General features: G+C 63.2%; 96 protein-coding genes and 2 pseudogenes (2 of these 98 only partly in view). 65 read left to right on the top strand and 33 right to left on the bottom strand.

The window, feature by feature from the left end; all coding sequences use genetic code 11:
- The 12 genes from V1278_RS29145 to V1278_RS29090 form a co-directional block, all read left to right on the top strand.
- Positions 1–564, top strand: partial view of a DUF445 domain-containing protein gene (locus tag V1278_RS29145; RefSeq protein WP_334367739.1) — the 3' portion only. Its footprint begins 723 nt before the window's first position; 564 of the gene's 1287 nt are visible here — the last part of the coding sequence; its start codon lies off the left edge, out of view; its stop codon occupies positions 562–564.
- A 187-nt stretch (positions 565–751) separates the two neighbouring features.
- Positions 752–1522, top strand: coding sequence for an esterase/lipase family protein (locus tag V1278_RS29140; RefSeq protein ID WP_334367740.1), 771 nt, complete (start codon positions 752–754; stop codon positions 1520–1522).
- 183 nt (positions 1523–1705) lie between these two features.
- Entirely contained in the window at positions 1706–2575 is an 870-nt protein-coding gene (paaX, locus tag V1278_RS29135; RefSeq protein ID WP_334367741.1) for a phenylacetic acid degradation operon negative regulatory protein PaaX, read from the top strand.
- A gap of 75 nt (positions 2576–2650) precedes the next feature.
- Positions 2651–3643 (top strand): 1,2-phenylacetyl-CoA epoxidase subunit PaaA, encoded by a 993-nt coding sequence (gene paaA, locus V1278_RS29130; RefSeq protein ID WP_334376618.1) that lies wholly within the window; start codon positions 2651–2653, stop codon positions 3641–3643.
- 10 nt (positions 3644–3653) lie between these two features.
- Positions 3654–3941 (top strand): 1,2-phenylacetyl-CoA epoxidase subunit PaaB, encoded by a 288-nt coding sequence (paaB, locus tag V1278_RS29125; protein ID WP_057844448.1) that lies wholly within the window; start codon positions 3654–3656, stop codon positions 3939–3941.
- Between the two features lie 109 nt (positions 3942–4050).
- Positions 4051–4827 carry a 1,2-phenylacetyl-CoA epoxidase subunit PaaC gene (paaC, locus tag V1278_RS29120; RefSeq protein WP_334383066.1) on the top strand — a complete coding sequence of 259 codons (777 nt, stop codon included), beginning with the start codon at positions 4051–4053 and terminating at the stop codon, positions 4825–4827.
- Entirely contained in the window at positions 4821–5324 is a 504-nt protein-coding gene (gene paaD, locus V1278_RS29115; RefSeq protein ID WP_334383065.1) for a 1,2-phenylacetyl-CoA epoxidase subunit PaaD, read from the top strand. The genes paaC and paaD overlap by 7 nt, the downstream gene beginning before the upstream one ends.
- A gap of 112 nt (positions 5325–5436) precedes the next feature.
- Positions 5437–6516, top strand: coding sequence for a 1,2-phenylacetyl-CoA epoxidase subunit PaaE (gene paaE / locus V1278_RS29110; RefSeq protein ID WP_334383064.1), 1080 nt, complete (start codon positions 5437–5439; stop codon positions 6514–6516).
- A 213-nt stretch (positions 6517–6729) separates the two neighbouring features.
- Positions 6730–7188, top strand: coding sequence for a hydroxyphenylacetyl-CoA thioesterase PaaI (gene paaI / locus V1278_RS29105; RefSeq protein WP_334383063.1), 459 nt, complete (start codon positions 6730–6732; stop codon positions 7186–7188).
- A gap of 19 nt (positions 7189–7207) precedes the next feature.
- Entirely contained in the window at positions 7208–8539 is a 1332-nt protein-coding gene (gene paaK, locus V1278_RS29100) for a phenylacetate--CoA ligase PaaK (protein WP_334383062.1), read from the top strand.
- Positions 8540–8571: 32 nt separating this feature from the next.
- Positions 8572–9591 (top strand): quinone oxidoreductase family protein, encoded by a 1020-nt coding sequence (locus V1278_RS29095; RefSeq protein WP_334367748.1) that lies wholly within the window; start codon positions 8572–8574, stop codon positions 9589–9591.
- Positions 9592–9827: 236 nt separating this feature from the next.
- Positions 9828–10886, top strand: a complete 1059-nt coding sequence (locus V1278_RS29090) for a YeeE/YedE family protein (protein WP_334383061.1) — start codon at positions 9828–9830, stop codon at positions 10884–10886.
- 42 nt (positions 10887–10928) lie between these two features.
- Here the strand turns inward: V1278_RS29090 and V1278_RS29085 are convergent, their stop codons facing one another.
- The 4 genes and pseudogenes from V1278_RS29085 to V1278_RS29070 form a co-directional block, all read right to left on the bottom strand.
- Positions 10929–12152, bottom strand: a complete 1224-nt coding sequence (locus V1278_RS29085; protein ID WP_334383060.1) for a bifunctional alpha/beta hydrolase/OsmC family protein — start codon at positions 12150–12152, stop codon at positions 10929–10931.
- Between the two features lie 24 nt (positions 12153–12176).
- Positions 12177–12257: pseudogene (locus V1278_RS29080) on the bottom strand (sulfite oxidase-like oxidoreductase); the annotation flags it as partial.
- Positions 12258–12302: 45 nt separating this feature from the next.
- Positions 12303–13724, bottom strand: a complete 1422-nt coding sequence (locus V1278_RS29075; RefSeq protein WP_334383059.1) for an amidase — start codon at positions 13722–13724, stop codon at positions 12303–12305.
- 212 nt (positions 13725–13936) lie between these two features.
- Positions 13937–14713, bottom strand: a complete 777-nt coding sequence (locus V1278_RS29070; RefSeq protein WP_334383058.1) for an SDR family oxidoreductase — start codon at positions 14711–14713, stop codon at positions 13937–13939.
- A 174-nt stretch (positions 14714–14887) separates the two neighbouring features.
- On the opposite strand from V1278_RS29070, the gene V1278_RS29065 reads away from it, so the two are divergent.
- Positions 14888–15967: a tartrate dehydrogenase gene (locus tag V1278_RS29065; RefSeq protein ID WP_334383057.1), complete on the top strand. Its 1080-nt coding sequence runs from the start codon at positions 14888–14890 to the stop codon at positions 15965–15967.
- 247 nt (positions 15968–16214) lie between these two features.
- Here V1278_RS29065 and V1278_RS29060 read toward each other — a convergent pair whose 3' ends face one another.
- Genes V1278_RS29060 through V1278_RS29050 form a run of 3 tightly spaced genes read right to left on the bottom strand, consistent with a single transcriptional unit; the run spans position 16215 to position 19383 of the window.
- Complete coding sequence (locus tag V1278_RS29060) at positions 16215–17126, bottom strand: NAD(P)-dependent oxidoreductase (protein WP_334367754.1); 912 nt, start codon at positions 17124–17126, stop codon at positions 16215–16217.
- 28 nt (positions 17127–17154) lie between these two features.
- Entirely contained in the window at positions 17155–18405 is a 1251-nt protein-coding gene (locus V1278_RS29055) for a Zn-dependent hydrolase (RefSeq protein ID WP_334383056.1), read from the bottom strand.
- Positions 18406–18465: 60 nt separating this feature from the next.
- Entirely contained in the window at positions 18466–19383 is a 918-nt protein-coding gene (locus tag V1278_RS29050) for a LysR family transcriptional regulator (protein ID WP_213290339.1), read from the bottom strand.
- Positions 19384–19503: 120 nt separating this feature from the next.
- On the opposite strand from V1278_RS29050, the gene V1278_RS29045 reads away from it, so the two are divergent.
- The 6 genes from V1278_RS29045 to V1278_RS29020 all read left to right on the top strand — a co-directional run bounded on the left by V1278_RS29045 (position 19504) and on the right by V1278_RS29020 (position 25138).
- Positions 19504–20325 carry a putative hydro-lyase gene (locus V1278_RS29045; protein ID WP_334383055.1) on the top strand — a complete coding sequence of 274 codons (822 nt, stop codon included), beginning with the start codon at positions 19504–19506 and terminating at the stop codon, positions 20323–20325.
- Between the two features lie 82 nt (positions 20326–20407).
- Positions 20408–21652, top strand: coding sequence for an ABC transporter substrate-binding protein (locus tag V1278_RS29040; protein WP_334383054.1), 1245 nt, complete (start codon positions 20408–20410; stop codon positions 21650–21652).
- A gap of 184 nt (positions 21653–21836) precedes the next feature.
- Positions 21837–22715: a branched-chain amino acid ABC transporter permease gene (locus V1278_RS29035; protein ID WP_334367758.1), complete on the top strand. Its 879-nt coding sequence runs from the start codon at positions 21837–21839 to the stop codon at positions 22713–22715.
- Positions 22715–23722: a branched-chain amino acid ABC transporter permease gene (locus tag V1278_RS29030; RefSeq protein WP_334367759.1), complete on the top strand. Its 1008-nt coding sequence runs from the start codon at positions 22715–22717 to the stop codon at positions 23720–23722. Before V1278_RS29035 ends, V1278_RS29030 begins: the two co-directional genes overlap by 1 nt.
- Positions 23719–24450, top strand: coding sequence for an ABC transporter ATP-binding protein (locus V1278_RS29025; RefSeq protein WP_065744076.1), 732 nt, complete (start codon positions 23719–23721; stop codon positions 24448–24450). The genes V1278_RS29030 and V1278_RS29025 overlap by 4 nt, the downstream gene beginning before the upstream one ends.
- Positions 24434–25138 carry an ABC transporter ATP-binding protein gene (locus V1278_RS29020; RefSeq protein ID WP_334367760.1) on the top strand — a complete coding sequence of 235 codons (705 nt, stop codon included), beginning with the start codon at positions 24434–24436 and terminating at the stop codon, positions 25136–25138. Before V1278_RS29025 ends, V1278_RS29020 begins: the two co-directional genes overlap by 17 nt.
- Positions 25139–25221: 83 nt before the next feature.
- Here the strand turns inward: V1278_RS29020 and otnC are convergent, their stop codons facing one another.
- A complete protein-coding gene (otnC, locus tag V1278_RS29015; protein ID WP_334367761.1) occupies positions 25222–25881 on the bottom strand; it encodes a 3-oxo-tetronate 4-phosphate decarboxylase in 660 nt (219 codons plus the stop codon).
- An 80-nt stretch (positions 25882–25961) separates the two neighbouring features.
- Here otnC and ltnD point away from each other — a divergent pair, with 80 nt between their 5' ends.
- The 8 genes from ltnD (at position 25962) to V1278_RS28975 (ending at position 38349) form a co-directional block, all read left to right on the top strand.
- Complete coding sequence (ltnD, locus tag V1278_RS29010; RefSeq protein ID WP_334367762.1) at positions 25962–26912, top strand: L-threonate dehydrogenase; 951 nt, start codon at positions 25962–25964, stop codon at positions 26910–26912.
- Positions 26913–26938: 26 nt separating this feature from the next.
- Complete coding sequence (gene otnI, locus V1278_RS29005) at positions 26939–27721, top strand: 2-oxo-tetronate isomerase (RefSeq protein WP_334367763.1); 783 nt, start codon at positions 26939–26941, stop codon at positions 27719–27721.
- Positions 27718–28995, top strand: coding sequence for a 3-oxo-tetronate kinase (otnK, locus tag V1278_RS29000; protein WP_334367764.1), 1278 nt, complete (start codon positions 27718–27720; stop codon positions 28993–28995). Before otnI ends, otnK begins: the two co-directional genes overlap by 4 nt.
- Positions 28996–29174: 179 nt before the next feature.
- Positions 29175–30866, top strand: a complete 1692-nt coding sequence (locus V1278_RS28995) for a methyl-accepting chemotaxis protein (protein ID WP_334367765.1) — start codon at positions 29175–29177, stop codon at positions 30864–30866.
- A 249-nt stretch (positions 30867–31115) separates the two neighbouring features.
- The gene (locus tag V1278_RS28990) at positions 31116–33143 is read left to right on the top strand and encodes a methyl-accepting chemotaxis protein (protein ID WP_334369218.1); all 2028 of its coding nucleotides are present in this window, start codon (positions 31116–31118) and stop codon (positions 33141–33143) included.
- Positions 33144–33355: 212 nt separating this feature from the next.
- Positions 33356–35056, top strand: coding sequence for a methyl-accepting chemotaxis protein (locus tag V1278_RS28985; RefSeq protein ID WP_334383053.1), 1701 nt, complete (start codon positions 33356–33358; stop codon positions 35054–35056).
- 258 nt (positions 35057–35314) lie between these two features.
- Positions 35315–36349 (top strand): helix-turn-helix domain-containing protein, encoded by a 1035-nt coding sequence (locus V1278_RS28980; RefSeq protein WP_334383052.1) that lies wholly within the window; start codon positions 35315–35317, stop codon positions 36347–36349.
- Between the two features lie 257 nt (positions 36350–36606).
- The gene (locus V1278_RS28975; protein ID WP_334383051.1) at positions 36607–38349 is read left to right on the top strand and encodes a methyl-accepting chemotaxis protein; all 1743 of its coding nucleotides are present in this window, start codon (positions 36607–36609) and stop codon (positions 38347–38349) included.
- A 64-nt stretch (positions 38350–38413) separates the two neighbouring features.
- Here the strand turns inward: V1278_RS28975 and V1278_RS28970 are convergent, their stop codons facing one another.
- Together V1278_RS28970 and V1278_RS28965 are read right to left on the bottom strand one after the other, a co-directional pair.
- Complete coding sequence (locus V1278_RS28970) at positions 38414–39931, bottom strand: acetyl-CoA acetyltransferase (protein ID WP_334383050.1); 1518 nt, start codon at positions 39929–39931, stop codon at positions 38414–38416.
- Between the two features lie 142 nt (positions 39932–40073).
- Positions 40074–41207, bottom strand: a complete 1134-nt coding sequence (locus V1278_RS28965) for a nitronate monooxygenase (protein WP_334383049.1) — start codon at positions 41205–41207, stop codon at positions 40074–40076.
- 224 nt (positions 41208–41431) lie between these two features.
- Here V1278_RS28965 and V1278_RS28960 point away from each other — a divergent pair, with 224 nt between their 5' ends.
- The gene (locus tag V1278_RS28960; RefSeq protein WP_334383048.1) at positions 41432–43090 is read left to right on the top strand and encodes a flavin-containing monooxygenase; all 1659 of its coding nucleotides are present in this window, start codon (positions 41432–41434) and stop codon (positions 43088–43090) included.
- Positions 43091–43162: 72 nt separating this feature from the next.
- Here V1278_RS28960 and V1278_RS28955 read toward each other — a convergent pair whose 3' ends face one another.
- Complete coding sequence (locus tag V1278_RS28955) at positions 43163–44332, bottom strand: aminotransferase class V-fold PLP-dependent enzyme (protein WP_334383047.1); 1170 nt, start codon at positions 44330–44332, stop codon at positions 43163–43165.
- Between the two features lie 240 nt (positions 44333–44572).
- On the opposite strand from V1278_RS28955, the gene yghU reads away from it, so the two are divergent.
- Together yghU and V1278_RS28945 are read left to right on the top strand one after the other, a co-directional pair.
- Complete coding sequence (yghU, locus tag V1278_RS28950; protein WP_334383046.1) at positions 44573–45466, top strand: glutathione-dependent disulfide-bond oxidoreductase; 894 nt, start codon at positions 44573–44575, stop codon at positions 45464–45466.
- A gap of 15 nt (positions 45467–45481) precedes the next feature.
- Positions 45482–46234: an alpha/beta fold hydrolase gene (locus V1278_RS28945; RefSeq protein ID WP_334383045.1), complete on the top strand. Its 753-nt coding sequence runs from the start codon at positions 45482–45484 to the stop codon at positions 46232–46234.
- On the opposite strand, the gene V1278_RS28940 is transcribed toward V1278_RS28945, so the two are convergent.
- From V1278_RS28940 to V1278_RS28925, 4 genes are all read right to left on the bottom strand, one after another.
- Entirely contained in the window at positions 46231–46851 is a 621-nt protein-coding gene (locus V1278_RS28940) for a flavin reductase family protein (protein WP_334367774.1), read from the bottom strand. The genes V1278_RS28945 and V1278_RS28940 overlap by 4 nt on opposite strands.
- Before the next feature lie 131 nt (positions 46852–46982).
- Complete coding sequence (locus V1278_RS28935) at positions 46983–48257, bottom strand: acyl-CoA dehydrogenase family protein (protein ID WP_334383044.1); 1275 nt, start codon at positions 48255–48257, stop codon at positions 46983–46985.
- Between the two features lie 176 nt (positions 48258–48433).
- Positions 48434–49768, bottom strand: a complete 1335-nt coding sequence (locus tag V1278_RS28930) for an amidohydrolase (protein ID WP_334383043.1) — start codon at positions 49766–49768, stop codon at positions 48434–48436.
- A gap of 85 nt (positions 49769–49853) precedes the next feature.
- Positions 49854–50234, bottom strand: coding sequence for a VOC family protein (locus tag V1278_RS28925; protein WP_334367777.1), 381 nt, complete (start codon positions 50232–50234; stop codon positions 49854–49856).
- Positions 50235–50551: 317 nt separating this feature from the next.
- On the opposite strand from V1278_RS28925, the gene htpX reads away from it, so the two are divergent.
- On the top strand, positions 50552–51487 hold the full coding sequence (gene htpX, locus V1278_RS28920) for a zinc metalloprotease HtpX (RefSeq protein ID WP_334376576.1): 936 nt from the start codon (positions 50552–50554) through the stop codon (positions 51485–51487).
- 298 nt (positions 51488–51785) lie between these two features.
- On the opposite strand, the gene V1278_RS28915 is transcribed toward htpX, so the two are convergent.
- Positions 51786–52565, bottom strand: a complete 780-nt coding sequence (locus V1278_RS28915) for an SDR family NAD(P)-dependent oxidoreductase (protein WP_334383042.1) — start codon at positions 52563–52565, stop codon at positions 51786–51788.
- Between the two features lie 161 nt (positions 52566–52726).
- On the opposite strand from V1278_RS28915, the gene V1278_RS28910 reads away from it, so the two are divergent.
- Genes V1278_RS28910 through V1278_RS28900 form a run of 3 tightly spaced genes read left to right on the top strand, consistent with a single transcriptional unit; the run spans position 52727 to position 54883 of the window.
- Complete coding sequence (locus V1278_RS28910) at positions 52727–53518, top strand: enoyl-CoA hydratase/isomerase (RefSeq protein WP_334383041.1); 792 nt, start codon at positions 52727–52729, stop codon at positions 53516–53518.
- On the top strand, positions 53515–54501 hold the full coding sequence (locus tag V1278_RS28905) for a phosphotransferase family protein (RefSeq protein ID WP_334383040.1): 987 nt from the start codon (positions 53515–53517) through the stop codon (positions 54499–54501). Before V1278_RS28910 ends, V1278_RS28905 begins: the two co-directional genes overlap by 4 nt.
- A 1-nt stretch (position 54502) precedes the next feature.
- Complete coding sequence (locus tag V1278_RS28900; RefSeq protein WP_334383039.1) at positions 54503–54883, top strand: DUF6285 domain-containing protein; 381 nt, start codon at positions 54503–54505, stop codon at positions 54881–54883.
- Positions 54884–55023: 140 nt separating this feature from the next.
- On the opposite strand, the gene V1278_RS28895 is transcribed toward V1278_RS28900, so the two are convergent.
- Entirely contained in the window at positions 55024–55803 is a 780-nt protein-coding gene (locus tag V1278_RS28895) for an enoyl-CoA hydratase-related protein (protein ID WP_028350950.1), read from the bottom strand.
- 221 nt (positions 55804–56024) lie between these two features.
- Between V1278_RS28895 and V1278_RS28890 the strand changes: the two genes are divergently transcribed.
- Positions 56025–57299: an acyl-CoA dehydrogenase family protein gene (locus tag V1278_RS28890; RefSeq protein WP_334383038.1), complete on the top strand. Its 1275-nt coding sequence runs from the start codon at positions 56025–56027 to the stop codon at positions 57297–57299.
- A 23-nt stretch (positions 57300–57322) separates the two neighbouring features.
- Complete coding sequence (locus tag V1278_RS28885) at positions 57323–57799, top strand: GFA family protein (RefSeq protein ID WP_334383037.1); 477 nt, start codon at positions 57323–57325, stop codon at positions 57797–57799.
- 172 nt (positions 57800–57971) lie between these two features.
- On the opposite strand, the pseudogene V1278_RS28880 reads toward V1278_RS28885, so the two are convergent.
- Positions 57972–59516, bottom strand: a pseudogene (locus V1278_RS28880) (fatty acid--CoA ligase).
- Positions 59517–59874: 358 nt separating this feature from the next.
- Between V1278_RS28880 and V1278_RS28875 the strand changes: the two are divergent.
- Positions 59875–61119 (top strand): IS4 family transposase, encoded by a 1245-nt coding sequence (locus V1278_RS28875; RefSeq protein ID WP_334368994.1) that lies wholly within the window; start codon positions 59875–59877, stop codon positions 61117–61119.
- Between the two features lie 121 nt (positions 61120–61240).
- Here the strand turns inward: V1278_RS28875 and V1278_RS28870 are convergent, their stop codons facing one another.
- Complete coding sequence (locus tag V1278_RS28870; protein ID WP_334367787.1) at positions 61241–62113, bottom strand: SDR family oxidoreductase; 873 nt, start codon at positions 62111–62113, stop codon at positions 61241–61243.
- Between the two features lie 92 nt (positions 62114–62205).
- On the opposite strand from V1278_RS28870, the gene V1278_RS28865 reads away from it, so the two are divergent.
- From V1278_RS28865 to ppc, 3 genes are all read left to right on the top strand, one after another.
- Positions 62206–63018 (top strand): crotonase/enoyl-CoA hydratase family protein, encoded by an 813-nt coding sequence (locus V1278_RS28865; protein WP_334383036.1) that lies wholly within the window; start codon positions 62206–62208, stop codon positions 63016–63018.
- 132 nt (positions 63019–63150) lie between these two features.
- Positions 63151–64698, top strand: a complete 1548-nt coding sequence (locus tag V1278_RS28860) for an acyl-CoA synthetase (protein WP_334383035.1) — start codon at positions 63151–63153, stop codon at positions 64696–64698.
- A gap of 138 nt (positions 64699–64836) precedes the next feature.
- On the top strand, positions 64837–67629 hold the full coding sequence (gene ppc / locus V1278_RS28855) for a phosphoenolpyruvate carboxylase (protein ID WP_334367790.1): 2793 nt from the start codon (positions 64837–64839) through the stop codon (positions 67627–67629).
- A 415-nt stretch (positions 67630–68044) separates the two neighbouring features.
- Here the strand turns inward: ppc and V1278_RS28850 are convergent, their stop codons facing one another.
- The 5 genes from V1278_RS28850 to V1278_RS28830 form a co-directional block, all read right to left on the bottom strand.
- A complete protein-coding gene (locus tag V1278_RS28850; RefSeq protein WP_334383034.1) occupies positions 68045–69151 on the bottom strand; it encodes an IS110 family transposase in 1107 nt (368 codons plus the stop codon).
- A 213-nt stretch (positions 69152–69364) separates the two neighbouring features.
- Positions 69365–70300, bottom strand: a complete 936-nt coding sequence (locus V1278_RS28845; protein WP_442893814.1) for an SMP-30/gluconolactonase/LRE family protein — start codon at positions 70298–70300, stop codon at positions 69365–69367.
- A gap of 766 nt (positions 70301–71066) precedes the next feature.
- The gene (locus V1278_RS28840; RefSeq protein ID WP_213255746.1) at positions 71067–71981 is read right to left on the bottom strand and encodes an SDR family oxidoreductase; all 915 of its coding nucleotides are present in this window, start codon (positions 71979–71981) and stop codon (positions 71067–71069) included.
- A gap of 104 nt (positions 71982–72085) precedes the next feature.
- Entirely contained in the window at positions 72086–73225 is a 1140-nt protein-coding gene (locus V1278_RS28835) for a thiolase C-terminal domain-containing protein (protein WP_334383032.1), read from the bottom strand.
- A gap of 5 nt (positions 73226–73230) precedes the next feature.
- Positions 73231–73644 carry a Zn-ribbon domain-containing OB-fold protein gene (locus V1278_RS28830; RefSeq protein WP_334383031.1) on the bottom strand — a complete coding sequence of 138 codons (414 nt, stop codon included), beginning with the start codon at positions 73642–73644 and terminating at the stop codon, positions 73231–73233.
- Positions 73645–73894: 250 nt separating this feature from the next.
- On the opposite strand from V1278_RS28830, the gene V1278_RS28825 reads away from it, so the two are divergent.
- The 5 genes from V1278_RS28825 to V1278_RS28805 all read left to right on the top strand — a co-directional run bounded on the left by V1278_RS28825 (position 73895) and on the right by V1278_RS28805 (position 78836).
- Positions 73895–75244, top strand: coding sequence for an amidase (locus tag V1278_RS28825; protein ID WP_334383030.1), 1350 nt, complete (start codon positions 73895–73897; stop codon positions 75242–75244).
- Positions 75237–75923 carry a DUF2848 domain-containing protein gene (locus tag V1278_RS28820; protein WP_334384285.1) on the top strand — a complete coding sequence of 229 codons (687 nt, stop codon included), beginning with the start codon at positions 75237–75239 and terminating at the stop codon, positions 75921–75923. Before V1278_RS28825 ends, V1278_RS28820 begins: the two co-directional genes overlap by 8 nt.
- A 191-nt stretch (positions 75924–76114) precedes the next feature.
- Positions 76115–76858, top strand: coding sequence for a 2OG-Fe(II) oxygenase (locus tag V1278_RS28815; RefSeq protein ID WP_334383029.1), 744 nt, complete (start codon positions 76115–76117; stop codon positions 76856–76858).
- A 12-nt stretch (positions 76859–76870) separates the two neighbouring features.
- Positions 76871–77524 carry a DNA oxidative demethylase AlkB gene (gene alkB, locus V1278_RS28810; protein ID WP_334369221.1) on the top strand — a complete coding sequence of 218 codons (654 nt, stop codon included), beginning with the start codon at positions 76871–76873 and terminating at the stop codon, positions 77522–77524.
- 79 nt (positions 77525–77603) lie between these two features.
- Positions 77604–78836: an MFS transporter gene (locus V1278_RS28805; RefSeq protein WP_334383028.1), complete on the top strand. Its 1233-nt coding sequence runs from the start codon at positions 77604–77606 to the stop codon at positions 78834–78836.
- On the opposite strand, the gene V1278_RS28800 is transcribed toward V1278_RS28805, so the two are convergent.
- The 6 genes from V1278_RS28800 to hpaH all read right to left on the bottom strand — a co-directional run bounded on the left by V1278_RS28800 (position 78833) and on the right by hpaH (position 85230).
- Positions 78833–80464: a thiamine pyrophosphate-dependent enzyme gene (locus tag V1278_RS28800; RefSeq protein ID WP_334383026.1), complete on the bottom strand. Its 1632-nt coding sequence runs from the start codon at positions 80462–80464 to the stop codon at positions 78833–78835. The genes V1278_RS28805 and V1278_RS28800 overlap by 4 nt on opposite strands.
- 28 nt (positions 80465–80492) lie before the next feature.
- Entirely contained in the window at positions 80493–81362 is an 870-nt protein-coding gene (locus V1278_RS28795; protein WP_334383025.1) for a fumarylacetoacetate hydrolase family protein, read from the bottom strand.
- 11 nt (positions 81363–81373) lie between these two features.
- Complete coding sequence (gene hpaD, locus V1278_RS28790) at positions 81374–82357, bottom strand: 3,4-dihydroxyphenylacetate 2,3-dioxygenase (RefSeq protein ID WP_334383024.1); 984 nt, start codon at positions 82355–82357, stop codon at positions 81374–81376.
- 110 nt (positions 82358–82467) lie between these two features.
- On the bottom strand, positions 82468–84003 hold the full coding sequence (gene hpaE / locus V1278_RS28785) for a 5-carboxymethyl-2-hydroxymuconate semialdehyde dehydrogenase (protein ID WP_334383023.1): 1536 nt from the start codon (positions 84001–84003) through the stop codon (positions 82468–82470).
- The gene (locus V1278_RS28780) at positions 83996–84394 is read right to left on the bottom strand and encodes a 5-carboxymethyl-2-hydroxymuconate Delta-isomerase (RefSeq protein WP_334383021.1); all 399 of its coding nucleotides are present in this window, start codon (positions 84392–84394) and stop codon (positions 83996–83998) included. The genes hpaE and V1278_RS28780 overlap by 8 nt, the downstream gene beginning before the upstream one ends.
- 29 nt (positions 84395–84423) lie before the next feature.
- Positions 84424–85230, bottom strand: coding sequence for a 2-oxo-hept-4-ene-1,7-dioate hydratase (hpaH, locus tag V1278_RS28775; RefSeq protein ID WP_334383020.1), 807 nt, complete (start codon positions 85228–85230; stop codon positions 84424–84426).
- A gap of 145 nt (positions 85231–85375) precedes the next feature.
- Between hpaH and hpaR the strand changes: the two genes are divergently transcribed.
- The 9 genes from hpaR to V1278_RS28730 all read left to right on the top strand — a co-directional run bounded on the left by hpaR (position 85376) and on the right by V1278_RS28730 (position 99060).
- Positions 85376–85912, top strand: a complete 537-nt coding sequence (gene hpaR, locus V1278_RS28770; protein ID WP_334383019.1) for a homoprotocatechuate degradation operon regulator HpaR — start codon at positions 85376–85378, stop codon at positions 85910–85912.
- Positions 85913–86122: 210 nt separating this feature from the next.
- Positions 86123–87208: a malate/lactate/ureidoglycolate dehydrogenase gene (locus V1278_RS28765; RefSeq protein ID WP_334383018.1), complete on the top strand. Its 1086-nt coding sequence runs from the start codon at positions 86123–86125 to the stop codon at positions 87206–87208.
- A 52-nt stretch (positions 87209–87260) separates the two neighbouring features.
- The gene (locus tag V1278_RS28760; protein ID WP_334383017.1) at positions 87261–88040 is read left to right on the top strand and encodes an HpcH/HpaI aldolase family protein; all 780 of its coding nucleotides are present in this window, start codon (positions 87261–87263) and stop codon (positions 88038–88040) included.
- Positions 88041–88224: 184 nt separating this feature from the next.
- Positions 88225–89751: a UxaA family hydrolase gene (locus V1278_RS28755; protein ID WP_334383016.1), complete on the top strand. Its 1527-nt coding sequence runs from the start codon at positions 88225–88227 to the stop codon at positions 89749–89751.
- A 212-nt stretch (positions 89752–89963) separates the two neighbouring features.
- Complete coding sequence (locus V1278_RS28750; protein ID WP_334383015.1) at positions 89964–93242, top strand: transglutaminase family protein; 3279 nt, start codon at positions 89964–89966, stop codon at positions 93240–93242.
- A 28-nt stretch (positions 93243–93270) separates the two neighbouring features.
- Complete coding sequence (locus V1278_RS28745) at positions 93271–95781, top strand: circularly permuted type 2 ATP-grasp protein (protein ID WP_334383014.1); 2511 nt, start codon at positions 93271–93273, stop codon at positions 95779–95781.
- The gene (locus tag V1278_RS28740) at positions 95778–96656 is read left to right on the top strand and encodes a transglutaminase family protein (protein ID WP_334383013.1); all 879 of its coding nucleotides are present in this window, start codon (positions 95778–95780) and stop codon (positions 96654–96656) included. The genes V1278_RS28745 and V1278_RS28740 overlap by 4 nt, the downstream gene beginning before the upstream one ends.
- 226 nt (positions 96657–96882) lie before the next feature.
- Entirely contained in the window at positions 96883–97305 is a 423-nt protein-coding gene (locus V1278_RS28735; protein WP_334384284.1) for a cache domain-containing protein, read from the top strand.
- Positions 97306–97359: 54 nt separating this feature from the next.
- Positions 97360–99060: a methyl-accepting chemotaxis protein gene (locus tag V1278_RS28730; RefSeq protein ID WP_334383012.1), complete on the top strand. Its 1701-nt coding sequence runs from the start codon at positions 97360–97362 to the stop codon at positions 99058–99060.
- A 93-nt stretch (positions 99061–99153) separates the two neighbouring features.
- Here the strand turns inward: V1278_RS28730 and V1278_RS28725 are convergent, their stop codons facing one another.
- Both V1278_RS28725 and V1278_RS28720 read right to left on the bottom strand, forming a co-directional pair.
- The gene (locus V1278_RS28725; RefSeq protein WP_334383011.1) at positions 99154–100041 is read right to left on the bottom strand and encodes an alpha/beta fold hydrolase; all 888 of its coding nucleotides are present in this window, start codon (positions 100039–100041) and stop codon (positions 99154–99156) included.
- Positions 100042–100170: 129 nt separating this feature from the next.
- Positions 100171–101877: a methyl-accepting chemotaxis protein gene (locus V1278_RS28720; protein WP_334367812.1), complete on the bottom strand. Its 1707-nt coding sequence runs from the start codon at positions 101875–101877 to the stop codon at positions 100171–100173.
- A 452-nt stretch (positions 101878–102329) separates the two neighbouring features.
- On the opposite strand from V1278_RS28720, the gene V1278_RS28715 reads away from it, so the two are divergent.
- The 6 genes from V1278_RS28715 to V1278_RS28690 all read left to right on the top strand — a co-directional run bounded on the left by V1278_RS28715 (position 102330) and on the right by V1278_RS28690 (position 110712).
- The gene (locus V1278_RS28715) at positions 102330–102929 is read left to right on the top strand and encodes a hypothetical protein (RefSeq protein ID WP_334383010.1); all 600 of its coding nucleotides are present in this window, start codon (positions 102330–102332) and stop codon (positions 102927–102929) included.
- Positions 102930–103092: 163 nt separating this feature from the next.
- A complete protein-coding gene (locus V1278_RS28710) occupies positions 103093–104475 on the top strand; it encodes an ethanolamine ammonia-lyase subunit EutB (RefSeq protein WP_334383009.1) in 1383 nt (460 codons plus the stop codon).
- A gap of 132 nt (positions 104476–104607) precedes the next feature.
- Positions 104608–106194: a B12-binding domain-containing radical SAM protein gene (locus tag V1278_RS28705; RefSeq protein WP_334383008.1), complete on the top strand. Its 1587-nt coding sequence runs from the start codon at positions 104608–104610 to the stop codon at positions 106192–106194.
- Between the two features lie 5 nt (positions 106195–106199).
- Positions 106200–106994, top strand: a complete 795-nt coding sequence (gene eutC, locus V1278_RS28700; RefSeq protein ID WP_334383007.1) for an ethanolamine ammonia-lyase subunit EutC — start codon at positions 106200–106202, stop codon at positions 106992–106994.
- A gap of 210 nt (positions 106995–107204) precedes the next feature.
- Positions 107205–109595, top strand: a complete 2391-nt coding sequence (locus V1278_RS28695) for an efflux RND transporter permease subunit (RefSeq protein ID WP_334383006.1) — start codon at positions 107205–107207, stop codon at positions 109593–109595.
- A 58-nt stretch (positions 109596–109653) separates the two neighbouring features.
- A complete protein-coding gene (locus tag V1278_RS28690; RefSeq protein ID WP_334383005.1) occupies positions 109654–110712 on the top strand; it encodes a hypothetical protein in 1059 nt (352 codons plus the stop codon).
- A gap of 68 nt (positions 110713–110780) precedes the next feature.
- Here V1278_RS28690 and V1278_RS28685 read toward each other — a convergent pair whose 3' ends face one another.
- Positions 110781–111284: a hypothetical protein gene (locus V1278_RS28685; RefSeq protein WP_334367819.1), complete on the bottom strand. Its 504-nt coding sequence runs from the start codon at positions 111282–111284 to the stop codon at positions 110781–110783.
- 426 nt (positions 111285–111710) lie between these two features.
- On the opposite strand from V1278_RS28685, the gene V1278_RS28680 reads away from it, so the two are divergent.
- The 5 genes from V1278_RS28680 to shc all read left to right on the top strand — a co-directional run.
- A complete protein-coding gene (locus tag V1278_RS28680) occupies positions 111711–111953 on the top strand; it encodes a hypothetical protein (RefSeq protein WP_334367820.1) in 243 nt (80 codons plus the stop codon).
- Positions 111954–112139: 186 nt separating this feature from the next.
- Positions 112140–113018, top strand: a complete 879-nt coding sequence (gene hpnC, locus V1278_RS28675; protein WP_334367821.1) for a squalene synthase HpnC — start codon at positions 112140–112142, stop codon at positions 113016–113018.
- A complete protein-coding gene (hpnD, locus tag V1278_RS28670) occupies positions 113015–113854 on the top strand; it encodes a presqualene diphosphate synthase HpnD (protein WP_334367822.1) in 840 nt (279 codons plus the stop codon). Before hpnC ends, hpnD begins: the two co-directional genes overlap by 4 nt.
- The gene (hpnE, locus tag V1278_RS28665; protein ID WP_334383004.1) at positions 113854–115107 is read left to right on the top strand and encodes a hydroxysqualene dehydroxylase HpnE; all 1254 of its coding nucleotides are present in this window, start codon (positions 113854–113856) and stop codon (positions 115105–115107) included. Before hpnD ends, hpnE begins: the two co-directional genes overlap by 1 nt.
- Before the next feature lie 65 nt (positions 115108–115172).
- Positions 115173–115343: the 5' portion of a squalene--hopene cyclase gene (gene shc / locus V1278_RS28660; protein WP_334383003.1), read on the top strand. 1791 nt of this gene lie beyond the right edge of the window; the window shows 171 of its 1962 coding nt (coding positions 1–171); it begins with the start codon at positions 115173–115175; the stop codon falls past the right edge of the window.

Here is a 115343-nt window from a genome sequence, read left to right as displayed (position 1 = left end):
GTGAACAAGATCGTGGCTTCCGCCACCGCCTTCTTCGAGGAAGTCCGCAACGATCCCGCGCACCCGTTCCGCGGCGAATTCGATCGCATGGTGATGACCTTCGTCGATCGCCTAGGCACCGATCCAAGCTACGCCGAGCGGATCCAAGGGTTGAAGCGCGATCTGTTGGCGCGTCCCGAAGTGACGGGTCTCGCACGCCACATCTGGGCCAACGCACGCTCGTTCTTCGAACGCAGCGCCTCGGGCGAGACGCAGGTATTGGAGCAATATCTGGTGCGCATGTTCGTGAAAGCGGGCGAGGCGCTGGCAGGCGATGCCGAGTTGCGCACCGAGATCAACCAGGGCCTCGTGGCGGTGTTGCGCACCGTGATCGCCGAACAGAAGAGCGGCGTCTCGACCTTCATCTCCGACCAGGTGAAGTCCTGGGACATGGGGCAGTTGATCTCGCTGATCGAAATCAACATCGGCCGCGACCTGCAATACATCCGCTTCAACGGATCGCTGATCGGCGGGCTAGCGGGATTGGCGCTGTACACCCTCGAATACCTGCTGCGGCTGCTGTGACTAATTCATCACGTCAATGCTTTTAGTTATCCGAGATGTGATCTGCATTGCTTGCAAGGGGAAAGCCGGTTCCCTAGCTTTTTATGGAGCTATATTGCAGTGCCGAACGATTCTACCCGCGTTGGCGTCTAACTGAACCGGTGGCCGGCTGCCGCGACGTAAGGGGCCGAGCCCGAGAGGAGATATGATGTCCGTTGCTGCGCAGACGCTTGCCCCGCCATCCAGAACCCTGATGCTGCTGGAGGGGCGTGCCATTCACGAACTCGGCGCGTTTCTAGGGGCACTGCCATTGCTGAGTCTGGCGCCACGCGGCGACGGGCACCCCGTGCTGGTGTTGCCCGGCCTTGTTGCATCCGACACCTCGACGCGGCCGCTGCGCAGCTTCCTGCGCACGCGCGGCTATGCCGTCAGCGGCTGGCGTCAGGGGCGCAACCTCGGCCTGCGCCACGGCGTGCAGAACGCCATGGTCGATCTGGTGCAGGAGTTGAACGATACGCACGGCCGCAAGGTCTCGCTGGTCGGCTGGAGTCTGGGCGGTCTCTACGCGCGCCAGCTTGCCAAGATGATGCCGGAGCGCGTGCGCTCGGTGATCACGCTCGGCAGCCCGTTTGCGTCGGGACCGAAGGCGACCAACGCTTGGCGCGTCTACGAGCTGGCGAGCGGCCGCCGCGCCGACGAGGAGGACGCCCGCTTCGGCGGCGCGCTGTCCGCGACGCCGCCGGTGCCGACCACCGCGATCTTCAGCCGCACCGACGGCATCTGCGCCTGGCAGGGTTGCATGGAGAAGACGTCGGCGACTTCCGAAAGCATCGAGGTCGAAAGCAGCCATTGCGGCATGGGCCATCACCCGGCGGTCGTGTACGCGGTGGCCGATCGCCTGGCGCAGCCGGAAGGCGAATGGTCGCCGTTCGATCGAAGCGGCTGGCGCAGCGTGGTTTACCCGAATCCGCATCGGTAGCAGACGCGGGTGTTTGCTAACCTCGCCCCGCCGTTGCGGGGGTGAGGGCTCTCTCCGCGCGCTCACGTCTATCGAATTTGCGGAGGTAGCCCCTCATCCCGACCTTCTCCCCGCGAAGAACGGGGAGAAGGAGAAGACAACCGACATTGTCGCTCTCCCGCAAAACGCGCTATGCCTTGACGCATGCCGCCGCCGCTTGCCCGCATCATTCAGCAGTTGAAGCGCGAACCGTCGCGCACCGGATCGATCGTCATCACCGTATTCGGCGATGCCATCGTGCCGCGCGGCGGCTCGGTCTGGCTCGGCACGCTGCTGGAATTTTTCGAGCAGCTCGACATCGACGCCAGCGTCGTGCGCACCGCGATGTCGCGGCTGACGGCCGACGGCTGGTTCGAGCGCGTTAAAGTTGGCCGCAACAGTTTCTATCGCCTGGTGCAAGGCGAGCGGCAGACCTTCGATATCGCGACCAAACACATTTACGGCCCGCCAGCCTCCGACTGGACCGGGCGATTTGAGCTGCTGCTGATCGGCAATGGCGGAGATCGCGACGCCGCGCGCGAGGCGTTGAAGAACGCTGGCTTCGGCAGTCCGCTGCCGGGCGTATGGGTGGCGCCGTCGGGCGTGCCGGTGCCTGCCGAAGCGGCCGGCGCCATTCGTCTCGAAGTGTCGGCGGAAGACGATAGCGGGCGGCGTCTGCTCAGCGAAAGCTGGCCACTCGATCGCACCGCCGACGCCTATCAGAAATTCATGAAGACCTTCGAGCCGCTGCACGGCTGGCTCGGTCGTGGCGAGCGGCTGACCGAGGCCGACGCGTTCACCGCACGGATCCTCCTGATCCATCATTACCGTCGCGTCGTGCTGCGCGACCCGTTGCTGCCGACCGCGCTCTTGCCCACGGACTGGCCGGGCAGGGCCGCCCGAACGCTCTGTGGCGAGATCTATCGCGCGCTGCTTCCCGCGTCCGAACAATGGCTTGATCGCCATGCCACCAACGAAAACGGACCCCTGCCAAAGCCCGGCGGGGAACTTTCGAAGCGGTTTGACGGGCTGTAGATATGTTACAGAAATGTATTGCATATCGTAATTTGTGTTATATATTTCCTCCCAACAAATTCCGGGAGGTCCGCCATGTACACGCAGGCGCTCAACACGTCCGACGGCGACGACCGCCACATTGAGGACGCCGCGCGGGCTACGCAGTTTCAGGCGCGCATCGACGCCGACGAGCGCATCGAACCCAACGACTGGATGCCGGCCGCCTACCGCAAGACGCTGACGCGGCAGATTTCGCAGCACGCGCATTCCGAAATCGTCGGCATGCTGCCCGAAGGCAACTGGATCACCCGCGCGCCGTCGCTGCGCCGCAAGGCGGCGCTGCTCGCCAAAGTGCAGGATGAATGCGGCCACGGGCTCTACCTCTACGCCGCCGCCGAGACGCTCGGTTCTTCGCGCGAAGAGCTGGTCGACGCGATGCTCGCGGGCAAGGCAAAATATTCCTCGATCTTCAATTATCCGACGCTGACCTGGGCCGACATCGGCACCATCGGCTGGCTGGTCGACGGCGCGGCGATCATGAACCAGATCCCGCTGTGCCGCTGCTCCTATGGTCCTTACGCGCGCGCGATGATCCGCGTCTGCAAGGAGGAATCCTTTCACCAGCGCCAGGGTTTTGAGATCATGCTGACGCTGTGCCGCGGCACCGACGAGCAGAAGGCGATGGCGCAGGATGCACTGAATCGCTGGTGGTGGCCGGTCTTGATGATGTTCGGTCCGCCCGACCAGGTCAGCCAGCACAGCGACACCTCGACCAAGTGGAAGATCAAGCGCTTCTCCAATGACGAGCTACGGCAGAAATTCGTCGACGCCACCGTGCCGCAGGCGCAATTCCTGGGGCTTACGATTCCCGATCCCGGCATGAAGCAGAACGCGAACGGCAATTGGGAATATAGCGCGATCGATTGGGACGAGTTCAAACAGGTGCTGGCAGGCAACGGCCCCTGCAACCGCGACCGTCTGGCGGCGCGGCGCAAGGCGCATGAGGATGGCGCCTGGGTGCGCGAAGCAGCGATGGCCTATGCCGAGAAACGCCGGCAACGGTCGGCGCTGCAGGCAGCCGAATAGGAGAGACGCGATGGCGACGCCGAACATTCCGCTCTGGGAAGTTTTCATCCGCAGCCGCAACGGGCTGGCGCACAAGCATGTTGGCTCGCTGCATGCCACCGACGCCACGCTGGCGCTGCAGGCTGCCCGCGACATCTACACCCGCCGCGGCGAGGGCCTCTCGATCTGGGTGGTGCCGTCGAGCGCCATCACCGCGTCCGACCCGTCCGAGAAAGGCATGATGTTCGAGCCGGCGGAGTCGAAGATCTACCGGCACCCGACGTTTTACGACGTGCCTGACGAAGTCGGGCATATGTGAGACCGTCATTGCGAGCGGAGCGAAGCAATCCATCGCGCCGGCACCGTAAGTGTGGATTGCTTCGTCGCTCCGCTCCTCGCAATGACGGCTGAGCAAGCAGGAACAGAAAATGACCGCAGCCAACATCCAGGTCTCCGAAACGCCGCTGGTGCTCTACACCCTGCGCCGCGCTGACGATGCCTTGATCCTGGGCCATCGGCTGTCGGAATGGTGCGGCCATGCGCCGATGCTGGAAGAGGACATGGCGCTCGCCAATATGGGCCTCGATCTGCTCGGCCAGGCGCGCGAGCTTTATTCCTACGCCGCCAGGGTCGAGGGCAGGGGTAACGACGAGGACAAGTTCGCTTATCTCCGCGACGTCAGGCAGTACCGCAATCTCCTGCTGCTGGAACAGCCGAACGGCGATTTCGCGCGCACCATGGTACGGCAGTTCTTCTACGCAACGTTCGCCGACCTCTATTGGCGCGCGATGATGCGCTCCACCGATGCGACGCTGGCGGCGATTGCGGCGAAATCGGAAAAAGAAAGCGCCTATCACGTCCGCCATTGCTCGGAATGGATCATTCGTCTCGGCGATGGCACCGAAGAAAGCCACCGCCGCACGCAAGCGGCGATCGACGAGCTCTGGGCTTTCACCGGCGAGATGTTTGCCGCCGATGACAGCGAGCGCGGCTTGATCGATGCGGGAATCGCGGTCGATCCGGGGCCGTTACGTCCGCAATGGCTGAAGACTGTATCGGACGTCGTCCGTGAAGCGACGCTCGTTTTGCCCGATAACAACTGGATGCAGCAGGGCGGCCGCAGCGGGCGGCACAGCGAGCATCTCGGCCATCTCCTCAGCGAGTTGCAATCGATGCAACGGACGTTTCCGGGGGCGACATGGTAACGGCTATCCACAGCGACACCGATCTGCGCCGCCGCGCCTGGGAGGCCGCTTCACAGGTGGTCGATCCCGAAATACCGGTGCTTACGATCGCCGATCTCGGCGTGCTGCGTGACGTCGAGGTTCAAGACGGCCGCGTCGAGGTTGCGATTACGCCCACTTACTCCGGCTGTCCGGCGATGAACATGATCGCGCTCGAGATCGAGCTGGCGCTGGAACGCGCCGGAATGCCGCGCCCGACGGTCCGCACCGTGCTGTCGCCTGCCTGGACCACGGACTGGATGAGCGATGACGGCCGCAACAAGCTCAGGGAATACGGCATCGCCCCGCCGCAGGCATCACGCTCGCGCCGCGCGCTGTTCGGTGAACAGCAGGTGGCGTGCCCGCAATGCGGCTCGCAAAATACGGAGCTGCTGTCCGAATTCGGCTCGACCTCTTGCAAGGCGCTGTGGCGCTGCAAGGCCTGCCGTGAACCCTTTGATTATTTCAAGTGTCATTGAGGTCTTCTATGTCGTTATTGCGAGCGAAGCGAAGCAATCCATCTCACCGCCCCGTGGAGGGATGGATTGCTTCGTCGCTTTTGCTCCTCGCAATGACGGTGAGGAGCGTGTGATGTCCGTCGCGCCGCGTTTCCATCGTCTCGCCGTCAACGACCTCCGTCGCGAGGCTGTGGATGCGGTATCGATGACGTTTGCGATCCCGAAGGAGCTGGAAGGCGACTACAGCTTTGCGCCGGGACAATACCTCACTTTGCGTACCACGATGGACGGCGAGGAAGTGCGCCGCTCCTATTCGATCTGCTCAGGGCCTGACGACGGCGAGCTACGCATCGCGGTGAAGAAGGTCGACGGCGGCGCGTTTTCGAACTGGGCAGCGGACGAATTGAAGGCCGGCGACGAACTCGACGTGATGACGCCGACCGGCCGTTTCGGCGTCGCCCCTGCGCCAGATGAGGCGAGGGTCTATGTCGGATTTGCCGCAGGAAGCGGCATCACGCCGATCTTGTCGATCGTCAAGGGCGTGCTGGCGCGCGAACCGAACAGCCGGTTTTTCCTGTTTTACGGCAACCGCACCACGTCAAACATGCTGTTCCTCGAAGAGCTCGAGGAACTGAAAGACCGCTTCATGCAGCGGTTGTCGCTGTTTCATGTCATCTCGGGCGAGGAGCAGGATATACCGATCCTGCATGGCCGGCTCGATGGCGCGAAAGTGCGCGTGCTGCTGCGCTCGCTGGTGCCCGCCTCGAGTGTCGATCATGTCTTCATCTGCGGCCCCATGGGTATGAGCGAGGACATCGAGACCACTTGCCGCGAGATCGGTATTGCCGAGGATCGCATCCATGTCGAGCGCTTTGTCTCGGAGTTCGGTGGCAAGCCGCGCGCGAAGAAGATTGTCGAGCCGTCCGCGCCGCCGAAGGCGATCGCCTCCCTGATCATCGACGGCAAGCGCCGCGAGGTGCCGGTCGCCGAAGGAGAGGCCATTCTCGACGCCGCGTTGCGCGCCGGCATGGATTTGCCGTTCGCCTGCAAGGGCGGCATGTGCTCGACCTGCCGCGCCAAGCTGGTCGAGGGCGAGGCGCAGATGGAAGTCAACTATTCGCTGGAGTCGTGGGAACTGAAGGCGGGATTTATCCTGACCTGCCAGGCGCGGCCGTGCTCGGACAAGGTCGTGGTGGATTACGATCATGTGTGAGCGTCATTCCGGGGCGCGAAGCGAACCCGGAATCTCGAGATTCCGGGTCTGGTGCTGGCGCACCATCCCGGAATGACGGAGCAAGAACTTGGGATCATTGACACCTCAGGTGCTTCGTCCCCAGACTGACCGACTACGCAACGAGGCTTGATAACAAGCCCGGTAACAGGGAGAGAACGTCGTGAAACCGTCTCGCCGAGCGGGCTATCAGCTATGAACGTCGCGCTGTCACCCGACGAGATCGCCCGCGCCTGTGCGGAGGCGATGTGGCGGGAAGACGACGCGAGCAAGGGCCTCGGCATGGAAATTGTCGAGGTCAAGCCGGGGCAGGCGACGCTGACGATGACGGTGCAGCCGCACATGGTCAACGGCCAGCGCATCGCCCATGGCGGCTTCATTTTTCTCCTCGCCGATTCCACCTTCGCCTTTGCCTGTAATTCCCGCAATGAGCGCGCGGTCGCTGCGCAATGCGATATCGCCTTCATCCGCCCGGGCAAGCTCGGCGACGTGCTGGTCGCGACCGCGCGGGAAGTTTCGCGCAACGGTCGCTCCGGAATTTATGACGTCCGCGTCACATCGGGCGATGTCGTGATTGCGGAGTTCCGCGGTCATTCCCGCACCATCGCCGGGACGTGGCTGCCGGCCGCGGACGAAGAGACCAGACAAAGATAGCAAGCGAGAGGAACACGCCATGGCCATGGCAAGATTGAAATCCAGCGGAAGCGGTTACGGCGCTGAATTGGATGAGGCCGAGCGCGCCTCGCGCGACGAGATCATGGCGCTACAGACCAAGCGCCTCGCCTGGTCGCTCCGGCACGCCTACGACAATGTCGCGCATTACAGGAAGGCATTTGACGCGGCCGGCGTGCATCCCTCCGATTTCAAGCAGCTCTCTGATCTCGCGAAATTCCCATTCACGGCGAAGACCGACCTCCGCGACAATTATCCCTTCAACATGTTCGCCGTGCCCCGCGAAAAGCTGGTCCGCGTCCACGCGTCCTCGGGCACAACGGGCAAGCCGATCGTGGTCGGCTATACGCAAGGCGATATCGATATCTGGTCGGAGGTGATGGCGCGCTCGATCCGCGCCGCCGGCGGCCGCACCGGCATGATCATTCACAATGCCTACGGCTACGGCCTGTTCACAGGCGGACTCGGCGTGCACTACGGCGCGGAAAAACTGGGCTGCACCGTGGTGCCGGTCTCCGGCGGCATGACCGAGCGCCAGGTGCAACTGATCAACGATTTCAAGCCCGACATCATTACGGTGACGCCGAGCTACATGCTCGCTATTTCGGACGAGTTCAAGCGGCAGGGGCTCGACCCGCGTCAGTCGTCGTTGAAGTTCGGCATCTTCGGCGCCGAGCCCTGGACCAATGCGATGCGCGCCGAGATCGAGCAGACGTTTGACATGGACGCGACCGACATTTACGGGCTGTCGGAAGTGATCGGCCCCGGCGTGGCGCAGGAATGCGTTGAGACCAAGGACGGCCTGCATATCTGGGAGGATCATTTCTATCCCGAGGTGATCGACCCCGAGACCGGCGTGGTGTTGCCGGACGGCGAGATGGGCGAACTGGTATTCACCTCTTTGACCAAGCAGGGCTTCCCGATCATCCGCTACCGCACCCGTGACCTGACGCGGCTGTTGCCGGGCACCGCGCGCCCGGGCATGCGGCGCATGGAGAAGGTCACTGGCCGCTCCGACGACATGATCATCCTGCGCGGCGTCAACGTGTTCCCGACCCAGATCGAGGAGGCGTTGCTGGCGACCGACTGGTGCGGCGGCCATTTCATCATCGAACTGACGCGCGATGGGCGCATGGACGAGATGACCGTGCTCGCCGAAGCGCGTCCCGAAAGCTGGGACGGCAGCGGGCTGCTCGCGCATGCCGAAAAGGTTGCGCTCTTCATCAAGAACACCATCGGCATCACCGCGCGCATCAAGGCAGTGGCGCCCGAAACGCTGGAACGTTCGCTCGGCAAGGCGAAACGTGTTTACGACAAGCGGCCGAAAGGGTAACTCCTGCTCAGAAGCCGAGCGGGAAATCTCTAATGTCAGTTGCCGAAAATTCCGATGTTGGACCTGTCACAGTGCAGGCCCGCTGCGTCCGCCTGCCAGCAAAAGTCGCCGACGCTGCCTCCCTTGCGCCTGTCATCGAAATGCAGGCGCTGTCGCGTGCCGACAACGAGTTGCTGATCGAGGTCAAGGCGGCGGCGGTCAATCCGTCTGATGTGAAGGCCGCCACCGGGCTTATGCCCTATGCGGTATTTCCGCGCACGCCGGGCCGCGACTATGCGGGTGTTGTCATCGACGGACCGGACGGTTGGATCGGGCGCGAGGTGTTCGGCTCTTCCGGCGATCTCGGTATTCGCCGGGACGGCACGCACGCTACGCATCTCGCGGTCGAAGCCGACGCCGTGGTGGAGAAGCCCAAGGGCATTTCATGGGAAGAGGCGGCCGGCGTCGGCGTGCCCTTCGTCACCGCGATGGAAGGCTTGCGCCGAGCCGGCGTTCCGAAGGCGGGCGAGACCTTGCTGGTCATGGGCGTCAACGGCAAGGTCGGGCAGGCGGCGGTGCAGATCGCGAGCTGGCACGGCGCGCGGGTGATCGGCGTGGTGCGCAAGAACGAGCCCTACGAAGGCCACGCCAATTCAAAGGTAGAAGTCATCGACGCTTCGGCAACCGATGTCGCGGCGCGCGCGCGCGAACTCACCGGCGGCAAGGGCGCCGACATCGTGTTCAACACGGTCGGCGATCCCTATTTCCAGGCCGCACACCAATCGCTGGCGGTGCGCGGGCGGCAGATCCTGATCGCTGCGATCGACCGCATCGTGCAGTTCAATATTTTGGAATTCTATCGCGGCCAGCACACCTATGTCGGCATCGACACCCTCGGCCTGTCGTCAACCGCGACCGGCGCGGTGCTGCGGGAACTCGGCCCCGGCTTCGCCAGCGGGCATCTCAAGCCGTTCCCGATCAAGCCGGCCGCGATCTATCCGCTGGAACAGGCCCGCGCTGCCTTCATCGCGGTCGCCGGCTCGTCGCGCGACCGGGTGATCCTGCGGCCTTGAAGCAGGCATTCGCTGCAGGCGCGGGATTCCCAATTCTTTCATGGGGAATAAATCCGTCGCCCGTCGCCTGCGTGCAATGACTTTATTTCGTCATCGTCGACCTCGATGGGCGATTCATTCTCCGCATCCTTGCGGCGTGGACGCGCGCACGTTTCCAACATATTAGCAACTGCTGAAATGGCTTCCTATTTGAGCGGCAACCGCTGCATCGGCCGCGCGGGAACAGGGAAACACCAGTGCTGGACAGTGCCAATATCGTCGTCATCAGCGGATTGCTGATCGGTCTCGTCTATGGATCGGTCGGATTGTTGAGCGGATTTTGCTTGCTCAGCAGCCTCAGAGGTTTTTGGGCTGAAGGCGATGGCCGGCTGGTGCGCACCTATGCGCTGGCGATCGGCGTCGCGGTGGTCATGACGCAGTTGCTGGCTGCGGGCGGCCTCGTCGATATCGGCAAGTCGATCTATCTGCAGCCGTCATTCTCCGCGCCCGTGATGTTCTTCGGCGGACTGTTGTTCGGTTACGGCATGGTGTTGTCGAACGGCTGCGGCTCGCGCGCGCTGGTGCTGCTCGGGCGCGGCAATCTCCGCTCCTTCGTGGTGGTGGTCGTGCTGGCGATCTTCGCCCAGATGACGCTGAAGGGCCTGATCGCCCCGTCGCGCATCGCGATGGTCGGGGCGTCGCAGACCACGGCCACGGCGAATTCGGTGCCGGCCTTGTTTGCCGCTGCAGGCCTGAGCGCAACAGCCGCGCGCATGCTGGCCGCCTCGGTCATCTCGGCAGCGCTGATCATTTTTGCCTTTGCGCATCCCGCTTTCCGGCGATCGCCGGGCCAGATCGCCGCGGGTCTCGTCATCGGCCTCTTGGTGGCGGCGGGCTGGTTTGCCACCGGCTATCTCGGCGCTGACGATTTCAATCCCACGCCGGTGACCTCGCTCACCTTCATCGCGCCGATCGCGGACGCCCTTCAATATGTCATGCTCTCGACGGGCTCGACGCTCAATTTCGGCATCGTCACCGTGTTCGGCGTGTTCGCCGGCAGCCTCGTGACGGCGTTGTTGACTGGATGCTTTCAGCTCGAAGGCTATCAGTCGCCGCGTCACATGCTGCGCTCCGGCAGTGGTGCCGCGCTGATGGGCATCGGTGGCGTCATGGCGTTCGGCTGCTCGATCGGGCAGGGGTTGACGGGATTTTCCACGCTGGCGCTTGCTTCGCTGATTGCCTTCGCCGGCATCCTCGTCGGCACCGCCGCTGGTCTCCGCGGCGCGCTGCGGGTTCGGCCGCTGGCGGCCGCTTGATTCTTCTCCCCGCCCCGCTCTTCGCGGGGAGAGGTTACTTCGTCACTCCGCCGCCCTCGTCACGATCCGTATCTTCGACGTCAGCGTCCGGTGCACTGGGCACTTGTCCGCAATCTCCATCAGCCGCGTGCGCTGATTGGCGTCGAGTGCGCCTTCAATCGAGATCACCCGGTCGATCTGATCCAGCATGCCCTCGCGCGTCTCGCATTCGGCGCAATCCGTTGCGTGAATCTTGCTGTGCTTCAGCGTCACGGTGACGCGGTCCAGCGGCAGCGATTTGCGATCGGCATACATCCGCATCGTCATCGACGTGCAGGCGCCAAGGCCTGCGAGCAGGAAATCATACGGTCCCGGCCCGCTGTCCTGGCCGCCTGCGGCAACGGGCTCATCCGCCACCATCTGATGGGGACCTGTGGCGACGATCTGCTGGAATTTGCTGTTGCGGGTTTCACGCACCACGACGTGGCGCGGCGCCTCGCTCGCGGCAGAAGCAGGCTGCGCCGCGGCGGGCTCGATATAGCGCTCGGCCCACGCGGCGATGACGTCGGCGACATAGGCGCCGTCCCGTTTGGCGCTCAGCAGATGATCCGCGCCCGACAGCGACACGAAGCTCTTGGGATGTTTGGCGGCAACGAAAATCTTCGTGGCATTGTCGATGCCGACCGTGTCATCGGTCGGCGAATGCATGATCAGCAGCGCCTTGTGAAGTTTTGCGATCTGCGCCGCCAGGCTATGTTCGGCGATGTCGTCGAGGAACTCGCGCTTGATGTGAAACGGCCGCCCGGCGAGCTGGACCTCCACCGTGCCGTGCGTGCGGATGTCGTCGAGGCGATCCTTGAAGAGATGCGTGACATGCACGGGATCGGAGGGGGCGGCAATCGTAACGACCGCCTTCGCCTCCGGGATTTGTCCGGCGGCAGCGAGGATCGCGGCGCCACCCAGGCTATGGCCGATCAGGATCGCGGGCGCCGTGCGGGTCTCGCGCAAATGATCGGCGGCGTGGACGAGATCGGCAACGTTCGAGAAGAAGGTCGAGTTGGCGAATTCGCCCTCGCTGGAGCCGAGCCCGGTGAAATCAAACCGCAACACCGCGATGCCTTTTGCGGTGAGCGCCGTCGCAATGCGTTTCGCGGCCAGCACGTCCTTGCCGCAGGTGAAGCAATGCGCAAACAGCGCGTAGGCCTGCACCGGTCCGTCCGGCATATCGAGGGCAGCGGCAAGCTGATGGCCGCCTTCGCCGGTGAATTGAAAGCGCTCGCTCGGCATGGCTGTTCTCCCTCCGACTTGGCTTCAATCGCCTGAATAGCGCTGCTCGGCCCACGGATCGCCGCGGTTGTGATAGCCGCGTACTTCCCAATAGCCCGGCTCATTCTCATCGGTCATGTGAAGGGCCCCTCATCGGCAAGCGCGCCTGGTTTACTTCGGCGCCCTCGGATCGATCGGCGTCGTGCCGCGCACGCCCAGAATATCCTCCAGCACCTTGGCTCCGGCGAGCAATTGCCCCTCGCCGCGCGGCGGCGCGACCACCTGCAGCCCAACCGGAAGGCCCGAGGCCGTGAAGCCGCACGGCAACGACAGAGCGGGGCAGCACACCAGCGTGATCGCGTAGACGATGCCGAGCCATTCGACGTAATTGTCGAACTTCTTGCCGGCGCATTCGGCGACGTAGCGGTTCTCGACCGGGAAGGGCGGCACGATCGTGGCGGGGGCGAGCAATAGATCGTATTTTTCGAAAAATTCCAGCGTGCGCGCGGTCATCGCGACGCGCTGCGCCTCGGCGCGTTCGAGCTGCTCGACCGTCAGCTTCAGGCCTTCCTCGATATTCCAGATCACCTCGGGCTTGAGCAGGTCGCGTTTCGTGCGCAGCAGCGCCGCCTTGGAAAGCGCGAAGTCGAACGCCCGCAGCACATGGAAGCATTCATGGGCCTCGCGCAAATCGGGATGGGCCTCTTCGACGATGACCCCTAGCTCCGCAAAGCGCTGCGCCGCCTTGCGGGTGACGGCGGCGACTTCCGCGTCGACCGGCGTGATGCCGAGATCAGGCGAATAGGCAACGCGCTTCGGCTTGCTGCCAGAACGCGCGGCGGACAGAAACGATGTCGGCAACACAGGCAGCGACAAGGGGTCGGCCGGATGCTCGCCGCTCATGGCGTCGAGCAAAAGCGCGACGTCTTCGACATTGCGTGCCATAGGGCCCTGGACGCCGAGATTGCGATCGATGGCAGCGATTGGCGTATGCGCGACGCGGCCGATGCTCGGCCGCAATCCGACGATGCCGCAGAAGCTCGCGGGATTGCGTAAGCTACCGCCCATGTCGGAGCCGTGCGCCAGCCAGGCCGTACCGGTCGCGAGCGCGACCGCCGCGCCGCCCGAGGAGCCGGCGGCGGAGCGTGACGTGTCGAAAGGGTTGCGCGTCGGGCCGAACACTTCGTTGAAGGTGTTGGCGCCGGCACCGAATTCCGGCGTGTTCGACTTGGCGTAGATCACGCCGCCATTGTTTTCGAGATGCTCGACCAGAATATCCGACTTCGCCGGAATGTTGTCCCTGTAGATCGGCGAGCCCTGCGTGGTCAGGACGCCGGCGACATTGGTGAGGTCCTTGATCGGGATCGGAAGACCGGCGAGCAGGCCGCGTTCGGCGACGGGCTTCTGCATCAGAGCGGTGGCGTGCTTGCGGGCGCGGTCGAAGCACAGCGTCGGCAGCGCATTGACCTTGCCGTCGACCTCGGCGATGCGCCTTTCCAGCACGTCGAGCAGGTCGAGCGGGGTGACTTCGCCCGATTTCAGCTTGCCGACAACGGCAACCGCCGTCTCACGCACCAGCCCCTGATCAGCCACTTCGATACTCCTGCGTCAGTTTCTCGATCGCAGATCGTGCTGTAGAACATTTTCCGGCAAAGTGGAAACGCATGGAAGTCGTGGCCGACTGGAGATATTTGCATGACGGCCTAGGCCGTCATTGCGAGCGAAGCGAAGCAATCCATAGCTCCACAAGCGGAGACGTGGATTGCTTCGTCGCTTCGCTCCTCGCAATGACGGTGCAGCGCGACCTAACCCCATCCCGCCGTATAGCCGCCATCCACGGTGTAAATCACCCCCGACGTATATCCGGAGCGATCCGACGCCAGGAACGCCATGAGGTCGCCGATCTCGCGCGCATGCGCGGGGCGGCCGAGCGGCATGTTCTTCTGGAATTCCTTGTAGCGGTTCTCGTCGCCAAACTGGTTCTTCGCCCGCGTCTTCAGGAGCGTCACATGGCGGTCAGTGCCGACGGGGCCGGGATTGATGCCGACCACGCGGATATTGTCGGCGAGGCTTTTTCCCCCGAGCGCGCGGGTGAATGCCATCAGCGCCGCGTTGCCGGCGCTGCCGCAGATGTAATTGGCGTCGAATTTTTCTCCGGCAGCGCCAATGTCGTTGACGATGACGCCGCCGCCACGCACTTTCATCTGTGCGTAGATCGCGCGGGTGAGATTGATGTAGCCGAACACCTTCAGCTCCCAGGCGTGGCGCCATGTCGCCTCGTCGATCTTGTCGATCGAGCCGCCGGGGATGTCGCCGGCATTGTTGACGAGAATGTCGATATCGGCGGCTTCCTTGGCGAGCCTTGCGATGTCCTCGCCCTTGCGCAGGTCGACGACATGGGCGGTCGCGCCGATCTGGTGCGCCGAGCGCAGCCGCTCGGTCAGCGCTTGCAACTGCTCGCCGCTGCGGGCGGCCAGCATGACGTCGCAGCCTTCTTCGGCAAAGGCTTCGGCCGCGGCCGCGCCGATGCCCTTGGAGGCGCCGGTGATCAGGACGCGCTTGCCGCGGAGATGCAGGTCCATGGGATTCTCGTGTGGTGAGAGGAGGGTGGAAGACGGTCAGCGAAATTGGTAAGCGGCGGGCGCCGTCTCGGTCAACATTGCAGTGCAGCGTTGCGCGGCAGGCAGGATTGGCCCATTGCAAGACAATCGAATAACCGGCATTAGCGGCCGGGCAAGACAACAAGGAAACTCTCGATGAGCAGCGCCAAAAAGCAATACCGGATCGCGGTCATTCCCGGTGACGGCATCGGCAAGGAAGTGATCCCCGAAGGCCTGCGCGTGCTGGAGGCGGCGGCGAAAAAACACGGCGTTTCCGTGCATTTCGATCATTTCGATTTCGCGTCCTGGGACTATTACGAAAAGCACGGCGAGATGATGCCGGAGGACTGGAAGGTTAGAATCGGCAAGCATGATGCGATCTATTTCGGCGCGGTCGGCTGGCCCGCGAAAATCCCCGATCACGTTTCGCTGTGGGGCTCGCTGATCAAGTTCCGGCGCGAGTTCGACCAGTATGTCAATCTGCGCCCGGTGCGGCTGATGCCCGGCGTGCCGTCGCCGCTCGCCAACCGCAAGCCTGGCGATATCGATTTCTGGGTGGTGCGCGAGAACACCGAGGGCGAGTATTCCTCCGTCGGCGGCCGCATGTTCCCCGATACGGACCGTGAATTCGTCACGCAGCAGACCGTGATGACGCGCACTGGCGTCGACCGCATCCTGAGATTCGCGTTCGATCTGGCGCAATCGCGGCCGAAAAAGCATCTGACCTCGGCGACCAAGTCCAACGGCATCTCGATCACGATGCCCTATTGGGACGAGCGCGTGGAAGCGATGGCGAAGAAATATCCAGGCGTGAAGTGGGACAAGTACCACATCGATATCTTGACCGCGAATTTCGTGCTGCATCCGGACTGGTTCGACGTCGTGGTCGGCTCCAATCTGTTCGGCGACATTCTCTCCGATCTCGGCCCGGCCTGCACCGGCACCATCGGCATCGCGCCATCCGGTAACATCAATCCGGAAGGTAATTTCCCGTCGGTGTTCGAGCCGGTGCATGGCTCGGCGCCAGATATTGCCGGGCAGGGGATTGCCAACCCCATCGGCATGATCTGGTCGGGTGCGATGATGCTGGAGCATCTCGGCGAGAAGCAGGCGGCGGAGTCCATCGTCGGCGCCATCGAGCGCACGCTGGGCGAGCGCACCCTGCGCACGCGCGATCTCGGCGGCAACGCGGATACGGTGGCGTGCGGCAAAGCGGTCGCGGAGATGGTGGATTGATTTCGCAGGGTGGGCTAAGCGAAGCGTGCCCACCGTTCGGCGTGATGGTTGGTCGATAGATGGTGGGCACGGCGCAAGAGCGCCTTTGCCCACCCTACCAATCTGCCGTCGTCCCTGCGAACGCAGGGACCCATAACCACAGCCGTTCGTTATTTGTATCGGCTGTTGCTCCAGCACGGCGCCACATAGCCATCGGTGGTTATGGGTCCCGGGTCGCGCTTCGCTTGCCCGGGACGACGGAGCGAGTTCACTTTCTCACAATCCTTCGGCAGTGCTCCCACGCCGCGCGCATCAGGTTCTCGCTCGCTTCCGGCGTGCGGAACGCCGAATGCGCCGACAGCGTCACGTTCGACAGTTTGGTCAGCGGATGATCCGCCGGCAGCGGTTCGATATTGAAGACGTCGAGGCCGGCATGGCGGATCTGGCCCGATTTCAGCGCCTCGATCATCGCTTCCTCGTCGACGATGGCGCCGCGCGCGGTGTTGATCAGGATGACGCCGGGCTTCATCGCCTCGATGCAGGCGCGCGAGATCAATCCACGCGTTTCGTCGTTGAGCAGGAGGTGGATCGAGACGACGTCGCTCTCGGTCAAGAGTTCGTCGAGATCGACGAACTCGACTTTCGGATGCTTCTTCGGCGATCGGTTCCAGGCGACGACGCGCATGCCCGAGCCGATCGCGATCCGCGCCACTTCCGCGGCGATGCCGCCAAAGCCGATCAGGCCGAGCGTCTTGCCGGTCAGTTGCATGCCGTCGTCGCGCAGCCAATTGCCGGCGCGGATACCGCGATCCATTTTCGCAAGTCCGCGCGCGCCTTCCCACATCAGCGCAACAGCGCATTCGGCGACCGCGGTGTCGCCATAGCCCTTGATCAGGTGCACCTGGATCCCGAGTTCGGCGAGCTCTTCCGGATTCATGTAGCTGCGTGCGCCGGTGCCGAGAAACACCACGTGCTTCAGTCCCGTGCATTTCTTCGCGATATCGGTCGGCAGCGCGGTGTGATCGACGATCGCGATCTCGGCGCCGTCGAGGATCCCAGGATATTGATCCGAGGTGATATCGGGATCCCGGTGGATCAGCACCTCGGGATCGCCGGGGTTCTGAAGCCGCTCAAAGATCACGGCCAGCGATTCATTGGCGTCGACGAAAACTCCGCGCACGGCATTCCCCCGTTTTCTTGGTTTGATATCAGGACGCGACGCCGGCCAGCGCCAGCACGGTATGCATCAGCACGTTGGCGCCCGCCGCGCAATCGGCTTGCGTGGCGTCCTCGAGCTCGTTGTGGCTGATGCCGTCCTTGCAGGGCACGAACACCATGGCGGCCGGCATCACGGTGTTGAGGTTGCAGGCATCATGGCCGGCACCGGAGGTGATGCGGCGATGCGAATAGCCGAGCATTTTTGCGGCGTTCTCCACCGCGTCCACCAGCTTGGGATCGAAATGGGTCGGCGGCTTGCGCCAGATCAGGTCGAACTGGACATCGACCTTGCGCCGCGCCGCGATCTCGGCGATCGCCGCGCGCAAATCCGTGTCCAGCGCGTCCATGATGGCAGCATCGGCGCTGCGGCAATCCACCGTGAAGGCGATCTCGCCGGGAATGACGTTACGCGAGGGATTGGCGATCACGGCTTCGCCGACGGTTCCAACGGCCTTCGGCCCGTGCTTCTTGGCGATTGCTTCCATCGCCAGCACGATTTCCGACAGCGTCGCCAGCGCGTCGCGGCGCAGCGGCATCGGCGTCGAGCCGGCATGGCTCTCGAAGCCGGTGATCTTGCCGTCATACCATAGAACTCCCTGCCCGGAATCGACCACGCCGATGGTCTTGTTCTCGGCCTCCAGGATCGGCCCCTGTTCGATATGCAGCTCGACGAAGCCAGAGAATTTTTGGCGACCCACCGGCGCGTCACCGCGATAGCCGATGCTATCAAGCGCCTCCGCCACCGTGACGCCCTCGGCGTCCTTGCGCGACAGAATGTCGTCGGTGGTGAAATCGCCGACGTATGCGGCGGAAGCCATCATCGCCGGCGCGAACCGCGAGCCTTCCTCGTTGGTCCAGTTGCAGATGCAGATCGGCGTTTCGGTCTCGATGCCCGCATCGTTGAGCGTACGAACCACTTCCAGCGCCGCCAGCGTGCCGAGCACGCCGTCATATTTTCCGCCGGTCGGTTGGGTGTCGAGATGCGAGCCGAGCCCGACCGGCGCTTTCGACATGTCGCGTCCCTTGCGCAGGCCGAACATCGAGCCGAGCGCATCGACATGCACTTCGAGCCCGGCGGCCTCGCACCGCTCGCGGAACCAGTCGCGTACCTGCTTGTCTTCAGGCCCGAGCGTCAGCCGCCGCACGCCGCCTTTCGGTGTCGCGCCGAATTTGGCGGTTTCGTGAATCGTGCCCCACAGGCGGGCAGAATCGATTTGCAGGTTGGAAGCGATCTTGGTCATGCACTGTTCCGGATGGTCTGCTGGCACGCGGCGCGCTTGTTCATTCTTGTTCGGTTGTTTTCAATGACGCGCCTGCGGCGGCGCGTCAACAATGACGCCTCCTCGCGCCAGGCTGGCCGCAAGTTCGACCACGCGCTCCACCGCGACCGTGTCGGGGGAGGCGAGCCAGCTTGCCGAAAACGTCAGCGGCGCCAACTGCAGATTGGTCGACAGCAATTGCAGCCGCCCGTTTGCCATGTCGTCCTCGACGATCGCGGTCGGTATCAGGGCGATACCGAGACCTTCGATCGCCATGTGGATAACGGTTGCGAGCGAGGCGCTGGCATGCAGCCGTATCGGCGGCAGGTCAGGGCGGTTGAACAGGGAGCGCACGATTTCATAGGGCTGGGTACGGCGCGAAAACGTGATGATGGGGAACTTCGCCAGATCGTGCAGCGTCAGTTCCTGTTTGCCGAGGCCGAGCGAGGGGCTGGCCGTAAAGCCCACCGGATAATCGCACAGTGCCCGGTTGTTGACCATTGGCGCCGTCAGCGGGCCGAGCACGAAGGCGAGTTCGATCTCCTGCGCCAACAGCCGGTTGCGCAAATTCGAGGTGATGTCGACCTCGATCTCGAGCGAGAGGTTGGGGTAGGCGTAATTGACGCTCTTGATCAGTTGCGGCAACCAGGTGTGCACGATGGTTTCGGCGACACCGAGCCGCAGCACGCCGCGCATCGCCGAGCGATCGCCGACCACAGCGAGCATTTCCGAGCGCAGCCCGATCAGCTTCTCGGCATAAACCATCAATTGCCGTCCGCTCGGCGTCGGCAGCACCATGCGACGGTCGCGCTGCAAGAGCTTCACGCCCACCTCGCGCTCGAGCTGGGCGATCCGTTGCGAAATCGCCGGCTGCGTCGTGTTCAGCTTCTGGGCCGCGCCGCGAAAGCTGCCAAGCGTCACCACCCACATGAAAGTCTCAATTGCCTTGAAATCAGTCATGCACCCCCAGCCCGCAGCTTGATAATTGTTGTTTATCGAACTTGATTAGAAAAGACGATTAGACATTATCATAGCCATATGCGGGAGTAGATGTCGATAAGAATGGAAGCGGGGACAATGATGACCGGCTTGGCGAGGACGGAAACTACGGGCCGCGATAGGCCAGATTTATCGCCCAGCGTGGCAGCCCGGCATGCCTGCCGCAACGGCATGGCTACTCACACCGCGGGTGTGGCCAACGGCTTCGTCCAAGGCAATCTAGCGATCCTGCCCGAGAAGCTGGCGGCCGCTTTTCACCGGTTCTGTCAACTCAATCCCAAACCATGCCCGATCATCGGCATGTCCGACGTCGGCGATCCCCGCATTCCCGCGCTCGGCCTCGATCTCGATATCCGCACCGACCTGCCGCGCTATCGCATCTGGCGCGACGGCGAGGTGGTGGAGGAGCCGACCGACATCATGGCGCACTGGCGCGATGACCTCGTCGCCTTCGTGCTCGGCTGCTCGTTCTCCTTCGAAGAGGCGCTACTGGAGGAAGGTCTCCCGATCCGCCATATCGAGCGCGACGTGCGCGTGCCGATGTTCCGCACCAATATCGCCTGCAGCCCCGCTGGTCCGTTTGCCGGGCCGATGGTGGTGACGATGCGGCCGTTCAAGCCAGCGGATGCGATACGCGCGATACAGATCACCTCGCGTTTTCCGTCGGTGCACGGTGCGCCCGTCCACATCGGTCTTCCGCAATCGATCGGCATCGCCGACCTCGCCAAACCCGACTACGGAGATCCGGTGCCTGTGGAGGCCGACGAAATTCCGGTGTTCTGGGCTTGCGGCGTGACGCCGCAATCGGTGATCGCAGCCGCCAAGGTGCCGTTTGCGATTACGCATGCGCCCGGATTGATGCTGGTGACCGATCTCAGGAACAAGGCGCTTGCCGTGCTTTGATGCAGCCCGTGCTGCTCATTGAGGCTTTACCGTACCCTTCGCCCGTTTCATCGATAGTTGCCGACCCACAAAGGATATCGCCATGAACATCACGCGCCGTAACGTCTTGCTTGGAGCTACTGCTGCCGCTGCGCTCGGCCCGATTGCCGCGCGCGCCCAAACGTCCGAAGTGGTGATCGGCGTGATCTATCCGTTTTCCGGCGCCAGTGCGCAGATGGGCGTCGACGCGCAGAAGTCGTTCGAGACTGCGCTCGACATCATCAACAAGAACCACGATTTCGATTTGCCGCTGGCGAAGGGTGAGGGATTGCCCGGCCTCGGCGGCGCCAAGATCCGCCTCGTCTTCGCCGACCATCAGGCCGACCCGCAGAAGGGCCGCGCCGAGACCGAGCGTCTGATCACTCAGGAAAAAGTCTGCGCCGTCATCGGCACCTATCAGAGCGCGGTTGCCGTCACCGTCAGCCAGATCTGCGAGCGTTACCAGGTCCCGTTCATCTCGGCGGACAATTCCTCGCCGAGCCTGCACAAGCGCGGCCTCAGATTCTATTTCCGCGCAGCTCCCCATGACGAGATGTTCTCGGCCGCGATGTTCAACTTCTTCGATGCGATGAAGAAGAAGGGCACCAAGATCGACACGCTGGCGCTGTTCCACGAGGACACCATTTTCGGCACCGACTCCGCCAACACCCAGCTCAAGCTGGCCTCCGAGCGTGGCTACAAAGTCATCTCCGACATCAAGTACCGCTCCAACTCGCCGTCATTGTCGGCGGAAGTACAGCAGCTCAAGACGGCGAATGCCGACGTGCTGATGCCCTCGAGCTACACCACCGACGGCATCTTGCTGGTCAAGACCATGGCCGAGCTCGGCTACAAGCCGAACGCGATCGTGGCGCAGAACGCCGGCTTCTCCGAAAAGGCGCTGTATGATGCGGTCGGCGACAAGCTCGAAGGCGTGATCTCGCGCGGCAGCTTCTCGCTCGATCTCGCTGCCAAGCGGCCGATGGTCGGCAAGGTCAACGCCATGTTCAAGGAGAAGTCGGGCAAGGATTTTAACGACCTCACCTCGCGCCAGTTCATGGGGCTGTTGGTGATGGCCGACGCCATCAACCGCGCCAAGTCGACCGACGGCGAGAAGATCCGCGAGGCGCTGGTCGCCACCGACATTCCGGGCGAGCAGACCATCATGCCCTGGAAGCGCGTCAAGTTCGACGAGCTGGGCCAAAACAACGACGCCGACCCGGTGCTGCTGCAATATATCGGCGGCAAGTTCGTCACCATCTTCCCGCCGCAGGCCGCCATCGCCGAAGCCGTCTGGCCGATGAAATAGGCGCGGCGCTGGGGGCGGGAGGGGACATGACAGGGACCAGTATTGAGATACTGTCGCCTCTCGTCATTGCGAGGAGCGCAGCGACGAAGCAATCCATCGTGCCGCACGAAGAAAGAATGGATTGCTTCGCTTCGCTCGCAATGACGGGCGGCGAGAGCAATGCCTCCGTTCTGGAGCAACAACCATGACCGCCGAAACCATCATTCAAAGCCTGGCGAGCGGCCTGCTCATGGGCCTGCTTTACGGCCTTATCGCCGTCGGCCTCGCGCTGATCTTCGGGCTGATGGACGTCGTGAACTTCGCCCATGGCGAGTTCCTGATGATCGCGATGTACGCGACGTTCTTCCTGTTCGTGTTCTTTGCGGTCGATCCCTTGCTGTCGGCGCCGCTGGTCGCCGCCGCCCTGTTCGTGTTCGGGGCCGTCGTCTATCTATTGATTGTGCGCTTTGCGGTGCGCGCGAAAGCCAATGCCGGCATGGTGCAGATCTTCTCGACATTCGGTTTGGCCATCGTCATGCGCGGCCTGGCGCAATACTTCTTCACGCCGGACTATCGCAGCGTCACCCATTCCTGGCTCGGCGGCAAAACTGTCTCGATCGCCGGGATCTACCTGCCGGTGCCGCAATTGGTCGGGGCGCTGGTGGCAATCGCCGCCTTTGGCGCGCTCTATCTCTTCATCAATCGCACCGATTTCGGCCGCGCGCTGGAAGCGACCCGCGAGGATGCCGGTGCGGTGGCGCTGGTCGGCATCGACAAGAACAAGGTGTTTGCGCTGGGCTGGGGCCTCGGCGCGGCGCTGGTGGGCCTCGCCGGCGCGGTCATGGCGATCTTCTTCTACATCTACCCTGACGTTGGCGCCTCGTTCGCTCTGATCGCCTATGTCACGGTGGCGCTCGGCGGCTTCGGCAGCGTGTTCGGCGCCTTCGCCGGCGGCATCATCGTCGGCCTCGTCGAGGCCACGACCGCCATGTTGCTGCCGCCGTCGCTCAAGGCGGTCGGCATCTATGCCGTCTATCTCCTTGTGGTCTTTGTCCGGCCGCGCGGCCTGTTCGGATCGATGTGATGGATACCGCTTTCGCAGAACGCCGCCGCCGCGACCTCATCGTCGCCGTTTTTCTCGCCGCGATTGCGGCCACCGTCCCGCTGTTCGTCAAAGACGTCTACGTCCAGAACATCATGGTGCTGACGCTGATGTGGGGTGCGCTGTCGCAAAGCTGGAACATCCTTTCCGGCTATTGCGGGCAGATCTCGCTCGGCCACGCGCTCTATTTCGGGCTTGGCGCCTATACCACCGCGCTGCTGTTCACCAAATTCGGGGTGCTGCCATGGTTCGGCATGCTCGGCGGCGGGGTGATCTCCGCGCTGATTGCGATGGCGCTGGGCTATCCCTGTTTCCGGCTGCGCGGACATTACTTCGTCATCGCCACCATCGTCATTGCCGAAATCGGGCTGCTGCTGTTCCACAACTGGGATTGGGCTGGTGCTGCGATGGGCATCGAAATTCCAGCACGTGGCGATAGCTGGCTGAAATTCCAGTTCCCGCGCAGCAAGCTGCCATATTTTTACTTCGCGCTGGCGCTGGCTTGCGTCGCCTGGTTCGTTACCTGGTGGCTGGAAGATTCCAAGTGGGGCTATTGGTGGCGCGCGGTGAAGGACAATCCGGAAGCCGCTGAAAGCCTCGGCGTGGTCGTGTTCAATTCCAAGATGGGCGCGGCGGCGGTATCGGCATTCCTGGTCGCAGTCGGCGGCAGCTTCTATGCGCAGTTCGTCTACTTTATCGATCCCGAGAGCGTCATGGGCTTTCAGTTCTCGCTGCTGATGGCGTTGCCAGCGGTGCTCGGCGGCATCGGCACGCTGTGGGGGCCGATGCTGGGCGCTGTCATCCTGATCCCGCTCACCGAATTGACGCGCTCCTATGTCGGTGGGTCCGGCCGCGGTGTCGACCTGATCGTCTATGGCGGCCTGATCATTGCGATCTCGCTGGCGCGGCCGCAGGGGCTGATCGGCCTGTTCTCGTTCAAAGGCCTTGCAGGGCTGTTTGCGCCCAAGCGCAAGGAGGCTGTCCGATGACGCCTCTTCTGGAAACCCGCGGCGTCTGGCAACGTTTTGGCGGCCTGATCGCCAACAGCGACGTGTCGATTTCGGTCGGACGCGGCGAGATCGTCGGCCTGATCGGCCCGAACGGCGCCGGCAAGTCGACGCTGTTCAACCTGATCGCGGGCGTGCTGCCGCCGACCCAAGGCTCGATCATCTTTGACGGCGAGGATGTCACCGCGCTACCGGCGGCGGAGCGCTGCCAGCGCGGCATCGGCCGCACCTTTCAGGTCGTGAAAAGTTTTGAGACCATGACCGTGATCGACAACGTCATCGTCGGCGCGCTGGTCCGTACCACCGTGATGCGCGATGCGCGGCGCAAGGCGCATGAGGTGCTGGAATTCTGTGGCCTTGGCCCGCGCGCTAACGTGCTCGCCAGCGATCTGGTCCCGTCCGAAAAGCGCCGGCTCGAAGTCGCCCGTGCGCTCGCGACCGAACCAAAATTGCTGCTGCTGGATGAGGTGCTCACCGGCCTGACGCCGGTCGAGGCCAAGACCGGCGTCGAACTGGTGCGCAAGGTGCGCGACACCGGCGTCACCGTGCTGATGGTCGAGCATGTCATGGAAATCGTGATGCCGTTGGTCGACCGCGCGATCGTGCTCGATCTCGGCAAGGTGCTGGTCGAGGGCAAGCCTGCTGACGTGGTTCGCGACCCGAAAGTCATCACCGCCTATCTGGGGGATCGTCATGCTGTCGGTGCATGAAGTCACCACCGCCTATCAGGGACTGGTCGCGATCTCGGCAGTCTCGATCGAGGTAGCAAAGGGCGAAATCGTTTGCGTCGCTGGCGCCAACGGCGCCGGCAAGTCGACGTTGCTGAAATCGATTGCGGGCGCCGAGCGGCCTCGCTCCGGCACCGTAACGTTCGACGGCACCCGTATCGACGGCATGGCGCAGCACATCATCACCTCGCGCGGCATCGCCTATGTGCCGGAAAACCGCCGGCTGTTTCCGCGCCTCTCGGTGCGCGACAACTTAAGGCTCGGCAGTTATCTTTTTCGTAGCCAGTCCGATCGCGAGGCACCGCTCGATCTCGTCTTCAAGCTGTTTCCCCGCCTCTCGGAGCGCCTCGAGCAGCGCGCCGAAACGCTAAGCGGCGGCGAGCAGCAGATGCTGGCCATCGGCCGCGCGCTGATGACGCGCCCGCGGCTACTCATGCTGGATGAGCCGTCGCAGGGCATCATGCCAAAGCTGGTCGATGAAATCTTCCAGGCCGTGAAACGCATCCGCGACGCCGGCATGACCGTGCTGATCGTCGAACAGCGCATGTCCGAATGCCTGGAAATCGCCGACCGCGCCTATATCCTGCAAACCGGCCGCGTGCTGATGCAGGGCAGCGCCGCCGAGATCAGCGTCAATCCCGATGTGCGGAAGGCGTATCTGGGATTGTGATGCCGTAGGATGGGTAGAGCGAAGCGAAACCCATCAATTCCATTCCGCGGAGAGATGATGGGTTTCGCTGCGCTCTACCCATCCTACGAGTGTCCATGCTCCGGCAGCGTCAGCCCAAACTTCTTCGTCAAATCCTTCACCTGCGCCGGCGACAAATACCTTGGGTTCAACCCGCGCAGGAGCAGATAGAGTTTTGCCGTCTCTTCCAATTCCTCCATGGCAAACACTGCCGCTTCCAGCGTGTCACCCGACACCACCGGCCCGTGATTGGCGAGCAGCACGGAGGAGTACTTCCCGGCCAGTCCCTTGATGGCGTCGGCGACGGCCGGATCGCCGGGCCGATAATAGGGCACGAGCGCGGTGTGGCCGCATTTCATCGCGTAATAGGCCGTCATCGGCGGCAGCGCGGCGCGGGGGTCGATCTCGGGCAGCATCGACAGAGCCACCGAATGGGTCGAATGCAGATGCACGACGGCGCGCGCCGCATTGCGGGTCTGGTAGAGGGCGGTGTGCAGCGGCACTTCCTTGGTCGGGGCGTCGCCGGATACCAGCCGTCCGTCGGGCCCGAGCCGTGACATTCGGGCCGGGTCGAGGAAGCCGAGTGAGGCGTTGGTCGGCGTCACCAGCCAGCCGCCGTCGTCGAGTTTCACGCTGATATTGCCGGAGGAGCCCGGCGTCAGCCCGCGCTCGAACAGCGAGCGGCCGAAGCGGCAGATTTCCTCGCGGATCCTTGTTTCGCTCATGGACCGACCTCTTTTCCGCCTTGTCTCACGCTTTGGCAGCGCGGCCAAGCCGTGATACGCAAGGCCAAGCCGCCGGCCGAATGGCCGCTGAACAGAAACCATCGAGGAACCGCCGCATGCCAGAATCCGCCAAACCGCGCGTCGCCGTCATCGGGCTGGGCTCGATGGGCTATGGCATGGCGACCTCGCTGCGCCGCGCCGGCCTCGAAGTCACCGGCTGCGACGTCTCGGCTGACACGGTCAAGCGGTTCGTCGCCGATGGCGGCAAGGGCGCCACAACGCCGGCGGAAGCCGCGAAATCGGCCGACATCGTCGTCAGCGTCGTCGTCAACGCCGCGCAAACCGAGGCCATCCTGTTTGGCGCCAATGGCGTCGCGGAAACGCTGGCCAAAGGCGCGGTATTCATTTCCTCCGCCACCATGGACCCCGATGTCGCGCGGCGTCTCGCCAAACAGTTGGAAGAAACCGGCCGGCACTACCTCGACGCGCCGATTTCCGGCGGCGCACAGCGCGCGGCGCAGGGCGAACTCACCATCCTCGCATCCGGCAGTCCGGCCGCGTTTGCCAAAGCGCGCCCGGCGCTGGACGCGATGGCGGCAAAGCTCTACGAGCTCGGTGACGCCGCCGGCCAGGGCGCCGCATTCAAGATGATCAACCAGTTGCTGGCCGGCGTCCACATCGCCGCCGCTTCCGAGGCGATCGCATTCGCCGCCAGGCAGGGCCTCGACATCCGAAAAGTCTACGAGGTGATCACGGCCTCCGCCGGCAATTCCTGGATGTTCGAGAACCGCATGCCGCATGTGCTCGACGGCGATTATGCGCCGCGCAGCGCGGTCGATATCTTCGTCAAGGATCTCGGCATCATCCAGGACATGGCGCGCTCGGCGAAATTCCCGGTGCCGGTTTCCGCTGCCGCCTTGCAGATGTTCCTGATGACGTCAGCCGCCGGCATGGGCCGCGACGATGACGCCTCGGTGGCGCGGATGTATGCAAAAGTCACCGGCACGCATCTGCCGGGCGAGCCGAAGTAAGAGCAAGATCAAGAAGGGGACCTTCGATGCCGCGTTTTGCCGCCAATCTCTCCATGATGTTCACCGAGGTCCCGTTCCTCGATCGCTTCGATGCGGCGGCAAGAGCGGGATTTGCCGCGGTCGAATTCCTGTTTCCCTATGATCACCCGGCAGACGCCGTCGGCGAGCGGCTTAAAAAGAACGGCCTGACGCAGGCGCTGTTTAATTTGCCGCCGGGTAATTGGGACGCCGGCGAAAAAGGCTTTGCCGCGCTGCCGGAGCGCTTTGACGATCTCAAGCGAAGCATGGAGACCGCACTGCCTTACGCGAAGGCGACTGGCGTCAAGCGGCTGCATCTGATGGCGGGTATAGCCGATCGCAGCAGCACGAAGGCCGTCGAACAATTCTACAAGTCGGTAGTGTGGGCAGCCGAGTTCTACGCGCCCCATGGGCTGGATGTCGTGATCGAGCCGATCAATCCGCGCAACGTGCCGGGATACTTCCTCAACGATTTCGGCTTCGCACGCGACCTGATTACCGAGCTGAAGATTCCGAACCTGAAACTGCAGTTCGATATCTATCACTGCCAGATCATTCACGGCGACGTCACCATGCGGCTGCGCGAGATGATGCCCATCATCGGCCATGTCCAGATCGCCAGCATTCCCTCGCGCAACGAGCCCGACGGCGAAGAGCTGAACTATCCGTTCCTGTTCACTGAGCTCGATCGGCTCGGCTATGGCGGCTTCGTCGGCTGCGAATATAACCCGCGCGGCAAGACCACCGATGGACTCGGCTGGTTCAAGCCCTATGCCGGAGCAAAGCCGTGAAACTGTCCTTGGGCTGCATCGCCGACGACTACACCGGCGCTTCCGATCTCGCCAACACGCTGACGCGTCAGGGGCTGCGCACGGTGCAGACCATCGGCGTTCCGCCGGACGATCTCGCGCTGCCTGAAGTCGATGCGGTAGTGGTGTCGCTCAAGAGCCGCTCGATCGAGGCTGGTGTTGCGGTGGACCGTTCGCGCGCCGCCGAAAAATGGCTGCGCGGCCGCGGCGCCGGCCACGTGCTGTTCAAGATCTGCTCGACCTTCGATTCCACCGATGCCGGCAATATCGGCCCGGTGATGGACGCGCTGCGCGCCGACTGCGGCGAGGCGATCGTGCTGGTGACGCCGGCTTTTCCGGAAACCGGCCGCACTGTCTATCAGGGCAATCTGTTCGTGGGCTCCGTGCCGCTGAACGAAAGCCCGCTGAAGGATCATCCGCTCAATCCGATGCATGATTCCAATCTGGTGCGGGTGCTGGCGCGCCAGAGCCGGACCCAGGTCGGGCTGGTCGACCTCGCGACGCTCACGCGCGGCGCTGAGGCGGTTCGCGGACGTCTTGCGGAGCTGGCGGGAAAGGGTATCGGCGCGACCATCATCGATGCGGTCTTTGACCGCGATCTGGAAACCATCGGCGACGTTGCGCTGGATCACCGCCTGTCCGTCGGCGCATCCGGCATCGGACTTGGCCTTGCCCGGGCACTGGTCACCTCCGGCAAGGTCAAAGCGGCTTCCGCGGGCGCGGTCTCCGGCGTGCCGGTCGGGGGACCGGCGGCGTGTCTTGCAGGGAGCTGTTCGCAGGCGACGCTGGCGCAGATTGCCAATGCCGAAAAGACCATGGCTGTGCTGCATCTCGATCCCGAGCAGATCATCGCGGGGCCGGCAGAGGCGCGCCGGGCGCTGGCCTGGGCGAGCGACCGGATCAGCGATGGTCCAATCCTGATCGCCAGCAGTTCGACTCCGGACCAGGTTGCAGCTCTGCAATCTCGGCATGGCCGCGATGCAGCCGGACATGCCATCGAGCAGGCGATGGCCGATATCGCCGAAGGCCTGGTGCGCACCGGCGTGCGGCGATTGGTGGTCGCCGGTGGTGAAACGTCGGGCGCCGTCGTCGATCGGCTGAGGATTCCGGGCTTTCTCGTCGGCGAAGAAATCGCTGCAGGCGTGCCGGTTTTGCGCGCGGTCGGCGCCGAGGACGGTGAGATGCTGCTCGCACTGAAATCAGGCAATTTCGGCGGGACGGAGTTTTTCTCCGATGCCTTGAAGCTGATGCGCTGATCGCTTCAAGCCGACATTCATTTCCTGGTGAGAACTGTCGCGTAGGTATTTGTACCGACGCGTATTAACTCAACCTGAGGAAGCGTCGGGTTTGATATCCGCCAGGCATCCTTCCTTTCCAAATTCCGGGCCTTTTCCCAGACGGCGTCCCGCGCGCCCAAAACCAAGAGATTCCACCCATGCTCGCCCGCTATTCGATCCGCACCAAGATCATCACCGTGGTCGCCTTCCTGCTCGTCGCGATGGCGGGCATGGGTCTGCTCGCGGTGAAGAACATGCGCGCCATCAACGCCAACACGGTCGATATCGCGACCAACTGGATGCCGAGTATCCGCGTGTTGGGCGACCTGCGCGCCGGCACCATCACCTACCGCAACGTGATCCGCGAGCACATGCTGTCCGAGACGCTGGAAGAGAAGCTCTCGATGGAGAAAACGCTCGCCACCGTCACCGAAAGCAACACCAAGATCCGCGCGGCGTACGAACCGCTGATCACCTCGGCGGAGGAACGTGCGCTGTATGCCGAATGGTCGAGGCTGTGGGACAAATACCGGAAGGGCACCCAGGAGGTCATGGAACTGTCGCGCAAGGCGGCTGGGAATATCCCGACCGAGGCCCACGACCTGAATACCACGACCGTCAACAAGATCAGCCTCGATGCCGACGCCGTCCTGAAGAAGAGCATCGATCTGAACAATGCCGGCGCGGACAAGGCGGCAAGGGAGGCGGCCGACAGCTACACCGCCGCTCTCATGATGCTTGCCCTGATCCTTGGCGCCGCCGTCATCATCGGCGTCGGCATCAGCGCCTATCTGGTTCGCGACGTCTCGCGCGGCATTGCCTCCATCGTCACGCCGATGCAGGCGCTGGGTAAGGGCGATCTGAGTGCGGAGGTGCCGCATCAGGGCGAGAAAACCGAAATCGGCGCGATGGCCGATACCTTGCAGGTATTCAAGGAAGCGCTGAGTGCCAAGAAAGCCGCCGACGAGGCTGCCGCCGCCGACGCCGAAGCCAAGATCGAGCGCGGCCGGCGGGTCGACGGCATCACCCGCAACTTCGAAAGCGTGATCGGCGAGATCGTGCAGACGGTATCCTCGGCTTCGACGCAGCTCGAAGCGTCGGCCGGCACGCTGTCGGCGACCGCCGAGCGCTCGCAGACGCTGACCTCGGCCGTGGCCTCGGCTTCCGGCGAAGCCTCCGCCAACGTGCAGTCGGTGGCCTCGGCGACCGAAGAGCTCTCTTCCTCGGTCACCGAGATTGGCCGCCAGGTGCAGGCTTCGGCGCGGATGGCGACCGATGCCGTCGGTCAGGCCCGCGTCACCAACGACCGGGTCAGCGAATTGTCCAAGGCGGCGGGCCGGATCGGCGACGTCGTCGAACTCATCAACACCATCGCCGGCCAGACCAACCTGCTGGCGCTCAACGCCACCATCGAGGCGGCGCGCGCCGGCGAGGCCGGCCGCGGCTTTGCGGTCGTGGCGTCGGAGGTCAAGGCGCTGGCCGAACAGACGGCAAAAGCCACCGGCGAGATCAGCCAGCAAATTGCCGGCATCCAGGGCGCGACTCAGGATTCCGTAAGCGCGATCAAGGAAATCAGCGGCACCATCGAAAGGCTGGCGGAGATCTCCTCGGCGATTGCGGCTGCCGTGGAAGAGCAGGGCGCCGCGACCCAGGAAATCTCCCGCAACGTGCAGCAGGCCGCCCGCGGCACCCATCAGGTCTCCACCAACATCACCGATGTGCAGCGCGGCGCCAGCGAGACCGGTGCGGCCTCCTCGCAGGTGCTATCGGCGGCGCAGTCGCTCTCGGGCGATAGCCAGCGCCTCAGGCTCGAGGTCGGCAAGTTTCTGGAGTCGGTTCGGGCAGCCTGACAACCGGGCGACCGTCGACGAAAAGACCCGGCTCGCGGAAGCGCGCCGGGTCTTTTCGCGCTTGGCGCGAAGATGGCGCATCTACAACCCGATTGGATGCCCGTAGTCTCACGCAAGCGGAAATTAACCGGTCCCCGCTACGCTGCGCCGCATCTTCCGGGATTCGCGCGCAAAGGTTGCCGGTTCCTTTGCGTCGTAAAATTCCACATCCGGACAACTGATTCAGAAGAAATTGGGGTCGTCGACATGATCAAGCTCAACCGTATCGGATACAAACTGGGCTTGGCCGGGGCGGTCGGCGTCCTGCTGGCGATCGGCATGGTCGCCAACCAGATGGTCACCGAATCGAGGATCGAGGAGGCCAGCGAGCGCGCCGCCCGGTCGCAGCAAGTGGCCGACAACTCGCTCTCCGCCCATATCGACCTGCGCAAGATTCAGCTTGCCGCCGGCAATGTCAGGCTGGCGAGGACTTCTGCAGAGGTCGAGAAGACCGTTGCCGATTTGCAGCGCTACAAGGCGAGCGGGGCGAAGGAGTTGGAGGCGGCGCTGGCGATGGCGCCGCGGCCGGATGCCAGGGAACGGCTGCAGAAGATCAAGACCTTGATGGAAGGCTTTACCGCCGCCGTGGAAGATCTCGCCAAAGCGCAGATCACGCTGCTGGCGCAGATCGACAAGCGCTCGGTCATCTCGGAAGAATGGACCAAGGCGGTCGATGCCCAGTTGAAGCTGCCGGCCATGGCGAAGCTGGACAACCGCCTCGAGATCGAGCGTTTGCTATTTCAGGCCGATGGAAAGGTGAACGCGTTGCGGGCTGCCGCCTGGAAGCTCGGCGCAACCGGCGATGCCAACCTGGTCTCGGAGATGGCCAAGACCGAGGCCTCGCTGAAGGACGTGTTCAACAAACTGCGCGGCGAGGCCGATGACCGGGAATTGCTGGTCGTGGTCAGCAACCTTTCCTCGACCGTCAAGCGCTTCCTGGCCGCCAATGAGGAAGCGGTAAAGACCGAGCAGGTCAAAAACGACATCATCGCCAACCGCACCGTCAAGGCCGCCGCAGATGTCGCCGACCTGATGGAAACAACCGTCGAGGCCGCGCAAAAGGATGCCAGGACCTCCAAAGACGAGGTTATGGCCGATACCGAGCGCGCCAACCGCATCAACCTGATCATGGCGATCATCGTCGTCGCGTCGCTGATCGCCTCGGTGGCATTCTCCTTCCTCGGGGTCGCGCGTCCGATGACGCGGCTGAACGGTGCGCTGGGCGAGATGGCCGGCGGCAATCTCGACGTCGAGATTCCCGGTGCCGGCCGCGGCGACGAAATCGGCGACCTCGCCAAGACGGTGACGGTCATCCGCGAGAACGCCGAGCAGAAGGCGCGCGAGGAAGCCGAGGCGAAGGTCCAGCAGGACCAGGTCGCGGCGCAGCGGCGCAAGGCCGAAATGATCAAGCTCGCCGACGATTTCGAAGGTGCGGTCGGCGAAATCGTGGACACGGTGTCGTCGGCTTCGACCGAGCTCGAAGCCGCCGCCGGCACGCTGACCGCTACCGCCGAACGCGCCCAGGAGCTGACCACGATGGTGGCTGCGGCTTCCGAGGAAGCCTCCACCAATGTGCAGTCGGTGGCTTCCTCCACCGAGGAGATGGCGTCGTCGATCACCGAGATCGGCCGTCAAGTTCAGGAGTCGGCGCGGATGGCCAATGAGGCCGTCGATCAGGCCCGCACCACCAATGACCGGGTCAGCGAATTGTCGAAGGCGGCGGCCCGCATCGGCGCGGTGGTCGAACTCATCAACACCATCGCCGAACAGACCAATTTGCTGGCGCTCAACGCCACCATCGAGGCCGCCCGTGCCGGCGACGCCGGCCGTGGCTTCGCCGTCGTGGCATCCGAGGTGAAGGCGCTGGCGGAACAAACCTCGAAGGCGACCGGCGAGATCGGCCAGCAGATCACCGGCATTCAGGCCGCGACGGAGGAGTCCGTCGGTGCGATCCAGGCGATCAGCTCCACGATCGAGAAGCTGTCGGAAATATCCTCGACCATTGCGGCCGCGGTGGAAGAGCAGGGTGCCGCAACCCAGGAAATCTCCCGCAACGTGCAACAGGCGGCCCGCGGCACCCAGCAGGTCTCCGCCAACATCACCGACGTGCAGCGGGGGGCCGGCGAGACCGGATCGGCCTCGACGCAGGTGCTCTCTTCGGCCCAGTCGCTGTCGTCGGACTCCAACCGCCTCAAGCTCGAGGTCGGCAAGTTCCTGAATTCGGTGCGGGCGGCGTAAGCCGCCGACACACTGTAAAGACTACGAAGGCTCGCCCCTGAACCGGTGCGGGCCTTTTGTCGTTCGGAATCGATGGGATGCGCTGGCTGCGGGCCTGGTTAATAAAATCCCGTATATCTACTGAGTACAAAATTAACGGGTGGAAAGCGCCTGGCGTATACGATTCCGCGCAATGGGGCTGACGACCGCCGTCGTCGCGTGGGAGACCAAGCATGTTTGGAATGATAAGCCGGGCCAAGCTGACGGTTGGCCGAAAGATCTATGCCCTCATCTGCCTGAGCTTTGCCGGGCTGCTCGGCATCGCCTTTCTCGATTCGCGCGAACTGGCATCGAGCTTGAACCAGCAGAAGCAGATCGAGCTGCGCCACCTCGGCGAACTCGCACTCGGCATCATCAAGGAAGAGCATGCCGCGGCGCAGAAGGGCGGCGTTTCCGACGCCGATGCCCAGAAGCGGGCGATGGCGCGGATCGCGGCGCTCAGGTACGGCAACAACGACTATTACTGGATCAATGACATGCATCCGAAAATGGTGATGCATCCGATCAGGCCGGAGATGAACGGCAACGATCTTTCGGCCTACAAGGATCCCAACGGCAACCTGTTGTTCGTCGATTTCGTCAATACCGTCAGAAAGAACGGCTCCGGCTTTGTTCCCTATGAATGGCCGAAGCCCGGCTTCGACAAGCCGCAGCCGAAACTGTCCTACGTGGTCGGCTTCGCCCCGTGGAACTGGGTCGTCGGCACCGGTGTCTACATCGACGACCTGACGGCGCAGACCTGGGCCTCGACCCAGCGCTCGCTGATCGTTGCCGGTGTAGTTCTGCTATTTACGCTCGTGGTGTCGATCTTCGTGGCGCGTAGCGTCACCGGTCCGCTGCAGCGGATGACGGTTGCGATGAACGATCTCGCGAGCGGCAACCTTGCCGTCGAGGTGCCCGGCGTCGGGCGCGGCGACGAGGTTGGCGAGATGGCCAAGGCCGTCGAAGTGTTCAAGAGCAATGCCATTGCCCGCCACTCGCTGGAGGCCGAGCAGCACGCGGCCGAGACCCGCGCCGTGGCGAGCCGCAAGGCGGATATGAGCAAGATGGCCGACGATTTCGAGGCCGCAGTCGGCCGGATCGTCGAAGCCGTGTCGTCGGCATCCAGCCAACTCGAGGTGTCGGCGGGTACGCTCACCTCGACCGCGGAACGCGCCCAGGAACTTGCGACAACGGTCGCCTCGGCCTCCGAGGAAGCCTCGACCAACGTGCAGTCGGTGGCCTCGGCCACCGAAGAGATGGCGTCATCCGTCACCGAGATCAGCCGCCAGGTGCAGGAATCGGCACGGATGGCCAACGACGCCGTGGAGCAGGCCCGCACGACCAATGACCGCGTCAGCGAATTGTCGAAGGCGGCAACCCGCATCGGCGACGTCGTCGAACTGATCAACACCATCGCCGGCCAGACCAACCTGCTTGCGCTCAACGCCACCATCGAGGCGGCGCGCGCCGGCGAGGCCGGCCGCGGCTTCGCGGTCGTGGCCTCCGAGGTCAAGGCACTGGCCGAGCAGACTGCAAAAGCCACCGGCGAAATCGGCCAACAGATCACCGGCATCCAGGCCGCCACCCAGGAATCCGTGAACGCGATCCAGGCGATCAGCGGCACCATCGAGAAGCTGTCGGAGATTTCGTCGACGATTGCGGCGGCCGTGGAAGAGCAGGGCGCCGCGACGCAGGAAATCTCCCGCAACGTGCAGCAGGCGGCCATGGGCACCCAGCAGGTGTCCTCCAACATTACCGACGTGCAGCGCGGCGCCAGCGAAACCGGATCGGCGTCCTCGCAGGTGCTTGCGGCGGCGCAATCGCTGTCAGGCGACTCGAACCGCCTCAAGCTCGAGGTCGGCCGCTTCCTCGACTCGGTGCGGGCGGCCTGATCCTCGTACCTGCTATTCGGTTCGAAGCCGGCGCCTCATGCCGGCTTCGCAATCGCTGGCGATCCGAGTCAGAAACGCGAATTGTCAGAGCCGTCGGCTTTTCGGCTGCAAGAGGAACGGGAGACATCCCTAGATCGCAAAATTGCGATTGCGGCACGTGCCGATCAATCGCCTTGAGCGAAACTGGGAGCAAATGTGGCGAACGAACTTCCGTAATCGGGAAAAAGTGGTAAGACGCAAAGGCATCGTGACGATTTGATGTCAAAAGGTCTGGTGCCAGAAGATCTGCCATGGATCGCTACCGATGGCTCGGATGACCGCCGCGTGTCGTTGCTTGATGAACTAGTTGAATCTGAGTTCGTAAAGATTAGCCGGTCTCTGGACGTCGATCGTTTCCGGAGCATCGAAGGACTGGGCGATGCCAAGAGCATTCCGATCGACGCCAAGGACTTCGCCGCCGCTTTCGCCTCGTTGAAGCTGAAGTCCTGTTCGGTCCATCTGCAGCGGACGTTCCCTCGAATTCTGCAGATGCAGTATTCCACGACCGGCGCGATCGTCGGCTTCACGATGGACGATGCCGCTTCGTTGATCATCAACGGCGTTGAAGCCCGCGCGCCGGCCTTGCTCCTGGTCAAGGGTACCACGACGTGTGAGATCGTGGAGCAGCAGGCCAATCTGGTGGCGCTTCTGAATTTTGCTTCCATCGACGATCGCGGCTGGCCAGGCGATGCCGATAGCGCTCAATTGATCGCGACGCTGCCGGATAGATGCGAGGCACTCCGGGTGACGGTTCGCGATGTCCTGACGCTCGCTTCGCATTCGCCCAATAGCTTCGCACAGCCGAACGTGATCGAGCACGTTGAAGAATCGATTCTGCAGGCGGTCGATCTGGCGATGGCTGCGGCATCGCCCACACCCGAAGCCAAGCGCCTCAGTCTGAGCCACTATCTGGCGCTGGTCCGAAAGCTCGACGAGTTCGTGGCTGACAGCGCCGGCAAGACGTTGTACAGCGCCGACGTGGCGCGGCAACTCGGGGTCTCGGTGCGGACGCTGCATAACGCCGTGGTTGCCATTCGCGGCATGAGCATGCACCGCTACATGCGGCTGCGGCGGCTGTGGAATGTACGACAACAACTGGTGCGCGGCGCATCGGTGCAGTCGGTGAAGGCGGTGGCGCTCGTGAACGGCTTCTGGCACATGGGCGAGTTCACCGCGCTCTATCGCGAGTTGTTTGGCGAAACACCGCAGCAGACGCTGTCGGCAGCCCGCAAGCAGACGGACAATCCGACGTGATGGCGATAAAGCGCGCCGCGCTTCCGTAATACTACCAGTTCCCGGACCGTGCCGCCTTAGACGCTGGTTAACCATCGTATGAAAGCCTGACGGTCATGGGTGCCGCTCTGTGGCTATGCCGCCGCAGGAGCCTTTCGTTCGCAACGAACCGGCTCGTCCCAAATTGGCCCGGCACTTCTTCACCGTGATCCCGCCATGCGGGAAACAACGGCATCGCCGCGATTTCACTGACGCCGCTATTTTCAAGGACGTCCATCATGTCGATCCGTTTCCTTCTGAATCTCTCTATCGGCGCCAAGCTCGGCATCGCCTCGGGCCTCGGCGTTCTGCTCGTCGTCGTGATGGTGGTCAGCCAGATGCGGGCCAACGCGGCGATGCGCGACGCGGATGTGCGCAAGTCGGCGCAGCAGACGATCGCGCGAGACGGGGTGGACGCAAAGGCGTCGATTCGCGGCATGCAGACCGGCGTCCGTGATCTCCGTCTCGCAAACAGTGCGGCAGATCTGCAGAAGGCCAATGACTATCTGGCGGCGCGGCTCAAATCGGTGAACCGTTTTGCCGACGAGATACTGCAATTGTCTGCCCCCGGAGAAACCCGCGCACGCACCGAGAAGCTCAAGGCCAGGGCAGCAGACTACGCGAAAGCAGCCCAACAGATCGCATCGGTTCGCGGTGAAGCCGTAGATGCGGCGGGCGGATCCGACGCCGCCACGCGGACTACCAAACTGAATGAGGAAGCGATCCGGATTGCCCGGGAAGTGACGCTGCCGATTGCGGCCGAACTGGAATCTCTCGCCAACCAGATCGCCGAGTCGGCCAAGCAGGGTGTGGATCAGGAAGCGGCCCGGGCCACTCGGGAAATGGCCGCCGCCGAACGGGAGTCCATGGCAGTCGGTCTCTGCACGATCCTCCTCTTGATAGGCACTTCCGTGTTCTCGTTCTTCACGATCGCCCGTCCGATGCGCGCGCTGAGCGTGTCGATGGACGAGCTCGCCGGCGGCAATTTCGCGGTGGTGCTGCCGGGCCTCGGGCGCAAGGACGAGCTCGGCGCAGTCGCCGGCGCGGTCGAGAAATTCAAGGTCGTGTCTGAGCAGAAAGCCCGGGACGAGGCGGAAGCCAAGATCAGGCAGGACCAGATCGCCGCCCAGCAGCGCAAGGCCGAAATGGTCCGCCTCGCGGATTCCTTCGAGACGGCGGTCGGCGAGATCGTCGAAACCGTATCCTCGGCTTCGACCGAATTGGAAGCTTCGGCCAAAACGCTGACCGCGACGGCCGAGCGCGCGCAGCAGGTCACGACCACGGTGGCTGCTGCTTCCGAGGAGGCGACCACCAACGTACAGTCGGTTGCATCGGCGACCGAGGAGCTGTCGTCTTCGGTCAACGAGATCAGCCGTCAGGTGCAGGCATCGGCGCGGATGGCGGGGGAAGCCGTCGACCAGGCGCGCGTCACCAACGATCGCGTCAGCGAATTGTCGAAGGCGGCAGCGCGCATCGGCGACGTCGTCGAACTCATCAACACCATTGCAGGCCAGACCAACCTGCTGGCGCTCAACGCGACCATCGAGGCGGCGCGCGCCGGTGAGGCCGGCCGCGGCTTTGCGGTGGTGGCCTCGGAAGTGAAGGCGCTCGCCGAACAGACCGCCAAGGCGACCGGCGAGATCAGTCAGCAGATATCAGGCATCCAGGGCGCGACTCATGAATCCGTCGGCGCGATCAAGGAAATCAGCGGCACCATCGAACGGCTGGCCGAGATCGCCTCGACCATCGCGGCCGCCGTGGAAGAGCAGGGCGCGGCAACCCAGGAAATCTCCCGCAATGTGCAGCAGGCGGCCGACGGCACCCAGCAGGTTTCGGCCAACATCACCGACGTGCAACGCGGGGCGAGCGAGACCGGCTCGGCTTCCGCGCAGGTGCTTTCGGCGGCACAGTCGCTCTCTGCCGACTCGAACCGCCTCAAGCTCGAGGTCGGCAAGTTCCTGGATACGGTGCGGGCGGCGTGATGGTCCCATCGTGCCCCGGACGCAGCGCAGTACTGCGCGCCGCACCGCGTCCGGGACACGAGAACTATCCCACCCGCCATTCCAGCACGCCATCATCCGCGGCAACGACATCGCCGACCGACCCAACCGGCGTCTGGTCCATGTTCAAGAGATGCTTGAGCGTCGCTGCGTCACCAGCGGGCACACGCGCCAGCGCCCGCGCATCCTGCTCGGTGCGCAGCATCACGACGCCGTGCTCGATCTCGCCCTTGCCCTTGTAGATCACGGTAAAGCTCTCGACTTTACCCTTGCCTGAGGCCTCGGTGATGAAATCCGGCGCCGGGCGGCGGTTGCGGTCGGCCTCGGCCTGCACGCTGGTGTCCTGGGCGAGCGGTCCCTTCGGCGCTTCGCGCGACAGCACCAGTCCGTGATGCTTGGTGACGAAGCCGCCCTGGCCGTAGAGCAGGCCGAGCTTGCCGCCTTCGCGCAGCTTCCGCACCATCGCAATAGCCGCGTGCGTCATATACGTGTTGAGCGGCGCGCCGAAGAAGGTGAGGCCGCCGGTCACCGTCGGCTGCACGTCGGGGCCCAGGCCGAGTGTCCGCCGCGCCATCTTGGGTACGCAGGGAAAGCAGCTATAGAGCTCGATGGCGTCGAATTTCCTGCCGTCGCCCTCGACCAGGTCCATCACCGCCTTCAGCACCGCGTTCTGCGGATGGCTTTCGTAAAACTGGTCGCGCACCAGATAGTCGCGCGGCTCCTCCGCCGACGCGCCGCCGATCGGATAGACCAGCCGCTGCTCGGCCACGCCGGCCGCGCGCGCTTTCGCTAGCGACGTCAGCAAGACAGCCCCGCCCATGTTCACGGTCGGGTTGGCCACCATTAGTTTTGTATAGGGCCAGGCGATCAATCGGTTTTCCGGCGTCGGCGTGATGATCTCTTCAGGTGCAAAACGCTTCTTCAGCCACGAATTTGGATTCTCCGCCGCCACTTTCGAATAGGTCGACCACAGCGCGCCGGATTCGGCGAGCGCCTCGCGCGGCGTCTGGCCCCAATGCGCTGACGTGGCGGACTCATAGAGCGGATAGACGGTGATGGGGCGGAACACCCCGAGCTTCACCGCCATCGGCTTCTGAAACGCCGCGCCGCGCTTCGGCTCCTCGACGTCATGGGCGAACGGCGTCCATGGCAGGGCGATGCCGCCGCGCTCGGCCTTGGTTGCGGTGGATTGCGCTTCCGCGCCGCAGACCACCGCCACGCTGCACTCGCCGCGCGCGATGCGCTGTGCCGCTTCGTGAATGTAGCGGATCGGGCTCTCGCCGCCGACCGGGCCGTAATAACAATGCGCCGGCGCAGCACCAAGCTTTGCTGCGAGCTGCTTCTCGGGATCGCGGTAGCGCCAGCTCAGGAAATTGACGACGTCGAGCGAGCCGAGCTCGCCGAGCAGTTTTGCGCCGCTATCGGCTTCCGCGCGCCGCACCGCCTGCTCGAGCAGTGCCAGCGGTTCGAGGCCGGCGGCGATGTCCCTTGGCCGGTCGACGATTTCGCCGACGCCGACGATGACGGGAATGCGGTCTTCGGAGAGGGGGGAGTTGTTCGACATTTCTTCTTGTTTCGCTTTCGATCGATCAATTCGTAACTTGTTGTTCCGTCATTGCGGGGAGCGCAGCGACGAAGCAATCCATACCTCCACATGTTGCGCTATGGATTGCTTCGCTTCGCTCGCAATGACGGGGTGAGAGCCGTCACTCCTCCATCAGCATGTTCATATGCTCCACCGCGTCGGCAAAATCTTCCTTGAACTCCTGCACCACTGCGCCGGCCGACTTCACGCTGTCGATCAGGCCGACGCCCTGGCCGACGAAGTAACTCACGAGATCGCGCGCCTGCACATTGCCGGCGGCGGCCGCGCGGTCGATCGAGTTGAAGGCGTCGCGGCTGATGATGCTTTGCAGCGGCATCGGCAAGGCGCCGGGGCTATCCGGTCCGCGGTCCCATGCATCGGTCCAGACCGACCGCAATTGTCGTGCCGGCTTGCCGGTGCGACCCTTGGAGCGCACCGCGTCGCGCGAGGATGCGGCGATCATCTTCTCGCGGAAAATTTCCGTGGTCTCCGATTCCACCGTCGCCAGCCACACCGAGCCGGTCCAGGCGCCGGCCGCACCCATCGCCATGCAGGCCGCCATCTGCTTACCTGTCATGATGCCGCCGGCGGCCAGCACCGGCACGTCGCGGACCGGCTTGATCGCCTTGATCACCTCGGGCACCAGCACCATGGTCGAGACTTCGCCGCAATGGCCGCCGGCCTCGGTGCCTTGCGCAACCAAAATATCGACGCCGGCAGCGACCTGCCGCAGCGCGTGCTCTTTCGAACCAACGAGCGCCGCCACCGGCACGCCATGCTTGCGGCCCATGTCGATCATCTGTTTCGGCGGCACGCCGAGCGCGTTCGCAATCAGCTTGATCGGATGGCGAAACGAGACCTCGAGCACGTCAAGCGCGCGCTGCGCGTCGAACGGCTGCGGCTGGTTGTCGGCGACATTGGTCGTCGTCAACTCGACGCCGTATTTCTTCAGCAGGTTGCGCGTGAAATCGCGATGCTGCGGCGAAATCCGCGCCTCCAGGCTCTTCCAGGTGACGTCCTTCTCGCCCGCGGTCGAAATGTTTTCAGGGACCAGCACGTCGAGCCCGTAGGGCTTGCCATCGGTGTGATCGTCGATCCATTTCAGTTCCTGTTCTATCGTCTCGGGCGAATGCGCGGTCGCTCCCAGTACGCCAAACCCGCCGGCGCGGCTGACGGCGGCAACGACGTCGCGGCAATGGCTGAAAGCGAGCAGGGGGAATTCAATTCCCAGCATGTCGCAGATTGGCGATTTCATGGTGACCTCCCGGCGGCAGCATTCGGTGGTTGCTGCTCGCTTCCACGTGACGCTAGCCCATCGGAGGCTTGCATGCCAAGCGCTCTCACTCCTCCTCCTGAGGAGGGCTTGCAATTCCATCTCGCAAAATATGCAGAGCACGGCCGCCGATTTGCGTCTTGCGCTTTGGCGCTAGCGAGAGAATGGTGCACGCAACCAACATAATTTTCAGGGAGCCCGTTTTCATGTCCGCCATGCCATCCGCCGCCGCCAAATTGCCCGAGGCCTACGACGTCGTCGTGGTCGGCGCGGGCTTCGCCGGCATGTATATGCTTCACCGGTTGCGCGGGCAGGGGATGACGGCGCGGGTCTACGAGCAGGGCTCGGGCGTCGGCGGCACCTGGTACTGGAACCGCTATCCCGGCGCGCGCTGCGACGTCGAGAGCATGCAGTATTCCTATTCGTTCTCGGAAGAGCTGCAGCAGGAGTGGGACTGGAGCGAGCGCTATGCACCGCAGCCGGAGATTTTGAAATACGCCAACCACGTCGCCGACCGCTTCGATCTGCGAAGGGACATCCAGTTCGACACCCGTGTCGATCGTGCCGAGTTCGACGAGGCGACCTCCCTCTGGTCGGTAACGACTTCGGACGGCAAAACGGTGTCAGCAAAATTCGTCGTGCTCGCCACCGGCTGCCTGTCGAACGCGCGGATGCCCGACATCAAAGGTCTCGATCGGTTCACGGGCAAGGTCTACCACACCGGCCACTGGCCGCATGAGGAAGTCAATTTCACCGGCCAACGCATCGGCGTCATCGGCACGGGATCGTCGGGGATTCAGTCGGTGCCGGTCATCGCCGAACAGGCCAGCCATCTGACGGTATTTCAACGCACCGCAAATTTCTCGATTCCCGCCCGCAATGCGCCGCTGACGGAACAGGAGCGGCAGAAATTCCGCGCCAACTATCCCGAGATCCGGCGCTTCGCGCGCGAGGTCGCGAAGAACGGCATCTATACCGAGATGCCCGACCGCGGCGCGCTCGATGACGGCGACAACGAGCGCCGTGCGAAGTACGAGGCGCGCTGGAATCACGGCGGGCTTACCTTCATGTCGGTCTACAACAATCTTGCGCTCGACAAGACTGCCAATGACACCGCTGCGAATTTCGTCCGCGAGAAGATCGCAGGTATCGTCAAGGACCCGGAAACGGCAAAACTATTGCAGCCGAACAACCATCCGATCGGCTCAAAACGCATTTGCATCGACACCGATTATTTCGCGACCTTCAACCGCCCAAACGTGACGCTGGTCGACATCAAGTCGAATCCGATCGAAGAGATCACCGAAAACGCCGTGCGCGTGGCCGGCAAAAACTACGAAGTCGACGCTCTGGTGTTGGCGACCGGTTTTGACGCGATGACGGGATCGGTGGCGAAGATCGATATCAAGGGCTGCGACGGGCAGACGCTGAACCAGAAATGGGCCGCGGGCCCGCGCACCTATCTCGGCCTGATGAGCGCAGGCTTTCCCAACCTCTTTATCGTCACCGGCCCCGGCAGCCCGTCGGTGCTGTCCAACATGATCGTGTCGATCGAGCAGCATGTCGACTGGATCATCGACTGTCTTGCTTACATGCGCGATCGCGGGCTCGACACGATGGAGGCCGCCACCGAAGCCGAGGACAAATGGGTCGCCCATGTCAACGAGGTCGCCTACACCACGCTCTATCCGCAGGCCAATTCCTGGTACATGGGGGCCAACGTCCCCGGCAAGCCGCGCATCTTCATGCCCTATATCGGCGGCGTCGGGCCGTACCGGCAGATCTGCAACGACGTCGCCGCCAAGGGCTATCAAGGGTTTGTGATGGAGCGGGCAGAGGCGCCGCGCAAGCTGGCGGCCTCGTAAACGCCGTCATTGCGAGCGCAGCGAAGCAATCCACCTTACCACGCAAAGAAAGAAGAATGGATTGCTTCGTCGCTACGCTCCTCGCAATGACGGACTCCGCAGCCGCCGCGTTAACACCTCAACAAACCGGTCGGCATCGGCTTCGTCATTATAGACGTGCGGCGACACACGCATGCGCCCCAGCCGCGTTGCGACATAGACGCCTTCGCTTGCCAGTCCTTCGACGAGGCCCGCCGGCATTCCGCCCTTGAAGGCGAGGCTCACTATATGCGGCGCCCGCAGATGAGGTTCGGGAACGTGGACGCCGATGCTGCGCACGGCTTGCGCGATCCGCTCCGTCAACATCGTGAGACGCTGCACGATAGCCGGCGCTCCCCATTCGACTATCATCTCCATGCCGATCGAGGCCATCTCCATCGAGATGAAATGATCGCGCTCGCCCATGTCGAAGCGCCGCGCATCGCCAACGTAACTGACATCCGTGAAATAGACCGCGTTCTCGGCGCGCACGTTGCGACGGCCAGAGGCGGTCTGCTCGAGCGGGATACCGCCTTGATGGCGTTTTGCAACATAGAGAAAGGCGCGGCCGTAGGGTCCGAGCAGCCATTTGTAGGTCGGGAAGATCACAAAATCCGGGTCGAGACGCTTCACGTCGGTCGTTAGCACGCCAGTGCCTTGCGTCGCATCGACGAGAAAGGCAGCGCCTCGTTGCCGGAGTGCCGTGCCGACCTTGTCGACGTCGATCAACCCACCATCCGACCAGTGCACGGATGAGATTGAGGCCAGGCTGACCGGTGGTGCGCCGGATCGTTCGATCGCGGCAAGCACCGCCGACGTCCAATCGCCATCGTCGGGTTGCCGAACCGTCTCGACGGCGAACCCTTCTGCCTCGGCCCGCGTATGCCATTCGAGCACCGGCGAGGAGTGGTCGTTCTGCAGCACGATCACGCGCGTGCCGCGGGCGATCGGCAGCATCTTCGCGGCGGTCGCGACGCCGTAACTGACCGAGGGAATCAGCGCGATATCCGCGGCCTCGGCATTGATCAGCCGGGCGGCAGCAAGGCGCGCGCGTTCATGCTGTTGGTTGGCGAAGGAGGCCTCGATCGTCCACGGCATGCCCTTGCGGAGAACCGCGGCGCGGCCGGCCTCCAGCGTTCGAATCGGCAGCGGGCTGTAGGAGGCGGCATTCAGGTAGCAGATCTGGCGCGGTATCTCGAACAGGGCGCGCTGTGATGGGAGCATTTGGATGGTCTCTTTGCTGGCGGCACATCCATTATGGCCGATCTCGGCTACGCCAGCCACAGGAGCATTGCTCCGATTGCCCTACACCTGCTTTCGCAACATAGCGCATTCCTCCCCTGAGTTTTGCGCGCTTTTTGTTTGGTTGCAGTGCTGATACGAAATCTTACATGGATTGCGGCGGCCGCCGCGCGACAGATCACGCAATCGCGAGACGGCTCGAATCAGCCTGGAGCCAAACCAATGACCGACGCCCCCGTTAACGATCCCGCCGAATACGTGCCGCCGAAAGTCTGGACCTGGAACAAGGAAAGCGGCGGCCGGTTCGCCGCGATCAATCGCCCGATCGCAGGCCCTACGCATGAGGCGGAGCTGCCGGTTGGCCGCCATCCGTTCCAGCTCTACTCGCTGGCTACTCCCAACGGCGTCAAGGTCACCGTGATGTTCGAGGAGCTGCTTGCGGCTGGCCACAGCGGTGCGGAGTACGATGCCTGGCTGGTCAAGATCGACGGCAACCAGTTCGGCAGCGGCTTTGTCGCTGTCAATCCGAATTCGAAGATCCCCGCACTGATGGATCGCAGCGGACCGACGCCGATCCGGGTGTTTGAGTCCGGTGCGATCCTGATGCATCTCGCCGAAAAGTTCGGTGCGTTTTTGCCGGCCAGCGGGCCGGCGCGGGCCGAATGCCTGTCGTGGCTGTTCTGGCAGATGGGCAGCGCGCCGTTTCTCGGCGGCGGCTTTGGCCATTTTTACGCCTACGCGCCGACCAAGATCGAATACGCCATCGACCGCTACGCCATGGAGGTGAAGCGCCAGCTCGACGTGCTCGATCGGCGTTTGGCCGATAATGAATATCTCGCAGGGAGCGAATACACGATCGCCGACATGGCGACCTGGCCGTGGTACGGCGCACTGGCCAAGGGTCTGGTCTACGGCGCCGGCGAATTCCTCTCGGTGCACGAATACAAGAACGTGCAGCGCTGGACCGACGCGATCGCCAAGCGCCCGGCGGTGAAGCGCGGGCGCATGGTCAACCGCATCTCCGGCGATCCGGCAAGCCAGTTGCACGAGCGGCATGACGCGAGTGATTTCGATACCAAGACGCAGGACAAGATCGGCGAGCCGGCAAAGGGGTGAGGCGAGGGGAACGCGATGAGCTTCTTCGAAAAAGGTCCGGTTCGCATCAACTACGAGGAAGCCGGCTCCGGCTTTCCGCTGCTATTGATCGCCGGCGGCGGATTGAATTCTAACATCTCCGGCATTACCGGCGACTATCCGCCCTTCAATGCCATCAAGGAGCTCGGCAACGAATATCGTTGTATCGCCTACGACCTGCGCAACGCGCCACCCGGTCAGTCGTCAGGCCCGCTTGAGATCGATCGTCCCTGGGATTCCCACACCGACGACCAGCTCGCGCTGATGGATCATCTCGGATTCGACAAATTCATGGTGCTGGGCTTCTGCATCGGCGGTCCCTTGATCTGGAATCTCATCAAGCGCGCACCGGACCGCGTTGTGGCGGGCGTGCTGGCGATGCCTTCGGGCTCGCGCCCTGAGATGCGCGACCTGTTTTACAATAACAACATGACCGGCTGGGCGCCGGAACTGACAAAACGCCGGGACGATATCACGATGGAGCAGGCCGAGAAATTCCTGACCCGAATGTATCGCACCGATCCGGATTTCGTCTTCACGGTCACGCGCGATTTTGTGCGAAGCTGTCAGACGCCGGTGCTGATCCTGCCCGACGACATCCCGGCGCATCCTTATGCGGTTGCGATGGAGAGCGCGCTGTTGGCGCCGAACGCGGAAGTCAGCCTGTTTCCGTGGAAGGAGCCGAAAGAGCGGGTGCCGCTCGCGGTGCGGCAGATCCGGTCATTCCTGCGCGCGCATAGGCCAAATTAGACCGCTGCCTTCGCCCCTTCCGCCGGCGGAAACACCACGCGGTCGTCGGTCCGGCAGTAACGATCCGCGAACATGCGGCCGATCGGGTGATAGCGCTCCATATGCACGCGCATCGCGGCGTGGTCCCACAATTCGTCGCGGATGTGGAAGTGGATGCCTTCGCCCATCACCAACAGCCGGTCGCCGTTGACGTCGATCTCCTTCCAGGTCTTGCACTCCATCGCAAACGGCGCATCGGCCAGCCGCGGTACGGCGATTTTGGTCGAGGGCGCCAGTTTGAGATCGAGATAGTCCGGCTCGCCGACCTCGGGCGGAAAGTCGCCGCTGCTTTCATGCATTGCCCGCGCCAACGGCTCGTCGGTCATGTTGACGACGAACTCGGCCGTTCGACGGATGTTGATTACGGTATCCTTGACGCGGCCGTCGGGCCGCAGATTGGCGGCAAACATGCAGAGCGGCGGATCCTCGCAGAACACGTTGAAGAAGCTGAACGGCGCCGCGTTGACCACGCCGGCCGAACCGATCGTCGTCACCCAGGCGATCGGCCGCGGCAGCACGAAGGAGGTGAGCACCTTGTAGCGCTCGCGGGGTTTGAGGTCGCTGGGGGCGTATTGCATGGGGAACTCGCGGTGGGGTGAGCCTACTTCCGTCATTGCGAGCGAAGAGAAGCAATCCATCGCGTCACAAGCTGAGGAATGGATTGCTTCGTCGCTTTGCTCCTCGCAATGACGGTTGCATCGAAATCAACCTACGGCATGCTCAGTTCATGCCTTCCGACCACCATCCAGTGCACCTCGTCCGGACCGTCGGCGAAGCGGAGGTGGCGGACGTCCTGGTACATCTCGCCGAGCGGGCTCCACTGCGAAATGCCGGTCGCGCCGTGCATCTGGATCGCCTGGTCGATGATCCTGCAGGTGCGCTCCGGCACCATGGCCTTGACCATGCTGACCCAGATCCGCGCCTCCTTGTTGCCGAGCACGTCCATCGCCTTGGCGGCTTTCAGCACCATCAGGCGCATCGCCTCGATTTCGCAGCGCGCCTGGGCAATGATCTGCAAGTTTCCGCCGAGATGGGCGATCTTCTTGCCGAAGGCTTCGCGGGTGAGCCCGCGCGAAACCATCAGGTCGAGCGCCTTTTCCGCCTTGCCGATCGTGCGCATGCAGTGATGGATGCGCCCGGGCCCGAGGCGCACCTGCGAGATTTCAAAGCCGCGGCCTTCGCCGAGCAAGATGTTCTCCTTCGGTACCCGGCAATTGTTGAAGCGCAGATGCATGTGGCCGCGCGGCGCGTGGTCGTGGCCGAACACGTGCATCGGGCCCAAAATCTCGACGCCGGGGGTGTCGATCGGCACCAGGATCTGCGACTGCTGCTTGCTTGGCGGCCCATCGGGATTGGTCTTCACCATCACGATCATGATCTTGCAGCGCGGATCGCCGGCGCCGGAGATGTAATACTTCTCGCCGTTGATTACCCATTCGTCGCCGACGAGTTTTGCCGTGGTGGAAATATTCTTGGCGTCGGAGGAGGCAACGTTGGGTTCGGTCATCGCGTAGGCCGAGCGGATTTCGCCTGCCAGCAGCGGCTTCAGCCACTTCTCCTTCTGCTCTTTGGTGCCGACGCGCTCCAGCACTTCCATGTTGCCGGTGTCGGGCGCCGAGCAGTTCATGGTCTCCGACGCCAGCGGATTCTTCGCCAGTTCAACCGCGATATAGGCGTAGTCGAGATTCTTCAGGCCTTTGCCGGTCTCGGCATCAGGCAGAAAGAAATTCCACAGGCCTTCTTCCTTGGCCTTGTCCTTGGCCTTCTGCAGCACCGCCAGTTGCTCCGGCGTAAAGCTCCAGCGGTCCTTCTTGCCCTCGCCGAGCCGCATGAACTCGACCGACATCGGATCGACGGTCTCGCGGATGAATTTTTTGACGTGCTCGTACAGCGGACGAACCTCGTCCGACATGCGCAAATCGTTGAGTTCTTCGCCCGGGTTGAGATTGTAGGTCGTCGTCCGCGGGATGTAGGCGTGTTTCATGGATTGTTTCTCCCATTTGCGCAAAGATCGCGGGCGCGCTCGGCTCATTGGCCGGCAATGTAGACGGGAGGAGATGGCTTGTACAAGCGCGGGCAACGGGAGACGATTTTCCGTCTCATGGGAAGCCGGATGGTCCCCCCAGGATGGTCCCCCCATAAGTTACCTTCGTGTCCCTCTCATTTGCGCCGGGCCTTCTGATCGAACGCGCTCAGCACGGCGAGCGTCATCGCGGTGACGCCGGTTTCGATGGTCGGCCTCGGCACCGGCGCGAACAGCGGCGAATGATTGGACGGTATCGGTGGCCCGCCGTTGCGTGCTGCATCGATACGCTCCTGGTCATAGACGCCGATGTTGAACATCATCGATGGCACGCCTGCGCCGGCGAATTCGGAGAAATCCTCGCTTGCGGTCCCCGGCGGCGAAAGCTTGAACTTATCGCCGAATGCCGCCTTCAGCACGTCAGCGGTGGCCGCGACCACATCCGGATCGTTCATGACGGGCTTGGTGCCCTCGACGATCCTGATGTCGGGAGCGGGAGCGTCCGACATCGCCGCGGCCGCCTTTGCCGTTCGTTCGATCCCGGCATGTAGTTTGGCGCGAACCTCGGGCTTGTAGGAGCGAATGGTGCCGGAGAGCCGCACCGAGTCGGGGATGATATTTGGAGCGGTGCCACCGTGAATGGCGCCGATGCTCACGACACCGAATTCAGTCGGGTCTTTTTCACGGCTGATCACGCTTTGCACTTCGACAATGAAGCGCGCCGCTATCCCGACGGGGTCGACGGTCGTGTGCGGTGCCGAACCGTGACCGCCGCGGCCGTGGAATGTTATATCGAGGCCGTCGGCGGCGGACGAGCCTACTCCTGTGCGATAGAAGCCCGTGCCATGAGAGAACGGACCGGCATGCAGGGCGAGGGCGATATCGGGTTTGGGGAAGCGCGTGAACAGGCCATCCGCCAGCATGGCCTTGGCGCCCGCCACGATTTCTTCCGCCGGTTGGGCGATGAACATCAGCGTGCCGCGCCAATGCTCTTTCAGGCCAAGCAGCGTCTTCGCCGTCCCGACCCAGCTCGCCATGTGGATGTCGTGGCCGCAGCTATGGGCGACGAACACCTCCCGTCCGCTCCAGTTGGCCTTGTCGCGGCTCGCATAGTCGAGGCCGGTCTTCTCCTCCATCGGCAGGGCGTCGAGCTCGGTGCGCACCATGATGGTGGGTCCGTCACCATTTTTGTAGATGGCGACCAATCCGGTCTTGCCGACATTCTCGGTGACCTCGAAGCCGAGCGCGCGCATTTCCGCGGCAAGCCTGGCGGCGGTCTTCACTTCCTGAAACGCAAGCTCAGGATGGGCGTGGATTTCCTTGTAGAGCGCGTCGAGCTTCGGATAGTCGCTTGCGAGCGAGGCTTCGATCGCCTTCTGCAGGGTGGCGACATCGAGCTCGGCGTGAGCGGGCAGCGTGATGGTTGCGAATAGCGCGGCGGACGCAGCCAATGAGATGGCAGATCGCTTCATGGCCTGACGTTCCTTCGATTGTGCCGCAACCCGTGCTGCGTAGGGTGGGTTACCCCTTCGGCTAAACCCACCCTACAGTCTTCGTTTACGCCGGCATCCGGTGCATCGCGCAGATCTTGTTGCCGTCGAGATCGCGCAAATAAGCGAGATAGAGTTTGCCCGCGCTGCCCTCGCGGATGCCCGGCGGATTTTCGCAAGTCGTTCCGCCATTGGCGATGCCGGCCGCGTGCCATGCGTCGGCCTGTTCGGGCGAGTCGGCCGCAAAACCGATGGTGCCGCCATTGGCGGGCGTCGCGGGCTGGCCGTTGATCGGCTTGGTCACCGAGAATATTCCGGTCTTGGTGATGTAGAAAATGCGGTGGCCGTCGACCCGCGCCGGCCGCACACCGAGCGTGCCGAGCAATGCGTCATAGAACGCCTTGGCTTTGTCGAGGTCGTTGGTGCCGATCATCACATGCGAAAACATTTCTTCAATTTCCTCCCAGTTTTTTCCGGACGACCAAACGCAAATTGCTTGCCACTTCGCTTTCCCGGCTCGCCTCATCACGCTGCTCGTTACCGGGCAATGTAGACGGCGGCGCGGGCGTTCTACAAGCAGCCCCTCCGGGTAGCCGAAAAGCCACGATCCCACCGGATTACGGATCGTTAATTCGGCTGGCGCGTTGGTTCCTGTCGCCAAACGCGGCGCCTCGACGCACCCCGGCATCTTGAAGCGCGGCCACGGGAGTTCCTACCTTTGGGATGCCAGCCCGGCGTTCAGCCGCGGGCGGCAAGGAGACGACAATGAGCTATTTTAAGACTGCCATTCTGTTGGCCGGTCTGACCGGCCTCTTCATGGGCGTCGGCTATCTGATCGGCGGCGCCACCGGTGCCACGATCGCGCTCGTGATCGCGGCTGCGACCAATATTTTCGCCTACTGGAATTCGGACCGTATGGTGCTGTCGATGTACGGCGCCCATGAGGTCGACCAGCGCACGGCGCCCGACCTCTTCAACCTCGTGGCTGAACTCGCCGGCCGCGCCGGCCTGCCGATGCCGCGCGTGTTCCTGATGGACGAGCCGCAGCCCAACGCCTTCGCCACCGGCCGCAATCCGCAGAACGCGGCGGTCGCCGTGACCACGGGTCTGGTGCAGTCGGTCAGCCGCGAAGAACTCGCCGGCGTGATCGCGCACGAGCTGGCACACATCAAAAATCACGATACGCTGCTGATGACCATCACCGCGACCATTGCCGGTGCGGTCTCGATGCTGGCCCAGTTCGGCATGTTCTTTGGCGGCAATCGCGACAACGGTCCCGGCATCATCGGATCGATTGCCATGATGATCCTGGCTCCGCTCGGCGCCATGCTGGTGCAGATGGCGATCAGCCGGACCCGCGAATACGCCGCCGACGATCTCGGCGCGCGCATTTGCGGTCAGCCGATGTGGCTTGCGTCCGCTCTGGCCAAGATCGCCAACGCCGCGCATGTCGTGCCGAATGTCGAAGCCGAGCGCAATCCGGCGACCGCGCACATGTTCATCATCAACCCGTTGTCGGGTCAGGGCATGGACAATCTGTTCACGACGCACCCCTCGACCGAGAACCGCATCGCCGCGTTGCAGCAGCTCGCGGCGGAGCTTGGCGCGCAGGGCGGCACCTTCTCCGCCAACGCGCGCGCCAACTATCCGGGCCGCGGCCCATGGGGCCGGACTTCTACCTCGCGCGGCCCGTGGGGATAGACGTGTAGGGTGGGCAAAGGCGCTTCGCGCAGTGCCCACCATCCATCACCGATCGCGTTGCTTGATGGTGGGCACGCTTCCGCCTTCGCTCGCTGAGCTACGGCGGACAAGTCGCTTTGCCCACCGCCTCATATTCAGTTGTCATCCCCGCGAACGCGGGGATCCAGTATTCCAGAGACAGCAGTGATTGAGCCGAGACGCCGCGGTGTACTGGATGCCCCGCCTTTGCGGGGCATGACAAGTCTGGTAGGGCCGCGCGTCTCGAACCACGAGGCCCATTACGTCACCACACCCACCCTCAAAACGCCGTGTACCCGCCATCGATAACAAAGCAATCCGCCGTGTGATATGACGATGCCTTGCTCATGATGTACACCGCGATGCCGCCGAAATCCGCGGGCTCACCGAAGCGGCGCACTGGAATGCGCGGCATGACGTTGGCGACGAATTTGTCGTTGGCCATCAGCCCCGAAGTCATGTCGCTCTTGATCCAGCCGGGCAGGATCGCGTTCGCGGTGACGCCGTAGCGCGCCAGCTCGACCGCGAGCGCGCGGCACAGCGCGTTCAGCGCCGCCTTGGTGCCGGCGTAGTGCTCGTTGCGCGCGGTGCCGAACAAGGACGCCAGGCTCGAGGTCGCAACTAGCCGGCCGAATTTGTCGCCGGCTTCCGCACGTTCGGTCATGTGGCGGGCGGCGGCCTGAAACACGTGGAAGACGCCGTCGAGATTGGTCGCGAACATTTTTCGCCATTCCTCCTCTGTGCGGTCGATAAAGGCGCGCCGTCCGCCGCCGCCGATGCCGGCATTGGCAAAGCAGCCGTCGACGCGGCCGAACGTATCGAGCGTCGCCTTCATCGCGGTCTTGACGGAGGCGGGGTCGGTGACGTCGCAGATCTGCGTATGGACCTTGCCGGGCCCGGCCGACATGGTTTCCGCCGCGCTCTTGTTCTTGTCGCCATTGCGGCCCCAGATCGAGACGTTGCAGCCTTGGGCGTTCAGCGCCTGCGCAATGCCGAGGCCGATGCCGCCATTGCCACCGGTGATGACCGCCGTGCGGCCGGTGAGGTCAAAGATGCTCATTGGATGTTTCCATTTTGTTTGGCAACAGAGTTGCGCCCTGCGGCGGGCAGATGTTCTGGCGCAAGCATGGACAACGCCGCCAAGAAAATCAAATATGGGCGAGACATCGTCCGGTCTTCCGCGCAGCGAAATAGCGCGTAAACACAAGTTAAGAGGAAGCAATGCAGTTCAAGCACGTCACGCTCGATTTCGATGGCGCGGTCGCCGTTCTCAAGCTCGACCATCAGGAGGTCATGAACGCGGTCTCGATGGACATGCTGGGTGGGCTTGGCGAAGCGCTCGACGCGATCGAGGAGAAGCGAGAGGAGGTGCGCTGCCTCGTGCTGACCGGCGCCGGGCGCGCCTTCTGCACCGGCGCCAATCTGCAGGGCCGCAACAACCAGAAGCCCGGCAAGAGCAACGCCGGTCAATCGCTGGAAATCGGCTTTCACCCGTTCCTGCGGCGTCTGCGCCGGCTGCATTGCCCGATCGTCACGGCCGTCAACGGTCCTGCCGCGGGCGCCGGCATGAGCTTTGCGCTGATGGGCGACATGATCCTCTGCGCCCGCTCGTCCTATTTCCTGCAGGCGTTCCGCCGCATCGGCCTGGTGCCGGACTGCGGCTCGACCTGGCTGTTGCCGCGCTTGATCGGCAAGGCGCGCTCGGTGGAATTGTCGCTGATGGGCGAACGGTTGCCGGCAGAGAAGGCGCTGGAATGGGGCCTCGTCAACCGCGTCCATGACGATGCTGACTTGATGGAGGAGGCGATGAAGCTCGCGCATGAGCTCGCCAATGGCCCGACCATTGCGCTGTCGCTGATCCGAAAGCTCTACTGGGACAGCCCGGAAAATTCCTTCGAGGAGCAGCTCAACCTCGAATTCGAATCGCAACGCATCGCCGGCGCGGCTGATGATTTCAAGGAAGGCGTTGCTGCCTTCCTCGAAAAGCGCCCTGCCAAGTTCAGGGGCAAATGATCGAGGAGCAACTTGGGCGCTGCGTCGCGTCCTGGTATCCGGGAGCCACTGGCGCGACTGGCGCCGCCAAGCTCTCCGGCGGCGCCAGTCAGGAGACCTGGACATTCGATATCGTGCATCCGGGCGGCAATGTTGGCGCCATCCTGCGCCGCGCGCCGCCGGGCTATGGCGCGTCGCCGGGGCGGGCCGCCGGCCTCGATGCCGAGGCGACACTGATGCAATTGGCACATGACGCCGGCCTGCCTTCACCGCGCGTAATGCATGTGCTGAAGCCGGCGGACGAACTCGGCCGCGGCTTCATCATGCAGCGGATCGAGGGCGAGACCATCGCGCGGAAGATTCTGCGCGATGAGCAGTTCGCCAAGGCGCGGCCGATCCTGGCGCGGCAGTTGGGCCGCGTGATCGCCGGCATTCACGGCTTGCCGTCGGCGAAACTGCCGAAGTTGCGCGAGATGAGCGCGACCAAGGAGATCGCCGACCTCGAGCGGGAATACGGCAGCTTCGACTGGCCGCGGCCGGTGTTCGAACTCGCGCTGCGCTGGCTGCGCGAGCGCGACCCCGGACCGTCGCAGGAGGTGACGCTGGTGCATGGCGACTTCCGCCACGGCAACCTGATCATCGGCCCCGACGGCGTCCGTGCGGTGCTGGACTGGGAGCTCGCGCATGTCGGCGATCCGATGGAAGACTTGGGGTGGATCTGCGTCAACTCCTGGCGCTTCGGCGAGATCGACAAGCCGGTCGGTGGCTTTGGGACGCGCGAGGAATTGTTCGCCGGATACGAGGAAGCCGGCCGCACGGTCGATCCTGATCGTGTCATGTTCTGGGAAGTGATGGGCACGCTGCGCTGGGGCATCATGTGCTGCGGCATGATGCAGCGTTTCCGGCAAGGCCCCGACCATTCGATGGAACGCGCCATGATCGGTCGGCGTTCCTCAGAGACGGAGATCGATCTGCTACGGCTACTCGCGCCGCGAGGAAAGTAGGATGCAAGACGAACCGACCCCCACCGAACTGATCAAGGCGGTCGCGGATTTCCTCCGCAACGAGATTGCGCCCGCCGTCAAGGGCCACAACGCCTTCAAGCTCCGCGTCGGCATCAACGCGCTCGACCTGGTGACGCGGCAATTGGCGCTGGAGCAGGGCAGCGATGCCGCCGAAGTCGCGCGGTTGAAGCAGTTGCTCGGCATGGATGGCGCGTTGATAGATCTCAATCGGGCGCTCTGCGAGAAGATAGCGAACGGAGAGGTCGATCTGCAGACACCGGGATTGGCAGAACATCTCTGGCGGACCACGATGGACAAGCTGGCCGTCGATCAACCGAATTACGCGTCATACAAAAGGGAGCTTGAGGGCAAGGGTGGCTAGTTCGGCGTCGTCCCTGCGAACGCAGGGACCCATAACCACAGGCATTCGTGATGACGAACGGTCTCTGCCACCGCGCCGCCAAGAGAGATCACGCAGTATGGGTCCCTGCTTTCGCAGGGACGACGATGGCGAGTCAATTGCTACCGCCCCAGCCATTTCGGCGGACGCTTCTCGGCAAACGCCTTCGGTCCTTCGATGTAATCCTGCGAGGCCGCCATCGCCTTCACGGCCGGATACTCGCGCTGCTCGGCGATCGCCTGTTCCAGCGACACTTCGAGGCCGCGCTGAATGGCCTGCTTGGAGGCACGGATCGACATCGGCGAGTTCTTGCAGATCGTCTCCGCCCAGCGCTCCGCCGCGGCGAGTGCTTCACCGGCCGGAACCACCTCGTTGACGAAGCCGAGTTCGAGGCCTTCTTTCGCCGAGACGTGGCGCGCGGTGAGGATCATGCCCATGGCGCGCTTCAGCCCGATCTGCCGCGGCAGCCGGTGCACGCCGCCGGCAAGCGCAGCGAGGCCGACGCGCGGTTCGGGCAGCGCGAAGGTCGCATTCTCCGAGGCAATGATGAGGTCGCAGGCCAGCGCGATCTCGAAACCGCCGCCCATCGCGACGCCGTTGACGGCGGCGATGATCGGCTTGTCGCAGTCAAAGCGCGAGGTGAGGCCGGCGAAACCGCCCTTGTCCCAGCCGCGCTTTCCGCCGGCCGCCTGCCATTTCAGGTCGTTGCCGGCGCAGAACGCCTTATCGCCGGCGCCGGTGACGATCGCCACCCATTGCGCAGGGTCCGCGGAAAAATCGTCGAACACCTTGTTCAGCTCGAAATGCGCGTCGATATGCAACGCATTGTACACTTCCGGCCGCGACAGCGTGATGATCGTGATCGGCCCCTTGCGTGTCACCTTGGAGAATTTCAGGTCCATGTTTGCTCCCGTTTCGATTTTCTGCGGCGAAGAATATTGGCCGCGATCATAGCGCCAGCCAGTCGTCCGAAACCATCCAATTACGCAAGGCCCCCGCGCGTGCCAAGGCCTGCTCCGTTGCTTGACTTGGGCCTGGTCTTCTCACTCTATTCCGTTCGAGCAGGAGCGCTACGCAGCGCCTAAACGCAAATCAAAACAAACAATACTCCCGGGAGACCGCCTTGGATTTCAACCTGCCTGCCGACCTCACGGCCTATCTCGACGAACTCGATCGCTTCATCGCGCGCGAGATCAAGCCGCTGGAGGAGGCCGACGACAACATCCGCTTCTTCGATCATCGTCGCGAATGGGCGCGTACCGATTTCGAAAACGGCGGCTTGCCTCGGCATGAATGGGAAGCGCTGCTGCGCAAGGCCAAGAACCTCGCCGACGCCGCCGGCCATTTGCGCTTCGCGATCCCGAAGCGCTATGGCGGCAAGGACGGGTCCAACCTCTGGATGGCCGTCATCCGCGAGCATTTCGCCTCAAAGGGCCTTGGTCTGCACAATGATCTGCAGAACGAGCATTCGATCGTCGGCAACCTGCCGCTCGTGACCATGCTCGACCGCTACGGCACCGACGAGCAGAAGGCGATGATCGAAGGCTCGATCACCGGAAAATACCGCATCACCTTCGGCCTCACCGAGCCTGATCACGGTTCCGACGCGACGCATATGGAAACCAGGGCGGTGCAGGCGACGCGTGACAACGTCAAGGGCTGGATCATCAACGGCCAGAAGATGTGGACGACCGGCATGCATGTCGCGACCCATTGTGCGCTGTTCGCCCGGACATCAGGCATTGACGGCGACGCGCGCGGCATCACGTGCTTCCTGGTGCCGGCCAAGAGCAAGGGCGTGAAGGTCGAGGAGTATATGTGGACCTTCAACATGCCAACGGACCATCCGCGCGTCAGCTTCACGGATGTGTTTGTCCCTGAGGATGCACTGTTCGGCGAGATCGGCCGCGGACTGTCGCTGGCGCAATGTTTTGTGCACGAGAACCGGATCCGGCAGGCGGCGAGCTCGCTGGGCGCGGCTGTCTACTGCATCAATGAGAGCGTCAAGTATGCGCGCGAGCGAAAGCCGTTCGGTAAGGCGTTGGCCGAAAACCAGGCGATCCAATGGCCGCTGGTGGAGCTGGCGACGCAGGCCGAAATGCTCAGGTTATTGATCCGCAAGACCGCGTGGGAGATGGACCAGCTCACACAGGCGCAGGTCGAGCACACCCTGTCCGATCGCGTGTCGATGTGCAACTACTGGGCAAACCGCCTGTGCTGCGAGGCCGCCGACCGCGCGATGCAGGTACATGGCGGCATGGGCTATTCGCGCCACAAGCCATTCGAACACATCTACCGCCACCACCGCCGCTACCGCATCACCGAAGGCAGCGAGGAAATCCAGAAGCGCAAGGTGGCGGGATTCCTGTTCGGCTATATGGGGGCGGGGAAGCACTGAGGAGCAAAGCCAAGGAGAAGATCATGGAAGGTGGATGCACATGCCGGCATGTCCGCTACCGCCTGAACGGCAGGCCTATGATCGTGCATGCCTGCCATTGCACCTGGTGCCAGCGCGAGACCGGCACCGTGCACGCGCTCAATGCTATGTACGAGGCCGATAGGGTAGAGCATCTCGCCGCCGAGCCCGAGATCATCGACACGCCGTCGGCCAGCGGCAAGGGCCAGCGCATCGCGCGCTGCCCGGTGTGCAAGGTCGCGGTCTGGAGCAACTATCCGGGCTCCGGGCCTGCGGTGCGTTTTGTCCGCGTTGGTACCATGGATGATCCGTCGCAGTGCCCGCCGGACGTTCACATCTTCACCTCCACCAAGCAGCCCTGGGTGACGCTGCCGCCGGGCGCGAAAGCGGTAGCCGAGTTCTACGATGTCAACGAGGTCTGGTCGGACGAAGCCAAGGAACGCCGGCGCGCGTTGCGCGAAAGAGCGGCAGCGAAGAAGTGAGCGGTTGCTATGCCCACAAGTCGTCGTCCCCGCGAACGCGGGGACCCATAACCACAGGGTGCAGTTTGAGTCACGGCCGTCAAGCGAAGGAAACTGGCACCTCTCGTATCAGCGATCGCACGGCGTATGGGTCCCTGCGTTCGCAGGGACGACATCGTTGATAGATCACGGATCAATTCACCAGCCGGTCCTTGCCCGCCCAATACGGCTCACGCAGATTCCGCCGCAAGATTTTCCCCGACGGATTGCGCGGCAGCGCTTCCATGAAGTCGACCGATTTCGGTGTCTTGAATCCCGCAATGCGTTCGCGCGTAAAATTGATGATGTCGGTGGCATTCGCCTGCTTGCCCGGCTTCATCACTACGATCGCCTTCACCGCTTCGCCCCATTTGTCGTCGGGGATGCCGATCACTGCGGCTTCGGCGACATCAGGATGATCGCAGATAGCGCTCTCGACTTCGGCCGGGTAGATGTTCTCGCCGCCGGAGATGATCATGTCCCTGATGCGGTCGTGGATGTAGAGGTAGCCGTCCTCGTCCATGTAGCCGGCATCGCCGGTGCGCAGCCAGCCGTCGCTGCCGAGAGTCCTGGCGGTGGCCTCCGGCAGGTTCCAGTAGCCGACCATGTTGGAGCCGGAGCGGGTCGCAATCTCGCCGACCTAGCGCGGCGGCAACTGGTTGCCGTCGGGATCGAGGATCGCAAGCTCGATGCCGGGCAGCGCCTTGCCGGCGGAGCGCATGCGCTCCAGCCCCTCGACATGATCCTCGGGCGGAAGGGCGACGATGGTGCCTGTCGTCTCGGTCATCCCATACAACTGCACGAAGCCGCACTTGAACACCTCGATGCACTCTTTGAGCAACGCAGCAGGAATCGGCGATGCGCCGTAGAGCATGTATTTCAGGCGCGAAAAATCCACCTGCCGCGCCCGCGGTTGCCGTACCACGAACTGCATCGCGGCAGGTACCATGAACAGTTTTGTAACGCCGGACTGCTCGAAGAAGTCCAGCACCTTGGTCGGATCGAACTCGCGGGCGATCACGCCCTTGGCGCCGTGATACAGCCCCATCACGCCCCAGCCGGAGCCGCCGATGTGGAAAACCGGCATCGCCACCAGCGAGACGTCGTCGCTCGACCATTTGTTCCATTCGGGCTTCTCGGCCTCGCTGCCGGCGTGCACCAGATTGAGGAAGTTGGCGTGCGACAGCATCGCGCCCTTGGGCTTGCCCGTGGTGCCCGAGGTATAGAGCTGGATCGCGATATCCTTCGGGCTGATCGCCACGTTCCGATCGTCGCCGCTGGCGGCGTCGCGCCAGGCCGTAAAATCCTGCCATTCCGGCGCGCCGCCCTCGGTGGTGATCACGTGGCGCACGTCGGGCAGTTGCGCCTTGATGTTGCGAACCTGCGTGATGAACTCGGGTCCTGCGAACAGCACCGGCGCCTTGCAGTCGCCGACGATGAAGGCGATCTCGGGACCGGCGAGCCGCCAGTTCACCGGCGCCATCACCACCTTGGCCTTCATCGCGCCCATCAGCAGTTCGAAATAGATGTCACTGTTCTTGCCGAGGTAGGCGATCCGCTCGCCCGGCTTGACGCCCATCGCAATCAGCGCATTCGCCACGCGGTTGGTCTTGATGTCGAACTCGGCGAAGCTGATCTGGCGTCCCTCGAACTCATAGGCGATCGCGTCGCCGCGCGTTCTGGCGCGTTCGCGCACCATGTCGACGAGGGTCGTCAATTGCTGCGAAGCGGACATGTCTCTCCCGTATCGTCTTGTTATCGTTGCGCGGAGTTTGGCGGTATCGCGCGACAAAGACAATACGGCTCAGTCGTCCCTGCGAACGCACTAGGGCATCTACACGTCTTGGGGACGCGACAGATTGACTCGGGGCGGCATGATGTGCGTTCGCCGCAGCGTTTTGTATGATTCTCTCTCTGGCGCTTTGATTCGAAGGAGCGCCAGAGATGCAGCAGGAACCGGATTTGTCCCTGGGTAAGTTTGGAGACGTTCGCCTCGATAAAAGGGGGCGGCGCTTCTCCGGGCTATGCTTTGCACGCGCAGTGTCTGTTTGCGCCAGATGGCGCAGGGCAACTGGGCCGCGAACATGGCGTTCTGGCGGTTTGTGAACAATCCGCAAGTCACGATCGACAAGCTGATTGAAGGCTGGAGCCTGCAGACGTCGATGGCGGTCAGCGGGCGTCATGTGCTGTCGATCCAGGACACCAGCGAGATCAACTTCCACACTCGTCCGGGACATCGGCGCGACTTGGGCAAGGTCGGCAAAGGCAATGCTCGCGGCGTGCTGCTGCATGCCATGATGGCGGTCGATGCCGATAGCGGGGTCTGTCTCGGGCTCACCGGCGGTGAGGTGTGGACGCGCAAGCGCAAGGCCAGGATCGCTCACGAGAAGCGCGCCTTGGCCGACAAGGAATCGGCGCGCTGGGTGACGACGGCTAAGCAAGGCTGCGAGGTTCTGGTCGCTGCTCGTATGATCACCGTCGTCAACGACCGCGAGGGGGATTTCTTTGCTCACTGGTCGCTGACACCCGCTGACAATGTCCACCTCCTGTCGCGCGCCATGCACGACCATGCGCTGGTCGATGGCGGCACGCTTTATCAGGCGGTCGCGCGGGCCCGCTTCTGCGACAAGGCGGTGATCGATCTACCAAAGCGAATGGATCGCCACGGTCGCCAGGCCCACCTCTCCATGCGCCTCGGAACCGTTGTGCTCAAACGACCGCAGCGCCCCGGCGTGAAAGACCTGCCACAGGGCGTCAAAGTCAGCTTCGTGGAGGTCGTCGAGTTGCACCCCCCGAAGAGCGCCAAGCCCATTCATTGGTTGCTCCTGACCACTCATCCGGTCGTCACCGCCGCCGATGCCTGGCGGATCGTCTCCTGGTACAAGCAGCGCTGGATCATCGAACAGCTCTTTCGCTCGCTGAAGAGCCAGGGTCTGCGCATCGAGGATAGTCAGCTCGACAGTGCTGAAGGCCTGATCAAACTCGTGGCGATCGCCACCAGAGTAGCATGTATCGTCATCCAGCTCGTTCAAGCCCGCAATGGCGGCGAACAATTGCAGGTCGAATTTGTGTTCACGCCGGACGAGATCGAAGCGCTCAAGGCCATCAACAAAACCCTGAAAGGCCGCACCGAGCTCCAGAAGAACCACCATCGCCCCAACACTGTCGCCTGGGCGGCATGGATCATCGCAAAGCTCGGCGGATGGACCGGTTACGCCTCTCATCGCCCACCTGGACCAATCACCTTCCACATGGGAATGGCTCGCTTCCAACTCCTCGTATATGGCCCGGCAAGCGTGTAGATGCCCTAGTGCGAACGCAGGGGCCCATACGCCGCGGCCTATCGGAAGGACGATGCGGCTGGTTGCCTTCGTAACAACTGGCGCTGGTGGTTATGGGTCCCTGCTTTCGCAGGGACGACAACTACCCCCGCGCGGCGCGGTCCTTCTCGTTCTGCGCCTTGATCGAGTCGCGCGCCTTGCTCCAGTCGTCGTCGCTCCAGTCGCGCAACTGATAGAAATTGCCGCCCATCGCGAGCGCCTGCGCGCCGTCCATGGCAATGGTCTCGCCGTTGATCCAGTCGCAACCGCCGGAGATCAGGAATACCGCGAGGTTCTGCAATTCCTCCATGGTGCCGACGCGGCCCATCGGGTTCTGCGCCCGCGTGCGCGCGCCGGCCTCGTCGCCCGGCTTGATGCGCTTGCTCATGCCTTCGGTCGGGATTTCGCCGGGCGCAATGGTGTTGAGTCGGATGCCGTACTTGCCCCATTCGACCGCGAGCGACATCGTCATGGCGTGGATCGCCGACTTGCTCATCGCCGACGGCACCACATAGGGCGAGCCGTTGCGCACCCAGGTCACCGTGATCGACACCACGTTGCCGCGTTGTTTGGCGGCGATCCAGCGCCGACCGACCGCGTGCGTCACATAAAACGTGCCATGCATCACGATATTGGCGACCGCGTCAAAGCCGCGCGGCGAGAGCTCTTCCGAGCGCGAGATAAAATTGCCGGCGGCATTGTTGATGAGATCGGTGAGGGGGCCCGACGTCCAGATCTGTTCGATCATTTCGTCGACGGCCATGGCATTGCGAATGTCGACGCCGTGGCTGACCACGCGCCCGCCATGCAGATCCATCAATTCGGTTGCGGTCTCGTCGCAGACGATCTTGCGGCGGCCGCAGATGTGGACCTCGGCTCCCAGTTGGAGGAACCGCGCGGCCATGGATTTGCCGAGGCCGGTGCCGCCTCCGGTCACGAGAATGCGTCGCCCGGCGAGAAGCTGATCGTTGAACATCGTTTCCACCCAAGGGGATTGTCTGTTAATTGGTCGATTGACTAAAACCGGACAACACCGTTCTGTAAAGCAGCAACTGAGGAGATTTTTTCATGGAGCAGCGCGTCTCGATCTCGATTTCGGACGGCATTGCCGATGTCCGGTTGGTGCGTGCCGACAAGATGAATGCGCTCGATGCCGCGATGTTTGAGGCACTGGTGGCCACTACCGAGCGGCTGGCCAATGAAAAGGGCCTCCGGGTGGTAGTATTGTCCGGGGAGGGGCGGGCGTTTTGCGCCGGTCTCGATATGGGACGCTTTCAGGCCATGAAGGAAAGCGGCGGTAACGGGATCGCCGGCGGCGAGAAGCGCGACCTCACTGCACGCACCCATGGCATCGCGAACTTTCCGCAAGCTGCGGTCTGGGGCTGGCGCCAGCTTCCGGTGCCGGTGATCGCCGCGATCCAGGGCGTGGCGTTCGGCGGCGGCTTCCAACTCGCGCTCGGGGCCGACATGCGATTCCTCACGCCAGACGCGCGGATGTCGATCATGGAAATCAAATGGGGCCTGGTGCCCGACATGGCCGGCACGCCCATTCTCGCAAGCCTCGTCCGCGACGATATTTTGCGCGAACTCACCTATACCGGCCGCATCTTCTCCGCGCAGGAGGCCATGAGTTATGGTCTCGCGACGCGGATCTGCGACGATCCGCGCACGGCAGCTTTCGAGGTCGCACGCGAAATCGCCGGCAAAAGTCCCGACGCGATCCGTGCCGCCAAGCGTATGCTGAACAAGCTCTCCGTCGATCCGGCTCCGGCGCTGCTGGCCGAATCCGTCGAGCAGCAGAAGCTGCTCGGCAGCCCCAACCAGACCGAAGCCGTGCGCGCCAATATGGAAAAGCGCGCGCCGCGGTTTGCGGACGCGTAGCGCGGCACTCCGTCATCACCGGGACAAGCCCGGTGATCCACGTTCTTTCTGGCTGCAGGCAAGCACGTGGATGGCCGGGTCAAGCCCGGCCATGACGAACTGAGAGATACTCACAAGAAAAAGAACAAGACGATGACCGAAAACTCCCAACTCTTCCTCGGCATCATCAGCGGCGAGCGCCGGCGCGACCACGGCGAAGTCGCCGAACGGACCGAGCGCATCGCCAGCGGGCTGCAAAGGCTCGGCGTCAAACAAGGCGGCAGCGTCGCCATGCTGATGCGCAACGACATCACCTTCATCGAAGCGGCTTATGCCGCGATGCGGCTCGGCGCCTATGGCGTGCCGGTCAACTGGCACTTCAAGCCGGAAGAGATCAACTATGTGCTGAAGGATTCGGGCACATCCGTGCTGGTCGCGCATGCCGACATGCTGCATCAGCTACGCGAGGCGATCCCGCAAGGCGTCACGGCGCTCAGCGTGCCGACCCCGCCGGAGATTCTTGCCAACTACAAGATCAATCCGGATCGTCTGACGACGCCCGACTTCGCGATCGATTACGAATCCTGGCTGAACCAACACCAGCGCTATGAAGGCCCGGCGGTGCCGCAGCCGCAGAACATGATCTACACCTCCGGCACGACGGGCCATCCCAAGGGCGTGCGCCGCTTTGCGCCGACGCCGGAGCAAAGCGCCAACGCCGAGCGCATGCGCGCGCTGATCTACGGCCTCAAGCCGGGTGCCCGCGCATTGCTTCCAGGGCCGCTGTATCATTCCGCGCCGAACTCGTTCGGCCTGCGCGCCGGCTGTCTCGGCGGCGCCCTGGTGATCATGCCGCGCTTCGACGCGGAACAATTTTTACGCGTGGTCACGACCGAGAAGATCGACACCATCTTCATGGTGCCGACCATGTTCATCCGGCTGATGAAGCTGCCCGAGGAAGTGCGCAGGAAGTATGACATGTCGTCCTTGCGCCATGTCATCCATGCTGCCGCGCCCTGTCCGGCGGACGTCAAGCGCGCGATGATCGAATGGTGGGGGCCGATCATCCACGAATTCTACGGCTCGACCGAGTCAGGTGCGGTTACGTTTGCGACTTCCGAGGACGCGTTGAAGAAGCCCGGCACCGTCGGCAAGATCGCGCCGGGTGCGGAATTGCGCTTCATCGGCGACGACGGCAGGGAACTGCCGCAGGGCGAGATCGGCGAAATCTACTCGCGCATCGCAGGCAATCCTGATTTCACCTACCACAACAAGCCGGAAAAACGCGCCGAGATCGATCGCGACGGTTTCATCACCTCGGGCGATGTCGGCTATATCGACGCGGACGGCTATGTCTTCATCTGCGACCGCAAGCGCGACATGGTGATTTCAGGCGGCGTCAATATCTATCCGGCCGAGATCGAGGCTGCGCTGCATGCGATTCCCGGCGTGCACGATTGCGCGGTGTTCGGCATTCCCGACGCCGAATTCGGCGAGGCGCTGATGGCTGTGGTGGAGCCGCAGCCGGCGGTGACGCTAGATCCGACTTCCATCCGCAACCAGCTCAAGGTCGCGCTGGCCGACTACAAGGTGCCAAAGCACATCGAAATCCAGTCCAACCTGCCGCGGGAAGATTCCGGCAAGATCTTCAAGCGCCGCCTGCGCGATCCCTATTGGGAGCGGGCAGGGCGGAGGATTTAGCCGGCGCCGCCGTGCCAGCGCGAAGGGGGCTCCGCTGCGTCCGGGATACCCCGGTGTGCACCGCCTCCATCTTTATCTTGCACCGCGGCAAAAAAATTGCACACTCGGAAGAGCCGGGCAGTTTGAGGTGGCCAGCCAATGTCTTCCCAGACCATGCCTTCCGAGATCGAAGTCCGGTCCAACCGCAGCGACGAGGCGCTGGCGTTGGAGGAGGATGCGCGGCTGCGGACCGACATTCGCCTGCTCGGGCGGATTCTCGGTGATACCGTCCGCGACCAGGAAGGCGCTGACGTCTTCGATCTGGTCGAACGTATCCGGCAAACCTCGATCCGGTTCCACCGGGACGAGGACAAGCTGGCGCGGCGGGAACTCGAGACCATCCTCGACAGCATGTCGATCAGCGATACCGTGCGGATCGTCCGCGCCTTCAGCTATTTTTCTCATCTCGCCAACATCGCCGAGGACCAGAACAACATCCGCCAGATGCGTGGCCGCGGTCCCGGCGGGCCGCGACCGAGCGCGCTGACCCAGACGCTCGCTCACGCAAAGACCGCCGGGATCAGCGCGGCCGAGCTGCGCCGCTTCTTCGAGGGGGCCCAGGTCAGCCCGGTCCTGACGGCACATCCCACGGAAGTCCGTCGCAAGAGCACGTTCGACCGCGAGATGGAGATCGCCGCGCTGCTCGACCGGCGCGAGCGCGTCCAGCTTACGCCGGAGGAGGCCGAGGCCTGCGACGAGCAGTTGCGCCGCGCCGTACTGACGCTGTGGCAGACCAACCTGCTGCGCCGGACCAAGCTGACCGTGCTCGACGAAGTCGCCAACGGCCTGTCGTTCTACGACTACACCTTCCTGCATGAGGTGCCGCGGCTGCATTGTGCGCTGGAGGACCGGCTGAACCGGGAGGAGGACGGCGCGCCCGGCGAGCTAGCGTCGTTCCTGACCGTGGGAAGCTGGATCGGCGGCGATCGCGACGGCAACCCCTTTGTCACTGCCGACGTCATGCGCGGCACGCTGCGCCTGCAATCGAGCCGGGTGATGAACTTCTATCTGGAAGAGTTGCATGTCCTCGGCTCCGAATTGTCGCTGGCCGCGCACCTCGCCGACGTCTCCGACGAATTGCGCGCGCTGGCCGAGCGGTCGCCGGATACTTCGCCGCACCGGAGCGGTGAACCCTATCGGCTCGCGGTATCCGGCATCTATGCAAGGCTGACCGCGACCGCTGCAAAGCTCGAGGTTGAGACGACGCGTCGTCCGGTCGGCGAGGCCGCGCCTTATGCGAGCGTGAAGGAGTTCAAGGCCGATCTCGACGTTCTGAATCGTTCTTTGATTGCGAACAATTCGGGCGTGATCGCGCGCGGTCGGTTGCGCTTGCTGCGTCGTGCCGTGGATTGCTTCGGCTTTCATCTGGCCCGGCTCGACATCAGGCAGAATTCCGCGGTGCACGAGCGCACGGTCGCGGAACTGTTCGATGCCGCGATTCCCGGCATGTCCTATCTGGCACTGAATGAGGAGGCCCGCGTCCATCTGCTGCTGCGCGAGCTGCGCAGTGCAAGGCCGCTGAGCTCGGTGTTCGTCAAGTACAGCGAAGAAACACGCGGCGAACTCGCCATGTTCCGTGCCGCCGCCGAGGCCCATGCGCGCTTCGGCCCCGACGTGATCCACCAATGCATCATCTCCATGTGCAAGGGCATGTCGGATATGCTGGAGGTGGCGGTACTGTTGAAGGAGGTCGGCCTCGTCAATCCTTCCGGCCGCAGCGCCATCAACATCGTGCCGCTGTTCGAAACCATCGAGGATCTGCAGGCTTCATCCGGCATCATGGATCGGATGCTGGCGCAGCACGATTACCGCCGGCTGGTCGACAGCCGCGGCGGCATCCAGGAAGTGATGCTCGGCTATTCCGACAGCAACAAGGACGGCGGTTTCGTCACGTCGGGCTGGGAGCTGTATAAGGCCGAAATCGAACTGGTCGACGTGTTCGAGCGTCATGGCGTGCGCTTGCGGCTGTTCCACGGCCGTGGCGGATCAGTCGGCCGCGGCGGCGGGCCGAGCTATGACGCCATCATCGCGCAGCCCGGCGGCGCGGTGAACGGGCAGATCCGCATCACCGAGCAGGGTGAAATCATCTCCAGCAAATATTCCAATCCGGAAGTCGGTCGCAACAATCTGGAAATCTTGGCCGCGGCGACGCTGGAGGCGAGCCTGCTGCATCCCAGGCAGAGCGCGCCGCGGAAAGAGTATCTCACGGCAATGGAGCAATTGTCGGCGCTGGCATTCAAGGCCTATCGCGGGCTGGTCTATGAGACCGAAGGCTTTGCCGATTATTTCTGGGGCTCCACCGTCATCACCGAAATCTCGACGCTCAACATCGGCAGCCGCCCGGCGTCGCGCAAGAAAACCCGCGAAATCGAGGACCTTCGCGCCATCCCCTGGGTGTTCAGTTGGGCGCAGTGCCGGTTGATGCTGCCGGGCTGGTACGGCTTTGGCTCCGCGGTCGAGACCTGGATCGCGGAGCACCCGGAGCAGGGCATGGCCTTCCTGCAGGAGCTCTACCGCGAATGGCCATTCTTCCGCACGCTGCTGTCGAACATGGACATGGTGCTGGCCAAGAGCTCGATTGCGATCGCCTCGCGCTATGCCGAGTTGGTGCCGGACGTGGCCTTGCGCGAAAGCATCTTCGGGCGCATCCGGCGCGAGTGGCATGCCTCGATCGAGACCTTGCTCGACATCATGGGCCATGAGCGCCTCTTGCAGGGCAACCCGCTGCTGGAACGCTCAATCCGCAATCGCTTCCCCTACCTCGATCCGCTCAACCACGTGCAGGTCGAACTGTTGAAGGAGCATCGCTCGCATAGTCCGGACGAGCAGGTGCTGCGCGGGATTCAGCTTACGATCAACGGGATTTCTGCGGGGTTGAGGAATAGCGGGTGAGGTGAGCAAACTTCGGCCGTCGTCCCTGCGAACGCAGGGACCCATATGTGGACGGCCCCCTGCTTGCAAGAGGCGGAACGCGGTTCGATCGAAGCGATTGCGGCCATATGTCCGGTCTGTTGATGCGGTCGCACATGACCGCTGCCAAGATGGGGTCCACAATACGAGCTCCAAACATAGTGGCGGTGTCTTGCACCAATGGGTCCCACGGAGTGTTGCCTCGTGACTGTGATCGATCGATCAGGTCCATCTTCCGTTCTCGAGCAAGCTTCGGCCTGCGGCGTGAAGTTACCCTCACGCCGAAGCTTTGATCTGCGTCAGTTGAAGGTCATGTGGTCACCTTGTTGTGTGGGCGAGGCCCAGATTGGGTCGTTTCTCCGATGGCGGCCGCTGTTGAGCGCCGCGCGCAGGGTTGTCAAGGCTGGCCGAAGGCCACCGCCGCAGGCGGCGCGCAGCGGCCTTGACGAGGCGAGCACGGCGCTACACTCGGCCTCGGAGAGACGATGCCGGCGCGTGCCGCGTCGTAGCGTTCGCCGCTGACCATCAGTTTCCAGGCAATGCGCGCCACCTTGTTGGCGAGCGCCACGGCGGCGAGCTTCGGCGGCTTGCGCGCCACCAGATCGCGCAGCCAGGGCGAGGGATGAGCCTTGCCTTTGCGAACCTGCTTGATCACCGAGGTGGCGCCCACCACCAGGGTGCGGCGCAAGCTCTCATCGCCGGCGCGGGTAATGACGCCGAGCCGCATTTTACCTGCGGTAGAATGATCCTTCGGGGTCAAGCCCATCCAGGCCGCAAAGTCGCGGCCACAGCGGAAGACCTGCGGATTGGGAGCCTTGATCGTCAGCAGACAACCGCCGATCGGGCCGATGGCATCGACCTCGGCAAGGCGGCGGCTCATCTCGTTCTGCCGGTGCCAGGCCTTCAGCTTCGCTTCGATCTCGCGCAGCTCTCCCCTCAGCCGGTCGTACTCCTGACCGTGGATGGCGAACAGCTCTTTGGCAAGCGCGGGCACCGTTCCGTCTTCGGCAATGCGCGTCAGCAGCGGCTCGACATGGGCAGGCCCTTTGGCGGCCGCGAGGCCGAACTCGGCCGCGTGACCGCGGATGGTGTTGATGAGCTGCGTGCGATAGTCGATCAGCCGCTGGCGCATCGTCATCAACATTTGCGCCGCTTGCTCTTCCACACTCTTGACCCTCACGAAGCTCATGCGCGGCCGGCTCATTGCCTCGCAGATCGCGTCGGCATCTTGCTTGTCGTTCTTATTGCGCTGGACATACGGCTTCACGTGCTGCGCCGGCAGCAGCTTCGGCTCATGTCCCAGCGCCATCAGTTCGCGCGCCCAGTAGTGCGCCCCGCCGCAGGCTTCCAGGCCGACCTCGGTCGGCGGCAGCTTGCCGAAAAAGCTCAGGAAATCGCGCCGGCGCAGCCTTTTGCGCAGCACCGGCCGCTCGGCCGCATCAACGCCATGCAGCTGGAAAACACTCTTGGACGTGTCGACACCAATTCGGATAATATCGTTCATGGACGGCTCCCTTGTCTGAGATCTTTACCGACCTCATTCTGGCACATCGATGCCGTCGGGGGCCGTCCACCCCAACATACCGCGTGATCTATCAGTAGGGGGAGGATGGGAGACATCATCCTTCAGCTACAGAACCCTGTGGTTATGGGTCCCCGCGTGCGCGGGGACGACTCGTGGTGGGAGATCGCACCTAACAATCAGCGCCCTTTGCGTTCACGGTTTCAACGCGCCCTGCGCACTTGTGTAGACCGCATAGAGCGATGATGAGCCGCAGATGTAGAGCCTATTCCGCTGCTGACCGCCGAAGCACAAATTGGCGACGGTTTCGGGAATGTGGATTTTGCCGAGCAGATCGCCGTCAGCGGTATAGCAACGCACGCCGTCCTCGTTCGGATCGCCCCAACCCACGGAGCACCATAGGCGCCCGGCGGTATCGCAGCGCAGACCATCGGTGATGCTGGGCTTGGGCATGTCCGCAAAGACCTTGCTGTTCGAAAGCTTGCCGGCCGCGAGATCCACGTCGAACACGCGGATATGCGACGGATTGTCCGGCCCGTCGGTGAAGCCGGTATCGCAGATATAGAGCTTCTTCTCGTCGGGCGAGAAGCACAGGCCGTTCGGCTCCACGAAATCATCGACCACCACCTTGATGTCGCCGGATTTCGGATCCACCCGGTAGACGTTTTTCTTTTCCTGCTCGGGCTCCGCCTTGATGCCCTCGTAATAGCCGCCGATTCCGTAGGCTGGATCGCAGAACCAGATCGAACCGTCGGCCGCGACGACCGCGTCGTTCGGCGAGTTCAGTTTCTTGCCGTTGTACTTGTCGGCGATGATGGTGATCGAGCCGTCGAGCTCGGTTCGGGTGACCCGCCGGCCGGAATGTTCACAGGTGATCAGCCGTCCTTCGCGATCGATGGTGTTACCGTTCGAGTTCATCGAGGGCTGGCGATAGACGCTGAGATGACCGTCATCCTCCGAGAAGCGCATGATGCGGTTGTTGGGAATATCGGAGAACAGAACGTAACGCCCGGCTGCGAAGTAGACCGGACCTTCGGCCCAGCGGAATCCGGTCGCGACGCGCTCCACCGCCATCGTGCCGGCGAACGCCGGGAAACCGGTCGGTCCGAACGAAACCTTCGGCTTTTTCATCGACTCCAGGCGAGAGTCCGGATAGCGGGCGCCGGGAAGCGGGCCGAGCGGCAGGGGCGGCGTTGCCGTGGTTGGCGCGGCGGTCTGGCCGAGCGGCGCGACGGAGGCCGCGGAGGCCGTCTTCATCGTTACGGCCGAGGCGGCGAGTGCTGCCGCGCCGGTCAGTATCTTGCGACGGTCAAAACCGCCGCCTTGTTGTTGGGAATCGGAAAAGGTCAGCGAGGTTGTCATGATTTCCTCCCGTGTATTTTTTGTTTGGGAGGAAAAACATCAGCCTGCATTCCGGCATAAAGCGGGCGGGCTGTGGTGAAATAATTGGACATGGAGGAGTGGTCGTCCCTGCGTTCGCACTAGTGGATGCACACATGTTGCAGTGCGATTCAGGCTTCATATGCAATTTTAGAATCGAAGATGCGCGCTCATCGAAATTTTGGAATCGAGGCTGGCGTTTTCGCGCAAGATCGGAATCCAGCGCTTCGGTGGGGTGGAGAGCGCGCGCAGCAAAACTACGTCGCAACACTTGAGAAGTGCAAAAACCCTTGGCTTTTCATGAGTATTTGCGGCGCAACAAGTGTGCATGCCCTAGTGCGTTCGCAGGGACAACGGAATAGAGGCGAGAACTCCTCAACTTGTCGCCCCTGCGAAAGCAGGGGCCCATAACCACCGGCTTTCGTTGTGTGATAAGGTGTCTGCTACCGCGCTTCCTCGATAGATCACGCGGTATGGGTCCCTGCGTTCGCAGGGACGACTGTGTGGAGAGTCTTCCTCAGATCGGATCCCACGTAAAGATGTCGGCGGAGCGGTCGAGCTTGTAGAACGATCCCGCGAGCGCCGGCATGCCGTGCTCGGCAATAGTCTGCGGCGTCCAGCCTTCGCTCCGCTGCACCGAGCGCAGCGGACGATTCTGGCTGAACAGGAAAATCTCGTTCATGCGGACGCCGAAGATCTGTCCGGTGACGTCCTTGGCGGCATCAGAGAGCAAATACGCGCATAGCGGCGCGATCTTCTCCGGACCCATCTGCTGGATCTTCGCTACGCGCGCCTTCTCGGCCTCGGTCTCGGTCGGGATGGTGCCGATCATGCGAGTCCAGGCGAACGGCGAGACGCAATTCGAGCGGACGTTGAAGCGGCCCATGTCGAGTGCGATCGACTTCGACAGGCCGACGATGCCGAGCTTTGCGGCGGCGTAGTTGGCCTGGCCGAAATTGCCGATCAGGCCCGAGGTCGAGGTGAAGTGCACGAAGGAGCCGCTCTCCTGTTCGCGGTACAGCCGCGCTGCGGCGTGGCTGACATAGAACGAGCCCATCAGGTGCACCTTGATGACGGCCTCGAAGGCTTCGACGCTCATTTTGTGGAAGATCATGTCGCGCAAGATGCCGGCATTGTTGACGACGCCGTCGAGCCGGCCGAAATGATCGGTCGCCGTCTTGACGATCTTGCTCGCCGGGATCGCTTCCGCCACCGACTCGAAATTGGCGACCGCGGTGCCGCCGCGCTTCTTGATCTCCTCGACCACTTCCTCGGCGGGAGCTGCGTTCGATCCGGCGCCATCGGCAGCGACGCCGGGATCGTTGACGACGACTTTTGCGCCTTCCGCGGCGCAGAGCAGCGCGATCTCGCGGCCGATGCCGCGGCCGGCGCCGGTGACGATGATGACTTTGTCTTGCAGTGATTTTGTCATTGTGTTGCTCCGGTTGTCCCCGTCATCCGGGATGGTGCGAACCACCAGACCCGGAATCTCGAGATTCCGGGTTCGCGCTTCGCGCGCCCCGGAATGACAGGGTGTTACTTCTCGTTCGTAAAGATGATCGTGCCACTTGCCGCGAACATGCCGCCGACGCCGTGGCAGACCGAGATCTTCGCGTCCTTGACCTGTGCCGGCGCGATGCCGCGCATTTGCCGCACGCTCTCCTGCAGCGCGTACATGCCGTACATGCCGGAATGCATGTAGCTCAATCCACCGCCATTGGTGTTGAGCGGCAGCTTGCCGCCGGGGCGGGTGTTGCCGTCGGCGATGAACTTGCCGGTGTCTTCGTGCGGCATGAAGCCGAGATCGCCGAGGCCGTAGAGCGGCAGATGCGCGAAGGCATCGTAGATCATCAAATGATCGACGTCCTTGTGGGTGATGCCGGCCTCCTTGAAGGCGGTGGGGCCTGCGACTTTGAAGGCGCGCGAGGAGTTGAACGTCTCCATCTGGCTGACCATCGGCGTTTCCACGCTCTCGCCGGTGCCGAGGATATAGACCGGCTTTCTCGGAAAGTCCTTGGCGCGGTCGGCCGAGGTCAGGATCAGCGCGCCGCCGCCGTCGGTAACGAGGCAGCATTGCAGCAGACGGAACGGGTAGGCGATCATCCGCGAGTTCAGCACGTCCGCAACCGTGATCGGGTCCTTCATCGTCGCGCGCGGGTTTTTCGCGGCCCACTCGCGCTGCACGACGGCGACCATGGCGATCTGCTCATGGGTGATGCCGTAAGTCTTCATGTAGCGCAGCACCGGAATCGGGAACATGCTGGGCGGGCCGTAGACGCCGAACGGCGCCTCGAACTGGCCCTGCAGGCTGTCGGCGGGGATCGAGCGCGGCAATTTGCCGATCATCGATTTTCCGCTCTCGGCGTGGGTGATCAGCACGGTCTTGCACAGGCCGGCCTCGATCGCTGCCGCCGCATGGCGGACGTGTAGCATGAACGAGCAGCCGCCGACGGACGTGCCGTCCACCCAGGTCGGCGTGATGCCGAGGTAATGGGCGATCTGCTGCGGAGTTTCCACGGCGGTCGCGATACCATCGATGTCGGACAGCTTTAACCCGGCATCGGCGATAGCATTGAGCGCCGCATCCGCGTGGAGCTGGATCTGCGACATGTTCGGGATGACGCCGAGTTCGGTGGTCTCGGCAGCACCGACGACGGCAACTTGATTCCTGCGCATGGTGCTTAAGCCTTCGCCGGACGGAACATGGGAAGGGTGATCTTGTCGTCGAGCTTCTCGAACGCGACCTCGAGCTTCATGTCGAGCTCCAGCGCCTCCGGCGTCTGCGGGCAATCGATGATGTTGCTCATCATGCGCGGGCCTTCGTCGAGTTCGACGACCGCGATCGCATGAGGCGGGGTAAAGCCGGGCGCGGCCGGACGGTGGTTGATGACATAGCTGTAGAGCTTGCCCTTGCCGCTGGCCTTGAACACACTCACCTTGCGCGAGGCGCAGGAGGGACAGAACGGCCGCGGCGGGAAATAGACATTGGCGCAGGCGTCGCAGCGCTGCAGGCGTAACTCGCCAGCCTGCGTGCCGCCCCAGAAATGCTGGGTCTCCGGGGTTGGTTTTGGTTTGGCGCGGGCGGGCTCGGCCATGTCGGCAGTTTCTCCTCGGGGAAGTCGGGCGTTTGCCCGCTTGTTGCGATCTTGATGCGACATTTGGCTGTTGCCCGTCAACGGCTCAGCGACGACGGCGATTGCATGGCCGCATTCCTGCGCGTGAGGGCGCTTGTATGCCAGCGTATCATCGGAGATAGTCCGCCCCACGGCAAATTGCCGACTGCATTTTTCGTCATAAGGCTCGCTTCAGACACAAGTGACGCCAAGGGAAGCGAACAAGAAAGCCATGCCGAACCATCCGACGCTCGCCAGCCTCGCCGCCGACCTCGACTCCGGACGCACCACCGCGCGCAAACTGGTCGAGGAATGTCTCGCCAAAATTGCACATCCCGCCGGCGAGGGCGCGCGCGCCTTTATCCACGTCGACAAGGACGCCGCGATCGCAGCAGCCGACGCGATGGATCATCTGCGCAAAGCGCGCGCCGCGCCATCGCCCTATGCCGGCATTCCCGTCTCGATCAAGGATCTCTACGACATCAAGGGGCAGGTGACCCGCGCCGGCTCTCGCGCGCTGGAAGATTCTGCGCCGGCAGACGCCGATGCGCCGGTGGTGGCGCGGCTGCGCCGGGCCGGCTTCATCGTGATCGGCCGCACCAACATGACCGAGTTCGCCTATTCCGGCATCGGCATCAATCCGCATTACGGCACGCCGAAGAGCGTCTGGAACCGCAGCGTCGGCCACGTGCCCGGTGGCTCGTCCTCGGGCGCGGCGGTCTCGATCGCCGACCGCATGGCGTATGGCGCGCTCGGCACCGATACCGGCGGCTCCTGCAGGATTCCGGCGGCCTATAACGGCATCGTCGGTTACAAGCCGACGCAGGCGCGCGTGCCGCTCGACGGCGGCGTACCGCTGTCCCCCTCGCTCGACAGCTTCGGGCCGCTGGCGCGCACGGTCGGATGCTGCGCTGTGCTGGATGCCGTGCTCGCGGATGAAGCCGTGCAGCCGCTGCAGTCGCGCACCGTCAAGGGCATGCGGCTCGCGGTGCCGACCACGATCGCGCTCGACGACCTCGACGAGGAGGTCGCCAAAACCTTCGAGCGCGCGCTGGCGACGCTGTCGCGCCACGGCGCGTTGATCGAGCGCATCGAGGTGCCGGAATTTCACGACGTCGGCGTCATGAACAGCAAGGGCGGTTTTGCCGCCGCCGAAAGCTACGCGTGGCACCGCTACCTGCTCACCGGCAAAGGCGACGTCTACGACCCTCGCGTCCGCGTCCGTATCCTGCGCGGCGAAGGCATCAGCGCGGCGGACTATATCGACATCCTCAAGGCGCGCCGCTCGTTCATTGCGCGAACCGAACAGCGCATCGCGCCGTACGACGCGCTGGTGCTGCCGACCACCGCGAATACGCCGCCCAGGATCGCCGACCTCGCCGACGACCAGGCCTTCGCCACGCAGAATCTGCGCGCCTTGCGCAATTGCACCCTGATCAACATGCTCGACGGCTGCGCGATCTCGCTGCCCGCGCATCGCGAAGGCGAGGTGCCGGTCGGGCTGATGCTCGCAGCCGCCGGCGGATCGGATCGCCGCGTCTTCCAACTCGCCGCCGGAATGGAGGATGTCATCCGTGTTTGATCTGACCTTCAACGTCGACGACAAGGGTATGCTGACGCCGCTGACGCTCGCGATCGACCAGGCCGTCATCGCCGGCTGGACCGGGCGCGATCCGGTCGCACGCGACAAACATATCGCCGAACTGGAAGCGATCGGTATCGCGCCCCCCGCGACGACGCCGATCTACTATCGCTGCTCGGCGCGGCGGATTACCCAGGACGATCGTATCGAGGTAACGGGCGGCGATTCCAGCGGTGAGGTCGAGTTCGTGCTGATCGGCTGGCAGGGTCGCATCTTTGTCGGCTGCGGCTCCGACCATACCGACCGCAAGGTGGAGAGCTACAGTGTCACCGTCTCAAAGCAGATGTGCGACAAGCCGGTCGCCTCGGTGCTGTGGGAACTGGAGGAGGTCATCGGTCACTGGGACCGGCTGATCCTGCGCTCCTGGGCCATCATCGGCGGCGCGCGGGTGCTCTACCAGGAGGGTACGCTGGATGCCATGCTGCCGGTGAACGACCTGATCGAGCGCGGCTTTGGCGGCAAAGGCCTGCCCGACGGCTGCGCCATGTTTGGCGGCACGTTTGCGGCCAAGGGCGGCATCCGCCCGGCTGATCGCTTCGAGTTTGAACTGGAGGATCCCGTGCTGAAGCGGAAGATCAGCCACGGCTATGACGTGATCGCGCTGCCGGTGTTGGGGTGACGCCGGGCTCTAACCGCAGTCATTGCGAGCGAAGCGAAGCAATCCATCTATCCCCGAGCTGAGGCGTGGATTGCTTCGCGGAGCCTGTCATCCGGCGGCGCTTTGCGCCGACCGGGTGGCTCGCAATGACGGGGATGGAACTCGTCAGAAATCGGGTGGTTCTGTTGTGGCCTGTTTGCGAGACTGCCAGCATGAAAGCGACCGCAAGAAACATCCACCATCCTGCCCCCGACATCGCTGCCCGCGTCGATGCCATCGACTGGACGCAGGCAACTGCCGATCTCGACGCGCAGGGCTGCGCTGTGCTGAAGGGATTATTGTCGCCGGACGAATGCGCAGCGCTGGCTGCGCTTTATCCCGACGACAAGAACTTCCGCAGCCGGATCGTTATGGGCCGCCACGGCTTTGGTCGCGGCGAGTACAAATATTTTGACTATCCATTGCCTGATCTGATCACGGAACTGCGGCCCGCGCTCTATACACGGCTTTGCGGCATCGCCAATCACTGGAATGAAACGATGGGGATCGACATCCGCTATCCCGACAAGCATGCAGCATTCCTGAAACGCTGCCACGACGCCGGTCAGACGCGGCCGACGCCGCTGCTGCTGCAATATGGCGAAGGCGACTACAATTGCCTGCATCAGGACCTCTATGGCGAGCACGTGTTCCCGCTGCAGGTCGCGATCCTGCTGTCGGAACCGGAGCGCGATTTCGAAGGCGGCGAGTTCGTACTGACCGAGCAGCGGCCGCGGATGCAGTCGCGGCCCGAGGTGGTGCCGCTGAGACAGGGCGATGCCGTTGCGTTTGCTGTGCATCATCGGCCGGTGCAGGGGACGCGTGGGCCCTATCGCGTTAACCTACGCCACGGCGTCAGCCGGATCCGCTCCGGCCATCGCCATACCGTCGGCGTGATCTTTCACGATGCCAAATGAGTGCGGACTGAGTTGACTGCGGATTTGTTCGAGGCCGTGCCGGATGTGCGCCCATCGCGCGAAGCGATGGCGGAGGGAGCGGTATTGCTGCGCGGATATGCGAAGCCCTTCGAAAACGAAGTGGTCGCGGCGTTGCGCGAGATCATCGCGCGAGCGCCATTCCGCCGTATGTTTACGCCCGGCGGTCATCAGATGTCGGTCGCGATGACCAATTGCGGCAGTGCCGGTTGGGTGACCGACCGCAGCGGCTATCGCTATGACGGCATTGATCCGGATTCCGGGCAGCCTTGGCCGGAGATGCCGCCGAGCTTCCACGTAATTGCCGAGCAGGCGGCCGCCGAGGCTGGCTTTGCCGGCTTCGCGCCCGATGCCTGCCTGATCAACCGCTACGCGCCCGGCGCACGGATGTCGCTCCATCAGGACAAGGACGAGCAGGATTTCGCCGCGCCGATCGTGTCGGTGTCGCTCGGTCTGTCCGCGATCTTCCTGTTCGGCGGTCCGAAGCGCGCCGACAAACCGAAGCGCTACCGGCTCGAGCATGGCGACATCGTGGTCTGGGGCGGACCGTCGCGGCTGTTCTTCCACGGCGTAGCCGCGCTCGCCGACGGCGAGCATCCCCTGATGGGCCGCCAGCGCATCAATCTCACTTTCCGCAAGGCGCGCTGATCCTCCCACAAGGGGAGAAGGGGAGAGACGTTCCATCGGCCGTTTTCATCGTCTATGCTCTTTCCGCCGGGGGGCCGACATGAGCACGACAGAAGCAACGTCCGAAACCACCGCCAATCGCACCGGCGTCTATCTTGCCGTGCTGCAGCTTGTGTTCACGCTGGGGTGGACCACTTACGTCATCTATTTGCCAAAACTCTGCGCCGATGTCGGCATCGCGCCATCAGCCGTGATCCTGATCCTGATGCTGGATCAGGCAATCTTCACCATCACCGACACCGCGATGGGGATTGCCGCCGACAAGATCGCACCCTTCGTCGGCAAGCTCGGCGTGTTCATCGCTGTCCTGACCGCAATCTCCTGCACGGCGTTTGTCGCGCTGCCGTTCGTGGCGGGTACGGGGCCGGGCGCGCAGATCTGGTTCATCGCCCTGATCCTGATCTGGGTCGTGACGTCATCGGCCCTGCGCGCGCCACCGCTGACGCTACTCGGCAAATACGCGGCGCGGCCGGCGATCCCGTTTTTGTCGGCGCTGACGATGCTCGGCTACGGCCTGGCGGGCGCTGTCTCGCCCTATCTCGGCGTGGTGCTGCGCAATCACGACCCGCGGCTGGCCTTCGTGATCTCGGGCGTGGTACTGCTGCTCACGACGCTCGCGCTTTCGAGGGTCGAGCGTGATCTGGCGCAGACACCTCGCGCCGCAAAGCAACCGGTTGCGGCTGCAAAACCGCTTGGCCCGATACCGACGTTCTTCATCGCTTCGATGCTGATCCTCTCGCTCGGCTATCAACTGCATTTTTCCATCAACAGCACGCCGTTCTTCCTGCGCTTTGCTAAGCCGGACGAATTGCCATGGCTGATGCCGGTGTTCTGGATCGGTTTCAACATCGCGATGTTTCCGGCGAGCGTCGTGGTCAAGCATCGCGGCGGGCTGATCGTGATGGGGGCGGCCGGCCTGCTCGGCGCGCTCGCCGTGCTGGGCGCGGAGATGGCCGGCAATCTCAACATGCTGATCGCGGCACAGTTCGTCGCCGGCGCGGCGTGGGGCTGCATGCTGATGTCCGCGGTTTCGGCGGCGCTGGCGATCGGGGAGACCGGCGCCGAGGGCAAGGTGGTGGGGCTGGTCTTCTCCGCGCTGGCGCTCGCGACCTTTGCGCGGATGGCGGCGGTGGCCGGCGGCCTGCAAAAGTTGCCGGAATATGCGCCGCTGTTGCACTGGGCACCGGTGGCGTGCTGGTCGGTTGCGGGAGCGGGGTTGCTGGTGATCGCAGCCTCGCGGATGCAACACGGTGGGGCGGCGAAGCAGGCCTAAGCGTTCTTCGCCGGGTGAATGAACGTCCACGGCGAGACTTCCGAATCCGTTGGCACCTCCACCGAGATCACGCACGGCCCGCCATCGGCCAGCGCCTTTTCCAGCGCGGGCCGGAACTGATCCGGCGAAGTTACCCGCGCGGCTCCCGCGCCGAAGGACTCGGCCAGCTTCACGAAATCCGGATTGACCAAGTCGGACGCCACGACGCGTCCGTCAAAATGCTGGCGCTGATCGCGCCGCACATTGCCATAGGCGTTGTTGTTGAACACCAGCGTCACCACGCCGATCTTGAATTGCACGGCGGTTGACAGTTCCTGCACGCCGAACATGAAGCCGCCATCGCCCGTGATCGCGACCACCGGGCGGTCCGGGTTGGCGACCTTGGCGCCCAGCGCGGTGGGGAAGCCGGAGCCGAGCGTACCTTGATACCCCGAGGTGATGAAGGTGCGCGGCTCGTAGACCGGAAAGCCGTACCAGGAGGCGAAGCCAACCTGCGAGAGCTCATCGGTAACGATCGCTTTGGCCGGCAGCACCTCGCGCAGCACGTTCAGATACGCCATCTGTGGCTGCACCTTCTGGATCTCCAGATGTGCCGCCGCGGTAGCTTCGCGGATTTCGGCGCGCCGGCCGCTGGTCCTGCTATAGCCAGCCTTCTTCACAGCAGCCACGAGATCGGCCGTGCCAGCTTTCGCATCCGCGACCACGGCGGCATCGGACGTGAGTCGGCGCGTCTCGGCCGGATCGATATCGATGCGAACGGACTTCAGTCCCTTCGGCTGGTACGGCCAGCGGAATCCCGAGGCTGGCAACTCCATGCGCGTGCCGATCCCGATCATCAGATCGGTGTTCGGCCAGAGCTTGTAGGCCGCCGCCATGGTCAGCCCGAGCTCGTGCGCGTTGGAGACGATGCCGCGGCCGCTGCGGAACGCCACGACAGGCGCATCGATCATTTCGGCCAGTTCGAGAATCTCCTCGTGCGCATGGATCGCGCCGCTGCCGACGAAGATCATCGGCCGCTTCGCATCCTTGATCAGCGCAGCCGCCGCCTTGATCCGGTCGGGATCGGGTTGCGGCGCCGGAAACGGATCGAACACGGTTGAGGCGCCGACCTGCGCACGCTGCGTAAAGATGTCCCACGGCATTTCCAGCGACACCGGACCGCGGCGGCCCGACATCATCTTCTGAAACGCGCGCGACACCGCGGCGGGTGCGGCATCTGGGTATTCGATCCGCTCGGCCCATTTCACGAAGGTGCGCAGCGTTGCGAGTTGGTCCGGCATCTCGTGCAGATGGCCGCGGCCCTTGCCGAGAAACGCCGTCGGCACCTGTCCGGTCAGGCACAGCACCGGCTCGTTGCAGCCGAACGCAGTGAGTAGCGCGGCACTGGCATTGAGTACGCCCGGGCCGGGCACCACGCTGAACACGCCCGGCTTGCCCGATGAACGTGCGTAGCCGAACGCCATGTAGCCGCAGGCCTGCTCATGCCGCGCGCCGATCACCTTCAATTGCGCCTGATGGAAGGCATCGAACAGGCCATAGATCTGCGCGCCGGGCAGGCCGAACACGGTGTCGACGCCATGCGCGACGAGGCCGTTGACGATTGCTTCGCCGCCGGAAGTTGATTTCATGGTTCTGTCCACTCGCTCACGGGATTTATCAGGCTTCGTCGATGACGCCGTTTTTGAGCACACCGACGCCCTCTGCTTCAACCTCGATGACGTCGCCAGGCTTCAGATAGCGCGGCGGGTCGAACCGCGCGCCGGCGCCGGTCGGCGTACCCGTCACGATGACGTCGCCCGGCACCAGCGTGGTGAAGGTCGAGAGATAGCTGATCAGGTAGCGGAAGCCGAAGATCAACCGGCCGGTGCGGTCGTCCTGTCGGGTCTCGCCATTGACCTTCGTGGTGAGGCGGATGTCCGCAATCTGGCCTTCATCGGTGTAGGGCACGATCCAGGGGCCGAGGCTGCCGGTGGAATCGAAATTCTTGCCCTGGGTGACGTTGAACTTGGCGTGCCGCACCCAATCGCGGATGGTGCCTTCGTTGCAGAGCGTGACGGCTGCGATGTGGTCGAGCGCGTCGCTCTCCTTGATGTGCCGGCCGGCCTTGCCGATCACAAGCACCAGCTCGCCCTCGTAATCGAGTTGCGTCGAGGCGCGCGGGCGGACCAGCGGCGCGTTGTGGCCGACAAAGGAGCGCGGGGTGCGCATGAACATGCTCGGATATTTCGGCGCGTCCTGGCCGTCCTTGTATTCGGCGTTGCGGTCGGGATAGTTCACGCCGATGCAGATGATCTTTTCCGGCGAGGGGATCGGCGGCTGCCAACTAACCGCATCGAGCGCGTAATCCGGCGCGCGCCGCGCCGCGTCCTCGGCGAGTTTCATCAGCGCGCCGGCGGCGATGACTTCGCGCAGCGTTGGGTATTCTTTTCCGAAGCGCGTCGAGAGATCGACGATGCCGGCATCGGTCACGGCGCCGTATTTCTGCGTGCCGTTGACGGTGAAAGTGGCGAGGCGAGGAAGAGCCATCTTCTGTTCCGTCAATCCGCGATCAAGACGTCGGCGACAAAGAGCGGCTCGCGGACCTCTTGCCCCGTGAAGGGTGAACCCTCCTCGAACCAGGAGCGCGGCGCCGGTGCGCCCCACAGCGTTTGCCGGCGCGGGTCCTTTAGCGACCAGCGCAGCGGCTCGTGGTCGTGGTCTCCCGTGAAGTAGTCGCTGGTGTAGAGTTCGAGCCGGTGGCCGTCCGGGTCCCGGACATAGAGGAAGAATGCATTCGAGATGCCGTGCCGGCCCGGGCCGCGCTCGATGTTCTTCAGATATCCGCTTGAAGCCATCACGTCGCAGAGATGCAGGACGTTCATCGCCGTCGGCACCCAATAGGCAAAATGGTGCAGGCGAGGACCGCGGCCGTTGGTGATGGCGAAGTCATGGACATTGCCCTTGCGGTGCATCCAGGCCGCCGCGATCCGCCCGTTCGGGCCGTCTTCCTCGCCATATTCGGTCAGCCGGAAGCCGAGCCGCGCATAGAAGTCGATGGTGCCCTGAACCTCGGGCGCGAGGACGTTGAAATGATCGAGCCGCTGCGGATGGCAGCCTTTATAGAGATCGTAGCGGCGCAGCAGATGCGGGCGCTTGTCCATCGACGCGTAGAGCTCGAGTTGGAAGCCGGCGGGATCGCTGAACTGCAGGGTGCGGCCCTGGAACGGCTGATCGGCGAAGGCGTAAGGGATGCCGTTCTCGGAAAAAAAGGTCGCGGCCTTGTCGAGGTCGCCATCATTGCCGACCTTGAAGCCGAGTCGATTGCAGGCCGCGGCCGGGGCCTTCCGCAGTACCAGCGAGTGATGCTGATGCTCCTCGCTGCCGCGCAAATAGACCGCCTTGTCGTCGGCGTCCTCGACATGCAGGCCAACGGTGGTCTCGTAGAATGCGCGGCTCTTGCCGAGGTCGGTGACGTCGAGCACGGCATGGCTGCAGCGGATGATGTTGAACGGCGGGGTGAATGTGTGTGTCGGAACGGGCATAGGCGTTTCCCTGCTTGAGGCGTCATTCCGGGATGGTGCGTAAGCACCAGACCCGGAATCTCGAGGTTCCGGGTCTGGTCCTTCGGACTATCCCGGAACGACGGTGGCTGTTACACTCCCAGTCTCTGAATCTTATGCGTCCCGCGGGCGAGCGAGACGTGCTTGGTTTCCATGTAGAACTCGAACGAGTAGTCGCCGCCGTCGCGGCCGATGCCTGAAGCTTTCATGCCGCCGAACGGCGTCGGCAGATGGCGGACGTTTTCGGAATTGAGCCAGATCATGCCGGCCTCCAGCGCGTCCGCCACGCGCAGCGCGCGCCCCATATCGCCGGTCCAGACATAGCCGGTCAGGCCGTACTGCACGCCGTTGGCGATCTCGATGGCGTCGTTCTCATCCTTGAACGGGATCACGGTCAGGAACGGGCCGAATACTTCCTCCTGCGCCACCCGCATCTTTGCGTGCGCGCCGGTGACGAGGGTCGGCTGCACGTAATGCCCGCCGCCGGGGCCGTCGTGCGGCCTGCCACCCACCGCGATGGTGGCGCCGTCCTTTCTGGCGATGTCAAAATAGCTGCAGACTTTTGCAAGATGCCGCTCATGGATCAGGGGGCCGATCTCGGTGGCGGGGTCGAGCGGATGCCCAACCTTCAGCGCCTTGACCCGGGCGGTCAGCTTTTCGATGAATTCATCGGCGATACCTTGCTGGACCAGCAGCCGGCTCGACGAGGTGCAGCGCTCGCCGTTGAGCGAGTAGATCATGAAGACCACCGCATCGAGTGCCCGGTCGAGATCGGCGTCGTCGAACACGATTACGGGGTTCTTGCCCCCGAGTTCAAAATGCACGCGCTTCAGGGTGGGGGCGCCCTGCGCCATGATCGCGGAACCGGTCGAACTCTCGCCGACGAAACCGATCGCCTTGATGGCGGGATGTTCGGTCAGCGCCTTGCCCGCTTCCTCACCCATGCCATGGACCGTGTTGAGCACGCCGTCCGGCAGGCCGGCCTGTTTCGCAAGCTTCGCCAGCAGGTCCGCCGTAACCGGTGACCATTCGGCCGGCTTGTGCACGACGGTGCAGCCGGCGGCCAGCGCCGGCGCGATCTTCCAGGTCGACAGCATGAACGGCGTGTTCCACGGCGTGATCACGCCGACCGGGCCGATCGGCACTCGGGTCGAGATGTTCCAGTGCTCCTCGGAGGGCATGTTGAGGCCGTCCCGGGCTTCGCCGCACTTGTCGGCAAAGAAGCGGAAGTTCTCCGCCGCCCGGATCGCGGCTTTGGCCATGAAGCGGTGGGCCTGGCCGGTGTCGATGCATTCCAGCACCGCGATATCGTCGGCGTGGTCCTCGATCGCGTCGGCCACGCGATGCAGCAACTTTTTCCGCGCGGCGGCAGGCATGTCGCGCCAGGATTTGAAAGCCGTTGCGGCGGCGGTTGCGGCGCGGTCGATGTCTTCGGCATTGCCGCGCGCGACCGATGCCAGCACTGCGCCATCAACCGGGGACTTCGTCTCAAATGTCTGGCCGGAGACCGACGGCACGGTCTTGCCGTCGATCATGTGCCCGATGCCTTCGCTCTTCAGCTTGGCGAGCAGGGGAGCCACACGGTCGCGATTGGCCCGAAACCCGTCCTTAGGTGTCACCTTATCCATTGATAGCCTCCACCTTCAGAGCTTCGTGGATGTTGTTGCGCTTCCAGCTTGTTTCCTTGTCGTTGATCTGCATGTCGAACGACAGCGCGAACTTTTCGCTCGCAAACACCGGATCAAGGTAGGCCGACAACGCCTTGAAAATATGTTCGCCGGCCTTTTTGCGGGTGGCGAGGTCGCGCCCCTCGCCAAGCCGCAACACCATGTCGAGAAAGCCGTAAGCCTGGCGACCATCGGCGATCGCATAGTGCTCGCATTTGATGGCGCGGACGCGGATACCCCCGAGCGGGAAGATGCCGGTTTCCACCGCCACCTTCCGGACCAGTTCCACCACCGCGCCCATGTCGACGCGCCCATCGAGATTGGCTGAATATTCAATCGTGAAGTGCGGCATGTTCCGATGGCTCCCATCGTCCTAAAGCATCAGGCGAAGTAGCAACTCACCGAACCGTAGGGTCCATAATCCGCCTGGATCGTGTCGCCCTTGCGGGTCTCGATCGGACGAATGAACGAGCCCGCCAACACCACTTGTCCGGCCTCCAGCGCCAGCCCGTTCGGTGCGATCTTGTTGGCAAGCCAGGCTACCGACGTGGCGGGATGATTGAGAACGCCGGCCGCAAGCCCGGTCTCCTCGAGCTGGCCGTTGCGGAAACAGAGCGCGCCGATCCAGCGCAGGTCGGCGTCCATTGGCCGGATCGGGCGGCCGCCGAGCACGATGCCGGCATTCGCGGCATTGTCGGCAATGGTGTCGAATATCTTCCGGGTCGCCTTGGTCTGTGGGTCGATCCGCTCGACCCGTGTGTCGAGGATTTCCAGCGCGGGCACCACGAAATCGGTGGCGTTAAGGACGTCGAACATCGTGCTATCAGGTCCAGCCAGCCGCGACTTCATCACGAAGGCCAGTTCGGCCTCGATGCGGGTGGCGATGAAACGATCTGAAGGCACAAGCCCGCCGTCGGCAAAGAACATGTCATCGAGCAGGATGCCGGAGTCAGGCTCGTCAATATTGAGCGCGCTCTGCATTGCCTTCGAGGTCAGGCCGATCTTGTGGCCCTTCACGGTGCGCCCCTGCGCAACCTTCATGTCGACCCAAGCTTTTTGAATAGCGTAGGCATCCTCGATCGTTATGCCGGGATGTTCAAGCGAAAGCTGCCGGATCTGTTTGCGGGTCTTTTCGGCGACATCGAGCCGCTCGGCGGCGCTTCGGATATCGTCTCTGGAAAGGGTCATGGGCGTCCGGCTCGGTCAGTAAAAAGCGGGTGCTGAAATCTGTTTAACATGTTAAGTTATTCGGTGCAAACTGATTTGATGCTTGTTGCGCCGCAAAACTCTATCCTTGGCTCGATCGAGGATTCCCAATGGCGGGCCACTGAAGATGTCAGGCAAGAAATCGCCGAACGGATCGCGTTCGGACCCAGAGGGAACGACGGAGGTCCGTCGCGGGCCGATGCGCGAATTCTCGCGCTCGCTGCCGATGTCGCTCTTGCGCGCGCGCGAAGCCGTGATGCGCCAGTTCCGTCCGTCGTTGCGCAATCATGGGCTGACCGAGCAGCAATGGCGGATCCTGCGCGCGCTGACGGCGGTGGATACCATCGAGGTGACCGAGCTGGCACGCGTCGCCTTCCTGCTGGGGCCGAGCCTATCGCGAATCCTGCGCGATCTCGAAGCGCGCGATTTGATCGAACGCCGCACGGCCAAGGCAGATCTTCGCCGCGGCGAGGTGTCGATCTCCTCCAAGGGGCTGAAGCTGATCGAGGCCGTCGCGCCCACCTCGGAAGCGATCTACGCCGAGATCACGCACCGTTTTGGAGCGCGCAAGCTCGCCGAATTGCAGGACATGCTGGGCGAACTCGAGCGCAGCCTTGCCGCGATGGAGGTAGCGGGTGAGGGCGAGGCCGAAGCAGACGAGTAAGCGCAAATTTGCATGATGCTACTGGCCCGATGCATAGCGGCCGGGCAAATGATTGCAATCATTTGTCAAATGCGACTGAGGCGGTAGACATGCGCGCGATTTTTCGTTCAAAGTGCCGGCCAAGCCGGTCATCAAAACCGGTGCGGGAATCGCGGGGCTAGCTGCTCGAACGCAGGCTCTCCCGTGCAAGGACAGGGCTGAAATCCGGACATGGTCACAATAAAAGTCAACAATCTGATCGACTTCGTCGCAGAGGTTTTTTCTCATTCGGAATCCTCGCCCGAGGAAGCAAGGCGCATCGCTACTTATCTCACGACAGCCAATCTCACCGGCCATGACAGCCACGGCGTGATCCGGGTTCCGGTCTATATCCGCTGGAAGAAGACGGGCAACGTCGTTCCAAACCAGACCCCTGAGATCGTCGTCGACACGCCGTCGCTCGCCGTGGTCGATGGCAAGTTCGGCTATGGTCAGACCGTGACGCCATTCGCGGTGCGGACCGGCATTGAGAAGTGCAAGAAGGCGGGACTGTCAGCCATCGCGCTGCGCAACGCCGGCCACATCGGCCGCGTCGGCGACTGGGCGGAGATGGCCGCCGCCGAAGGGCTAGTATCGGTGCACTTCGTCAATGCCGCCGGCTCGCTGCTGGTCGCGCCGTATGGCGGTGTCCAGAAACGGCTCTCGACCGCGCCTTACTGCGTCGGCATTCCGCGCCAGGGGCAAGATCCGATCGTGCTCGATTTTGCCACCTCGATCGTTGCCGAAGGCAAGGTGCTGGTCGCCAGCCGCGGCGGCAAGAAGCTTCCGACCGGCGCACTGGTCGATGCCGACGGCACGCTGAGCGAGGAGCCGTCCGTGCTCTACGGTCCCTACACCCCAGACGGGCCGCGCGACCACACCAAGGGCACTGGCGCGATCCGCGCGTTCGGCGAGCACAAGGGCTCGGGGCTGGCGTTCATCTGCGAACTGCTCGGCGGAGCGCTGACCGGCACCGGCGCCACCTCGGGCGGCCGGCAGTTCGCCAACGGCATGCTTGCCTTCTATATCGATCCCAAGGTGATCGACACGGCCAACTATTTCGACGACGAAATCTCGCGCTATACCGACTTCATCCGCCAGACCAAGCCGATCGCCGGCGTCGAGTCCGTGCTGGTCCCGGGTGACCCCGAACGCAAGATGCGCGCCGAGCGCACCAGGAACGGCGTGCCGCTGCCTGATGATACCTGGGCAGCGATCGTCAACACCGCCCGCGAGGTCGGCGTCAGCGAAGCGAGCATTCAGCGCGCGACCAGCTAATCAAATCTGTGAACTCCAACAAATTGTAACGATCACAAAGGGAAAGCGATCAATGGCAACCAACAACGTCAAGAAAGTATGGGCCTCGGGCAAGGCCGTGGTGAACGCGTGGCTCGCGATCCCGTCCGGCTTCTCGGCCGAAGTGATCGCGCAATGCGGCTTCGACAGCGTCACCGTCGACATGCAGCACGGCGTGCAGGACTATCTTTCGATGGTGCAATGCTTTCAGGCGATGAACGGTCATCCGGTGACGCCGATGGTCCGCGTGCCCTGGAACGAGCCCGGCATCATCGGCAAGGTGCTCGACGGCGGCGCCTATGGCGTGATCTGCCCGATGATCAACACCAAGGAGGAGGCGAAGAACCTCGTCCAGTATTCCAAGTATCCGCCGAAGGGCACGCGCTCGAACGGCCCGATCCGCTCCGGCATGTATGGCTCGGCCGGTTCTTACCAGCAGACGGCGAACGACGAGATTGTGCTGCTGCCGATGATGGAGACCAGGACGGCGGTCGAAAACATGGAGTCGATCCTCGACGTCGAAGGCATCGACGGCGTCTATATCGGCCCGTCCGACCTCGGTTTCTCCTATGGCCTGGTGCCGAAGCTCGACCGCGACGAACCTGAAATACTCAAGATCTACGAGAAGATCGTCAAGGAATGCGGCAAGCGCGGGCTCAATCCCAGCATCCACTGCTCGGGTGCCGAGGGCGCGGTGCGCGCCATCAACATGGGCTTCAAGCTCGTGACGCTGTCGAACGAGAGCGGCCTGATGATGACCTACGCCAAGATGCAGGTGAATCAGACCCGCAAGGATAGCGGCGGGAAGGCGTAAAAGATCTCGTGTCCCGGACGCGGTGCAGCGCTTCTTAGCGCTGCACCGCAGAGCCGGGACCTAGTAGCAGCAGCGGTGCGTGGGCCCCGGATCAGCAGCGCATCGTAGGAGTCGCGCGAAGCGCGATCCCGAACGCGCTGCGCAGCATCCGGGGTACGATAGCTAGATACCGAGGAGATATCCCATGACCACCCCGGCACCCGTGATCCGCCTGCACCCTGACGATGGCGTGCTGATCGCGCGCGCGAGCTTGCCGCCGGGGATGGTGGTGGCCGAGGGCGTCACCACAACCGAACGGATTCCTGCCGGCCATAAGGTCGCGATCAGGCCGATCGCCGCAGGCGAGCCGGTCCGCCGCTACGGCCAGATCATCGGCTTTGCCACCGCGCCGATCGCGCCGGGCCAGCACGTGCACACGCAAAACTGCGGCATGGGCGATTTTGCCAAGGACTATGCCTATGGCGTCGACGTCAAGCCGGTGCCGAATTTCGATCTGCCCGCCAGCTTCGACGGCATTCGCCGCGCCGACGGCCGTGTGGCGACGCGCAACTATATCGGGATCCTCACCTCGGTGAATTGCAGCGCCCATGTCGCCGGCATCGTCGCCGACATGTTCAAGAAGAATCCATTCACCGGCGATAATCCGCTGGCCGACTATCCGAACGTCGACGGTGTGGTGGCGCTGACCCACAAGACCGGCTGCGGCATGACGCAGAACGAACCGCTGGCATTGTTGCGGCGGACACTCGGCGGCTACGCGCGGCACGCAAATTTCTCCCATGTGGTCGTGCTGGGCCTTGGCTGCGAGGTCAACCAGATCGGCGGGCTGATGGAGGAGCAGAAGCTCGCCGGACGTTTGCGCGCGATGGACATCCAGGAAGTCGGCGGCACCCGCAAGACGGTGGAGGCCGGCATTGCCTTCGTGAAGGAGGCGCTGACCGACGCCAATAAAGTAAAGCGCGAGAAGGTCGCAGCCAGCGAATTGACGGTGGCGCTGCAATGCGGCGGCTCCGACGGTTACTCCGGCGTATCGGCCAATCCGGCGCTGGGTGCTGCGAGCGATCTGCTGGTGCGCCACGGCGGCACCGTGATCCTCTCGGAGACGCCGGAGACCTATGGCGCCGAACACCTGCTGACGCGGCGGGCCGTCAGCCGCGAGGTCGGCGAAAAACTCGTCGGCCTGATGCGCTGGTGGGAAGAATACACCAGGCGCGAAGGCGCCGAGATGAATGCCAATCCAAGCCCCGGCAACAAAGCCGGCGGCCTCACCACCATCCTGGAAAAATCATTGGGCGCGATGGCGAAGGCCGGCAGCACCAATCTGGTCGACGTGCTCAACTATGCTGAGCCGATCACCAAGAAGGGTTTTGTCTTTATGGACACGCCCGGCTACGACCCGGTTGCGGCGACAGGCCAGGTCGCGGGCGGCGCCAACATGGTCTGCTTCACCACGGGCCGCGGCAGCGTGTTCGGCTGCAAGCCCGCGCCCTCGATCAAGCTCGCGACCAACACGCCGATGTACAAGCGCATGGAAGATGACATGGACGTCAATTGCGGCACCATCCTCGACGGCGAGGAGACCGTACAGCAATGCGGCCAGCGCATTTTCGAATTGATGCTGAAAACGGCATCCGGCCAGCCGACCAAAAGCGAGAGTTTTGATTTCGGTGGTGCCGAGTTCGCGCCGTGGGTGCTTGGGGCGACGATGTGATAGGAGGCGCGCTGCCTCAACCGTCATTGCGAGCGCAGCGAAGCAATCCATAGTACCGCAAGCGGCGCTATGGATTGCTTCGTCGCTGTCGCTCCTCGCAATGACGGGGAGGCAGCATCGCCCTCTCTTCAGGCACCTCGTGCCCGTTGTTAATGCTTGATCCTGCTCGGAACCGGTGTTCTGCTTAAAAAAGCCGCTGGAGTCTCCGGTCCGTGTCGATCTACGTCGCACTACACCACGTCACGCACTACAAATATGACCGACCGATCGATCTCGGCCCTCAGACCGTTCGCCTGCGTCCGGCGCCGCATACGCGGACGCCGATCCTGAGCTATTCGCTCAAGGTGACGCCCGCCAATCATTTCGTGAACTGGCAGCAGGATCCGCAGGGCAATTGGCTGGCGCGCTTCGTCTTTCCGGAGAAGGCGTCGGAGCTCAGAATAGAAGTCGACTTCACCGCGCAGATGACGGTCGTCAATCCCTTCGATTTCTTCGTCGAGCCCTATGCCAATTCCTTTCCGTTTCAGTACACCGCCGATCTCAAGACCGAGCTCGCGCCCTATCTCGCGACCTCCGAGCAGGGGCCGTTGTTCGCGGCTTACTTAAAGGAGATTCCGCGCGAGGCCGACAGCACGGTCAATTTCCTGGTCGAGCTCAACGCTCAGCTTCAGAAGAAGATCAAGTATGTCATCCGGATGGAGCCGGGCATTCAGACGCCGGAGGAGACGCTGGCGCGGGGTTCCGGCTCGTGCCGCGATTCGGCGTGGCTGTTGATCCAGGCATTGCGGCATCTCGGTCTCGCCGCGCGCTTCGTCTCCGGCTACCTCATGCAGTTGCGTCCCGATATCGATCCTATCGAAGGCCCGCGCGAGGTCGAAAGCGATTTCACCGATCTGCACGCCTGGGCGGAGGTCTATCTTCCCGGCGCAGGCTGGATCGGCTTCGACGTCACTTCGGGCATGCTGACGGGCGAGGGACATATCCCCGTCGCTGCCACGCCGCATTATCGCTCAGCGGCGCCGATCTCGGGCAGCGCCGGCTTCGCCAATGTCGAATTCGGTTTCGAGATGAGCGTCAGGCGCATCCGCGAGGCGCCGCGGATCACGCGGCCGTTCTCCGATGAATCCTGGACGCGGCTCGATCGGCTCGGCGAGCAGGTCGATGCCGATCTCAGGCGCGACGACGTGCGGCTGACCATGGGCGGCGAGCCGACCTTTGTCTCGATCGACGATCTCGAATCGCCGGAATGGAACATCGCTGCCATCGGCCCGACCAAGCAGGCGCTGGCGGATGAGCTGATCCGAAAGCTGCGGGCGCGTTTCGCGCCGGGTGGGTTACTGCATTACGGGCAAGGTAAATGGTATCCGGGCGAAAGCCTGCCGCGCTGGGCGTTCGGACTCTATTGGCGCAAGGACGGCGTGCCGATCTGGAAGAATGCCGACCTGATCGCAAAGATTGAGAACCCGCACAAAGCCGATGTCGCAGACGCCCGGCAACTGATGGAAGGCATCGCGAAGCGGCTCGGCCTCGACGCCAGCTACGTGATGCCGGCGCACGAAGACCCCGTGCATTGGTTGCAAAAGGAAGCCGCACTTCCGGTCAATGTCGATCCCGGCGACTCCAAGTTGTCCGATCCCGAAGAACGATCACGCATGGCGCGGGTGTTCGATGAAGGGCTCGACAAGCCGAAAGGGTTCGTGCTGCCGGTCCAGCATGCGGACGCCGATGGTCCTCGCTGGATGAGCGAGCGCTGGCAATTTCGGCGCAGCCATTTGTTTCTGATCCCAGGCGATTCCCCGCTCGGGCTCCGGCTGCCGATGGCGTCGCTGCCGCATGTTCCGCCGGAAGAATATCCTTATGTCGTCGAGCAGGATCCGATGGAAGCGCGGCTGGAGCTTGCGGCCGAAGACAAGGAGCCTGAAGCAGGGGACACGCAACGGCGAGCGCAAGAGCCGAAAGCAAAGTGCAAACTCAGGCCGGTGCGCACGGCAACCTCGGTCGAAATCCGCGACGGCGTGTTGTGCGCCTTCATGCCGCCGGTCGAGAAGCTCGAACACTATCTTCATCTGATCGCGGCGGTCGAGGCGACTGCCGAAGAGTTGCAGATACCGGTTTATGTCGAGGGCTACGGGCCGCCTTACGATCCACGCGTCGAGGTCATCAAGGTGACGCCCGATCCCGGCGTGATCGAAATCAACGTGCAGCCGGCGCAAAGCTGGCGCGAGGCTGTCGACATCACCTTCGGCCTGTATGAAGACGCCGCCAAGATCCGGCTCGGCGCCAACCGCTTTCTTGTCGATGGCCGCCACACCGGCACCGGCGGCGGCAATCATGTCGTGGTCGGCGGCTCTACGCCGCAGGATTCGCCGTTCCTGCGCCGCCCCGATCTCTTGAAGAGTCTCGTGCTGTACTGGCAGCGTCATCCGTCGCTGTCCTATTTGTTCTCCGGCATGTTCATCGGCCCGACCAGCCAGGCGCCGCGTATCGACGAGGCGCGGCATGACGGACTCTATGAGCTGGAGATCGCGCTCTCGCATGTGCCGCCGCCCGATATCGAAGCCCCGCTATGGCTGGTCGATCGGCTGTTCCGGCATATTCTCGTCGACATAACAGGCAATACCCATCGCGCCGAAATCTGCATCGACAAGCTCTATTCGCCTGATGGCCCGACCGGCCGTCTCGGGCTGGTCGAATTCCGCGCGCTCGAAATGCCTCCCGACCCGCGGATGTCGCTGGCGCAGCAATTGTTGATCCGCGCGCTGATCGCAAAGCTCTGGCGCGAGCCGCAGCAGGGCAAGTTCGTGCGCTGGGGAACCGCGCTGCATGATCGTTTCATGCTGCCGCATTTCCTCTGGGAGGATTTTCTCGGCGTGCTCGATGAGCTCAGGCAATCCGGCTATGAGTTTTCGCCGGAATGGTATTCGGCACAGCTCGAATTCCGTTTTCCGGTTTTCGGCCGTGTCCACCACGGCGGCGTCGCGCTGGAATTGCGTCAGGCGCTGGAGCCCTGGCATGTGCTGGGCGAGGAGGGCTCGGCCGGCGGCACGGTGCGCTATGTCGATTCTTCCGTGGAGCGCCTGCAGGTCAAGGCGACTGGCTTTGTCGAGGGACGCCACGTCGTGACCTGTAACGGCAGGCGGATGCCGATGACATCAACGGGACGCTCCGGCGAAGCCGTGGCCGCCGTCCGCTTCAAGGCCTGGCAGCCGGCTTCGGGGCTGCATCCGACCATCCCGGTCCACGCGCCCCTGACATTTGACTTGATCGATAGCTGGAACGGCCGTTCGCTCGGTGGCTGCGTCTACCACGTCGCCCATCCCGGCGGCCGCAATTACGATACCAAGCCGGTCAATTCCTATGAGGCGGAGGCGCGGCGGCTGGCCCGGTTTCAGGATCACGGCCACACCCCGGGCCGAATCGAGCCGCCGCCCGAGGAACGCACAATTGAATTCCCTTTGACGCTCGACTTGAGGACGCCGCTCCTGATCTAATCGGAAGCGACGGTCTCGGGGAATCGGAATGTCAGGCCAAGGCAACAGTCAGGAGAGCAAGGCCCGCCCGGGTCAGCGCCGGATGGCGCAATGGACGGGCGACTATGCGCGGCTGCCCGGCACTCCCGACGAATATATCGGGCCTGATGGAGCGCCGCGGGCGGCTTGGACCCGCTTCTTCGATGCCTTTGCGGCGCTTTCGCCACCAGATATCGAACGCCGCTTCGCCTCCGCGGACCGGCATCTGCGCGAGGCCGGCGTCACCTATCGCGCGCCCGGCGAAACTGCCGACCGGCTGTGGCCGCTCAGCCATCTGCCGCTGATCATCGACGAGGCCGATTGGCAGCAACTGACCACGGGTATCGCGCAGCGCGCCCAATTGTTTGAAATGATTCTGCGCGATCTCTATGGTGAGGCTCGGCTGGTCAGCGATGGTGCGGTGCCCGCGGCCGCGATTGCCGGCAGCAATGAATATCTCCGCGCCGTCTGCGGCGTCAAACCACCGGGCGGGCGTCATCTTCATTTCTATGCCGCCGATGTCGGCCGCGGCCCCGACGGGCGCTGGTGGGTGCTGAACGACCGCACCCAGGCGCCGTCGGGTGCCGGCTATGCGCTGGAAAACCGCTTGGTGCTGTCGCGCGCCTTTTCCAGTCTCTACAAGTCGATGAACGTCGAGCGCGTGGCGCCGTTCTTCGAGGCGTTCCGCGATTCGCTCCGCGCCAGCGCCGACCGCGACGAGCCGCGCATCGGTCTGTTGACGCCGGGCGCTTTCAGCGAAACCTATTTCGAACACGCCACGCTGGCGCGCTATCTCGGCTTTCTCCTGGTCGAGGGCGACGATCTCGCCGTCAGCGGCGACCGCATCCATATCCGCACCGTCGCCGGCCTGAAGCGGCTCGATGTGCTGTTGCGCCGGGTCGATTCCAATTTCCTCGATCCGCTGGAGCTCGATGCCTCGTCGCATCTCGGCGTGCCGGGCCTGATCGATGTGCTGCGCAAGGACGGCGTCGTCGTCGCCAACATGCCGGGCTCGGGCGTATTGGAGGCGAGGGCGCTGCTCGGATTCCTGCCGAGTCTATGCCGCCGCTTGCTCGGCGAGACCTTGATCATGCCGCACATCGCGACCTGGTGGTGCGGCCAGAAATCCGCGCGTGAGGAAGTGCTGTCGCGGCTGGAGGATTTCGTCATCGAGGGCGCCTATGGCCGGGCCGTTCCCGGCTTTTCCAGCCATGCGCCCGTGCTTGCCGGCGAGTTGCCGCCAGCCGAGCGCGACCGGCTCCGGCAGGCGATCACCGACCGTGGCATCGATTATGTCGGCCAGGAACTGGTGCGCCTGTCGACCACGCCAGTGTGGGAAGAGGGGCGGATCACGCCGCGCCCGTTCGTGCTGAGGGTATTTGCCGCGGCTACGCCACAAGGCTGGACCATCATGCCCGGCGGGTTCTGCCGGATTGCCGAACAGGCGGATGCGCGTGCGGTGTCGATGGGCGACGGCGTGCGGTCGGCGGATGTCTGGGTGGTGTCCGACAAGGCCGTAGCGTCGGCGACACTGCTGCCCGGCGCTGACACGGTGCGGATCAGGCGGATCGCCGGCGTGGTGCCGAGCCGTGCCGCGGATAATCTGTTCTGGCTCGGCCGCTATCTCGAACGCGCCGAGGCGACGCTGCGGCTGATCCGTGCGCTGGGCACCTCGACGCGCGACCCTGCCAAGGGAGCGTCAACCGCGTTGCATTCGGTCGAGCGTATCCAGCGGATTCTCGTGACCTGGGGTGCTACCTCGCAGGCGACGCGGACCAATCCGGCGCGGGTCATCGCGGAAGCGCTGCAGAGCGAGGAGAAGTTCGGTTCGGCGCTTTCACTGGTGCGATCTGTGCAGCGAACTGCGAGTTCGCTGCGCGAGCGGCTTTCGCCCGATGCCTGGCAGATCATCACCGAGATGGTGGAGCGCCTTGCGCTGCAGGTCGACGACGACGACAGCATCGTCAGCGCCGCTGAATTGACGCTGCAGGAGCTGGCGAGCCTTGCCGGCCTGGCGCAGGAGAACATGAACCGCGCCGCCGGCTGGCGCTTCCTCGACATGGGCCGCCGTGCCGAGCGCGCCATCAACACAGTGCGGTTCGCGCGGCAGTTCGCCTATGACGAAGCGGGCGAAGATGACCTCGACGCGCTGTTGACGCTGGTGGATTGCCAGATCACCTACCGCTCGCGCTATCTGGTCGGGCCGGCGCTGGCGCCGGTTCGCGACCTCGCCGTGCTCGACCCTTATAATCCGCGCTCGGTCGCCTTTCAGGTCGCAGCGCTCAACGACCACATTGCGGCGCTGCCCAGCCTGAAGGAACATGGTTTGATCGAGCGGCCACAGCGGCTGGCGGTGGCGTTGCAGGCAACGTTGACGACGGCGGAGGCTGCCACGCTGGATGTGAAAACGCTGTTTGCGCTCGAACAGGATCTGCTCAATCTGGCCGACGCCATCGGCCTGCATTACTTCCCGCACGGGCCCAATGCGAGCCGGCCGGAGAAGCTCACGGGCCTCGCGTGATCTACGACATCCGTCACGTCACGACCTACGCTTACGAGAGCCCGGTGAGTTTTGCGCGCTGCTCGCTGCGGCTGGAGCCGCGAACCGGCGACGGGCAGCAATTGATCTCGCACGCGGTCGAGATCCGGCCGCGGCCGGCCGAACGCACGGTGCGGCGGGACTTTTTCGGAACGCATACCGAGAGCGTGCTGATCGAGACCGCGCATCGCAATTTGCGGATCGATTCCCGCTCACGGGTTTCGGTCGGGCGTCGGGCGCCTGGTCGCGCGGCGCCCAGCCCGCCCTGGGAGCGCATCCGCGACGTGGCCTTTGAGGCTACCAGCCTCGGTCCCGCTTCGCCGGTTGGATACGTCTTTGCAAGCTCGCTGGTTCCGGTGCTGGCGCCGCTCACTGCCTATGCCGCGCCAAGCTTCGCGCCGGGCGGCGGCATCCTCACGGGCGCCGTCGACCTGATGCGCCGCATCCGCAGCGATTTCAGATACGACTCCAAGGCCACCGTGATTTCGACGCCGCTTAAGGAAGTGTTCGAGAAGCGCCACGGCGTCTGCCAGGACTTTGCCCATGTGATGATTGCCGGCCTGCGCGGGCTCGGCCTGCCGGCGGCCTATGTCAGCGGCTATCTGCGCACCGTTCCGCCCGCCGGCCAGCCGCGGCTGCAGGGCGCCGACGCCAGCCACGCCTGGGTCTCGGTCTGGTGCGGCGCCGAGCTTGGCTGGGTCGGCTTCGATCCGACCAACGACCTCCTGGTCGAGAACGATCATATCGTCCTGTCGATCGGCAGGGACTTCTCCGACGTCTCGCCGGTCGACGGCATCATCGTCGGATCGCCCAAGCAGAAGCTCAACGTCGCCGTGGACGTGCTGCTGGTGGAATGAGGCTGGAATGCCTCGATGCCGGACTTCTTAAGAATTGGTTGTCCTGCCGCAGCGGTTAAGCCGCGCTAATCTCCGCTGCACTACGGATAGGCACCTTAACGGAAGGTTTGCACTTTTGTTGCCAGCATGACGTGCGCGGAACCGCGCCTGCAAGTTGCGTCCACCTAGCCAGGAGATAATCGTGAACAATTGGTCAACAAAGCCTTTCGTTTCCGCCGTGGCAGCCATGCTTGTTTTCGGCGGTAGCGCCAGCGCGGGCGGCGGCGCAACCAAGGATGAAGCCGTTGCCATGGTCAAGCAGGCCGTTACCTTCATCAAGGAGCAGGGACCCGAAAAGGCGTATCCCGAGCTCACCAACAAGGCCAGCAAGTTCCGCGACCGCGATCTCTATGTCGTGGTCTACCAGCTCGACGGCAAAGTGCTGGCTCACGGCTCGAACGAGAAGTTCGTCGGCAAGGATCTGATCGACGCGCAGGATGTCGACGGCAAGCTCTACGTCAAGGAACGCGTCGAACTCGCCGCCAAGCAGCCTTCGTTCTGGCAGGACTACAAGTTCGTCAATCCGGTGAGCAAGAAGGTCGAGCCGAAGGAAATGTACTGCGAGAAGCTGGATAACACGGCCGTCTGTGCGGGCGTCTACAAGCTCTGACCCCGATCAAGCGTTTGCGTGGTTGTGCGGTGATCGCCGCACTGAAGGGGTGACATGCTCGGCTGGATCAAGAACATTGGCCTTTCATGGAAAGTCCAGCTCGCTCCGGCGCTCCTGATCGCCGTCCTGATCGGGCTCGGCGCCTATGCGTTGCAAACGCTGCGGTCGAATCAGGCCGCCGTTGACGCGTTGGTGTCCGGTCCGGTCCGGCAATCGGAATTGGCCAATGATCTCACCACCACGGTGTGGACGGCGCACGCCAAGCTGTATCGTCTTGCGGCCACGGCGGCCAATGAAAAGGACGAGAAGAAAATAGCTGCGGTCGCCAAGGAGGCTTCGGCTGCGGCCGGCAAGATTTCCGAGGCGATGAAGGCCGTCGAAGGCATGAAGGGCGGGCTCGGCCCGGAGACTTTCGACAAATTGAAAGCTGCGGTCGCGGGCTATCTCAAGCAATCGAAAAACGCGATCGAGATGGCCGACGGCGACGCCGGTTCGGCGCTGATATTCATCAAGGGTGCAGAGCGCAATTTTGCCGTCATTGAAAAGCTGGTCGACGACCTGATCGCCCATAGCAGCGATAGCAAGGATCGCGAGATTACCCGTGCCGGGATCAAGCTCGAGCAACAACAGATGACGCTGACGGCCGCCCTTCTGGTGGTTGCACTTGCCGGTATCCTGGTTTCGTTTTTGATCGGTCGAAGTACGTCCCGTCCCGTCGTGGCGATGTCGAGGGCGATGCGCGAACTTGCCGCCGGGCATTTCGAGGTCCAACTGCCCGGCCTTGAGCGCCGCGATGAAGTCGGTCAGATGGCGCACGCGATCCAGGAATTCAAGGTGCAGGCGATCGCCAAGGCCGAACGCGAGACGGCGGAGCGCGAGGAAAAGAACCGCGAACTGGCATCGGCCCGCCGTGCCGAGCTTCATAACCTGGCCGAGAGTTTCGAGATCGCGGTCGGCAATATCGTCGAGAACGTTGGCTCAGCCTCGGCCGAATTGGAAAATTCCGCCGCGATCCTGACCAACAGCAGCGTAGCCACCCAGGAGCTCTCCACCGTGGTCGCCGCGGCTTCCGAGGAGACCTCCAGCAACGTGCAGTCGGTGGCGTCCGCCACCGAGGAAATGGCCAGCTCCGTCAATGAAATCGGCAGGCAGGTTGCGAATTCCAACCGGATCGCCAACGAGGCCGTCGTTCAGGCGCAAAAGACCGACGCCCGGATCATCGAATTGTCGGAGGCGGCAAACCGCATCGGCGACGTAACCAGGTTGATCACCACGATCGCCGAGCAGACCAATCTACTGGCACTCAACGCAACCATCGAAGCCGCCCGCGCCGGTGACGCCGGCCGCGGCTTTGCGGTGGTTGCCCAGGAGGTCAAGGCGCTCGCCACCCAGACCGCCAAGGCAACCAGCGAAATCTCGACCCAGATCGCCGAGATGCAATCGGCGACGCAGGAATCGGTGCACGCCATCAAGGAAATCAGCGGCACCATCGGCCGGGTTTCCGAAATCGCCGCGGCGATCGCTGCTGCCATCGAGGAGCAGGGCGCTGCCACCCAGGAAATTGCGCGCAACGTGCAGCAGGCGGCAGTGGGCTCGACCCAGGTCGCGACCAGCATCGCCGACGTCAACCGTGGCGCCGGCGAAATCGGCACGGCATCGTCACAGGTGCTGGCCAACGCGCAACTGCTCTCCAACGAAAACAAGCGCCTCAAGGCCGAGGTCGGCAAGTTTCTCGCAACCGTGCGGTCGGCTTAAGCCGTAGGGCCCACGTTCGCGCCTTGCAGGAGCGGCCATCAGCGGATCATCGATCGAGTGATTGTTGCGAATCCTCGACGTCACAAGGAACAACTAATGCCTATTGAAAAATGCCAGCACGGCTTGGTCGAACGCATCCGGTTTCTCGGAGGGGACGGTATGCGAACTGCCGGCGATAGTTGTCCGCTCCTGGTTAGGCAGGCAGCTCGCGAGCTGATCGATAATCCTGTGAAAGAACTTCGGGCTCGACTCACCATTTGACAGCAACGTCGGCGCATTGATGGTCTTGGCCATATCGCAGGTGAAGACGGGTCTCGGGCGTTTCGTCATCGCGTCAGCCCGGTAGGTCGCAAAATTATCCAAATTCATTTGCTTATCGACATCGGAACGGCGCTCATAGGCCCCGGCGCCACCTACTCCATTTACGAAAAGCGGAATACCAATTTCGGCATTCCCAGCCCTAATGGCTTCTCTCGCCGCGGCCAGTTTGCCGCCGAACTCTTTAAGTACATCAGCTCCATCGGAGGTACCAGCCAACATGCCTGCCGCGGGCGGTTCGTTTAGAGCGAGACTGGTTACCATTTCCGGGTGCGACGCGGCGAAAAAAAGAGCCGCGTGCGCCCCAGAAGAATGCGCCACCACCCGAACCTTTGACAGTCCGAGCGCGCGCACCAAGGCTGCGAGGTCTTCGCCGTGGGCATCGGCGGCTCCGTCTGGCATCCCTTCCGGGCTGCTCTCGTTCGGGAAATTGTTGCGGCGACTGTACGCGATGGCGCGATAGCGGTCGGCGAATTTCGGAAGATGACCGGCCCACATTCGGTAGTCTTGCAGGCCACCATGAACAAATATGACCGGATCGCCTCGCCCCAATTCGACATAGGCAAGCTCAGTACCGTTTACTGAAATTCGCTTCACATCTTGAGCGGTGGCTGTTGCCGCTAGAAATATCGATGTTGCAGCCCCCAAGACGCCTCGGAACATGCTCGTCTCCATCTGTGTATCTGGAGGTTTGCCCTTCGACGAATGGGAGGATTATGATCCGAAAACGGTCATCTGTCTGTTGTATGCTTCACACGCCACCACTATTGCCCAGCCTCAGATGCCGCCGGCTTACGTGCCGGTCTTGCGCGCCGGCTCTGACGAATCCGCACGCAGGTTGCGGAAGAATTTTTCGACCTCGCGCGACAGCGTTTCGGCCGTGGCCGTCAGCTCGCTGGATGCCGTAAGGACCGAAGTCGCCGCCGTGCTCGTCGTGCCGATGGCGTCGCTGAGCGATCCGATATTGACGACCAGCGTTCCATTGCCCTGCGCCGCCAATTGCGCGTTCGCCGAGATTTCACGGGTCGCCGCATCCTGCTGCTCGATCGCGCTGGCAATGATGGAAGTCACCTCGTTGATGTCGCGCACGGCGGCGCCGATCTCGCGGACCGCTTCGACGGAGGTTTTGGTCGACGTCTGGATCAGGCCGACGTTCTGGCCGATTTCGGCGGTCGCCTTGGCGGTCTGCTCGGCCAGCGCCTTGACCTCGTGGGCGACCACGGCGAAGCCGCGGCCGGCGTCGCCGGCGCGCGCGGCTTCGATCGTTGCGTTGAGCGCGAGAAGGTTGGTTTGCTCGGCGATCGCCTGGATCAGGTTGAGCACGCCGTCGATGCGCTGGGTCGCAGCCGCAAGCCCCTCGATTTCGGAGACCGATTTCTCGGTGCGCTGGCCCGCCTGCTCGACGGCGTTGGCCGACTGGCGCACCTGGCGGCCGATTTCCTCGACGGAAGCGGAAAGCTCTTCGGCAGCGCTCGCGACCGCGGAGACGTTGCTGGAGGCCTGTTCGGTCGCACCGTTGGCGGCCACCGCGCGTCCGCTTGCTTCCGATGAGACGCTGGCGATGGTCTGGGCGGTACCGCGCATCGCGGTCGCATTGTCGGTGACCGCGCGCAGTACGCCGCCGATCGCTTCCCGGAACGCATCGACCGAGGCTTCGATGTGGCGGGTGCGCTCGTCACGCGCCCTGGAATCCTCCAGCACCTGCGAATTGAGGTTGCGGTTGCGGTCCATCGCTTCCTGGAAGATCTTGATGGCACGGGCGAGCGCGCCGATTTCGTCGGCGCGTTCAGCATGCGGAACCTCGACGCCTTCGGCGCCGTCGGCAACCTGCTTGATGGTGGCGGTGATCACCGAGAGCGGGCGCGCGATCGAACGGGAAATGATCAGCACGCCGAGGACGACTACCACCAGCGCCAACAAGCCGAGGCAAGTCAGGATAAATGCCATCGTATGGTTGGTGTCGGTCTGTTGGGCCAGCCTCCTGCTGCGTTCGGCATAGACTTTGGAGAGCGCCTCGAGATCCTTATTCAGCGCGGTGCGCACTTGGCGGTTGGCGTCGTTGTCGCCCCATTCACGCCCCGCAGCCCCGTTGATCTCGACGCCGCGGCGAACCAGCTCCTTGCGGAAGTCGACGAACTGTTCGATGCGCTTCTTGAAGGTGGCGAACTGCTGGGCGTCGTCGGCCTGGACCAGCGTTTCCCAGTTCTTCACGACATCAAGGATGCGCTCGTTGAACTTGAGCAGCCCGTCGCCGTACTTCTTCACCACGGCGGGTTCCGTCGACATGTAGATGCCGCGGGATTCCATCACGACCGCATAGACCAGCGAATTGATGCGCTCGACGTTGAGCGCGGCGCGGCTCGCGATCGAGACCTCTTCGGTAAGGGCCGCATTCTGACGGGTGTTGTAATCGGATAAGGCCGTGATGGCTGCGACGAGCAACGCGAACAGCGCGAAGATCGAATACAATTTGGCTGCAAGCGAAAATCGGGATGCCATGGCGCCACCAAAATAAGTAGGGGAAATTCAGCCGTATCGGCACGCCGGATGAGATCCAGGGAATGCCGTCAGCGTAGGCAATGTGCTGAATTTTGGTGGAGAATGTCTTAACGCGCGAAGTTCGTCGAACCGCAACTAACGGCAAATCATCGAGTAACTTCAAACGATTACTTGGATGTAGCGGGATGCGTCGCCGGGAAAATTCGGCATGTCGGTGCGACTGCAACGGGCCTTGGTATATCCGCGCAATTGGAGGTGGCTGGCGCGGCGGAAGAAGCCCGGGTCCCGCAACTGCCCGACAAGACGGTACCGCCATGACGGCGCAGCGCGCCTGAGCCTCCGAAGGACGGTTCGCATTGGCAAGCAGCCGTGGCGCGAATCAAGCTAGTTAGACAGCGAGCACGGCGAAGGTGGCGCCGCGCTGCTCCGATTATGCGTGAGAATTGGGACTCATGACTCAAAGTGCCGCCTTGCCGGGCAATCTCGATCTCTATCTCCACGTGCGCGTGCTGATCGCCCTGATCCTCGGGCTCAGCGTCACGCGTCTGGTCAGTGGTATCGCGGCATTGGTCCAGCACCCCGGTCGCTACCCGATTTGGCCTGTACATCTTGGCTGGGTCGCCTGGACGCTCCTGAACGTGGTCGCGTTCTGGTGGTGGGAGTTTCAGCTGAGCCACATCCAGCACTGGACGTACGGCCTTTACTTCTTCGTTTGCGTGTACGCATCGATGTACTATTTCCTGAGCGTTCTGCTTTTCCCGCAGGATCTCGATGAATATAAGGGCTACGAGGATTACTTTCTCTCCCGCAGCCGCTGGTTCTTTGGTTTTGCGGCCCTCACGGAAGCCCTCGATGTGGTCGATACCTGGATAAAGGGCGAAGCGCATCTGCGATCGCTGGGACTGGAATATCTCGTCGCCACCAGCGCATTCATATTGCTGTCCGTGGTAGCCGCGAGAACGCGCAACCCAAAATTTCACATGTTGTTTGCGCTCAGCGCGGTGGCTTATCAAATAAGCTTTTCGATCCGCCATTTTGGTACGCTGGATTAGTCACAGGCGGGGACCCTGATCGCTGGTCCCGTCCACCGCGCGGCCTCGAGCGGATTGAAGCCCGGATGAAGCCGACACTCCGCTGATTGCGCCTGTAGCCTTGGCTGGTCGCCCGGCATAGACTAGCCAGGCAACGGAGCGGGTACGGCGCAGGAAGGTCAGCATGGTCTATCGGCAGATCATCGGTGCCACCACCTATGCGTTCGACGGTTTGCGCGACCTGCTCGCCAAAGCGACACCGCCGCGATCCGGCGACCGTCTGGCCGGCGTCGCGGCCGATAGCGCGGAACAGATGATCGCAGCGCGAATGGCGCTCGCCGACGTGCCGCTGAAGCAGTTCCTCAACGAGGCCGTCATTCCCTATGAGGATGACGAGGTCACCCGGCTGATCATCGACAGCCACGATGCCCCGGGCTTTGCTGCCATATCGTCGCTGACCGTCGGCGGCTTCCGCGACTGGCTGCTCTCCGACGCCGCAACAAGCGAGTCTTTGGCGAAGGTCTCGCGCGGGATCACGCCGGAAATGGCCGCCGGCGTCTCAAAACTGATGCGCAACCAAGATCTGATCCTGATCGCCAAGAAATGCGCGGTAACCTCGGCCTTTCGCAACACCATCGGCCTGAAGGGGCGGATGAGCGTGCGGCTGCAGCCCAACCATCCCTTCGATGACGCCAAGGGCATTACCGCTTCGATCCTCGACGGCGTCCTCCTGGGATCGGGCGATGCCTGCATCGGTATCAATCCGGCCAGCGATGATCCCGCCGTGATCGGCGAGTTGCTGCGGCTGCTCGACGGCATCATCTCGCGGCTGCAGATCCCGACGCAGGGCTGCGTGCTCACGCATGTCACCACGACGCTTGGATTGATCGGGCAGGGTGCGCCGGTCGATCTGGTGTTTCAGTCGATCGCCGGAACGGAGGCTGCCAATCGCAGTTTTGGTGTCGATCTCGCGCTGCTGCGCGAGGCGCGTGAGGCGGGGCTGTCGCTGCGCCGCGGCACGGTCGGCGAAAATTTGATGTATTTCGAGACGGGGCAGGGTTCGGCGCTGTCGGCCAACGCCCATCACAATGTCGACCAGCAGACATGCGAGGCGCGGGCCTACGCAGTGGCGCGCGCGTTCGATCCGCTGCTGGTTAACAGCGTGGTCGGTTTCATCGGTCCGGAATATCTTTACGACGGCAAGGAAATCATCCGCGCCGGCCTGGAGGACCATTTCTGCGGCAAGCTGCTCGGCCTGCCGCTCGGGGTCGACGTCTGCTACACCAACCATGCCGAAGCCGATCAGGACGACATGGACAATTTGCTGACGCTATTGGCCGCCGCCGGCGTCACCTTCATCATGGGCGTGCCGGGCGCCGACGACGTCATGCTGAACTATCAGTCGACCTCGTTCCACGACGCGCTCTACGTCCGGGACCTCTTCGGCTTGAAGCGAGCGCCCGAGTTCGACGATTGGCTGGTCCGATCAGGCCTCGCGGACGGCAATTTCCGGCTTGCCGGCAACGCCGGCCTGCTGCCCGAATTTGCCTCGCGGCTGATCGCCTGAACTCCGTCCTGCAGATTTTCGTGCAACCAATTGAACCCAAAGCGAGTTAGAAGTCACAGTCACAATATTGAAGAATTTCTGGCCCAACTTTCAATGTCGTGCTTAAATTCATGTCAGCCTTGAGGAAATTTGATGAGAGCTGAAGGCATTGGAACGGTACGGCGTATCCTGTGCGTCTTCCCGCGCTATACGTCTTCTTTCGGCACGTTCGAATACGCCTATCCCCTGACCGCTGGCGTGAAGGCTTTCATGCCGCCACAGGGCCTCCTCTTGATTGCGGCCTATCTCCCGGCAAACTGGCAGGTGCGTTTCATCGACGAGAACATTCGCCCCGCCAGCAAGGAAGACTTCGAATGGGCGGAAGCGGTCTTCGTCAGCGGCATGCACATCCAGCGCCAGCAGATGAACGACATCTGTCGCCGCGCGCATGCCTTCGATCTTGCGGTCGCGATCGGCGGCCCGTCGGTGAGCGCGTGCCCGGATTACTATCCCTCGTTCGACTATCTCCATGTCGGCGAACTCGGCGACGCCACCAATGAACTGATCGCGCGGCTGGCGCGCGACCCTTCGCGTCCCGAGCAGCAGGTGGTGCTGACGACCAGCGAACGCCTGTCGATGACGGAGTTTCCGATTCCGGCCTACGAGTTGGCCGAGGTGAAGAAATATCTGCTCGGCAGCATCCAGTATTCGAGCGGATGCCCCTATCAGTGCGAGTTCTGCGACATCCCCGGGCTCTATGGCCGCAACCCGCGCCTGAAGACGCCGCAGCAGATCGTTGCCGAACTGGACAGGATGCGCGAATGCGGCATCACCGATACGGTCTATTTCGTCGACGACAATTTCATCGGCAACCGCAAGGCCACGCTGGATTTGCTGCCGCATCTGATCGAATGGCAGAAGAGGACAGGCTACGTCGTGCGGCTGGCGTGCGAGGCGACGCTGAACATCGCCAAGCGGCCAGAGATCCTGGAGAAGATGCGCGAGGCGAGGTTCGTCACCGTGTTCTGTGGCATCGAGACGCCCGATCCCGACGCGCTGCACGCAATGCACAAGGACCACAACATGATGGTCCCGATCCACGAAGGCATCCACACCATCAATTCCTACGGCATGGAGGTCGTCTCCGGCATCATCATGGGTCTCGACACCGACAAGCCGGGCACGGCGGACGCACTGCTCAACTTCGTCGATGAATCGCGGATTCCGCTGCTGACGATCAATCTGCTGCAGGCGCTGCCGAAAACGCCGCTGTGGGACCGGCTGGAGCGCGAAGGCCGGCTCAACGATGACGAGAGCCGCGATTCCAACGTCGAATTCCTGATGCCCTACGACCAGGTCATCAATTCCTGGAAGCGATGCATGGAGGTCGCCTTCCAGCCCGAGAAGCTCTATGCGCGCTACCAGTATCAATGCGACTACACCTACGCCAACCGGATCAAGGTGCCGGTCGCGCCTGAAATGAAGACCTGGCCCAACATCAGGCGCGCGCTGATCATGCTGCGCAACATCTTCTGGCAGGTCGGTGTGCTCAGCGATTACAGGCGCGTGTTCTGGAAATTCGCGATCGGGCGCCTCAGGCGCGGCGATCTCGAAGGGCTGATCGGTTCGGCCACGATCGCGCATCATCTGATCAAGTTCGCGCGCGCGGCGTCCGGCGGCCAGCAGAATGCATCGAACTATTCGATCCGGCTGCGTGAGGCCTCCGTGCCTGCCGAGTAAGGCTCATGAAAACGCCGACACCGCCGACCCGCTCGCTCGAAGCCCTGCGGGAGCTGACGCCGGCGCGCGTCGGGCTCGGCCGCTCCGGCGCGAGCATGCCGACCGACGCGCTGCTTGCCTTCACCCTCGACCACGCACGCGCGCGCGATGCCGTGCATGCCGCATTCGATGTGGAGCATCTGATTGCCGGATTGGCCGGCCTCGACCTGCAGGTCAGTGAGGTTTCCAGTCAGGCGGGCAACCGGCGCGACTATCTGCGCCGCCCCGATCTCGGACGCATGCTCGACCCGGATTCGCGGCGCGCACTGGAAAAGCAGGGCGGCGGTGCGAACCAGGTTGTGATCGTGATCGGCGATGGACTGTCGCCGGCGGCCGTCAATGTCCACGCGGTCGAGCTGGTCCGCCATCTTGCTCCGCGCCTGACGGACGCCGGGATCCGGTGCGACCACGTCGTGGTCGCTTCCGGCGCACGCGTGGCGCTGGGCGACGAGATCGGCGCCGTGCTCGGCGCGCAGATGGTGGTGATGCTGATCGGCGAGCGGCCCGGCCTGTCGGCCCCCGACAGTCTCGGCGCGTATCTGACCTTTGCGCCGCGCGGCGGCCTCACCGACGAGAAGCGCAATTGCGTGTCCAATATCCGCGGCGCAGGCCTGAGCTACGATGAGGCCGCCTTCAAGATCGCGTGGTTGGTGCGTGAAGGCATCGCGCGCCAGGTCACGGGCGTGGCGCTGAAGGACGAAAGCGGAACCGCGCTGATCGCCGCCGGTGGCGCTGGCAGGTGTGGCAAATCAGAGACTTAACGCGCATTTTCGACATTTGCGTCCCGATTTGCCCGGCCGCGCGCGCTTGCCGGATCAGGTTCGGGCCTGTAAAACGGCGCCGGTTAATTTACCGCGTGATTTCAAGGGCTAGTGCCGATCGGATAGGGGCTGGCAAAGCCGTATTCGCGCCACCAAGCTGCACAAAAAACCAAGCTACACAAACAGGCCGACGTGAGAACTGGACAGGGTATGCTCGACAAGAACTCGGAAAGTCGCGTCCACGTCGCAGCCATAGAGGAGCCGCCGCAGGGCAAGAGCATCGCCTTCGGGCTCGAGCGCATGGGGCTGATCGCGGTCAAGGCGCCGATACTGTCCATGGTCATTCTCGCGGTGCTGATCGTGGCGGCGATCTTCGGCATCCAGCGCATCAAGATCGACGACTCGCTGAGCCAGTTGTTCCGTTCCGATTCCAAGGACTTCAAGCAATATGAGGCCGTGACCAAGCGCTTTCCGGCGACCGAATTCGACGTGCTGGTCGTGGTCGAGGGCAAGACGCTGCTGGCCCGCGAGAACCTCGAAAAGATCCGCGACATGGTCACCGACCTGCAACTGGTCGAGGGTGTGCGCGGCCTGGTCTCGCTGTTTTCGGCGCGTCAGGCGCCGGAGCCCGGCAAGTTGCCGGCCGCGCTGTTCCCGCCCGAACTGCCGCAGGGCGCCGCCTACGACAAGTTCGTCGAGACCGTCAAGACCAACGAGATCATTCGCGGCAAGCTGTTGTCCGAGGATGGCACGCTGGCGCTGATCGTGCTGTCGCTGGAGCCGAAGGTCGTTTCCTCGAACGATCTCGGCACGGTGGTCGGCGAAATGCGGAAGATCATGGCCGAGGATCTTTCCGGCAGCGGGCTCAACGCCCAGCTTTCCGGCGTTCCCGTCATGCAGCTCGAGATCCGCAACGCGGTCAAGCGCGACGGGCTGACCTACAACATTCTCGGTATCCTGGCCGGCTGCATCATCGCAATCGTTTTCTTCCGCAAGATATCGTTCATGGTGGTTGCGGCCTTCCCGCCGATCATCGCGATCCTGCTCGCGCTCGGTGGCCTCGGGTGGGCCGGTTTCAACCTCAACATGTTCCTGAACGTGATGACGCCGCTCATCATGGTGATCAGCTTCTCGGACTCCATGCAGTTGACGTTCGCGGCGCGCGACCGCCTCATTGCCGGCCAGGACAAGCTGAAGGCCTTCACCAACGCCGTGCTGGTAGTCGGCCCGGCCTGCGTGCTGACCCATGGCACCGCCGGCATTTCCTTCATCGCGCTGCAATTCTCCGATTCCGAACTGATCCGCAAATTCGGCGAGGCCGGTCTTGCCGCCACCATCATCGCGCTGGTGGCCGTGCTGTCGCTGGTGCCCGTATTCGGCGTGCTGTTCGTCCGCAACGAGAAGATTTTTGCGGTGAAATTCCAGAGCGCCGACGCCGGCGTGCAGGCGCTGCGCAATTTCTGTTACTGGATTGCGGTGCGCATGGTCGGTCGCCCCGGCATGTTTAGCCTGATCGCGCTGATCTTCGTCGGTGCGCTGGGCTACATCTACGCCACGCTGGAGCCGCGCTACCGGCTCGCCGATCAGGTGCCGGACAAGCGGCAGGCGGTGGCGGCATCGAGCCGGCTCGACGCCAAGCTCACCGGCGCCAATCCGATCGACGTGCTGATCGAGTTCCCCAAGGGCGCCTCGCTCTACGCGCCGGAAACCCTGAAGACGATCGCCGACGTCCACTCGATGGTCGAGAAGTCGGCCGGCGTCGGCAACGTCTGGTCGCTGGAAACGCTGCGCCGCTGGCTCGCCGAAAAGGCCGGCAGCAACGACGTCGCGACGCTGAAGGAATATGTCAGCGTCATCCCGGAACATCTGGTCCGTCGCTTCATCTCGGCCGAACAAGATGCGGTGGTGGTCTCAGGACGTGTGCCCGATCTCGATTCGAGCGAAATCCTTCCCGTGGTCGACAAGCTCGACAAGGCGCTGGACAAGGTGCGCGCCGAGCATCCAGGTTATGAGATTGCGGTCACCGGCCTGTCGGCGATTGCCGCCCGCAACAGCGCCAACATGATTTCGAAGCTGAATGCCGGCCTCACGGTCGAGTTCCTGCTGGTCGCGATCTTCATTGGCCTCGCATTCCGCTCGGTCGTGGTGATGTTCTCCTGCATCCTGCCCGGCATTTTTCCGGTCGTAGCATCGGGCACGGTGCTCTGGATAATGGGTGAGGGGCTGCAATTCGCCAGCGTCGTCGCGCTGACGGTATCGTTCGGCCTCGGCTTGAGCGCCACCATCCACTTCCTCAACCGCTTGCGGCTGGAGAGCAAGCCGGGCGTGACTGCGGGACTGGCGGTTGAGCGCGCCACCGTGCTGGTCGGTCCGGCGCTGATTCTGACCACGGTGGTGCTGGCCTGCGGCCTCGGCGTCACCGTGTTCTCCGACCTGCCGTCGCTACGCTTGTTCGGCTGGCTCAGCGCGTTCTCGATGATCGCAGCGCTGGTCGCTGACCTCTTCATCCTGCGGCCGACCTCGATGTTCCTGATCAGCCTGTCGGAAAAGATTCGCGGCGTCAGTCACGTCAAGCCAGCGGAGAACAAGGCTGCCGAATAACGAACGCTGCTGAACAATAGGGGTCGCCGGCCAACGGCAGCCGCAGAGGGGATGAGGAATGACGTCTGCAGGATTAGCCGCTCGCCCTGCGGCCGACGCCGCCGCCTACCGCGCGGTCGAACACATCTATCATTCCTATCTCACCGGGCTGATCCTGATGCTGGCGTCGCGGGTCGGCGCGCCGCGCGCGGCCGAGGTGGTATTTCGCACCTTCCGGCGCCAGCAACTGGCGCGCTTCCTTCCCGGATTGAAGAAGCTCGGCCTCGACCAGCTTCCGCATGCGGTCGCGTGCGCCCAATATCACTATCTGTCGAACCAGGTCGGCGGCGTGAAGGTTGAATATGTCTACGAGAGCGACACCAAGGCCTGGGTGCGCTATCCACCGCCGCGCTGGATCTGGTCCGGCACGGCCATTTGCGGAATCCCCTCGGAAGTCTCGCGGGCGATGTTGCGCGGATGGCATGCCAACAACGGCGTCGTGCTCGGCAATCCCAGGCTCGGCTTTGTCTGCACGGGTCAGACCGTCGACGGTCAGCCGGGGCTCGAAGGTTACTACAAGGAATGGGATCACGATCTCGCGCCTGAGGAGCGACTGCAGTTTTCGCCGGGCGAACGCTGTCCGCCGTTCCGTGCCGAACTCGCGCCGCGCCTGCCGGAGAATACGTGGCCGGAGGAACGGCTGCAGAAGGTGCTTCGCAATTATGCGATGGAGTACATCACCTCGGTCGTTCCGGAGACGATTGCCGTGCTCGGACCGGAGGAGGGCGGCCATCTCGCCGGCGCCGCGGCGCGGCTCGTCGGGATGCACACATTCGACGACGTCGCTGCGCTGTTGGGTGGCGTGGAGGCGGGGGCGGCGGGTTTCGCCAAGGCCTTCGCCCGACTTGCGCGGGGGCAGGACGACGATGCGGAACTAGAAGTCGAAGGCTCGGGCGCAACCGTGCGCCAGACTTCGTGGCGCCTGATGACGGGACGTGAAGCGCTGTCGCCTCAAGTGTTCGATGCCTGGAACGAATTGTGGGTGGGGGCCGCGCTCGCGCATGATCGCTTCATGCGTGTCGAGGTGACGGAACGCCGCGACCGCGGCGAAGCGCATTGGGCGTGGCAATTCCGCTGAGCTGCCGAAAATAAAAATGGCGGCACCCGGGGAAGCCGCCATTGGCACTACTGGTTCCAAGAACCGTATCAGGTCCTGGTCATCGTGATCTTGACGCCGCGGATCTCGCCCTTGGAGTCGATCTGCACGCTCTGCTTGTTGCCGGTGGTGCGCAGATTCAGGTTGGCTGCAAATCCCGATGCTTCGACAAACACGTCGATCTGGCCACCACCGGCGGTGCCCTGCAGATTGCCGAAGATGTTTCGGCTCTTTTCGCTCCAGTTGCCCGAAATGCGTTCACCCTGGCTGGTGACATCGCTCGAGAGATCGAACTTGTAGCTGTCGCTGGCGCAGTGCAGGTTTTGCTTCAGGCCAAGCCCGTTGGCGTTGACCTTGTAGTCGGCCTTGCAGCGGATGTTCTCGGTGGTGCCGTTGGAGAGCGCGACCGTGCCTGTGCCGCTCCAGTTTCCATCAAAGCCGGCAAACGGGCCGCCCGCCTGCGCATGGCTTTGAGCGATCGACAACATCAGCGCGGCGCCGACGCCGGCCGTTGCAAGAGCCTGACAGAGCAAGCTGGAACCAAACAGTTTCATCGTGAGTCATCCCCTCAAATAGACGTTCTTCGTAAAGATAGGTCTCGCCGCATCGAAGATTTAGTGTTCCCGCAGTATGTTAGGTTCAAATGACCGGGATGCTGTTTCCGGCGGTCGCGGCAGGAAGAAACGCCGCAAGCGACCGAAGGGAATCAAGGCGTTGCATCAGCTCCGTCGGCGCAGCATCTAGCTTCGCGCTAGATCGTCTGCAAGAACCAATTTCCAAGAAAGTGTGGCAGAAATACACTTTAGATATCAGCCGGTTATTTATCGCGCTGAGATCGCCGTAAATTTAGCCGCATTTGCCATGCTTGTCCTGTACACGTTGCTGCGTTACGCGGCACCTGCCATCCAAACAAATCCGCCCGGCGAAGCCGAAACGCAAATCGGGAACGGGATTTCATGCTGCCGAAATGAAGGAATACGATGCGTAAATCTCTCCTGGCCCTCACCTTGTTGTCGATCTCGATTTCTACGAGCGTCTTCGCCCAGCAGCCGCAGCAGCGCAGCGGAACGGCGGAGGAGCAGAAGGCCTGCACCCGTGACGTGCAGAAGCACTGCCGTCCGGTCATCGACCAGGGCGACCTCACGATCCTGGCCTGTCTCAAGGAGAATCGCTCCAAGATCAGCGCGGCCTGCAACACGGTTCTCAAGAACAACGGCCAATAAGGCGCTACGCCCGTCAATCCTCGCGGAAAAAGCCATGTTCGGCTCTATGACGCGCGTCACGGGCGGGGTTAATAAGCCCATATAGCATTGGTTTTGGTAGCGTATTCCCCTATATGGGGCTCGCGATCTCGCATGCGCCGAGCGTCGGCGCATGCCGCCAATCCCGATTGATGTAGCCAGTTTTTGATGACCACCGCGAGCGACCTGCGATCCGGAAAGACCGACCGCGACGAGAATTTTCCTGTCGCGTCGTGGATCATTCATCCGCGTCACCGGGCGCTGATCCTCGCATTCTACAATTTCGTCAGGACTGCCGACGACATCGCCGACCACGCGACCCTTAGCGCGGAAGAAAAGCTGCGCTATCTCGACCTGCTCGAGGCCGAACTGCTCGGCAAGGGCGACACGCAAGCGGAGGCCGTCAATCTGCGCCGTGCCTTGGCCGAGCGCGCGATGGCGCCGCGCCATGCGCTCGACGTGCTGGTCGCGTTCCGGATGGACGTTACCAAGCTGCGCTACGAAAACTGGGACGACGTCATTCATTATTGCCGCTATTCGGCCATGCCGGTCGGTCGTTTCATGCTCGACGTTCATGGCGAGAGCACCTCGACCTGGGCCGCTTCCGACGCGCTGTGCGCGGGCCTACAGATCAACAACCATTTGCAGGACTGCGGCAAGGACTACAAAAACCTCAACCGCGTCTACCTGCCGCGCGATGCGTTGGCAGCAAGCGGGGCCACCGTCGAGATGCTGGGCGAGGGGAAATCGCAGCCGGCGCTGTTGCAATGTCTCCATGCGCTCGCGGTGCGGACTGAAACCCTCCTCAATGGAAGCAGGTCGTTGAGTGTCGCGGTAAAGGATTTTCGGCTCGGACTCGATATTGCAGTGATCCAGGCATTTGCCGACAAGATCGTCGGCATGCTGAAAGTGCGCGATCCGCTCAGCGAGCGCGTGCATTTGAGCAAGCTGGAGTTGCTCGGCCATACCATCGGCGGCATCGCCGGCGAGGTCACCCGCCGCGCGATTGGACGCCGTCCCCAGGCAAACCCGGCGGCCGACGCATGACGTTGCATCCGGCGGCGGCCAACGCAGATTACGGTGCCACCGCGTCCGGCAGCTCGTTCTACGCCGCGATGCGCATCCTGCCGCGCGACCAGCGCGAGGCGATGTTCCAGATCTACAGCTTCTGCCGTCAGGTCGACGACATCGCCGATTCCGACGGCCCGCGACCCGAGCGGCTGGCCGCGCTCCAGCAATGGCGCGACGATATCGATGCGCTGTATCAGGGGCACCCACCGCCGCGTCTGCAGGACTACGCCGCGTCGGTCAAAACCTTCGGTCTCAAGCGCGAGGATTTTCTCGCCGTCGTCGACGGCATGGAGATGGACGTGCCGCAAGACATCCGGGCGCCGGATCTTGCGACCCTCGATCTCTATTGCGACCGCGTCGCCAGCGCCGTCGGGCGACTGTCGGTGCGCGTGTTCGGCCTGCCCGAGGAAGACGGCATACTGCTCGCCCACCACCTCGGGCGCGCGCTGCAGTTGACCAATATCCTGCGCGACATCGATGAAGACGCCGGCCTCGGTCGCCTCTATCTGCCTCGCGAAGGCCTGCTGCTTGCCGGCATCACGACCGACGATCCGCAGCGGGTGATCGTCGATCGCGCATTGCCGAAAGTATGCCTGCCGCTGGCCGAGCGCGCGAAAAAGCATTTCGAGAAAGCCGACGAAATCATGAAACGCAATTCGCGGCGCGTGGTGCGCGCGCCGCGGATCATGTCGAAATATTACCGCGCGATCCTGGACTTGCTGCTGGCCCGGGGCTTTGCCGCCCCGCGCGAGCCGGTCCGCGTCCACAAATGGGCGAAAATCGCCATCCTTCTCCGATACGCGATCATCTGATGCAGAAAAACGTTCATATCATCGGCGCCGGCATTTCCGGCCTTTCAGCGGCCGTGCGGCTCGCCAACGCCAATTACCGGGTGCATGTCCACGAGGCCACCCAGCAGGCCGGCGGCCGTTGCCGGTCCTATTTCGATGGAGCCACCAACCTCACGATCGACAACGGCAATCATTTGCTGTTGTCCGGCAACCGTCATGCGCTGGCCTACGCCAAATCGATCGGCACCGAGACGGGGCTGGTCGGGCCAAAGCTTGCGCAGTTTCCCTTTGTCGACATCTCAACCGGCCAGCGCTGGCAACTCGACCTTGGCGACGGCAAGTTGCCGTTGTGGGTGTTCGACCAGGCGCGCCGCGTGCCCGATACGAAGCTGTTCGATTACCTCGCATTGATGCCGCTGATCTGGGCAGGGGCCGATAAGCTGGTCGGCAATGCGATCCCCTGCAAGGGCACGCTGTACCAGCGGCTGGTGCAGCCGCTGCTGTTGGCCGCGCTCAATGTCGATCCGCCGGAGGGTTCGGCGGGCCTAGCCGGCGCGATTGTGCGGGAAACGCTGCTGGCGGGTGGGCATGCCTGCCGGCCGCTGATCGCGCGCGATGGCCTCAGCGCCGTGCTGGTCGAGCCGGCGATCAAGCGTTTGCAGGACAAGGGCGCCTCGATCCAACTCGGCCATGAGCTGCGCGAACTCGTGATGAAGGGGAGCCATATCGGCGAGCTGAAATTCGTTGGCGACAGCATCGCGCTCGGCCCCGACGACGTCGTGGTACTCGCAGTGCCGCCGCGCCCTGCAGCGGCGCTGCTGCCGGGATTGAAGACGCCGTCGAAATTCCGCGCCATCGTCAACGCGCATTTCCGCTTCGATCCGCCCAAGGATGCGCCGCCGATTCTAGGCGTCGTCGGCGGGCTGGTGGAGTGGCTGTTCGCATTCCCGCAGCGGCTGTCGGTCACCATCAGCAATGGCGACCGGCTCGTCGACATGCCGCGCGAAGAACTCGCGCTGGCGATTTGGCGGGATGTCTGCAAAGCCGCCGGCCTGCCGGGCGAAACTCCATTGCCGCCCTGGCAGATCGTGCGCGAGCGCCGCGCGACCTTCGAGGCGACGCCGGAGCAGAACGCACTGCGGCCGGGGGCGGTGACGTCCTTCAAAAACCTGTTTCTCGCCGGCGACTGGACTGATACCGGATTGCCGGCAACCATCGAGGGATCGGTACGGTCGGGCGATCGCGCCGCCGATCTGGTCCTGGCGAGGCGTTAGGCCTGAGGACGAGTTGCGTGACCGGCTTCACAGAGCCCGTCGCGAACATAGGGATGTATAGCGAAATGCTTGCCATCGACAAAACAAACACCGTCGACCCCGTTGCCCTGGAAAAGAGCATCTCTTCCGCGACCGAGGCGCTGTTCGGTTACCGCCAATCCGACGGACACTGGGTATTCGAGCTGGAAGCCGACAGCACCATCCCTGCCGAATATATCCTGCTGCGCCACTATCTC

This window comes from Bradyrhizobium sp. AZCC 1577 (assembly GCF_036924575.1).
In the GTDB taxonomy this organism is placed as follows: domain Bacteria; phylum Pseudomonadota; class Alphaproteobacteria; order Rhizobiales; family Xanthobacteraceae; genus Bradyrhizobium.
The sequence above is the reverse complement of the archived record's forward strand: the minus strand, read 5'-3'. Positions and strand labels throughout refer to the sequence as shown.

What these genes read in the sequence shown, in the direction of transcription:
- V1278_RS29140 (WP_334367740.1), top strand. Translation starts at nt 752, where the DNA reads ATGTCCGTTGCTGCGCAGACGCTTGCCCCGCCATCCAGAACCCTGATG.
- paaX (WP_334367741.1), top strand. Translation starts at nt 1,706, where the DNA reads ATGCCGCCGCCGCTTGCCCGCATCATTCAGCAGTTGAAGCGCGAACCG.
- paaA (WP_334376618.1), top strand. Translation starts at nt 2,651, where the DNA reads ATGTACACGCAGGCGCTCAACACGTCCGACGGCGACGACCGCCACATT.
- paaB (WP_057844448.1), top strand. Translation starts at nt 3,654, where the DNA reads ATGGCGACGCCGAACATTCCGCTCTGGGAAGTTTTCATCCGCAGCCGC.
- paaC (WP_334383066.1), top strand. Translation starts at nt 4,051, where the DNA reads ATGACCGCAGCCAACATCCAGGTCTCCGAAACGCCGCTGGTGCTCTAC.
- paaD (WP_334383065.1), top strand. Translation starts at nt 4,821, where the DNA reads ATGGTAACGGCTATCCACAGCGACACCGATCTGCGCCGCCGCGCCTGG.
- paaE (WP_334383064.1), top strand. Translation starts at nt 5,437, where the DNA reads ATGTCCGTCGCGCCGCGTTTCCATCGTCTCGCCGTCAACGACCTCCGT.
- paaI (WP_334383063.1), top strand. Translation starts at nt 6,730, where the DNA reads ATGAACGTCGCGCTGTCACCCGACGAGATCGCCCGCGCCTGTGCGGAG.
- paaK (WP_334383062.1), top strand. Translation starts at nt 7,208, where the DNA reads ATGGCCATGGCAAGATTGAAATCCAGCGGAAGCGGTTACGGCGCTGAA.
- V1278_RS29095 (WP_334367748.1), top strand. Translation starts at nt 8,572, where the DNA reads ATGTCAGTTGCCGAAAATTCCGATGTTGGACCTGTCACAGTGCAGGCC.
- V1278_RS29085 (WP_334383060.1), bottom strand. Translation starts at nt 12,152, where the DNA reads ATGCCGAGCGAGCGCTTTCAATTCACCGGCGAAGGCGGCCATCAGCTT.
- V1278_RS29070 (WP_334383058.1), bottom strand. Translation starts at nt 14,713, where the DNA reads ATGGACCTGCATCTCCGCGGCAAGCGCGTCCTGATCACCGGCGCCTCC.
- V1278_RS29065 (WP_334383057.1), top strand. Translation starts at nt 14,888, where the DNA reads ATGAGCAGCGCCAAAAAGCAATACCGGATCGCGGTCATTCCCGGTGAC.
- V1278_RS29055 (WP_334383056.1), bottom strand. Translation starts at nt 18,405, where the DNA reads ATGACCAAGATCGCTTCCAACCTGCAAATCGATTCTGCCCGCCTGTGG.
- V1278_RS29050 (WP_213290339.1), bottom strand. Translation starts at nt 19,383, where the DNA reads ATGACTGATTTCAAGGCAATTGAGACTTTCATGTGGGTGGTGACGCTT.
- V1278_RS29045 (WP_334383055.1), top strand. Translation starts at nt 19,504, where the DNA reads ATGACCGGCTTGGCGAGGACGGAAACTACGGGCCGCGATAGGCCAGAT.
- V1278_RS29040 (WP_334383054.1), top strand. Translation starts at nt 20,408, where the DNA reads ATGAACATCACGCGCCGTAACGTCTTGCTTGGAGCTACTGCTGCCGCT.
- V1278_RS29035 (WP_334367758.1), top strand. Translation starts at nt 21,837, where the DNA reads ATGACCGCCGAAACCATCATTCAAAGCCTGGCGAGCGGCCTGCTCATG.
- V1278_RS29030 (WP_334367759.1), top strand. Translation starts at nt 22,715, where the DNA reads ATGGATACCGCTTTCGCAGAACGCCGCCGCCGCGACCTCATCGTCGCC.
- V1278_RS29025 (WP_065744076.1), top strand. Translation starts at nt 23,719, where the DNA reads ATGACGCCTCTTCTGGAAACCCGCGGCGTCTGGCAACGTTTTGGCGGC.
- V1278_RS29020 (WP_334367760.1), top strand. Translation starts at nt 24,434, where the DNA reads ATGCTGTCGGTGCATGAAGTCACCACCGCCTATCAGGGACTGGTCGCG.
- otnC (WP_334367761.1), bottom strand. Translation starts at nt 25,881, where the DNA reads ATGAGCGAAACAAGGATCCGCGAGGAAATCTGCCGCTTCGGCCGCTCG.
- ltnD (WP_334367762.1), top strand. Translation starts at nt 25,962, where the DNA reads ATGGCCGCTGAACAGAAACCATCGAGGAACCGCCGCATGCCAGAATCC.
- otnI (WP_334367763.1), top strand. Translation starts at nt 26,939, where the DNA reads ATGCCGCGTTTTGCCGCCAATCTCTCCATGATGTTCACCGAGGTCCCG.
- V1278_RS28995 (WP_334367765.1), top strand. Translation starts at nt 29,175, where the DNA reads ATGCTCGCCCGCTATTCGATCCGCACCAAGATCATCACCGTGGTCGCC.
- V1278_RS28985 (WP_334383053.1), top strand. Translation starts at nt 33,356, where the DNA reads ATGTTTGGAATGATAAGCCGGGCCAAGCTGACGGTTGGCCGAAAGATC.
- V1278_RS28980 (WP_334383052.1), top strand. Translation starts at nt 35,315, where the DNA reads ATGTCAAAAGGTCTGGTGCCAGAAGATCTGCCATGGATCGCTACCGAT.
- V1278_RS28975 (WP_334383051.1), top strand. Translation starts at nt 36,607, where the DNA reads ATGTCGATCCGTTTCCTTCTGAATCTCTCTATCGGCGCCAAGCTCGGC.
- V1278_RS28970 (WP_334383050.1), bottom strand. Translation starts at nt 39,931, where the DNA reads ATGTCGAACAACTCCCCCCTCTCCGAAGACCGCATTCCCGTCATCGTC.
- V1278_RS28965 (WP_334383049.1), bottom strand. Translation starts at nt 41,207, where the DNA reads ATGAAATCGCCAATCTGCGACATGCTGGGAATTGAATTCCCCCTGCTC.
- V1278_RS28960 (WP_334383048.1), top strand. Translation starts at nt 41,432, where the DNA reads ATGTCCGCCATGCCATCCGCCGCCGCCAAATTGCCCGAGGCCTACGAC.
- V1278_RS28955 (WP_334383047.1), bottom strand. Translation starts at nt 44,332, where the DNA reads ATGCTCCCATCACAGCGCGCCCTGTTCGAGATACCGCGCCAGATCTGC.
- yghU (WP_334383046.1), top strand. Translation starts at nt 44,573, where the DNA reads ATGACCGACGCCCCCGTTAACGATCCCGCCGAATACGTGCCGCCGAAA.
- V1278_RS28945 (WP_334383045.1), top strand. Translation starts at nt 45,482, where the DNA reads ATGAGCTTCTTCGAAAAAGGTCCGGTTCGCATCAACTACGAGGAAGCC.
- V1278_RS28940 (WP_334367774.1), bottom strand. Translation starts at nt 46,851, where the DNA reads ATGCAATACGCCCCCAGCGACCTCAAACCCCGCGAGCGCTACAAGGTG.
- V1278_RS28935 (WP_334383044.1), bottom strand. Translation starts at nt 48,257, where the DNA reads ATGAAACACGCCTACATCCCGCGGACGACGACCTACAATCTCAACCCG.
- V1278_RS28930 (WP_334383043.1), bottom strand. Translation starts at nt 49,768, where the DNA reads ATGAAGCGATCTGCCATCTCATTGGCTGCGTCCGCCGCGCTATTCGCA.
- V1278_RS28925 (WP_334367777.1), bottom strand. Translation starts at nt 50,234, where the DNA reads ATGTTTTCGCATGTGATGATCGGCACCAACGACCTCGACAAAGCCAAG.
- htpX (WP_334376576.1), top strand. Translation starts at nt 50,552, where the DNA reads ATGAGCTATTTTAAGACTGCCATTCTGTTGGCCGGTCTGACCGGCCTC.
- V1278_RS28915 (WP_334383042.1), bottom strand. Translation starts at nt 52,565, where the DNA reads ATGAGCATCTTTGACCTCACCGGCCGCACGGCGGTCATCACCGGTGGC.
- V1278_RS28910 (WP_334383041.1), top strand. Translation starts at nt 52,727, where the DNA reads ATGCAGTTCAAGCACGTCACGCTCGATTTCGATGGCGCGGTCGCCGTT.
- V1278_RS28905 (WP_334383040.1), top strand. Translation starts at nt 53,515, where the DNA reads ATGATCGAGGAGCAACTTGGGCGCTGCGTCGCGTCCTGGTATCCGGGA.
- V1278_RS28900 (WP_334383039.1), top strand. Translation starts at nt 54,503, where the DNA reads ATGCAAGACGAACCGACCCCCACCGAACTGATCAAGGCGGTCGCGGAT.
- V1278_RS28895 (WP_028350950.1), bottom strand. Translation starts at nt 55,803, where the DNA reads ATGGACCTGAAATTCTCCAAGGTGACACGCAAGGGGCCGATCACGATC.
- V1278_RS28885 (WP_334383037.1), top strand. Translation starts at nt 57,323, where the DNA reads ATGGAAGGTGGATGCACATGCCGGCATGTCCGCTACCGCCTGAACGGC.
- V1278_RS28875 (WP_334368994.1), top strand. Translation starts at nt 59,875, where the DNA reads ATGGCGCAGGGCAACTGGGCCGCGAACATGGCGTTCTGGCGGTTTGTG.
- V1278_RS28870 (WP_334367787.1), bottom strand. Translation starts at nt 62,113, where the DNA reads ATGTTCAACGATCAGCTTCTCGCCGGGCGACGCATTCTCGTGACCGGA.
- V1278_RS28865 (WP_334383036.1), top strand. Translation starts at nt 62,206, where the DNA reads ATGGAGCAGCGCGTCTCGATCTCGATTTCGGACGGCATTGCCGATGTC.
- V1278_RS28860 (WP_334383035.1), top strand. Translation starts at nt 63,151, where the DNA reads ATGACCGAAAACTCCCAACTCTTCCTCGGCATCATCAGCGGCGAGCGC.
- ppc (WP_334367790.1), top strand. Translation starts at nt 64,837, where the DNA reads ATGTCTTCCCAGACCATGCCTTCCGAGATCGAAGTCCGGTCCAACCGC.
- V1278_RS28850 (WP_334383034.1), bottom strand. Translation starts at nt 69,151, where the DNA reads ATGAACGATATTATCCGAATTGGTGTCGACACGTCCAAGAGTGTTTTC.
- V1278_RS28845 (WP_442893814.1), bottom strand. Translation starts at nt 70,300, where the DNA reads ATGAAAAAGCCGAAGGTTTCGTTCGGACCGACCGGTTTCCCGGCGTTC.
- V1278_RS28840 (WP_213255746.1), bottom strand. Translation starts at nt 71,981, where the DNA reads ATGACAAAATCACTGCAAGACAAAGTCATCATCGTCACCGGCGCCGGC.
- V1278_RS28835 (WP_334383032.1), bottom strand. Translation starts at nt 73,225, where the DNA reads ATGCGCAGGAATCAAGTTGCCGTCGTCGGTGCTGCCGAGACCACCGAA.
- V1278_RS28830 (WP_334383031.1), bottom strand. Translation starts at nt 73,644, where the DNA reads ATGGCCGAGCCCGCCCGCGCCAAACCAAAACCAACCCCGGAGACCCAG.
- V1278_RS28825 (WP_334383030.1), top strand. Translation starts at nt 73,895, where the DNA reads ATGCCGAACCATCCGACGCTCGCCAGCCTCGCCGCCGACCTCGACTCC.
- V1278_RS28815 (WP_334383029.1), top strand. Translation starts at nt 76,115, where the DNA reads ATGAAAGCGACCGCAAGAAACATCCACCATCCTGCCCCCGACATCGCT.
- V1278_RS28805 (WP_334383028.1), top strand. Translation starts at nt 77,604, where the DNA reads ATGAGCACGACAGAAGCAACGTCCGAAACCACCGCCAATCGCACCGGC.
- V1278_RS28800 (WP_334383026.1), bottom strand. Translation starts at nt 80,464, where the DNA reads ATGAAATCAACTTCCGGCGGCGAAGCAATCGTCAACGGCCTCGTCGCG.
- V1278_RS28795 (WP_334383025.1), bottom strand. Translation starts at nt 81,362, where the DNA reads ATGGCTCTTCCTCGCCTCGCCACTTTCACCGTCAACGGCACGCAGAAA.
- hpaD (WP_334383024.1), bottom strand. Translation starts at nt 82,357, where the DNA reads ATGCCCGTTCCGACACACACATTCACCCCGCCGTTCAACATCATCCGC.
- hpaE (WP_334383023.1), bottom strand. Translation starts at nt 84,003, where the DNA reads ATGGATAAGGTGACACCTAAGGACGGGTTTCGGGCCAATCGCGACCGT.
- V1278_RS28780 (WP_334383021.1), bottom strand. Translation starts at nt 84,394, where the DNA reads ATGCCGCACTTCACGATTGAATATTCAGCCAATCTCGATGGGCGCGTC.
- hpaH (WP_334383020.1), bottom strand. Translation starts at nt 85,230, where the DNA reads ATGACCCTTTCCAGAGACGATATCCGAAGCGCCGCCGAGCGGCTCGAT.
- hpaR (WP_334383019.1), top strand. Translation starts at nt 85,376, where the DNA reads ATGTCAGGCAAGAAATCGCCGAACGGATCGCGTTCGGACCCAGAGGGA.
- V1278_RS28765 (WP_334383018.1), top strand. Translation starts at nt 86,123, where the DNA reads ATGGTCACAATAAAAGTCAACAATCTGATCGACTTCGTCGCAGAGGTT.
- V1278_RS28760 (WP_334383017.1), top strand. Translation starts at nt 87,261, where the DNA reads ATGGCAACCAACAACGTCAAGAAAGTATGGGCCTCGGGCAAGGCCGTG.
- V1278_RS28755 (WP_334383016.1), top strand. Translation starts at nt 88,225, where the DNA reads ATGACCACCCCGGCACCCGTGATCCGCCTGCACCCTGACGATGGCGTG.
- V1278_RS28745 (WP_334383014.1), top strand. Translation starts at nt 93,271, where the DNA reads ATGTCAGGCCAAGGCAACAGTCAGGAGAGCAAGGCCCGCCCGGGTCAG.
- V1278_RS28735 (WP_334384284.1), top strand. Translation starts at nt 96,883, where the DNA reads ATGCTTGTTTTCGGCGGTAGCGCCAGCGCGGGCGGCGGCGCAACCAAG.
- V1278_RS28730 (WP_334383012.1), top strand. Translation starts at nt 97,360, where the DNA reads ATGCTCGGCTGGATCAAGAACATTGGCCTTTCATGGAAAGTCCAGCTC.
- V1278_RS28725 (WP_334383011.1), bottom strand. Translation starts at nt 100,041, where the DNA reads ATGTTCCGAGGCGTCTTGGGGGCTGCAACATCGATATTTCTAGCGGCA.
- V1278_RS28720 (WP_334367812.1), bottom strand. Translation starts at nt 101,877, where the DNA reads ATGGCATCCCGATTTTCGCTTGCAGCCAAATTGTATTCGATCTTCGCG.
- V1278_RS28715 (WP_334383010.1), top strand. Translation starts at nt 102,330, where the DNA reads ATGACTCAAAGTGCCGCCTTGCCGGGCAATCTCGATCTCTATCTCCAC.
- V1278_RS28710 (WP_334383009.1), top strand. Translation starts at nt 103,093, where the DNA reads ATGGTCTATCGGCAGATCATCGGTGCCACCACCTATGCGTTCGACGGT.
- V1278_RS28705 (WP_334383008.1), top strand. Translation starts at nt 104,608, where the DNA reads ATGAGAGCTGAAGGCATTGGAACGGTACGGCGTATCCTGTGCGTCTTC.
- eutC (WP_334383007.1), top strand. Translation starts at nt 106,200, where the DNA reads ATGAAAACGCCGACACCGCCGACCCGCTCGCTCGAAGCCCTGCGGGAG.
- V1278_RS28695 (WP_334383006.1), top strand. Translation starts at nt 107,205, where the DNA reads ATGCTCGACAAGAACTCGGAAAGTCGCGTCCACGTCGCAGCCATAGAG.
- V1278_RS28690 (WP_334383005.1), top strand. Translation starts at nt 109,654, where the DNA reads ATGACGTCTGCAGGATTAGCCGCTCGCCCTGCGGCCGACGCCGCCGCC.
- V1278_RS28685 (WP_334367819.1), bottom strand. Translation starts at nt 111,284, where the DNA reads ATGAAACTGTTTGGTTCCAGCTTGCTCTGTCAGGCTCTTGCAACGGCC.
- V1278_RS28680 (WP_334367820.1), top strand. Translation starts at nt 111,711, where the DNA reads ATGCGTAAATCTCTCCTGGCCCTCACCTTGTTGTCGATCTCGATTTCT.
- hpnC (WP_334367821.1), top strand. Translation starts at nt 112,140, where the DNA reads ATGACCACCGCGAGCGACCTGCGATCCGGAAAGACCGACCGCGACGAG.
- hpnD (WP_334367822.1), top strand. Translation starts at nt 113,015, where the DNA reads ATGACGTTGCATCCGGCGGCGGCCAACGCAGATTACGGTGCCACCGCG.
- hpnE (WP_334383004.1), top strand. Translation starts at nt 113,854, where the DNA reads ATGCAGAAAAACGTTCATATCATCGGCGCCGGCATTTCCGGCCTTTCA.